The sequence below is a fragment of the Burkholderia sp. PU8-34 genome, assembly GCF_053427725.1.
Genome location: NZ_JBSAXC010000010.1, coordinates 1 through 115343 on the forward strand (window position 1 = coordinate 1; position 115343 = coordinate 115343).

A 115343-nucleotide genomic window follows, 5' to 3' on the forward strand; every position below is an offset into this window, starting at 1 on the left:
TATGTTGTCACACTAATCCGCAATTTTAGCGCCTTTTCATATCGCGCTGCAGCGAAAACCTGCTTTGGATCGTTACGCAAACGCGAACAAAGGCGGCCCGAAACGTGCTTCGCAGACAGCGTGAGGAACGCGAATGCACGGGACACGAGCCGATGCCTGCATCGTCAGCTCAAGTCGTTCTGATAGTAGTACCCAGTTGTGACATACCAGCCGCGGCGCACTTCCACAGGCCGATCACCATATGTATAGGACACGCGCTCGACAGACAGCAAAGGAAATCCCGTCGGCACGTGCAACTGGTCGGCCACCGCCGGCTCCGCCGCCACCGCGCGGATCTTCTCGGTCGCGCGGATCATGCGCGTGCCGAACTCCGCCTCGAACATCGCGTAGAGCGGCCCCTTGTACTCGCTGAGGCGCTCGAACGTCAGGCCGCGGAACATCGCGCCCGGCAGCCAGATCTCGTCCAGCACCGTCACCTCGCCCTCGAACTCGAGCAGCCGGCGCACCTGCACGACCGGGTCCGACGGCTTCAGGTCGAGCTGGCGGGCGATCTCGGCCGGCGCGCGCAGCCGCCGGCACTCGAGCAGGCGGCTCACGTGCGCATGCTCGGCGCCGTCGTCGGCAAGCAGGCGCAGGAAGCGGAACTGCGCGCGATCTTCATTGTGCGTCGCAACAAACGTACCCTTTCCCTGCCTGCGTACCACGAGGTTCTCGGCGGCCAGTTCGTCGATCGCCTTGCGCACGGTGCCCTGGCTGACCTTGTAGCGGGCCGCGAGTTCCACCTCGCTCGGGATGATCTCGCCGGGCTTCCATTCACCCGATTCGAGACTCTGCGTGATCAAAGACTTGATCTGCTGGTATAAAGGGCTGAACGTCGGCGCAGGCGTGGGCGTGGGCGCAGCCTCGCTCGCGCCCGGCTGCCCTGGGCTGCCTGCGCCGGTCGGATTCGCGTTGTTCGCCTGGTTCGATGTCATGGCGCGCATTTCATCACAAACCCAGGTTTTCCGTCCACTCAAATTCAGCAAAACATCTGTCTTATATAAGACATAAGATACCGTTTGACTTTGCGCGCCTCGACTCCTACACTCCGGGGCGAGCAAGGGTTCGCGGATTGCCAAGCGCGTCCCCGGCTACGTGCCTCTGCCCGTCTCCAGGTCACCGCGCATGCAACCGCGACTCCTCCGCCCTGCTTCAATGCAACGCTTCGCGTAACGCGCATAGAATGGCGTTTTCCCGAGCGTCCCACGCTTCACCCGTCCTGGAGAATTTCAATGGCTAAGCCCGCAAAGCGCGTTGCCGTCACCGGCGCCGCAGGTCAAATCGCTTACTCGCTGCTGTTCCGCATCGCGAACGGCGACCTGCTCGGCAAGGACCAGCCGGTCATCCTGCAACTGCTCGACCTCCCGCAAGCCCAAGCCGCCGTCAAAGGCGTCGTGATGGAACTGGAAGATTGCGCGTTCCCGCTGCTCGCGGGCGTCGTGATCACGGACGACCCGAAGGTCGCGTTCAAGGACGCCGACGTCGCACTGCTGGTCGGCGCCCGTCCGCGCTCGAAGGGCATGGAGCGCAAGGACCTGCTGTCGGCGAACGCCGAGATCTTCACGGTTCAGGGCGCTGCGCTGAACGAAGTCGCGAGCCGCGACGTGAAGGTGCTGGTCGTCGGCAACCCGGCCAACACGAACGCGTACATCGCGATGAAGTCGGCACCGGACCTGCCGAAGAAGAACTTCACGGCCATGCTGCGCCTCGACCACAACCGCGCGCTGTCGCAGCTGGCAGCGAAGTCGGGCAAGCCGGTCGCATCGATCGAGAAGCTCGCCGTGTGGGGCAACCACTCGCCGACGATGTACCCCGACTTCCGCTTCGCGACCGCCGAAGGCGAATCGATGCTGAAGCTGATCAACGACGACGAATGGAACCGCAACACGTTCATCCCGACCGTCGGCAAGCGCGGCGCGGCGATCATCGAAGCCCGCGGCCTGTCGTCGGCAGCGTCGGCAGCGAACGCGGCGATCGACCACGTGCGTGACTGGGTGCTCGGCACGAACGGCAAGTGGGTTACGATGGGCATTCCGTCGGACGGTTCGTACGGCATCCCCGAAGACATCATCTACGGCGTGCCGGTCGTGTGCGAGAACGGCGAATACAAGCGTATCGAAGGCCTCGAGATCGACGCGTTCTCGCGCGAGAAGATGGACGGTACGCTGGCCGAGCTGCTCGAAGAGCGCGACGGCGTTGCCCACCTGCTGAAGAACTAAGCATCACGCGCGTTGCCGGGCGGCCCTCGGGCAGCCCGGTTGCGGCACGGGCCGGCATGCCGCCGGCCCTGCCGAACGATCCGATCCGCGCACGTTTTGCCGCCCCGCGCTCGCCGCGCACCGGCCCAGAACGCGCCCGAATCCGATTTTCTCCACGTTGACCCGCTTCCCTGACGTAGAAGAGATGGCCGCGCTCACTCCTGCACAAGTGCTGTACGACGGGGCGTCCCCGCCCGCGATCCTGCCATGCTGCGACCACTACGCGGGCAGCGAGAAGCTGATGCGCAAGTCGCTTGCGCTGCAGGCCGAACTGGGCCCCGTGTTCGACATCACGTTCGACTGCGAGGACGGCGCCGCCGTCGGCCAGGAAGCCGCGCACGCGGAACTGGTCGCCGCCACGCTCGGCAGCGCCGAGAACCGCTTCGGGCGGGTCGGCGCGCGGATCCACGACTTCTCCCACCCGCACTGGCGCGACGACGTGCGCATCATCCTGCGCGCGGCACGCCCGCCCGCCTACCTCACGCTGCCGAAGATCGCCAACGCCGCCGACGCGGCCGAGATGTGCGCGTTCATCGAAGGCACGCGCCGCGAACTCGGCATTGCCCGGCCGATTCCGGTCGACGTGCTGGTCGAGACGCACGGCGCGCTCGCGCAGGCGGCCGCCCTCGCCGCGCTGCCGCTCGTCGGCACGCTGAGCTTCGGCCTGATGGATTTCGTCTCCGCGCACCACGGCGCGATCCCCGATTCGGCGATGCGCTCGCCCGGCCAGTTCGAGCACCCTCTGGTGCGGCGCGCGAAGCTCGAGATCGCCGCGGCCTGCCACGCGCACGGCAAGACGCCGTCGCACAACGTGACGACCGAGGTGCGCGACATGAGCGTCGTCGCGAACGACGCGCGCCGCGCGCGCGACGAATTCGCGTTCACGCGGATGTGGAGCATCCACCCGGCGCAGGTCCGGCCGATCGTCGACGCATTCGCGCCGCGCACCGACGAGGTTGCGCTCGCGGCCGACATCCTGCTGGCCGCGCAAGCCGCCGACTGGGGGCCGACGCGCCACGGCGACACGCTGCACGACCGCGCGAGCTACCGCTATTACTGGTCGGTGCTGCGCCGCGCGCGGGCGACCGGCCAGCCGGTGCCCGCCGAAGCGGCGACGCTGTTCGGCCCCGCCGCCGCGGGAGACACGCCGTGAGCGCGCGCCGCCGGCCCGGCCGAACCGGTCTTTCAAGCATCCCGACCGGGATGTGGGCCGCTCGTCCGCTTGCCGAACGAAAAAAACGTAACGGAGCCTGAAAACCTGAAATATGGGCGGCCAAATAGGCGAAAATAGCGGCCGCTGCGCGCTTCCGGGGCGCGTGCAGTTTCAACCCGCTGGCAGCCCCGGCCGCCAGCCTTTGTTAACTGATTTTCGAAAGGTTCTGACTCCATGAAGAAACTCCTGATCGCTACCGCCATCGGCGCCTTGTCCGCCACTATGCTGGTGTCGGCTCCGAGCGCGTTCGCCCAGGAAGCGGGCACGACCGCGAAGAAGGCAACGGCCAAGCGCCCGGCGCCGCGCAAGCGCCTGATCCCGCGCAGCAAGAAGGCACAGGCGCGCGCAGCAGCGAAGGTCGATACGGCACCGGAAGGCGCCGTCAAGTGGGCGTGCAAGGACGGCCTGTCCTTCGATCTCGCCGGCGACATGAAGCGTGACCAGGTCGTCACGGTTCACTGGGCGCAGAAGAACTACAAGCTGCCGCGCCAGCAGACGACCACCGGCGCCGACACGTTCTATGATCCGGCAGCGGGCTTCAAGCTGATCGTGATCCCGACGAAGGCGATGCTGTTCAGCGACGCCAACGGCGGCGAGCGCCTCGCGGACGAGTGCATGACGCCGGAAATGGCGCAAGGCACGCCGGCGCCGACGCAATCGAACGAGCTGAAGAACAACTAAGCCCGTTCCGCCAGGCCCCTCGATGTCCGCCCCGATCTCCAACGTCCGCCCTGCTCCGGATACGGTGCTCGTCGATATCGTCGACTACGTGCTGAACGCCGGAATCGACAGCGCGCTCGCGCTGGAGACCGCGCGTCATTGTCTGATCGACACGCTCGGATGCGGACTCGAGGCGCTGTCCTACCCGGCCTGCACCAAGCTCCTGGGGCCTGTCGTGCCCGGCACGATCGTGCCGAACGGCGCAAAGGTGCCCGGCACGTCGTTCCAGCTCGATCCGGTCCAGGCCGCGTTCGACATCGGCGCAATGATCCGCTGGCTGGATTTCAACGACACCTGGCTCGCCGCCGAATGGGGGCATCCGTCCGACAACCTGGGCGGAATCCTGGCGACGGCCGACTGGCTGTCGCGTACCGCTGTAGCAGCCGGCCGCGCGCCGCTCGCGATGCGCGACGTGCTGACCGCGATGATCAAGGCCCACGAGATCCAGGGCTGCATCGCACTCGAGAATTCATTCAACCAGGTCGGGCTCGACCATGTGCTGCTCGTCAAGGTCGCGTCGACCGCCGTCGTCGGCCTGCTGCTCGGGCTCACGCGCGACGAGCTGATCAACGCGGTGTCGAACGCGTTCGTCGACGGCCAGGCGCTGCGCACGTACCGCCACGCGCCGAACACGGGTTCGCGCAAGTCGTGGGCGGCCGGCGATGCGACGTCGCGCGCGGTGCGCCTCGCGCTGATCGCGAAGACGGGCGAAATGGGCTATCCGTCCGCGCTCACCGCGAAGACCTGGGGTTTCTATGACGTCCTGTTCGACGGGCAGCCGTTCCGCTTTCAGCGTCCGTACGGCACGTACGTGATGGAGAACGTGCTGTTCAAGATCGCGTTTCCCGCGGAATTCCACGCGCAGACCGCGGCCGAGGCCGCGATGCAGCTGCACGCGCAGCTCGCCGCGGCGGGGAAATCGACCGACGACATCAGCCGGATCACGATCCGCACGCACGCGGCGGCGATCCGCATCATCGACAAGCAGGGGCCGCTCGCCAACCCGGCCGATCGCGACCACTGCATCCAGTACATGGTCGCGGTGCCGCTGCTGTTCGGCCGGCTGACGGCGGCCGACTACGAGGACACGGTCGCGGCAGACCCGCGCATCGACGCGTTGCGCGCGAAGACGGTCTGCGTCGAGGACCCGCAGTTCACGAAGGATTACCACGATCCCGACAAGCGATCGATCGCGAATGCGCTGACGATCGAATTCGCGGACGGATCGAAGCTTGCCGAAGTGGTGGTCGAGTATCCGATCGGCCACAAGCGACGCCGTGCCGACGGCATCCCGCTCCTGATCGAGAAATTCAGGACCAACCTCGCCCGCCGCTTCCCGGCAAAGCAGCAACAAGCGATTCTCGACGTGTCGCTGGACCAGGCAAAGCTCGAAGCGATGCCGGTCAATGAGTACGTCGACTTGTATGTGATATAGGGGGCTGTTTGCGGATGAAACGTGCATGCGAATGCCCCAAATCGGTCGCAGGGCAAGGAGTGAGGAGCGCCGTTTGGCCGTGCCAAACAAGCGACGAACGACGCCGCCATGTGGCCGATTTGGGGCATTCCCGTGAAGTAAATTTTAAAATTGGGGTTGCCCCGAGAAAGGCCGCTCGCTGCGTCATGCTTCTTGCGAATACGTCCAGTATTCGCAGCGTCGCAGTCCTTGCGAGCGGCCTTTCTCGGGGCAACGCATGCACGTTTCATCCGCAAACAGCCCCCAGGTCAGATACAGGACTCTTTGTTTCCTAGACTTGAACCCAGGAAAATCACCATGGCCCACAATCTCCACAAGACCCTCAAGGAATTCGACAGCGGTTCCGGCAAAGGCAAGTTCTACTCGCTGCCGCAACTCGGCAAGGAACTGAAGACGAAGATCGAGCGCCTGCCGGTGTCGATCCGTATCGTGCTCGAGTCCGTGCTGCGCAACTACGACGGCAAGAAGATCACCGAGGAACACATCGAGCAGCTCGCGAACTGGACGCCGACGGGCAAGCGCGTCGACGAAATCCCGTTCGTCGTGTCGCGCGTGGTGCTGCAGGACTTCACGGGCGTGCCGCTGCTCGCCGACATCGCGGCCATGCGCGGCGTCGCGAAGCGCGCGGGCAAGAACCCGAAGAAGATCGAGCCGCTGGTGCCGGTCGATCTCGTCGTCGACCACTCGGTCCAGATCGACTACTTCCGCCAGAAGGACGCGCTCGACCTGAACATGAAGCTGGAATTCCAGCGCAACAACGAGCGCTACCAGTTCATGAAGTGGGGCATGCAGGCGTTCGACACGTTCAAGGTCGTGCCGCCGGGCGTCGGCATCGTCCACCAGGTGAACCTCGAGTACCTCGCACGCGGCGTCCACAAGAAGAAGGACGAAGACGGCACGGTCTACTATCCGGACACCCTCGTCGGCACGGACAGCCACACGACGATGATCAACGGCATCGGCGTGGTCGGCTGGGGCGTGGGCGGCATCGAGGCGGAAGCCGGCATGCTCGGCCAGCCCGTGTACTTCCTGACGCCTGACGTCGTCGGCGTCGAGCTGAAGGGCCAGCTGCGCGAAGGCGTGACGGCCACCGACCTGGTGCTGACCATCACCGAAATGCTGCGCAAGGAGAAGGTCGTCGGCAAGTTCGTCGAGTTCTTTGGCGAAGGCACGAAGACGCTCGCGCTGCCGGACCGCGCGACGATCGCGAACATGGCGCCGGAATACGGTGCGACGATGGGCTTCTTCCCGGTCGACGAGAAGACGATCGACTACTTCAAGGGCACGGGCCGCACGAAGGCGGAAATCGCCGCATTCGAGAACTACTTCAAGGCACAGGACCTGTTCGGCATTCCGAAGGCCGGCGACATCGACTACACGAAGACGCTGACGCTGGATCTGGCCACGGTCGCACCGTCGCTGGCGGGCCCGAAGCGCCCGCAGGACCGCATCGAGATCGGCAACGTCAAGTCGACGTTCACCGACCTGTTCTCGAAGCCGGTCGCGGAAAACGGCTTCGCGAAGAAGGCGGACGACCTGAACGCCGAGTACCAGACGAGCAACGGCGTCGACGTGAAGAACGGCGACGTGCTGATCGCCGCGATCACGTCGTGCACGAACACGTCGAACCCGAGCGTGCTGCTGGCTGCCGGCCTGCTCGCGAAGAAGGCCGTCGAAGCCGGTCTGACCGTCGCGCCGCACATCAAGACGTCGCTGGCCCCGGGATCGCGCATCGTCACCGAATACCTGACGAAGACGGACCTGCTGAAGTACCTCGCGAAGCTCGGCTTCGAAGTCGCGGCCTACGGCTGCACGACCTGTATCGGCAACGCGGGCGACCTGACGCCGGAGCTGAACGAAGCGATCGTCAAGAACGACATCGTCGCGGCGGCCGTGCTGTCGGGCAACCGTAACTTCGAAGCGCGTATCCACCCGAACATCCGCGCGAACTTCCTGGCCTCGCCGCCGCTGGTCGTCGCCTACGCGATCGCCGGCAACATCACGCGCGACCTGATGACCGAGCCGGTCGGCAAGGGCAAGGGCGGCCGCGACATCTACCTCGGCGACATCTGGCCGACGAGCGAAGAAATCCACGCGCTGCTCAAGTACGCGCTCGATCCGAAGAAGTTCGAGGACAACTACGCGAAGCTGACGAAGAAGGGCGACCTCTGGAGCAAGATCGAGGGCGAATCGGGCCAGGTCTACGACTGGCCGAAGTCGACGTACATCGCGGAGCCGCCGTTCTTCGGCACGGACTTCTCGATGGAACCGGCCGACGAGATCGTCACGGTCAAGGGCGCACGCGCGCTCGGCATCTTCGGCGATTCCGTCACGACCGACCACATCAGCCCGGCAGGCTCGATCAAGGAAGACTCGCCGGCCGGCAAGTGGCTGAAGGAGAACGGCGTGCAGAAGGCCGACTTCAACAGCTACGGCTCGCGCCGCGGCAACCATGACGTGATGATGCGCGGCACGTTCGCGAACGTCCGGATCAAGAACCTGATGATTCCGGCAAAGGCAGACGGCTCGCGCGTCGAAGGCGGCCTGACGATCCACCAGCCGAGCGGCGAACAGCTGTCGATCTACGACGCAGCGATGCAGTACGTCGACGCGGGCACCCCGACCGTCGTGTTCGCGGGCGAAGAGTACGGCACCGGCTCGTCGCGCGACTGGGCCGCGAAGGGCACGCAACTGCTCGGCGTGAAGGCCGTGATCGCACGCAGCTTCGAGCGGATCCACCGTTCGAACCTGGTCGGCATGGGCGTGCTGCCGCTGCAGTTCAAGGGCTCGGACAGCATCCAGTCGCTCGGCATCACCGGCGACGAGACGTTCGACATCGAAGGCCTCGGCGACGACTTCAAGCCGCAGCAGGACGTCACGCTCGTGATCAACAGCAAGAACGGCGAAACGAAGCGCGTGCAGGTGCTGCTGCGCATCGATACGCCGATCGAAGTCGACTACTACAAGCACGGTGGTATCCTGCCGTTCGTGCTGCGCTCGCTGCTCGCAGCGTAAGCGTTCTGCTTTTGCAGGTGCCGCATGCCGCTTCGGCGGCTGCGGCCGATTTGGAAGCCCGGCCTCGTGTCGGGCTTTTTTTTCGTCCGTGCAGCCATTAGAGAAATGACTCTAATTCGCGCGCCGCACGCGACGACGGAAAGCGGGCCGAAAGACTGTGTTCCACAGTTCGGAACAGCCGGGCATCAACTGCCCCTTTTTTTAGCCGCCGACCCGGATGCAACGCCCGATCGGGATGCCGTTCGCCCTCCATTGACCACATAGTGCGATTCAGCGCGCGCCCGAAGCGGCCGGGCGCGTTCACCGGCGTAATCCCACGCATGCCGTTTCAGCGACGATTCCCGCGCGACGACGAACGACGCGCACGCTGGAGCCGCGGGTGTGCATCGGGGCGATACGTTCGACGCCGCGCGAACCGGTTCCTCCGTCACCTCGCCACGGCGCGGCTTCAGCCGCATTCGGACGCGCCACCTCGCGCGCCATTGTCAGAACTGACAGCTATGGAAACTGGCAGCTACCTGAAACGCACCGGCGTCCCTACGCTCGTCTGCGCTCGCGGCCCCACAAGGGCCGGGGTTCCAACCACGTCGTCTCTCCTCAAAAGGACTCCCGATGAAACGGAACGCCTGGTTTGCCCTTCCCCTTCCGTCACCCCGCCGCCTCGCCTGCGCGTGGCCGCTCGTGCTCGCCGCCGGCACGGCGCACGCGGCGACGGATTGGGTCGACACCCACACGAAGGCCTTTCTGACCGGCCCGCAGCTGATGGCGCGCAGTGCGGCGCCGTCGCTCGAGCTGGCGGCAGGCGAGACGACCGACGTCGTCGTCAGCCTGAAGCTGCGCAACGCCGCGCAGCTCAAGCAGCTCGCACGCGACGTGAACCGCCGCGGCAGCGCGCAGTACCGCAAGTTCCTGACGCGCTCGCAATTCCTCGCCGATTACGCGCCGACCGAAGCGCAGGTCAAGTCCGTCGTCGACTATCTGCGCAAGAGCGGCTTCGTCGACATCGAGGTCGCGCCGAACCGGCTGCTCGTGTCCGCGCGCGGCACGGCCGGCACGGTCAAGACCGCGTTCAACACGTCGCTCGTGCACTTCGAGTACGCGGGCCGCTCGGGCTTCGCGAACGCGTCCACCGCACAGGTGCCGCGTGCGCTCGGCGACGTCGTCGGCTCGGTGCTCGGGCTGCAGAACGTCGCGCGCGCGCATCCGCTGTTGCGCGTCGGCGACGTCGCGAAGCCGAAGGCGCTCGCCACGGGCACCGCGACCGGCCACTATCCGAAGGAATTCCCGGGCCTCTACAACGCGACCGGCGTGCCGACCGCGGCTGGCGTGACGGTCGGCATCATGACGATCGGCGGCGTCGCGCAGACGCTGAAGGACCTGAAGACCTTCACGTCGAGCAACGGCTACGGCGCGGTGTCGACGCAAACCGTCCAGACCAACGGTTCCGGCGGCAACTACACCGACGACCAGAACGGCCAGGGCGAGTGGGATCTCGACAGCCAGTCGATCGTCGGCGCGGCGGGCGGCCAGGTCGGCAAGCTCGTGTTCTACATGGCGGACCTGAACGCGTCGGGCAACACGGGGCTCACGCAGGCATTCAACCGCGCGGTGTCGGATAACGTCGCGAAGGTGATCAACGTGTCGCTCGGCTGGTGCGAGACCGACGCGAACGCCGACGGCACGCTCGACGCCGAGGAGCAGATCTTCACGACGGCGGCCGCGCAGGGCCAGACGTTCTCGGTATCGTCGGGCGACGAAGGCGTGTACGAGTGCAACAACCGCGGCTATCCGGATGGCGCGAACTATACGGTGTCGTGGCCGGCGTCGTCGCCGCACGTGCTCGCGATCGGCGGCACGACGCTCTACACGACGTCCGCGGGCGCGTTCTCGAACGAGACGGTGTGGAACGAAGGGCTCGACAGCAACGGCAAGCTGTGGGCGACGGGCGGCGGCGTCAGCACGATTACGCCCGCGCCGTCGTGGCAGTCGGGCAGCAACCGCCAGCTGCCCGATGTTGCGTTCGATGCCGCGCAAAGCACCGGCGCGTACATCTACAACTACGGCCAGCTCCAGCAGATCGGCGGCACGAGCCTCGCGGCGCCGCTCTTCACGGGCTTCTGGGCGCGGATCCTGGCCTCGAACGGCACGGCCCTCGGCTTCCCGGCGGGCAACTTCTACGCGGACATTCCGGCGAACCCGTCGCTCGTGCGCCATGACGTCGTGTCGGGCAACAACGGCTACCAGGGCTATGGTTACAACGCCGGCGCGGGCTGGGACTATACGACCGGCTTCGGCAGCCTGAACATCGCGAATCTCAACCAGCTGATCAAGTCCGGCGGGTTCTGAGCAATGCGTTCGTAGCCTGCGCCTGCACCCGGCAGGCCCCAACCGGCGCGCGGGACTTGCTGCCCCGCGCGCCTGTATGCCGTTACGTCACCGCGCGCCGCGCATTGCGGCCGCGCAGCCATTCGAGCGCGAGCAGCAGGCTCGTCGAGAAGATGATCAGGATCGTCGCGAGCGCGGCGATCGTCGGGCTGATGTTCTCGCGGATCCCGGTGAACATCTGCCGCGGCAGCGTCGTCTGGTCGGCGCCCGCGAGGAACAGCGTGACCACCACTTCGTCGAACGACGTCGCGAACGCGAACAGCGCCCCCGACATCACGCCCGGCGCGATCACCGGCAGCGTCACGCGGAAGAATGTCGTGACCGGGTTCGCGCCGAGCGACAGGCTCGCGCGCACGAGATTGTGGTTGAAGCCCTGCAGCGTCGCCGCGACCGTCGTGACGACGAACGGCACGCCGAGCGCCGCGTGCCCGCAGATCAGGCCGGTGTAGGTGTTCGCGAGCCCGAGCGGCGCAAAGAACAGGTACATGCCGACACCGACCACGACGACCGGCACGATCATCGGCGACAGCAGCACGGCCATCAGCAGCCCCTTGCCGCGGAAATCGGCCTTCGTGAGACCGATCGCGGCGACCGTGCCGAGCACGGTCGCGACGATGGTCGCCGACGGCGCGATGATGAAGCTGTTCTTCGCGGCCATCCGCCACTCGTCGGACGCGATCAGGTTCTCGTACCAGCGCATCGAGAAGCCCGGAATCGGATAGACGAGGAACGTGCTCGACGAGAACGACAGCGGCACGATCGCGAGCACCGGCAGGATCAGGTACAGCAGCGTCAGCACGACGAGCACGCGCAGCGCGACGTACCACGCGCGCTCGGCGAACGACATATGCGGCGCGAACAGCGGCCTGGCGAGCAGTTTCATGGTCGAATCCCCTTCCCTTTCCGTTGTTGCGCGTTCAGCCGAGGCTCACGTTCGAGCGGGTGAAGCGGCCGTACACCGCGTACAGCACGAGCGTCGCCGCGAGCAGCAGCCCGCCGAGCGCACACGCCATGCCCCAGTTGATCGTCACGTTCGTGAAGTACGCAACGTAGTAGCTGACCATCTGGTCGTTCGGCCCGCCGAGCAGTGCGGGCGTGATGTAGTAGCCGATCGCGAGGATGAACACGAGCAGCGCGCCTGCGCCGACGCCCGGATAGGTCTGCGGCACGTACACGCGCCAGAACGCCGCGAACGGATGGCTGCCGAGCGACACCGCCGCGCGCTGGTAGGTCGGCGGGATCGACTTCATCACGCTGTACAGCGGCAGGATCATGAACGGCAGCAGGATGTGTGTCATCGAGATGTACACGCCGACGCGATTGAACAGCAGCGTCAGCGGTTGCGAGATCAGCCCGCTGCCGATCAGCGCCTTGTTGATGAGCCCCTCGCTCTGCAGCAGCACGATCCACGCGGCGACGCGCACCAGCACCGACGTCCAGAACGGAATCAGCACTAGGATCATCACGAGGTTCGCGCGCCGCTCCGACAGCGTCGAGATCCAGTACGCGAGCGGATAGCCGAGCAGCAGCGCGAACAGCGTCACCGCGAAGCCGATCACGAGCGTGCGGCCGAAGATCGCGAGATAGATCGACTGGTCCGGATCGGCCTGCACGATGTGACCGAAACCGTCCTGCTTGTGGTCGAGCGCGGCGAGCAGGTAGAACGGCGAAGTCCGGCTGCCGTTCTTCGCGATCGCCTGCCAGTAAGCGACGTCGCCCCAGCGCGAATCGAGATCGACGAGCTTCTCGCGCGTCTGCGCGGGTGTGAGCGCTGCGTCGCTCTGCCCGTTTTCGCCCTTCAGCGGCATCGCGCGCGCAGTCTTCGCGACGAGCGAGCGGTAGCCGGGAATCTCGGTGTTCAGGCGCCGCGCGAGCGCGCCCATCGCTTCGCTGTCGGCGACTCGCGTCATGTCGGCGGCAAGCGCCACGTATGCCGCGTCGGCGGGCGCCGCCTTGCGATCCCAGCCGGACAGCGCGGCGACCGTCTTCGGCAATGCGGTCGCGATTTCCGGGTTCTGCACCGCGCGCGTCAGCAGCGTGCCGATCGGCACGACGAAGATCAACAGCAGGAATACCGCGAGCGGCGCGACCAGCAGCAGTGCCATCGCGCGTTTTTTTGCTTCGGCGGCCTTCAGTTCGCGCTTCAGCGCGGCGGTCGACGGTGTCGACGAAGAAGAAGCGATCGTCATCGTATTCAACGGTTCTCTCCGGCCGGACCTGGAATCCGGCGGCGTGCCGCGCGAAGCACCGTGTTGCGTGCGCAACGCGCGGCCGGTTGCATCAGGACTCCGACACGCTTACTTCGAGGCCCACGCCGAGAAGCGCTGCTCGAGTTCGTCGCTGTGGTCGGTCCAGAAGCCGATGTCCTGCAGCACCGCGTTCTTGCCGTTGCTCGGCGAGTTCGGCAGGTTCGCGAGCGTCTTCGCGTCGAGCGCCTTGATCGCCGCGACGCTCGCCGGGCCGTACGAAATGTTGTGCGCGTACTCCTGCTGCGGCTTCGACGTCAGCGTGTACGCGATGTACTGCTCGGCCAGCGCCTTGTTCGGCGAGCCCTTCGGAATCGCCCAGTAGTCCAGATCGTAGATGCTGCCGTTCCAGACCACCTTCAGGTTCTTGCCTTCCTTCTGCGCGGCGCTGATGCGGCCGTTGTACGCGGTCGACATCACCACGTCGCCGGCTACGAGGAACTGCGGCGGCTGCGCGCCCGCTTCCCACCACTGGATGTTCGGCTTCAGCTCGTCGAGCTTCTTGAACGCGCGGTCCTGGCCGGCCTTCGTCGCGAGCACCTTGTAGACGTCCTTCGGCGCGACGCCGTCAGCCATCAGCGCGAACTCGAGGTTGTAGCGCGCGCCCTTGCGCATCCCGCGCTTGCCGGGGAATTTCTTCACGTCCCAGAAGTCGGCCCAGCTCGTCGGCGCGGCCTTCAGCTTGTCCGCGTTGTACGCGAGCGCCGTCGACCACACGAAGAAGCCGACGCCGCACGTCTGCGGCGACTCCGGAATCAGGTCCGACTTCTTCGCGATCTTCGCCCAGTCGAGCTTCTCGTACAGGCCTTCGTCGCAGCCGCGGTTCAGGTCGCCCGATTCGACTTCGACCACGTCCCAGTTGACGTGCTTCGCCTCGACCATCGCCTTCACCTTCGCCTGCTCGCCGTTGTATTCGACGGCGGTGACCTTGTTGCCGGTCGATTTCTCGAACGGCTGGTTGAACGCGACCTTCTGCGCGTCGCCGTTGGCGCCGCCGAAGTTGACGACGGTGATCTCGGCCGCCGACGCGGATGCGCCGAACACCGCCAGCGCCAGTGCGAACGCCGTGCGGCGCGCCGTGAAGCTTGCTCGATTCATGATGGTTCCTCTCGTGGTGGAAGTGAGCCGTTCTTGTGGACGACGTGCTGCGGAAAAACGCGAAACCGTTGAAACCGTGCTCAGGCGAACACGCGCAAATGCTCGGGCGCGAACGCGAGGCCGACCGGCGCACCGGGCGAGAACGCATCGAGCGCGCCGGTGCCGAGCGGCACCTTCACGAAGCATTCGTCCTGCCCCGGCACCGCGCAGCGCATGCGCACGTGATCGCCGAAATAGATGAGGCTGCGGGCCTCGCCGGCCAGCAGGTTCGCGGCAGCGCCGTTCGCGTGGCCATTGCCGTTGCCGTTGCCGCTGTGCTGAGTGAGACTCATGCGTTCGGGACGGATGCACGCGACCGCGGGTGCACCCGCTTCCGCGTTGCCGATATTGCGGCCGACGAGCTTCGTGCCGTCGCCGAGATGGAATTCGCAGAACTCGCCGTCGACGCGCGCGACGGTGCCCCGCAACCGGTTGCTGTCGCCGATGAAGTTCGCGACGAATTCGTTGCACGGCGATTCGTACAGCCGGTCGACGGTATCGAGCTGCTGCACGATGCCCTTGTCGAACACGGCGACGCGATCCGACATCGTCAGCGCCTCGCCCTGGTCGTGCGTCACGTAGACGAAGGTCACGCCGAGCTTCTCGTGCAGCGCCTTCAATTCGTACTGCATGTGCTCGCGCAGTTGCTTGTCGAGCGCGCCGAGCGGCTCGTCCATCAGCACCAGCTTCGGCTCGAACACGAGGGCGCGCGCCAGCGCGATCCGCTGCTGCTGGCCGCCCGACAACTGCGCCGGGTAGCGCTTCGCGAAGCGCTCCATCTGCACCATCTTCAGCGCATGGGCGACGCGCTCCGCACGCTCGCCGGCCGGGAGCTTGCGCACCGTCAGCGGATACGCGACGTTCTGCTCGACGGTCAGGTGCGGGAACAGCGCGTAGTTCTGGAACACCATGCCGATGTTGCGCTTGTGCGGCGGCACGTTGTTCAGCAGCTCGCCGTCGAGGCGGATCTCGCCGCCCGTCGGGAACTCGAAGCCGGCCAGCATCATCAGGCAGGTCGTCTTGCCGGAGCCCGACGGCCCGAGCAGTGTCAGGAATTCCCCGCGGTGGATGTCGAGGTCAAGCGATTTGACGACGAGCGTTTCGCCGTCGTAGGTCTTCCGCACACCGCGGAAGCTGACGATCACTTCATCGGTTCTCATCGAGACTGTCCCCTTGCTACGCGACAAACATTATTGAGATGCGAAGCACTATACGGCGAACACGGTTCTACAATAGGGAACCATTTCAATATTACTAGTAGGACCACTTTGGATACCGTGATCCTCGCCGACTGGCTCTCCGCCCGTCTCGACCGCGGCTCGTCTGAGCCAATGTACCGCCAGCTGCTCCAGCTGATGCAGCAGGCGATCCTGACCGGGGAATTGGGGCCAGGCACCAAACTGCCCAGCTCGCGCACGCTCGCCGCCGACCTGTCGATTGCCCGTAATACCGTACTGCATGTCTACGACCAGCTCACCGCCGAAGGGTACGTGCTGACGACGACGGGCAGCGGCACCTATGTCGCCGATACGCGCCCGGATGCCGCGGCGATGCAGGCGCCGGGCAGCGCGCCGCCGCCACCGGCCGCCGGCGATGCGGCGGCGCAGCAGGACGCCGCGCAGGGCGGCCTGTCGATGCGCGGCCGGCAGCTGATCGAGCACGCGGGCGTGTCGCGGCGCCAGTGGGGAGCGTTCATGCCGGGCGTGCCGGACGTATCGGAATTTCCGAGCCGCCAGTGGAGCCGCCTGCAGGCACGTCTGTGGAAGGAAGCGAACCCCGAGTTGCTGACGTATGCGCCCGGCGGCGGCTACCGGCCGCTGCGGCGCGCGCTGGCCGACTACCTGCGCGTCGCGCGCTCGGTGAAGTGTTCGCCGGACCAGGTGATCATCACGACGGGCATTCACCAGTCGATCGATCTCGCGGTGCGCCTGCTGTCCGACATCGGCGACCGTGCGTGGGTCGAAGAGCCCTGCTACTGGGGCGTGCGCAGCGTGCTGCAGGCGGCCGGGCTGACGCTCGCGCCGGTGCCGGTCGATCAGGAAGGGCTCGACCCGCGTGCGTGCGACCTGCAGCATCCGCCGCGTCTCGTGCTCGTCACGCCGTCGCACCAGTATCCGCTCGGCATGGTGATGAGCCTCGTGCGGCGGCGTATGCTGCTCGAATACGCACGCCAGCACCGTTGCTGGATCATCGAGGACGACTACGACAGTGAGTTCCGCTACGGCAGCCGGCCGCTCGCGTCGCTGCAGGGGCTCGACGACGGCGGGCGCGTGATCTACGTCGGCAGCCTCGGCAAGATGCTGTTCCCGGGCTTGCGGATGGGCTACATGGTCGTGCCCGAGCATCTCGTCGACACGTTCCGCACCGGGTTGTCGGAGCTGTATCGCGAAGGCCAGCTGATGCAGCAGGCCGTGCTCGCCGAATTCATCATGGACGGTTACCTGACTTCGCACGTCCGGCGGATGCGCACGCTGTACGGCGAACGGCGGCAGCTGCTGATCGACGCGATCCATGCGCGGCTCGGCGACGCGCTGCCGGTGATGGGCGACGAAGCGGGCCTGCATCTCGTGCTCGGCCTGCCCGAGTCCTGCGACGACCGCGCAGTCACGCAGAGCGCGTTCGACGCCGGCGTGATCGTGCGGCCGCTGACGAGCTATTACAGCAGTGCGGCCACGGCACGCTCGGGTCTGCTGCTCGGCTATGCGTGCGTCCCGCACGAAGGCATCGGCCCCGCGTTCGACACGCTCGCGACGACGATCGAACAGCACTTGCCGGCACGCGTCACGCGCGCGGCATGAGCGCTCCCGCGGCCCCCACCGCCCAGTCGCTCACGCCCCCCGCTGCTCACGTCGCTCAAGTCGCACCCGCCGGCACGATCTATTGCGACTGCGCGGCTGCGGCGCTGCGATCTACTGCGACGATGCGCCCGTGGCGCCGCGATCGAGCGACGCCGCGCGCAACGCGTCGCCCGGCTTCGTGAAGAAACGCTGCCGCAGCGCCGCCACCTGCGCGTCGCGATCCTGCGGCGACAACCCTGCCGCGTCGATCTGCGCGCGCTGCGCCGCATAGTCCGCGTAGCGGCTCTGCCACGCGGCGTCGTCCTGCTGCATGCGCGCGACGCGCTCGGCAACCTGCGGCCCGAGCGACTGCGTCAGTTGCGCGCGCATCGCATCCGGCGTCGTGCCCGCTCGCTGCAGTTGCGCGATCTGCGCGATCGCGGCCTGCTGCTGCGCGATGCGCTGCCGTTCGGCACGCTCGCCGGCCGGCAGCTGCTGGTCGAGCGCCGCGAGCCGCTCGGCCTTCTGCGCGTCCGTCAACGTGCGGTCCTGCGTGATCTTCAGCCGCGCGAGGTCGTAGCGCTGACGCCATTGTTCGTCGGCGAAGAACGGTTGGCTCCAGTCGCCGAGCGTCCGGTACGCGATCGACGCGCGCTGATCGAGCGCAAGCTGCAGCGCGGCAAGGTCGAGCTTGTTCGGCACGCCGCCTGCGTCCGGCAAGGCCTCGAGCGCCGCGAGATACGCGCGGTAGCGGTGCCACACGTCGAGCGCTTCCGCCTGCGCGACCGTGCCGTCGAGCTGCGCGGCGATCTCGCGCGCAACCAGCGCATCGAGCGCGGCCGCGCTCAGGTCGCTCTGCGCGCTCAGGCAGTAGTCGAAGAAATCGCGCACCGCGCGCACTTTCGCGAGATGGCCGGCCGGATCGAGCGGCAGGCGCGGCGCGCTCGACCCGGCGAGCGACGCCGGCAGGCGCGTGCCGTCCGGCGCGGCCGCCGCCTGCATCGCGGCGCGCGTGCTGCCGGCTGACGCCGTGCCGCCGGATCCCTGCTCGGCACGCGCGCCACGCTGCGTGGCCGCGCCCTGCCACACCCCGACGCCGGCCGCCGCGGCGACACCCACGACCGCATACACTGCGACGCGCCGCGCGAGCGGCGCGCGTCCTTCATGTGCGGCCATCGATCACACGCCCGCGAGTTTCAACCGGTTCGCGTGCGTGCGGATCACCGCGACCGGATCCTCCGCATATGCGCCGCGCACCCCGAGCAGCTGGTTGATCTCGTCGAGGTGGTTCCACTTGTAGCGCGTGCTCAGCACTTGCCCGAACAGCGCGCTGCATTTCGACACGAGCCCGTCGTTCTGGCCCGAGCCGCGATTGATCATCACCGTGCCCGTGCCATACAGCGCGAGCGTCGACGGATCAAGCGCGTTTGCGGGATCGACGAGCGGGATCGTGCTCGTATCCTGCGCGCCCGTGACGCCGAACACGGATAGCGTCGGCTGGATCGCGGTGCCGGCCCACGAGTACAGCAGATGCGTGTTGCCGCCGACCGTCTCTGTCGCTGCACCGGTCTGGCACGAGCCGGGCGCGCCGAGCCCCGCGCTCGGATAGTTCTGGTTGAAGCTCGCGGCCTGCGACGTGGTCAGCGTGTTCAGCGCGGCGAGTGCGTCCTGGTTGGTGTTGTTCGTGCTGCTCGTCAGGATGCCGAACACATTGACGAACGCGGCGATCACCGACGACGACAACCCGGTCGGATCATAGGCCAGCACGCCCTGCACGAAATCGGCGAACTCCGAGCCGCGATGCGGCGTGCCGATCGTCGTCACCGATGCGACGAGCTCCGGCGCGACGGCGGCCACATAGCGCGACGTCAGCCCGCCCTGGCTGTGGCCGATCAGGTTGACCTTGCTCGCGCCCGTCGCGGCCAGCACCTGCTTCACGTACGCAAGCAACTGTTCGCCGCGGCCGTTCGGACCGTCGTCGCTCTGGAAGCCCGACAGGTTCGCAACGTAGACGGTCGCGCCACGCTGCTGCAGGTCCTCCTGGATGCCGTACCAGTACTCGAGCACGCCCGCGTACTTGTCGGTGCCCGTCAGCCCGTGCACGAGAACGATCGGATAGCGCGTCGTCGCATAATCGTCGGTCGGCGCGGTCACCGCCGCCGCGCGCGTCGTCGCGGCCATCATCACCGCGGTCAGCCCCGCGAACGGCGCTGAGCTCATCGCGCAGGCCACTGCCCCTGCCACCACCCTGGATCGCATCGATCTGGCCATGCATGTTCTCCTGTTTTTCTTGCTGCTGGTGCGAGAGAGATCGTATCGGCGCCGCGGGCGCCCCCATCTGCGCCCGTGCGTCGAATGCGGGAGTGAAGCATGACCGGTGAACGTTTGCGCCCCCTCTAGATACGGTTCTCTAATCGGTTGACGCGGGCGGCGCGATTCGGCGGGGCGCCGCCCGCGGCCGCGCATGCTGCGCTGCACATGCAGCATGCGCGGCCTGCGCGGCAGTTACATCTTCGCGCTGACCCGCACCCACCCGGTGCGCCCGGGCTCGGTCACCGGCGTGTTGGCCGAGTATCCGAAGCCTGCGTTGCCTGCGAGGTTCAGGTGCTCCGTATAAGCCTTGTCGAGCACATTGTCGATGCCGACCGAGATCTGCACGGTCTTGCTGAGGTTGTATTGCGCATGCAGCGACAGCACGCCGAAGCCCGCGCTCGGACCGAAGTCCTTGCCGACCACGTTGCCCTCGTTCAATGCATAGCGATGCTGCGGCGCAACGACCCGCCACAACCCGCCGGCCGACCATGCGCCGCGCGTGTACTCGAGGCCGAAGCGCGCCTCGAGCGGCGGCATCTGCGGCAGCGGATCGCCCGTCGCGACGTTGCGCCCCCACGCATACGCGAGCGACGTTTCCACGCGCAGCGGCGCGACCGGCCGCCATGCGACACCCGCCTCGCCGCCCATGATCTGCGCATTGACGTTGGTCGCCTGCGTCGTCGGGCCCATCATGCCGGCCGAGTAGTTGAACAGGATGAAGTCCTGCACGTAGCCCGCGTATGCCGACACCCACGCGTCGAGCTTCTCGCTCCTGTACTGCGCGCCGACATCGAGCTGCGTGGTCTTCTCGGGCTGAATGGCCGAGAACGCATTGATCGCCCCCGCCGGCCCGCGCTTCGCGGAAAACAGCTCCCAGTAGTCGGGGTAGCGCTCCGCGTGGCCGATCCCCGCATACCACGTGACCGGCAGCGCCGCGAGATCGCGCTCGTAACGGATGAAGCCGCTCGGCAGCACCCGTGCACGATCGTCGTCGAACGTCGGGTTCGGCTTGCTCATCATGCCGCCCGTCGTCGCCCGCTTGTCACGCGCACTCGCATAGTCGACGCGCGCGCCGCCGATCACGCGCGACGCGTCACTCGCATACCACGTCAGCTCGCCGAATGCGCCCGTATTCCACATCGTCGCCTGCGCGTTCCACGGCTGGTCCGCATAGTTCTGCCGGCCCATCGCCGAGCGCGAATCGAGCCGGTTCGACTGCGCATCGACGCCTGCGACGAACTTGAATTCGTCGCCGAAGCGGAACGTCGCCGCTGCCCGCGCACCGAGCGTGCGCCGCCGCACTTCCGACGCCATACGCATCGGCATGCTGCTCGTCGGGTCGGGCTGGCGCAGCGTGTAGTTGTCCATCACGTGATCGGCTTCGTTGTAGTACACGCGCGCTTCGACGCGGTCGAGCAAGTCGCCGATATGCCGCTTGTCGAACGACAGGCCGAACGTCTCGCGGCGAAAATGCGCGCCGTCCATTCCGCGGCCCGCGTAGCGCGCATAGCCGTCGCCGGTGCCGGCCGTCAGCTCGACGCGCGTGTGATCGTCGGGCGTCCAGCCGAGCGCGGCGTCGGCGTTCCATTTGTCCCACTGCGACGGCACCGTGCGGCCATTGCCGTCCTCGTAGTCCTGCGCGTGCGCATGATTCGCGGTCACGCGGCCGTAGACGTCCGGTGTGCCGGCCGTCACGTCGACGTTCTGGTCGTTGCGGCCGAACGAACCGCCGACCAGGCTGCCTTCGAAGCGCATGCCGGGCTTGTCGAAGCGCGGCGTGATGCGCTCGAACAGCACCGTGCCGGCCGACGCGCCGGGGCCGTACAGCACCGTCTGCGGCCCCTTCACGACGGTGACCTTGTCGTAGCTTTCCGGCGCGATGTACGACGTCGGCGAATCCATCCGGTTCGGGCACGCGCCCAGCGTCGGCATCCCGTTCGCGAGGATGTTCAGCCGCGAGCCGAACATCCCGCGCAGCACCGGATCGCCGTTCGTTCCGCCACTGCGGATCGACGCGAAACCGGGAATGGTCTTCAGGTAATCCGCGCCGTCGCTGGCGGGCAGCGGCTGGCGCGGCGTCTTCGGATCGGTGACGACGACGAGCGGCGTCGTCAGCGGCGATGCGACGACCTCGACCGGCGGCAGCATCGGCGCCGCGTCGGCCTGCGCGGCCGGGTCGGTGTCGGTCGCGCGAGCGGCCGCGGTCGCGGCACACGCCGCGGTCATCGCGCCGGCGGCCAGCGCCGGCACCGTGAGTTTCAACATCCGCGGCACACGCCGCGAACCGGCATTGCGCGGCGCCGGGTGCGCGCGCAATTGAAAAATGATCATGATCGAAAGCCCGAGTAACGCCCTCCACGCGATCGACGGATCGCACGGATATCGGCGGAATGAAAAACGGAAGAAAACGCGTCAGGCGTTCCCGGGCGGCGCGCGCGGATAGGCGCGCGGATAGCGATCGACGCTTGCCGCGACCGTGACGGGCACGGCGGCGGACGCAGCAGGAAGGAAAACGGGGAGATCCGGCGTGACGGACGGGCCGCCGATCGCCGGACTGTGCGAGAAGAAGCTGCAATAGCCGCACGCCTCGAGATGCAGCGCGTGACGATGCGCGCCGCCCGCGTCGGACGTGTGCTGCGCGCCATGCTCTGCACTGCAGATGATCGCGTCCGGCGTCGACGCCTGCGCGACCCGCCACTGCGATGCCAGCGGCGCCACGATCGCGAACCAGATCGCGAGCATGCCCAGCCAGGCAGTCAGGGTGCGATGTCGGTTCGGCATGCGTGGCGTCGAGTAAGCGGAATGTAAATCAGCCCGAATGTTACAGAATGTTCAGCTCAATGGCCAGTGCAATGCGGATTGTCCCCGGGGTTGCCCTCAAACGCACCGGGGGCACATGGTTGTCCGCGCAACCATGCGCCCCCGGCATTGTGCGGCGATCCGGCCGCGCGAATCAGTGCGACATCAGAGTGACATGCGGCGCATCATGCCGTCGCGCCGGACGTAATGGTGATAGATCGCGCCCAATGCATGCAGGCCGATCACGAAATAGAACGCGTTGCCGATCAGTTCGTGCGCGTCCTTGACGGTCGAGCGCAGCGCCTTGTCGGGCCCGACCAGCGTGAACGACACGCCGAGCCAGTCGAGCGACACCGGCTTGCCGCCCAGGTTGATCATCAGGATGCCGAGCAGCGGCTGCGCGAGGATGAACGCATACAGCGCGATGTGCGTGAGCTTGGCGAGCCACTGCAGCAGCGCCGCCTGCGGCACCGGCTCCGGCACCCGGCTGACCGCCCGCCACACGACCCGCAGGACCGACAGCACCAGGACGAACGTGCCTGCGGTCAGGTGCACGTTCATCCAGAACGCACGGCTGTCGCTGCCCTTCGGCCCGCGGATCTCGACGGCGAGGTACGCAAGCGCGACGAGCAGAAAGACGGCCCAGTGAAAGAAGATCGCGGGTGTGCTGTAGCGCGCCTGTTTGGCGAGGATGTTTTTCATGCTCGGTCTTGTCTTGTATCGGGGGTTCGGCTGCTGCGGACGCTTGCCAGCGCCCGACAGGCATGCAGCGATTGTAGCGGCACGGGTGGCGGGATTGGATCGCAGCGGTCAAAAATCGGACGAATATGACGCGCCCGTGCCGCGCGCGACGACGGCGCGGAAACGTATCACGCACGTGAACGGCTGTGGCACGATGGAGTTTTAGCGTCGATGTCGTGCGGCACCATGGGCAAAGCGTACTTCGTTGCGGCCTACCGGCTGATCGCCGCGTTGCTCGCCTTGTCCACGACGCTGCATGGCATCGCCGGCCGCTGGGGCATGCCGGCGTTTCATCTCGGCAACTACCTGAGCTACTTCACGCAGCTGAGCAGCCTTTACACCGCGGCCGTGCTGTGCGCAGGGCTCTGGCGCATCACCCGCCGCCCGGTTTCGCCGCGCTACGAATCGATGCGCGGTGCGGCCGTGCTGTACATGCTGATCACCGCGATCGTCTACGAGCTGCTGCTGGCGCGTCTCGACGCACTGCGGCATATCACGCCGCCCTTACACAACTGGGTGCTGCACCGGATCGTGCCGCTCGTCGTGCTCGGCGACTGGCTGTACGTCGAGCCGCGCTCGCCGATTTCGTGGCAGAGCACGGCCGCATGGCTCGGCTTTCCGCTGGTCTATCTCGTGTACACGCTCGTGCGCGGCGCGTGGGAAAACTGGTACCCGTATCCGTTCGTCGACCCGCGGCTGCACGGCTACCTTCCCGTTGCGCTGCAATGCTCGCTGATCGCGGTCGGCTCGTCGCTGCTCGCGATGGCTATCCGCTGGCTCGGCAACCGGCAGCGGCAGATCGACGCGACAACGAAGGAAAGCTGAACGGCCGGCGTGCGCGGCCGGTTCGGCGCCCACGCCGGGGTGGCGTCAGCCGCCGTTCCTCGGCAGGAAGCCCATCGGATCGACCACCTTGCCGTTCTGCCGGACTTCGAATTCGAACGTCGCACGGCCGCTCGCGTCGGTGCCCATCTCGGCGACCGGCTGGCCGGCGCGCACGGCGTCGCCTTCGTTGACGAGCAGCTTGCCGTTGTGGCCGTAGGCCGTGATCAGGCCGTTTTCGTGCTTCAGGATCACGAGCGGTCCGTACGCCTGGACGCCCGATCCTGCATAGACGACCCGCCCGCTCGCCGCGGCACGTACCGTGTGATCGGGCCCGGACGCGGCGATCACGATTCCGCGCGCCTTGCCGGCCGCAAACGGCGTCGTCACGACGCCGGTGGCAGGCCACGCCAGCAAGCCAGTCTGGCCAGGCGCCGGCTGCGGCGTCAACGTTGTCGCGGCAGGCGGCGGCGCGACGCGAAGCACCTGGCCCGGCGTGACCGCGCCTGTCGGCGCCATATGGTTCCAGTTCGCGATGTCCTGCACTCTCTGCCCGAATGCACCTGCAATGCTTGCGAGCGTGTCACCCGGATTCACGCGGTAGTAGCCCGCCAGCACGCCGCCGGACGTGCCCGCCGGCGCCGCAGGGGCCGATGGCCGGTACGGCTGCCAGGTGTCGGTCCATGGCGTCATCGTGCAGCCGGTCAGCGCGACGGCCGCCGCAGCCAGCGCCGCCTGCGGCAGCCAGTGTTTCAGCGAAGAACGGTTGGAAAAAATTTCTCTCAAGGTACCTCCCGGATTTGCCTCGATGCGCCGCCCGCCGCCCCCCGGCGTGCGACGCACGATGTCCGGCGCAACGGCCGGACCCTTCGTCATCCGACCGCGTGCGCGGCCGGCAGTTTCCAGATCATCGGGGATGCCGCGCACGGACTCGCCGGCCCGTTGCGCTTCATCCAGACCGGCAAAGATACCATCTGCGACGGTCCGGACGACGACAGGCGCCGGTTTGTTACCGGTTTGTCACCCGTTCGCCTCCCGTTCGCCGCCACAATCTTGCAGACGCGCGGCGTGCGCCGACCGACCGGCGACGGCTCCGGGGCCGCGCCGGCGCGGGATCGCCGCCGCCCGGCCGTCCCGTCGAGATCCGTCACCTATACTCCGTGATGCGCTGCCCGATCCGATCTTGCGAGGAGACCGACAATGAACAACGCGACGTTTCTATCCGTACAGCTCGACGCCGAGGATTTCGCCGGCTCCAGCGGGCTCGTCGAGTTGCTGAACCGGCATCTGCTGTTCGCGGCGGATGTCGCCGAAGCCGCGGATGCGCTCGTTCAGCTTGCCAGCGTCACGCACCTGTCGGGCGGCGCACGGCGCAGCGTCGAGCTGCCGGTCGCGGCGATCGAACGCCTGCGCGACGCGCTCGACACGCTGAGCGGCTACGACGAGACGTGGCTGATGGCACTGGAGCCGGCCGACAAGCTGTTCAAGGAGATCGGCCGCGGCAAGCGGCCGCTGCACTGACGCGGCGCGCTTTGTCACGCCCCCAAAAGAGAACAGCCCATCGTTCCATATCGTGGAACGATGGGCTGCACGGACAACCACAAGCGGGTGAACCGAATCCGGCGGGCAGCCGGTCGCGGCCTTGCGGCCGCTTCGATCAACGACCCTTGTAGACCGGCGCGTCGTCGGCGATGCGCTTGACCCCATTCGGCCAGCGCGAGCCCGCAACAGCCGCTGCCGGTGCACCGGATTCCTGCTGGGCGGCCGACTGCGCACCGAAACCGCTCGTGTCGGCGGCAGCGACGTTCTGCTGCGGATGCACGCGCGCTTCGGCGGCGAGGATGCCTTCCGGATAGGTGGTGCGGTCGCTGCCCAGCTTGTAGCCGGCCTGTTGCAGCTGGGCCAGCTCGGCCTTCACCTGGGCACGGGTGACCGGTGCGTTTTGTTGGGCGAAAGAAGCGGCCGGAACAGCGAGAACGGCAGCAGCGGCGAACGTTGCGATCAGCGATTTCATGACTTACCTCCGTGATTTTTTGCTCCGCCGCACACACCGTGTCTGCAGCGATGGAACGAAGTCTAGCCCCGAGATCACTTAGGGAAAACCATGAAATGACAAAAACACTGTTTTCCCGGAGCTAACAATTCCGGGATCCGGTATCGAGAAACCCTATCGATAGAATAGATTTTCGCAACAATTGCGCCGCTGCACGCCGCTTACGACCAGTTCGCGTGGAAGCTGCCCGGCTTGTCGGTGCGCTCGAACGTATGCGCGCCGAAGAAATCGCGCTGCGCCTGCACAAGGTTCGCCGGCAGGCGCTCCGAACGGTAGCTGTCGAAGTACGCGACCGCCGACGCGAACGCCGGCACCGGCACCCCGGCCTTGACCGCCTCGATCACGACCTCGCGCAGCGACGCCTGGTAGTTCGCGGCGATGTCCTGGAAGTACGGATCGAGCAGCAGGTTCGCGAGCGCCGGATCTTTCGCGTACGCATCCGTGATCTTCTGCAGGAAGCGCGCACGGATGATGCAGCCCGCGCGGAAGATCTTCGCGATCGTCCCGAGATCGAGATTCCAGCCGTATTCCCCGGAAGCCGTGCGCAGCTGCGCGAAGCCCTGCGCGTACGAAATCACCTTGCTCAGGTACAGCGCACGGCGCACGGCCTCGATGAAGGCCGCGCGATCGCCTGCCAGCGGCGTCGCGGACGGGCCTGACAGCACCTTGCTGGCCGCCACGCGCTCGGTCTTCAGCGACGACAGCACGCGCGCGAACACCGATTCGGTGATCAGCGGCAGCGGCACGCCGAGATCCAGCGCGTTCTGGCTGGTCCACTTGCCGGTGCCCTTCTGCGCCGCGCGATCGAGGATCACGTCGACCAGATGCTTGCCGGTTTCGTCGTCCTTCTTGTCGAAGATCTTCGACGTGATCTCCATCAGGTAGCTGTCCAGCTCACCCTGGTTCCATTCGGTGTAGACCGCGCCCAGCTCGTCGTTCGTGAGACCGGCGACGCCCTTCAGCACCGCATAGCTCTCGGCGATCAGCTGCATGTCGCCGTACTCGATCCCGTTGTGGACCATCTTCACGTAGTGGCCCGCGCCGTCCGGCCCCATGTAGGCGACGCACGGCTCGCCGTCCGACGGCGCCTTCGCGGCGATCTGCTTGAGGATCGGCTCGACGAGGTCGTACGCGTCGCGCTGGCCGCCAGGCATGATCGACGGGCCGCGCAGCGCGCCCTCTTCGCCGCCCGACACGCCGGTGCCGATGAAGTGCAGGCCCGACTGCGCGAGTTCCTGGTTGCGGCGGATCGTATCGGTGAAGTGCGTGTTGCCGCCGTCGATCAGCACGTCGCCCTTCTCGAGCAGCGGCTTCAGTGCGGCGATCGTCGCATCGGTCGCCTCGCCCGCCTTCACCATCATCAGGATCCGGCGCGGCGTTTCGAGCGACGCGACGAATTCTTCGAGCGTGTAGGTCGGCACCAGGTTGCGGCCGGGGAATTCGGCGATCAGTTCGTCGGTCTTCTCGCTGCTGCGGTTGTATACCGACACCGCATAGCCGCGGCTCTCGATATTGAGTGCGAGGTTGCGGCCCATCACCGCGAGGCCGATCACACCGATTGCTTGTTTGCCCATTAGTCAATTCTCCGGAAAAAACAGGGCGCGACCCGAACGGATCGCGCGCACAGGCGAAAGGATAAGGGAAACGCGGCCGCGATGCGCGGGCGGCGTCACTGTTCGGCGTGCGGCAAGCGCCGGAACACGACGCTCAGGTTGTTCGCCGGCATCTCGACGACCTCGCTGCAATCGAGCCCCCGGTCGAGCCCGAGCGCGACGACCGCCTCGAGATCGCGCACGCCCCACGACGGATCGCGGCGCCGAAGCTGCGCGTCGAATGCTTCGTTCGACGGCGCGGTGTGCCGCCCCTCGCGGCGATACGGGCCGTACAGCACCAGCACGCCGCCTGGCCGCAGCACGCGCGACGCACCCGCGAACAGCGCTTCGGTGCACGCCCACGGCGAGATGTGGATCATGTTGATGCAGACGATCGCGTCGAGCGCCGCGAATGGCCACACTGCGTCGCGCACGTCGAACGCGAGCGGCGCGCGGACGTTCGGCACGCCCGTATGCGCGATCCATGCGGCGATCGACAGCCGCGCCTGCGCGTCGGGATCGCTCGGCTGCCAGCGCAAGCCCGGCAGCCCCGCCGCGAAATGCACGACGTGCTGGCCCGTGCCGCTCGCGATCTCGAGCACGTCGCCGCTCGCCGGCAGCACGCGGCGCAGCACGTCGAGGATCGGCCCGCGGTTGCGTTCGGCCGCGGGGGCCGAAAGCCGCAGCGACGGATCGGCGGGAATCGTACCGGTCATGATGCCGATGGCTCCTGGTCGGGATGAGCGAGGCCCAGCCGCGCACGCAGCGCATCGAGCGCGGGCGCGCATTGCGCTTCGACCTTCAGGGCCAGCATCGGGTCGGCGCGCGTGTGGCCGAGGTTGAGCGCGGCGACCGGCTTGTTCTGCGCGTGCGCCCACACGCAGAAGCGGTAGCCCGAATACACCATCAGCGACGAGCCGACGACCAGCACCGCGTCCGACGCGTCGAGCGCGCGCGCCGCCTCGGCGACACGCTCGCGCGGCACGTTTTCGCCGAAGAACACGACGGCCGGCTTCAACAGCCCGCCGCACGCGGGACAGGCCGGAATGCGGAACGCATCGAGCGCGTGCCATTCGAGATGCGCATCGCCATCGGCGGCAGGTTGCGCGTGGGCGCCGAGCAGTTCGGGATTCTCGGCTTCGAGCACGGCCTGGATCGCGGCCCGCGCATGCTGCGCGCCGCAATCGAGGCACGTGACGCCGCTGATCCCGCCATGCAGTTCGATCACGTCGCCGCTGCCGGCGCGCTGATGGAGGCCATCGACGTTCTGCGTGACGAGGCGCTCGATCCGCCCGGCCGCGCCGAGCTGCGCGAGCGCGACGTGCGAACGGTTCGGCTGCGCACGGCCGACGACCGGCCAGCCGATCATGCTGCGCGCCCAGTAACGCCGCCGCGCGGCGTCGGAGCCGAGGAACTCGTGAAGCTGGATCGGCGGCGAACGCATCCACTGGCCGTTGCGGTCGCGATAGCCGGGAATGCCGGAATCGGTGCTGATGCCCGCACCCGTCAGCACGAACAGCCGCGGATGGCGCTCGACGAACGCATGCAGCGCATCGAGCGCGGCGGGATCGACGAAGGCGGACGAAGGCGAATCGGAGGAAGCGAAGTCGGTCATGACGGCGACGGCGGCCCGGCGGGAAAGCCTGAGGCCGCGATGAACGGGGGAGCGCCGGCGGCCGAAATGCGCGTGGCCGGCATGCCAGCACATGATACCGAAACCCGGATACGAGCAGGCCGGCGATCCGTCACGCACAAAAAAAGGCGCCCATCCGCCAAAGGGTGATGGGCGCTTGAACAATTGATCCATCGGGGTTGTGGATCAACTGGAAACCTGGCGTTGTTGCATCCGCGGGGTTCTGCCCGGCGGATGATCCCCGGCCAACGCCAATCCTCTTATGTCATTTGCTTCGCAGCACGCTGCTTGCCATCCCCCGCTCGATCCGGACAGCCGGATCGATTTCCGGCGATGCGACGGCCGAACGCGCTCCGGCCACTCCGCGGTGCGGAGCCGGAAACCGTTCGCGCTGCGTGCACGTCGAGAAGACCGTTCATGTCGTATCGATCGCCGCTTCGTGTCCCGATGTCGTTCAAGACGCCTCCGTTCGCGCTGCGCGTCCGGTTTCGGTTTTGAATCACACCGTCCGCGCGTCGATGCCGGTTCGGGTTCGTCGCGCCGTTCGCGGATACCGCTCGCGATGCGCAATCCCCCACTCATTCATCAGGATGGCAAATCAAATTGCGTGCGTGGCCGTCCATTGGCCGACGCCCGTTTCCGTCGCACTCCGCTGTCGTCAGACAGCAGTCGACGCTCAGCCTCCTCGCCATTCATGCGCGACGCGGAGAGGATGAAACGGACGCAGATTTCCGGACGGGATTCGGTGCCGAGCGTGATCAAGTCACCTCGTGCAGGTGTGAATTGGGCAACCGAGATATTCGGCGATTCAGGTTTGCAACACGGCGCGTTGCGATGAGATCTCTTTTCATTCTCGTGTCCCCGATTGAAATGCTCCCTGACCACCGGTGCGCGATCGTCGATCTGACTCCGTCGACGTTCCTGCTGGCGGCACGGATAGATACGCAAGGAACGCACCACCGGGCGCAATGCCAAGCCTGGCGGGGCTCCGCGATGAAGGGTCCGGCAGCGCGCGGCGGCGGCGGCGGCGAATGTTTCAGGATTGAAACACGGCCCAGGCGAAACGGTTGCGAACTTGTGTGACAGTCGATGCGGCGTCACATGACGATGGCGGCATTTCGACCGGACGGCACGCACTCGTACGCCTGCTGCAGGACATGCGCACAGCAGGCACCCATCGCTTCAGCCTCAATCTCGGCTCGGACAGGCGGGTGCGCAGCGCGCTGGACGAACTGGCCGCGCATGTGCACCCGGCATTTCACGACGGTATGTGACGCGCACGGCACTCGGCACGACACCGCACCGACGGGTCGTCATCACGTCGTTGATCTGCTATAGGAATCCCGGACAGAATTGCGTGTTAGTGTTTCGAAGCGAGCTTTCCGGCAGCCGGCGGTTGCCGGCTCCGTCAAACGGGCACTTCGTTCCAGCGGTTCCCGGTCTCCAGCTTTGCGACATGTTCGCTCAGCGCCTCCGCAAATACGCGGATCTTCACCGGCTGGTTCCGGCGGCTCTGGTAGGCCAGATTGATGGTAAGCGGCGGCAATTCCCAGTCGAGCAACACGGGAATCAACCGGCCGGCCTCGATATCGTCGAACACGATATAAAGCGGCTGAACGAGAATCCCCACCCCGGCCCGGCCCGCGGCGCAGATCACCTGCCCCTCGTTCGACTCGAGCACCGCATCGACCGTAATCGAGCGCCGCTCGCGACCGCGCTTCAGATGCAGCACGTGCGGGTCCGCGGCGTGGCTGTAAATGAGCATCTTGTGACGTTCGAGATCTTCCGGGGTCGCCGGCTTGCCGTGCTCGGCCAGGTACGCCGGCGACGCGGCCAGCACGCGGCGCGTGCGCGCAAGGCGCCGCACCGTGATACTCGAATCGCGTTCATGCTCCCGCGTGCGGATCGCGCAATCGAAGCCTTCCTCGATGAAGTTCTGATACCGGTTCTCGGCCGTCAGTTGAACGGACAGGTCGGGGTACCGCCGATTGAATTCCGCCAGCCATGGCGCGATATGCAACACGGCAAACGATACGGAACTGGTCACGCGCAGCACGCCCGTCGGGCGCATCGCCATGCCGCTGACCGCAAGATCCGCCTCCTTGATTTCCTCCATGATCGACGCGCACCGCGTCTGATATTCGCGCCCCGCATCGGTCAGCCATAACCGGCGAGTCGTCCGCTCGATCAGGCGGGCTCCGAGCCGGTCTTCAAGCACGCTCAACATGCGGCTTGCCGCAGCGTTCGACATCCCGAGCCGTTCCGCCGCCTTGGACAGGCTGCCGAACTCTGCCGTGAGCAGAAAAAACTCGATCTGCGTGTAGCGATCCATGTGATGAACTCTTCCGGTCAGTGGAATTGTGTTTTCACTATAGTGCATATATTTCCACAAGGAACGCCGGTACAGTCCTAACGAATTCCTAACGCGTGCCGCTGCCGAAAGGTCAGACCGGCATCGAGGCATCAGGAGAGAGACAATGCGGAACATCGGCGAAGACACCATCACGCAAGCTGTGCTTGCGGCGATGTCGGGTTGCGGCAACGAAAGGCTGCACACGGTCATGACGAGCCTCGTCCAGCATCTTCATTCGTTCGCACGGGAAGTGAAGCTGACCGAGGACGAATGGCTGTATGCGATCAACTTCCTCACGCGCGCCGGGCATATCACCGACGAAAACCGCCAGGAGTTCGTGCTGCTGTCGGACACGCTCGGCCTGTCGATGCTGGTTACGGCGCAGAACAACCGCAAGCCCGCCGAATGTACCGAGGCGACGGTGCTCGGGCCGTTCTTCGTCAAGGGCGCGCCGGATTACGAAAACGGACAGGACATTTCCAACGGTGCGGCAGGCCTGCCCTGTTTTGTCGCCGGGCACGTGCGCACGCTTTCCGGCGAGCCGATCGCCGGCGCGGAAATCGACGTGTGGCAATCGGACGAAGAAGGGTTCTACGACGTCCAGAACATCGACCCGGACAGCGATGGCATCGAGTTTCGCGCGCGAGGCCGCTTGCACACCCAGGGCGACGGCCGCTTTCATTTTCGCTCGATCCTCCCCGAGGCTTACCCGATCCCGCACGACGGCCCGGTCGGCCAGATGCTCGATGCGCTCGGACGCCACCCATGGCGCCCGGCGCACCTGCATTTCTGGATCAAGGCTCCCGGGTATGAACCCCTGATCACGCATCTGTTCCGCAACGGCGACCGCTACCTCGATTCCGACGCCGTCTTCGCCGTACGCTCGTCGCTGATCGTCGACTGGATCGAGCATCCGCCCGGCGTGGCGCCGGACGGGACGCGAATGAATACGCCGTACTACACGCTGGACTATGATTTCGTCCTGAACGGTTCCGGCCACACACGGTAACGCGCGAGCGGACGGCCGGCCGCACGCCGGCCCGCGCGCCGCCCCACGCGTTGCTTGCGTGCATGTCGAGCATGCCCGCGCCACCCGCAATGCGGGTTCGTCAACTTTGCAATGGGGCCAACAGTGTCCACCTCTGATTTCGTCTATAACGGCCGCGCGACACGCGTCGTATTCGGCGCCGGCTCACGTGATCTCATCGAACGGGAACTGCTCGCGCTGGGCGCGCAGCGTGCGCTGGTCATCTTCGGCCACGAACAGAGCACGCTCGGCACGTCGATTGCCGAGCGGCTCGGCGCACACGCAGCGGGCATGTTCGATCGCGCCACGATGCACGTTCCGGTGGAGCTCGTCGAGCAAGCACGCTCGGCCGCCGCATCCGTGGACGCCGACTGCCTGGTCGCCGTCGGCGGCGGATCCGCGATCGGCCTCGCGAAGGCCATTGCCCTCGCGTCCGGCCTGCCGATACTCGCGTTGCCGACCACCTACGCGGGCAGCGAGATGACGCCGATCTTCGGCATCACCGAGGCGGGACTGAAACGCACCGGCACCGATTTGCGCGTGCTGCCGAGGACCGTGATCTACGATCCCGACCTGACCGTTACCCTGCCGGCCGCCCTTTCGCTGACGAGCGGCATCAACGCGATCGCCCATGCCGCCGAGGGGCTGTATTCGCGCGATGCCAATCCCCTGACGAGCCTGATGGCGGAAGAAGGCATCGCGGCGCTCGCCCGCAGCCTGCCGACGATCGTAGCGCGTCCGCAGGACGCCGCCGCGCGGGCCGATGCGCTGTACGGCGCCTGGCTCTGCGGCACGGTGCTGGGAAGCGTGGGCATGGCGCTGCATCACAAGCTGTGCCATACGCTAGGCGGCAGCTTCAATCTGCCGCACGCACCGACTCACACGATCGTGCTCCCGCACGCATTGGCATACAACGCCGATGCCGCACCCGACGCGATGACGCGCATCGCGCGCGCGATCGGCCACGACGACGCGGCACTGGGCATGTACGAACTCGCGCGTGCCAACGGCGCGCCCGTCGCGCTGAAGGATATCGGCATGCCGGAGAGCGAACTCGATCATGCCGCGGACCTGGCATGCAGCAACGCCTACTGGAATCCCCGCCCGCTGGAACGTGAAGCGATTCGAGCGCTGCTGCAACGGGCATTCGACGGCAGTCCGCCGAATTCCTGACGGCACGGCCCTTCCGTCACGTCAATCGGGACACGGCCGCGTACGCGGCCAGTCTCGCCATCCCTGTCAGATGCAATTGAATTCCGCCATCCAATTACTTAGGATAACTGTTAATTAGACGATGTTGTGCTACATTACTTCCATGAAGCCCACTGGATTTTGCGGCGAGGCAATTGACCATGGATTCGCAAGCATCAGTCTACGAAACGACCGCACGAACGCATCGGCCGGCGGAATTGAAGCGATCCGAGCAGCAGCGGGCGCAGGAAACCCGTTGCGCGATCCTGAATGCGGCGCTCGTTGAGTTTTCATCAAAGGGCTTCGACGCCGCCAGCATTCGCGGCATTGCCGACCGTGTAGGGATGCGGCATCCACTCGTCACCTATCACTTCCGTTCCAAGGAAGTTCTGTGGCGTGCCGTCGCGGAACACGTGTTCGAACGCATCCGTCATGAACGTGACGCAATCCTGTCCGGATCCGCCCCGGTCAACGCGCTCGACCGGCTCAAGATCGCCTATGGCGGGCTATTCCGGTTCACGGTCAACTTCCCCGAGTTTCATCGCTTCATCCTCCAGGAGACACTCATCGACAGCCCGAGGCTACATTGGCTCGCGGATTCGATCCTGAAACCCGTCATCGATTGGCTGCTGCCGCAAATTCGCGCCGCGCAGGAAGAGCGGGCCATCCCGAACGTCGAGCCGATCATGTTTCACTACATGCTGATCAGCCTCGCGTCCACGCTATCGGGCTTCGGTCCGGAGATCTCGTCCACCAGCGATCTGTCGGCATCCGATCCGGCGATTGCCGACGAATACTGGAATACCGTGGAGCAGCTCGTGTTCGGTGCGCTGGCCCCACGCGATACGGCGTCGCTGTCGAACCGCTGATGCGCGGCCGATGCCGCACTCCGGTCCTCGGCCATCGCCCGCCAGCCGGGCTCTCTCGCGCCCGTCAACCCGCCTTTCGAGATGGCGGCATCAGTCGGCGGACCTGCGCGCCATCAACGCCTTGCCCGCGCGCGCCCCATACGCCTTGCCCATTTCCCGGCTCACCCATGCGCCGATCGAAACGGCCGCGTCCAGGTCGATTCCGGTTTCGATTCCGAGGCCGTTCAGCAGATACAGCAGATCCTCCGTGGCGACATTCCCTGTCGCGCCCTTTGCGTACGGACAGCCGCCGAGCCCGGCAATGGACGAGTGGAATACGGTCATCCCGGCCTGAAGCGCACCCGCGATGTTCGCCAGCGCCTGCCCGTAGGTATCGTGAAAATGACCCGCGAGGCGCGCCAGCGGAAACGCCGTCGACGCCTTTTCAACGACGCGTCGAACGTGTCGCACCGTACCGACGCCAATCGTGTCGGCAAGGTCGATTTCGTCGCACCCGAGATCGCGGAATCGCTTGACCATGTCGACTACGGCGTCGATGCTCACATCGCCCTCGTACGGACATCCGAACGAGCAGGAAATGCTCGCGCGCACATGCAATCCGGCATCTTTCGCGGTGCGCGCCACCGGCGCAAAGCGCTGCAGCGAGTCCGCCACGGAACAATTGATATTGCGAACGGAGAACGCCTCGCTCGCGGCTCCGAAGATGACGACCTCGTCGGCTTTGCTCTCCATCGCGGCCTCGAGCCCCCTCATGTTCGGCGTGAGCGCCGCATAGGAGACCCCGGCCGAGCGCTTGATGCCCGCCATGACGGCTGCGCCGTCGGCCATCTGCGGCACCCATTTCGGCGAAACGAACGATGCCGCCTCGATGCGTCGCACGCCGGCGTCGGCGAGCCGATCGACCAGTTCGATCTTGATTGCCGTCGGAACGAAGTCGTGTTCCGCCTGAAGCCCATCCCTGGGCCCGACCTCGACAATGGTCACGCGCTCCGGAAATGCTCCGTCCCGCCCCGTCTCTTGCCGTTCCTGCCGAATCATGTACGTCTCCATGTCGTGCCCAAGGAGGGGCGCCCGCGGCGCCCGTTCGGCACCTATCTCGCGAGAACTTCGCGCAATACCCGGCGCAGCTCGGCCGCCGGATCGTCCGACAACGCAGCGCTGCGCCATGCCACGTGGTGATCGGGGCGAACCAGCACGCAGCCGCTGTCCGCGATTTCGCGTACGCGTGCCCAGTCGCCGGCGTGGTCCGCATAATGCTGCCGCGGGCCGATGACGCGCACGTCGATTTCCAGTCCGAGCTCGTCGGCTACTGCCGACGCGGCGTCGATCCACGCTTCTCCACCCAGCCCCGTGAACAGCGCGAACCGCCCATGCCCCGCGAGGTCCAGCGTCGAGAGTTTCCGTCCGTGCGCGTCGAACACCCACGCATGCGGCAACCGCGCGCCGGGCCATGTCGTCGACTGGTAGTACAGTTCCGGGTCGCGCGGGAACGCCGGTTCGGCCTGCCCGTCGGTGACGGCCGCGCTCGAGCGGTAGCGCTGGTTCATTTCCACGCCGTGAGCGTCGAGCTCATATCGCTTGAATGTCAGCGCTTCCCGAATCGCCTCCCGCTGCGCCTCTGCCGCCTTTGTCGATTGGCTTCGGGCGTGCATGTTCGATGCCATGACCTCCACGTCATTCGATGCGTCGATACCGAGCGCGCGGTAGAGCGGCGCAAATTCGGCAATCGACTGGTTGGCCCGCGTCACGACCTGCTTCGCGATCGGCGCCCGCTCGGTCGAGTAGGTATCGAGCAGCGCGTCGCCCGCCCGCCCCTTGATCACCGCCGCCAGCTTCCACGCAAGATTGAACGCATCCTGAATGGACGTGTTGGAGCCGAGCCCGCCGGACGGCGGGTGCCGGTGCGTCGCATCGCCCATGCAGAACACGCGCCCGTCCTGCATGCGCGTCGCATACATGTTGTTCACCGTCCAGGTGCTCGTGCCGAGCAGTTCGATCTCGAGATCGGGCTTGCCGACCAACTGCCGCGCGATCTCCGTCGCGCGCGCCTGGTCCACGACCGGGGTGGGCTCGCTGATGTCGTAGCCCCAGACGATCAGCCATTCGTTCCACGGCCGCACCATGCGGATCAACCCCATCCCGATACCGCCGATTTCAGCCCCCGGCTGCATGATCGGATACAACACGGCGGGACGATGCGCGACGAATTCCGACAGGTCCGCACGGAACCAGATGTTCATGGAACCTCGCACACCCATCTGGCCTTCGAACGGCAAGCCCGCATTCTTCGCGACCTTCGAGTTGCCGCCGTCCGCGCCGATCAGGTAACGCGACCGCACGGTGAACTCTTCGCCCGACAGTCGATCGCGACAGCGCGTGATCACGCCGTCCCCCGTCTGCGTATGACTCAGGTATTCCGTGCTCATCCGCGCCTCGGTCCCTCTCGAGCACGCCGTCTTGAACAGCAACGGTTCCATGAACGTCTGCGGCAGATCGTTCATCTTCGTCGGGCTGGACAATTGCCGCTCCGCCCTCGACAGCGGATGCGCGCCCCAGCTCGGCACCCGGCCGATCTCTTCGCCCGTCAGGCTTTCGCAGAATACCGTTCCGCCCATCAGGTCCTGATCCGTCGCATGCAGATAGGCCTCCTGCTCCACCTCGTGGCCAAGATCGCGAAGCACCTCCATCGTGCGCAAGTTCGTGATGTGCGCACGGGGCGTGTTGGCCAGCCAGCGATAGTAGTTGACGACCATGTTGTCGATGCCGTACGTCGAAAGCAGCGCGGCGCAAGCAGACCCGGCGGGCCCCGTCCCCACGATGAGGACATCCGTTGTAATTTCACTCATTCCACACCTCCTGTCTCCCAGTCATCCCGCACGCTCGACATTCATGCCTGTACGGATTCCTAACATGTCGGAACACGGCTTCGATACGACCTCGTTCCGCGACTATCGCGCTTTCACGCGGTCTTCTGCTCGTTCAGCCCCAGCAAGCGAACCATCTCCTGGCGCATCGCAAACTTCTGGATCTTTCCGGTTACCGTCATCGGCAGTTCGTCGACGAACCGGATGTACTTCGGCACCTTGTAATGCGCGATCTGCCCCCGGCAAAATTCCCGGATCTCGTCCTCGGTCGCGTACTCGCCCTGCTTCAGCACGATCCACGCGCACAGCTCTTCGCCGTTTTTCTGGTCTGGCACGCCAAATACCTGAACATTCTGCAACTTCGGATGCCTGAACAAATACTCCTCGATTTCGCGAGGATAGATGTTTTCGCCGCCACGGATCACCATGTCCTTGAGCCGGCCGACGATATTGCAGTAGCCGTCCGCGTCGATCGTCGCGAGATCGCCGGTATGCATCCAGCCGTCGACGATGCTTTCCCGGGTCTTTTCCGCCTCTCCCCAGTACCCCAGCATCACCGAATAGCCTTTCGTGCAGAGCTCCCCGGTCTCGCCGACGGCGACGGTATTCCCCGAGGTGTCGACGATCCTGACTTCGAGGTGCGGCTGGATCGTCCCGACCGTCGTCGTCCGCTTGTCCAGCGGATCCGTCGTGGCGCTCTGGAACGACACCGGGCTGGTTTCCGTCATCCCGTATGCAATGGTGACTTCGCGCATGTGCATCCTGTCGACGACCTGGTTCATCGTTTCAACCGGGCACGGCGATCCGGCCATGATGCCGGTTCTGAGGCTGCCCAGGTCGAATGATGCAAAGTCCGGGTGTTGCAGTTCCGCGATGAACATCGTCGGCACGCCGTGAAGCGCCGTGCAACGCTCCTCCGAGACGGCCGCGAGGGTCGCACCGGCGTCGAATCCCTCACCGGGGAACACCATCTGCGCGCCCACCGACACGCACGCCAGGACCCCGAGCACCATGCCGAAACAATGGTAGAGCGGAACCGGGATGCAGAGCGAATCGGCTTCGGACAGCTTCATCGCCATCGCGACGAAACGCGCGTTGTTGACGATGTTGCGGTGTGTCAGCGTCGCACCTTTCGGACTGCCCGTCGTGCCGCTGGTGAACTGGATGTTGATTGCGTCCTGGGCGGACAGCGATTCCTCGATCGCATCGACCGACGTCTCCCCCATTTCCCGCAGCACTTCCGCTCCGCGCTGCATCACCGACGGAAACGGCGTCACGCCCGATATGCCCGGATCGTTCACGGATATCACGACGCGGAGGTCCGGCACGCGTGCGCAATCCAGGTTCCCGGCAATTCCGGAATGAAGCTCCGGCGCGATCTCGAGCAACATCGAAAGGTAGTCCGACGTCTTGAATTGCTCGGCCGTCACGAGCGCCTTGCAGCCGACCTTCCGCAACGCATACTCGAGTTCCGCGATGCGATACGCCGGATTGATGTTGACCAGTATTGCGCCGATTCTCGCCGTCGCGAACTGGACCAGCAGCCATTCGACGCGATTGGGAGACCAGATCCCGACGCGGTCCCCCTTCTCGATCCCGAGGGAAAGCAGGCCCGCCGCGAGCCGATCGACCTGCTCGTCGAATTCCGCCCATGTCCACCGTACGCCTTGCTCCCGGAAAACGACCGCCGGCCGATCGGGAAAGCGTCGGGCGGTATCTCTCAGGAACCGGCCGATCGTCGCTTCGCTCAGCGGAATCCCTGTTGCGCCCTGCACGTGCGCGATGCCGTTGACGGGGGAAACGGACCCTGTGCGGGTTGATACGTGGTGCATTTGGTCATTCTCCAACGCGTGTGCTCTAGTGGAGCGCGTGCCCCGACTGACTCGCCGTCACTTCCCGTGGAAAACCAGGTCGCCGGGCTCCTGATCGGCATCGAATGCCTCCGCCGTATTGGCGAAGCCCCTCGTTGCGTCCTCGGTGTCGTACAAATCCATCGTCACATCCAGCATGACGGCGTCCGCACCGGTCATGCCGCCGCTCGACCAAGCCTTCAGCAGCGTGCGCGTCGCGGCATACGACAGCGTCGGGCCATCCGCGAGTCGCGCGATGAGTTCGCCGGCGACGCGCTCGAGCGAATCCGGCTCGGCGACGTGCGTCGCGATGCCGAGCTCGCCCGCCAGGCTGCCCGGAATGGGTTCGCCCAACATCGCAAACCGGGAAGCGCGACTCCGCCCCACGCGCTCCGCCAATCGCTGCAGGGCACCCGCAATCGGCAGCATCGCGGTCGTCACTTCGACGCAACGAAACACCGAGTCGGTTGCCGCCACCACGAAATCGCAAGCCAATGCAAGTTCGAAACCGCCGCCGAAAGCCAGGCCCTGCACCACCGCCACGGTCGGGACGCGCAGCGCCTCGATCGCCCGATAGGCGCTGTTGACCTGCGCGACAAATGTGCGGAACCAGTTAATGTCCTTGCCCGGCCATTCGCGAACTTCGCCGCCGAGACTGAAATTCGGCCCCTCGGCGCGGACGACCAGCACGCGGATATCGCTTTCGCTGGCTTCGCGAACGGCATCTTGCAGGCACTGGGCAAAGCGTGCATCAAGCCGGTTGTAGGGCGGATTCGCGAGCACGATGCTCCCGACTTTGTCATTGCGCTCAAAACGGATGCTTTTCATCAGATAACCTCGAATCAATCAAATTCACCACGTGTCCAGACGTACTCCTGCTTCCATTTATGTCAGGAATGCTTATCGTCAAGCGGAATCAAAGGGAGCAGAAGATGCGATGGCCTGTCTGCGTCCCGGTAAACCTTGTGAGTGACCGTCTCGCTGCTGCAAACGTGATACGGGATGTATTCGACGTCGGTCATCGCGCCCGTTCCCGTCGGCACGTCGAGACTGCTGATTTCGATGCAGATTCGATGCCCGGCCTTGAATTGATTGGCGGTTGCGAGAATCTGGATCTCGTACTTGACGATCTCGCCCGGCGTGACCGGCTCGATCGCGTTCCGGGTCAGTTTATGGAACGGCTCTCCGGGCGTCGACCGGTCGGGATCCGTTGCCCGATACGACGCCTTCAGCCAGCCACGAGTCAGCTCGCGTTCCGGCAACGTCGCGGGGACTTCCCGTTCGCCGACTCTTGCGGTCACGACGGAGACGTCCGGCCCGACGTCCTTGAGCACGACGATCCAGTTCGTGTCCGCCCGGTCGATCTCGGCATAGAGCGTCAGTGAAATCGGACCGGCGACCAGCACGTCATGCGGGAGCGGGTCGGTCATGTATCGCAGCCGCTCCACCCTGGATGTCTTCTTGAGCGGCATTTGCGTGAACACGTCAGGCTCGCGCAATGCGTTGCCGACCTCGGCCGACGGCCGCGGCGCGTCGGTCGTCAAGCGCTCCCATCCACCGAGGTAGTACTTGGCCCATTGCGTCTCCGGCAACGGCCAGTCGGTGCCCGTCCGCCATTCGTTGGCGCCCATGACCCAGTATCTGACCGGCGGCTCGTCCATGATGCCGGTATCGATCCCCTTCAACCAATGGTCGTACCAGCGGATCACCTCGTCATGGTATTGATGGAACGGCCGCTCCAGATGCGCCGGCCCCGTGAAGATCAGCTTGCGCGGTTGCTTGACGTTCTTGAAGTAATGCTGCGCGCCAAGCCAGTGCAGCTTGTACGTATAAGCGTACGCACCCGAACCTGTGTAGAACGGAATCCTGATCGATCGAAAGGTTTCCTCAGCCCGCTCGACGGTACCGTCGGCTTCCCACGGATTCGTCATCATGTGGTACATCACAAACGTTCGCTGCCCCTTCTGCGTCAGGATGTTGTACAAATTGATGTACATCTTGTAGTCGGGGTTGCGCATCGCGGCCTGCCAGAGCGCTTCCTGCTCGTCCGACAGCGGACCCGGCACGCCGCGCGGCTCATGCACGGTGCTGAACACGTCGAGCAGGTACGGAAACGTGTGCAGCACGCCGCCCGGATTGAAATCGCGGAAGCCGAACATGCCGCCGTAAGCGCTGCACGCGTCGTACGGAAAGATCGCCTTCAGCGCGGGGTGCCCTTGCGCAGCGGCGCGCCATTGCTCTCCCGCAAAGCCTGAAATGCCAACCATGCCGACGTTGCCGTCCGACCACGGCTGCCGGGTGATCCACTCGATCATGTCGTAGTGGTCCGTATTTTCCGAGCCGTAATGTCCTTCCGATTTCGCCGACCCTCTCGGCTGCGCGATGACGTGCACATAGCCATTGGCGACAAACCTCCGGCTGTCGCCCGCCTCGACCGGGCCGAACCAGAGCGGCGCGTGCGCCGGCTGCGGAGGCAGCACGTCGGCGATATCAGGCCCCTGGAGATCCTTGTTATGCAGTGCCGATGCATACAGCACCGGATACTTTCCGTCGCCATCCGGCCGATAAACGTCGACGGCAAGACGTGTGCCATCGCGCATCGTGACGATTACGTCGCGTTCCTCAATCATGTCCCCTCCACATATTCACTGGTACGTCAGGTTTCAGCAGACCGTCATGTTTCAACCGGGAAACGGTACTTGCCTGCCGAAACACGTTTCCTGTTCGTGCGCCGCCAGGGTCGCACGATCAAGCAGCTGTCGAATTCACTATACTGCACACTCGTACAGTATGCAAGCCTGATCATTTCGGCGAGCGATGAAAGCCTTCGTCATGCTGCCCGCCTGATTGCGCGATCAGCTAGCGGCCAAGCAAGCGCGCAGCGTTTTCCCCATACACCTTGTCCATCTCGATCCCCGGAACCCGGAGGTCGTCGAGCACGGCCCCGAATTGCCGGATCGCGCTCGTCGGTGCGAACGGGAAGTCGGTGCCGAAAAGCACGCGATCGGGTGCCGCGACTTGCGCGAGCGCGCTGAGGGACGCGTACCCCGCGGAAAGCGCGGTGTCGAAGTAGAACGACCTGATCGCGTCGAACGTGTCGCCGACACGCTCAGCCACACCGGGCATCATGGAAATGGAAAGCGCGAGCCGCGGCGCGAGGAACGGGAGCGTGCCGCCCGCATGCGAGAGGATGAACCGGATGTTCCGGAAACGGCGCACCGCGCCCGATATCACGAGGCTCGCGGCCGTGCGCGTCGTCTCGAACGGATACTCGAGCACGGACGCCGGCGCGACCGATGGCACGTCGTGAGGCGGCTGATTGGGATGAACGAACACCACCGCGCCGCGCCTGTCCAGCTCCTCCCACAACGGTGAAAAGTGCGGGTCGCCCAGATATCGTCCGTCGTAGTTCGTGAAGACGATGAAGCCATCGACTTTCAGATGGTCGAGGCAATAGCCGACTTCATTCAGCGACGCATCGATGTCCGGCAGCGGCAGGCTCGCGAACGAGCCGAACCGCCCCGTGTACCGGGCCCTGAGTTCCGCGGCATGATCGTTGCACTTTCTCAGCAGCGTGGCTGCGTCCGGCAGGGGCGGACCGGACGAAATGGAAATGATGCCTTCGTCGATGCCGTTCTCGTCCATCATCGCAATGGCCGCCTCTGCGGACCACTCGGGCGCAACGCCACTGGGCATGGCGGCCTTCAACAAGTCCAGTCCGACCGCGTCCACGTAGAGTTTCGGCAGGAAATGCTGGTGTGTATCGATCTTTCGCTTTGCCATAACGCTCGTCTCCTAAATTGCGCTCTCGCCGCTGCGGCGAGGGCATTGATACCGAATCGAATTCGCCTGAATCAGGCCTTTGCACCGCACGACGCTCACTGCGTCGTGCCGCCATTCGACAACGGCTGGGTGCCCGCCGATACCGCACCGAATTCGCCCGAGTCGTCGCGCCGCGATTGCCGTGCGGAGAGAATCCGTGCCATCGCGGCCATGCACAGGCAAGCGATCACCAGCGGAATCGCCAGCAACGCGCAGGTATACGCATAAGGGAATCCCGATACGACGATCAGGCCGATCAGCGACGAGCCGACGATCGAGCCCAATCTGCCGATCGCGACGTTCCATCCGCCTCCGGACGCACGAAGCGCGGTCGGATAGAAGATGCCCGGAATCGTGTTGATGCAGATCAGCGGGCCTCCGACCGCCAGGCCGGACACGAAGACCACGCCCGTGTGCCAAGGGGTTGTCTCGGAGAGGCCGAGCGCGACGACAAGCAGCGAGCCCGCGCCGAATGCCCAGGAAATGACCGACGCAACGTTGCAGCGACGCACGAGAATGGCGAACAGCACCGCGCCGCCAAGCGCCCCGAACTGGAACATCGACGACACCTGCGATGCATCGTGCATCGACAGGCCAACCTGCTTCAGATGCGTCGGCAACCAGCTCCCGACGAGAAAGAACACGAGATAGCCCGAGAATTCCGTGACCCAGGTCAGCACGGTTCCGGACCGATACTCGCTTTCCAGCAGCGCCAGGGTTCCGCGTCGCGATGCCTTCGGCGTGTCGATGACAAAGGTCAGCGCGGAACTGTCGGCCGCCGGGAACATCCTGGCGAGCAGCCGCCGCACCGCGGCATCAGGCCGCCTCCTCGCCACCATGTAGAGCGGCGACTCCGGCACCAGCCAGATCAGCAAGGCCAGCACGCAGAGCGGCATCGTGCCGCTCAACATCAGCATGCCGCGCCAGCCCAGTGCACCGATCGCAACGGAAGTCACGAAGCCGGCGATCGAGGCGCCAAACAGGAATCCGCAAAACATCGAGGCGAGCATCGCCGAGCGCGACCGGCCTGGGCTGTACTCGGCGACGAGGGACGACGTCGCCGGCATTGCCGCGCCGATACCCAGGCCGGTCACGAAGCGCCAGATGATGAGCTGCAGGATCGACCCAGATCCGCTGGATGCGAGACCGGCTACGCCGAACCACGCAATCGCCGCGATGCTGACCGCTCTGCGGCCGACACGATCGGCCATCGTGCCGCCGACGATCGAGCCGACCAGCAGCCCCGAAAGCCCGAACGCGACCAGCGGTGCGAGGGCTGCCCCCGGCAAGCGCCACTCGTGACTGATGGCAGGCGCGATGAACCCGATCACGATCGTGTCGAATCCCTCGATCGCCGTGGCGGCAAAGCATACGAAGAACACGGTCCACTGCATTTTTCCCATCGGCATCCGGTCGAGAAACTCGCGTATGTCGATACGACGGCCTTCGGTCTGTTCCATTTCGTTTCCTTGAATTGCGATTGCCCGGCATCGTCAGAATCGGTGACGCAATCCGACACGCAAGATGCTCTGGTTTCTGCCGCTCGACGGCGTGGTGACGTAGGTGATTTGCGCCTGGGTTGCCGAGCCGCCCGCCCTCATCCATTCGGCGGCAAAATAGACATCGGTTCGCTTCGAAAACAAGTAGTCCACAAAGAGATCGACGGCCCGGTAGATGGGCGTCGCATCGCCGGCATCGACCTTGCCATGTGTGTAGACGTACGCCATGCCGGCGAGCAAGGCCGGATTGATCAGGTAGCTGACGTTCGCCTCATAGTTGTCGAAGCGGACGTCCTTTCCCAGGAACGCCTTCGTGAATCGCGTCGTCGTATATTCAAGGCCGACGGTCGCATTGCCGATCCGGTACTGCCCGCCGACGCCGGCGATCTTCTGGCTTTCCGCCTTCGGCACGTAGGCAGCGAACGTAACGGTTCGCGGCGCGATGCTGTCGAACACCGCCGTATAAGGGTTCTTGATGATCGTATAGGCGGCCGCCAAATACAGCGGTATCGCGACGCCCGTGTAGGTGATGCCGACCGACGTCACGCTGTTCGACGAGAACTGGCCGGGCTGGCCGCCGAAACTGTAAAGAGCGCCGAGCGCGAATCCGGCCACCGTCGGGCTGACATACTTCACTGCGTTGTTGATGCGGTTCGTTCCGGCCGTGTTGTCGATGTCGCCCGCATGCGCGAAGTACACCGACCAGTTCAGTCCGGCATTGATCTTCGAGAGAAGATCGGCAATCTCCTCGTACTGGCGCCCGAGCGTCAACGTGCCGAGTCGGCTCGAGATGCCGACATAGGCTGAACGGCCGAAAAGCCGGCCGTTGTTGCCGACGTTCCCGGTCGACGGATCGAAGCCGTTCTCCAGAACGAAAATCGCTTTCATGCCGCCGCCGAGATCCTCGGCGCCGCGAAGCCCCCATCGGGATATCGACGCCCCGCCGCTCTGCAGTTGCCAGTTCGAGTGGCCATTCTGGTTGGTGGTATAGGTCACCCCCTCGTCGACGATGCCATAAAGCGTCACGCTACTTTGCGCATACGCTGTCGAAAGCGAGCCACATATCAGCATGGCGGCACAGGGCAAATGCTTCATCTCCAGTCCCCTCCGTATTTGTGCTCATTCGGCCTTGCAAACAACGTGGAATTCCAATGAAGATCTCTAAACTGCCCGATCGTACAGCTTTAGTGTAGGTCTAAATTTTCCGACCGTACAGGATTGCATGGCTGGGACTATCCCTTAGCAACGCCCTGCTTGTCTGATGTTTTGGCCGGCGAACGGACGCGCGTCGATGCACGGCGATGTCGCGCCGCAGCAGGGCGCGCGTGAGGGAAGGAGAAGCGCAGGTGTGCTTGCTTGATGGGCGGGCCGCGTTCTTGCGGCCCCGGGCGGGTGATTGCCGGGGCCCGGGGATATCAGGCGGACGGGTTGCCCGACGCGCTCGACCGTCCGACAAAAGCAGCAACTCGCTGGCGGAAATCAACGGTGGAAGCACATCGCAAGAATGCCTGCTTCTCGCGTTCGAGATGTCGCTCGAGTTCGGCCTCCGACGACGCACTGCCGACGAGAGACTTGAGTTCTGCGACGGCCGACTCCGGAATCCCGGCTATGCCGCGCGCAATGGCCAGTGAATCGCCTTCCAGCAGGGACGCGTCGGTCAAGTGCTGAACGAGCCCCAATGCATTCGCCTCTTCGGCGCTCAGCGAATCCTTCACCAGCAGGGCATGCAGCGCATTCGCCGTTCCCAGCCGGCGCGCCAGATGAAACGACAGGCCGCCGTCGCTCGACGTCCCGAGTTTCGCGTAGCCGACGACGAAGCGGGCAGCACGCGATGCCACCACCAGGTCGCACGCCAATGCCAACGAGAAACCCGCTCCCGCCGCAGCCCCCTGCACGCTTGCAATCACCGGCATCGGCAATCGCCTGATCGACAGCACCACGGCGTGCAGCGCACCGATGAGCGACTCGAGAACGCCGTCCGATCGGCGCAGGCTGTCGTGGATCTGAACGAGGTCTCCACCCGCCGAGAAGATCCGGCCCGTTGCCTGGAGGATCACTGCGCGATACTTCCCTGCTCGCTCGATGTCGCCGAGGATGCGCAGCATCTCGTCGCAAAACGCCAGGTCGATCGCGTTTGCCCGCTCGTCACCATGCATCGTGATCAGGGCAATTTCGTCATTCGATGCAAGCGTGATTTTCCCGTTCATTTCGGTATGCCAATCATGAGCCGGACCGCGTGACGGGCCCGGCTCGATTCACGATGTGCCGGCGCGCATGGCGCGGCTCCGGTATGGCGCGGAAGCGCTCACGGCTCGGGCGAATGATCAGGAACCGTCTTGCGCGCCGATCCGCAGCCGATTATATTTTACGTTCGTGCAATTTAAAAGGCGACGGATGCCTGCGATCGCAGATGCAACGTGAAAAGGACAGGCGCAAGCGCGGTTTGCGCGATTCGACGGCCGGGGGCAGCGCCTTGTATTATACTTTCGTACAGTTTTACGCTGCTTACGCCAGTGGCGCAGATCGTTCCGGCAAAGCAACTCCCATTCGAGAGGTCATATGACACAACGCAACGTGTCCGCGAAGAAGCCGGCAAGAAAGGGCCGACCGGATGAATTCACGCGCGCCGAACAGCAGCGCGCGCAGGATACCCGGACTGCCATCCTCGGCGGGGCGCTCGCTGAATTCGCCGCGAAGGGCTTCGAAGCCGCCAGCATTCGCAGCATCGCAGAACGCATCGGCTTGCCGCACGCGCTCATCACCTACCATTTCCGCTCGAAGGACATCCTCTGGCACGCGGTGGCAGAGTCCGTGTTCGAACGTATCCAGCACGAGTGGGAAAAATATCTGACGGATACACCGCCCGCACAGGCGTCGGAGAAGGTGAGGCTGGTGTACCGGGCGCTCTTCCAGTTCACGGTCGACTATCCGGAATTCCATCGTTTCATGCTCCAGGAATTTCTTGGATACAGTCCGCGGCTGCAGTGGCTCGCCGATACGGTGCTGAAACCCCTGATCAACTGGGTGCTGCCGCAAATCAGGGAGGCACAGGACGAAGGCGCGTTGCCGAAAGTCGAGCCCATCATCTTCCACTATCTGCTGATCAGCCTGACGTCCACCCTTTCCGGATTCGGGCCGGAGATGGCGGCGACGGCCAACATTTCGTCGTCCGATCCCAAGATCGTCGACACCTATTGGCAGATGGTCGAGACGCTCGTTTTCGATCGGCAAGCACCTGAGCAGCAGGGCCTGGCGAAGCCCCGCCGCAGCACTGTCGCGAAGCAGCCGCGCGCGGCGGCCAGAACGGGCAGCGACGCCTGATCCGGATCGCTTATCCGGTTTGCGACGCCCCGCGTCGATCCAGATGCGCGAGGATCCTGTCCGGTACCAAGGGCAAATCGCGCACGCGGGCGCCACATGCGTCTGCCACGGCGTTCGCCAGCGCGGCCGCAGCCGGGCCCAGCGAACATTCACCCGCGCCGAGCGAAGGCGCGTCGGGCTGGTCCAGCAGCAGGACGTCGATCGGGGGCACCTCGTCGACGCTCAGGATGGGGTAGTCCTGCCATCCGCGCGTGGTGATGTCGGTGCGATCGAACCTCACGCGCTCCTTGAGCGCCCAGCTCAACGCCTGGACGATGCCACCCTCGATCTGGTTTTTCACCCCATCGGGATTGATGACGTGGCCGACGTCGACCGCGGCGGTCACGTTGGCAACCCGGATCATCCCGGTCGCGCGGTCGACATGCACATCCACGACGATCGCCGTGTAAGCGCCGATGTTCTTGTAGCGTGAGTACGCAAAGCCGCGCCCGTTCTGTCCGTCGCGCCCGCCTCCCGCGCGCCAGTTCGCACGGCTCGCCGCCTGCTGCACGACCGCTCTCGCGCGCGGATCGCTCAGATGGGCCAGGCGGAACGCCACCGGGTCGGCGTTCGCCGCATGCGCGAGTTCGTCCATGAACGACTCGATCGCAAACACGTTGCCGAAAGCGCCCAGCGTTCGCAGCGAACTCGCGCGGACAGGCGCATCCAGCAACAGGTGGTTGGTGATTTTCCGGCGCGGCAGGTCGTAGACCGGCACCGCATTGCGGTCGCCATTTCCATACGGCTGCGGAATCCGCAACGGCGGCGCCGGCCGGAAAGGCCTGGCGAGATGCCACGCGGCCAGCAGGTTGACGCCGCCGGGCTCCCCCGGCCGCATCGCATGCGAATTGCTCCACACGTGATGGTTCCAGTCGGCGATCCGGCCGTCGGCGGACAGCGCCGCCTCCACGCGCATCACCATTGCCGGGCCGATCGGCGCCCACGCGAATTCGTCGTCGCGCATCCATTGAAGCTTGACCGGCCGCCCCGGCACTTCGCGCGCAAGCAACGCCGCATCGAGCGCGGCATCGTCGGCGCCGTTGTGGCCGTAGCAGCCCGACCCGGGAACATGCACCACGTCGACCGCATCTGCAGGCATCTCCAGAACCGTCGCGAGATTGCCGCGCAGCGGGAATGCCCCCTGCGTGTGCGACCAGACCGTCATGTGCCCGTCCTTGAGCAGCGCGACGGAGCAGGAGGGGCCGATCGATGCGTGCGACAGATACGGCCGGGAGTAAGTCGCGCTCAGCCGCTTCGCGATCTCCGGTGGCTGCGCATCCTGTCCCGCGACACTCACCACGCTGTCTTCACTTCGCCACTGCGGCAGCGCATCCACGAGATGATCGGCATCCGGCAGCGCGACGTGATCCGCGCTCCACTGCGCGGCCGCCATCAGCGCGCGCCGCGCGCCGATCGCCTGCTCTTCGCGCTCGGCGATGACGCCCAGGAAGCTGCCGTTGCGAACCACGGCGACGACACCGGGAAGCCGTCGCACGGCCGCTTCGTTCACCGACACCAGCATCGCGCCGTTTCTCGGTGGCCGTGCGATGCGACCGTACAGCATGCCGGGCAGGCGCATGTCCTGAACGAACGCCGCGCCGCCCGTGAACTTGGCCGGCAGGTCGATGCGCGGCATCGACTTGCCGACCAGCCTGTACTCCGACGGGCGCTTCGGTGTCGCAGCGGCACTCACGTCGCGTGCGAGCAGCCCTCGCTCATCCCTGACGATGTCCGCATAGGCGATGCGGCGGCCGTCGGCCAGCAGGATCACGCCGTTCTCGACCCGAAGGCCGGACTGTGCGACGCCGAACCGCCGGCTCGCCGCGGCGAGCAGTACCGCGCGCGCTTGCGCTGCAGCGGTACGCAATGCCGCTCCGCCCTGCTCGATCGACTGGCTGCCGAACGTATAGCCTTCGTTCGGACTGTGGGCCGTATCCGCTGACATCATCCGGACGCGATCGAAATTCACGTCGAGTTCGTCGGCAGCGATTTGCGCGAGCGCGGTGAGAATGCCCTGCCCCAGCTCCGCCTTGCCCGTGAAAACCGTGACCGTGCCGTCGACGTCCACCCGGATCCAGCCATCGAGCTTGGGGTTCGCGCGAAGATCGGCCGGCAGGTTCGCACCGGCCTGCGCAAACGCCTGGAACGGCGCGAGCGTGAACGTCGCGACGACCGCCCCCGCCAGCCTGCCGAACGCGCGCCGCGAAATCTTGACGGTGCTCATTTGTGCAACGCCTCCGCTGCGCGCCGGATTGCGCGGATGATCCTGTTGTGCGCACCGCAACGGCATTTGTGCCCGGCCAGCTCGCGCCGTATGGTTGCCGGGTCCGGGTCCGGATCCCGGTCGAGCAGCGCCTTCGCGGTCATCAGGATTCCACTCGAACAGTAGCCGCACTGCGCGGCTTGCTCCGCGATGAATGCCTGTTGCAACGGGTGGAGCCGTTCGCCGTCGCCCAGGCCCTCGACGGTGGTCACCTTCGCCGCCCCGACCGCGCCGACCGGCAATACGCACGAGCGCGCCGCGTCGGCGCCGATCGTCACGGTGCATGCGCCGCACTGTGCCTCGCCGCAGCCGAACTTCGGGCCATTCAATTGAAGATCGTTGCGCAGCACGTAGAGCAGCGGCGTTTCCGCCGGCACGTTCAGCACGTGACGCTTTCCGTTCACTGCGATTGAAATGCTCATGTCGCCTCCCATCACATCGGACACCCGTATGGCCGGCCACGCGCCGGGCCCATCGGCCCGGCTGCCCGTTCGCCCGGGTTCACTGCACCGGCTACCCGCCGGTTGCCACTTGAAGCACCCTGTCCTGTTGCTTCGATATCCTTCGCATCATCAGCCCGGAATCGGCACCGACCCGTCGTCACGACGCCTGCCGACGACGCGCGAGAGAACGATCAGCATCAGGCACGACGCCAGCGCGGGCACTGCCGCCGCAATGAACAGCGCCGTGTTCGACCAGTGCAACGCAATGAGCTGTCCCGCGAGCACCGGGCCGATGATCGAACCCGCCCGCCCGACGCCCAGGCTCCAGCCGACGCCTGTCGCCCTGAGCGAGGTCGGATACAGCGTGGCGGCCAGCGCGTTGATCGCCGGTTGACCGCCCACAATGCAGACGCCACTGATCAGCACGACCGCATAGCGCAAGCCGAGCGCCAGATCGGGGGCGCCGACCGCTGCGACCGCCAACGTCGCAACCAGGAAACTGAACGCCAGCACACGATAGAAGCCGAAGCGATCCATCAGCGGCCCCATCAGCAACGCGCCGGCCGTGCCGCCGATCTGCAGCGAAGTCCCGATGAGCACGGCGGTCGCGGTGCCGGTGCCGAGCCGCAGGGACAGCATCGGCAGCCAGTTCGACAGAAAGAAGAGATCGAGCAGGTTCGCGAAGTTGATGCCCCACAGCAATAGCGTCATCGCACCGCGCCCGTTGCGAAAGAGTTCCGCGACGGACGCCTTTGCATTCATCTGTCCATGCACGACGTAGCGCGTCTGCGGCCCGACTTCCGCTTTCGGCCTGATCCGGCGCAGCCACCGCGCGATTTCCTCGGGATCGCGCCGTTTGAGCACGAGCAGTTGCAAGGATTCCGGCAGGTATCGCGTCATTGCCACGGCGACCGCCAGCGGCAGGATGCCGCCGATCAGGAATACCGACTTCCAGCCCGCCGTCGGAACCAGGGCTGCGCTCAGAAGCCCACCGGCAATGGCGCCGCCCGTGAACCCGCAGGACACCCAGGTCATCAGCGACGCGCGATGTTTCTGCGGACTGTATTCGCTGACCAGCGCGATGGCGTTGCCCATCACGCCGCCGATACCGAAGCCGGTCAGGAATCGAATCGCGAGAAACTGCGGAATGGTCTGGATGGCGGCAGTCGCGAGCATGCATAGCCCGTAGAAGACCGTCGCCCCGATCAGCACCGGCCGACGCCCGACCCTGTCGGCCGCCGCGCCCAGTACGATCGAGCCCGCGAGCATCCCGAGCAGCCCCGCGCCGAAAACGGGGCCGAGGTTCGCAGGACTGACGTGCCACGCCTGCACGATCGCGGGAGCGACGAACCCCATCGTCTGTACGTCAAAGCCGTCCATGACCACCGAACAGCCGATCAGCACCATGATCCATTTCTGGAAGGGACTCAGCGGCTGGTGATCGATCAGCGTGCCGATGTCGAGGACGGGAGAACAGGCTTCTTCCACCTGGTTTGCGGTATCGGGAATCAACGTTGCACCTCGCTCGATCTGCCTAGAACGGATAGGACGGAATGTCGTCCCGGCTCGTCACCCACTGCCACTCCGTGAACTGGTCCGCATTGGTCAGCGTGCTGTAGTTGTGCCCGTTGCCGGACTGACCTAGCCCCCCCATGGGTCCGAAAACCTCATGCATGACCGTCTGGTCATTGATATGGACGATGCCCGCATGCAGTCGGTCGGCCATCCGCCGGGCACGGCGCGGATCGGATGACGCCACTGCCGCGACCAGGCCGTACCGGTTCCGGTTGGCCAGCGAAACGGCCTCGTCGTCGCTGCCGAACACGGTGACTGCCGCGACCGGGCCGAAAATCTCTTCGTCGAACGCCGGCATGCCCGGCGCGACATCGACGATGACGGTCGGCTCATAGAACAATCCGTTCCGGGAACCGCCAGTCAGGACCCTTGCACCGCTGCGGGCGGAGTCGGCGACGATGCGATCGACATTTTGCGCCTGCCGTTCGTTGATGATGGGGCCGAGGTGAACCTCGCTCCTGTACGGATCGCCGACCATCAATGCCCTGGCGCGCCGCACGAGGCTCTCGACGTATCTGTCGGCAATGCTTTCATGGACGAGATGCCGGCCCGCCGACATGCACACTTGCCCTTGATGCAGGAACGATCCCCAGGCCCCCGCACTCGCGGCAGCTTCGACGTCGACGTCGTCGAGCACGATATAGGGGTTCTTGCCGCCGAGCTCGAGGCACGCCCGCTTGAGCATGCCGCCGGCAACCGCTCCGATCTCTTGCCCGACCCGCGTCGACCCCGTGAAGCTGATCATGTCGACTAGCGGATCCCTGACCATTGCATCCCCCACCGGCGCGCCGCCCGGAAGCACGTGGAGCAGCCCCTCAGGAAGCCCCGCGGCCTCGAACAGCCGCGCGTACATGACGCCCCCGCAGACCGGGGTCTGCGGATCGGGCTTGAGCAGGACCGCATTGCCGGTCGCCAGCGCCGGTGCGATCGCGCGCGCCGCCAGGATGAACGGGGAATTCCAGGGGGTGATGACGCCGACCACGCCCATCGGAATCCTGCGCGCGAGACTGTGCCGCCCCTTCACGTCGGTCGCCGTGACGACGCCGGTCGGCTGGCTGCCCAATCCCGCCGCTTCGAGAATCTCGCGTATCGCGAGTTGCACCTCCATGTGCGCCTTCTGTCGTATCGACCCGGTCTCCCGGACGATCTGAACGGCGATCTCGTCGCCGTGTTCGCGCAGCAGACGCGCGACTTCGCGCAGGATGTCGCCTCGCTGCGGGCCCGGTTTCGCGGCCCAGGCCGGTTGCGCCTCTGCCGCGATCGCGGCGGCGGCCGACACATCCGCGGCCGACGCGCAGCCGATCGATCCCATTTCCGTTCCGGTTGCCTTCTCGGTCACGGGGAGCGTACCGGCCCCTGCCGTCTTCCAGCCGCCGCTGTAGATCCTGTCGCGCCATACGGATGCTGGCGCCAGTTCGGTTACAGACATCAGATTTCTCCCGTTCCCTGCATCAGTCGAGGCCGAACAGCCGTCGTGCGTTTTCCCGGCCGATCTTCGCGCGGTCGGTTTCGCTGATCGCGCACGAGTCGAACCATTGCGCTGCCTCGTCATGCGTTTCGAACGGATAGTCGACCGAGTACATGATCCGGTCGCTGCCGACTTCCAGCATCGTCGACAGGAGTGTCTGCGTCCTGAAGTTTCCGCTGGTCGTCACGTAGACGTTCTCCCGAAGGTACTCGCCCACGCTGCGCTGGCACGGCAGCCCGCGCGGCGCCTTCCGGAGAATGTGGTCGACGCGCCAGACGTTGAACGGGATCCCTTCGCCGAGGTGCCCGAGAATCATCTGCAGGCCGGGATTGCGGTCGAACAGGCCCGATGTCATCAGGCGCAGCGCGTGAATGCTCGTCTCGACCGCGAACGCCCAGGTCGCCGCGGTGAGCCACGGAAACCCGTCATAGATCGGTTCGCGCGACGGCAGCGGATCCCGGGGATGCATGTAGAACGGCTTGCCGAGCGCCGCCGCGCTCGCCCAGAAATCCTCGTACTGCGGCGCGTCGTAATAGACGACGTTTTCAACATCGCCAACTTGCGAGAAGCCGTTCACCATGAAGCCGTGGAAGCCCAGTTCCTTGACGCAACGCTCCAGTTCGCGAGCCGCGGCGTCGGGATCCTGCATGGGCAATGCGGCAAAACCGCCGAGGCGAGTCGGGTGGCGGGCCACATGCTCGGCGAGCACATCGTTGGCGCGTCGCGCGACATGAATCGCTTCCTTGACGTCCGGAATGCCCTGGATGCCGGGAGAGTTGAGCGACAGGATCGAATACCCGGTCCCCCCCTGCTCCATCCGCTCGAGTCGTTGCTGCTCGATGTCCAGCAGGCTGGATTTCAGCATGTCCCAAACCGCGGACGGCGCGTAGATTTTCGACTGTTCGATCGTCAGGTCGATCGCGAAGTGCTCTTCAAGCGCAATCTTGTTTCTCATCGATCTGCTCCAGATTGGCATGCGCAGGCTTGCACATGCGACGAAGATGTTCCGGCACGACCCAAGGCCGTACGGGCGAGAATTTACTTGATTTTTCAAATACTTCAGGGCGGAGTATAATTGATTTTTCAAATATCAATACCCGCGTAAACCCTCGACCTGTCGACGATCGTGAACACACCCAAGAAACCCGAAGAGCTGGAAAAGGCGATCCCGTTCCTGATGGCGCGTGCCGGCAGCAGGATGGGAAACGCCTTCGCGAAGGCACTGAAACCGTTTGGCCTGAACCTCAGCGAGTGGCGCGTCTGCGCGTCGCTGCTATACGTTCCGGGGCAGACGCTGTCGGAACTGTCCCTGCATGCTTCGTCCGATATTTCGGCGCTGTCGAGGATCATCGACCGCCTCGAAAGCCAGGATCTCGTCAGGAGAGAGAAGAGCGTGACGGACGGTCGGTCGATCAGGGTCGTCCTGACGGAGGCCGGAGAGCAGCTCGCACTGCGCATCGTGCCTGTCGCGAAGCGTCATGAAGCGGTGGTCCTTTCCGGATTCACCGCAAACGACGTGAAGGTGCTGCGCTCGATGCTGCTGAAGCTGTACGAGAACGCCGACGGGCTCGACGACCTGGTTTGACCCGTGTCGAGCCCGTCGCCGCTTGCGCGGCGAATCGGCGTGAATCACGCAGACCGCTCAGAACATGTGACGGATGCCGACCATCGCGCCGGTTTGATCCACGCCCGCCAACGGGTTCGACGTGGGTGGCACGACGCCGCCGTCGATCGTGAACGCTGCATTGCGCTGATTGAACACATGCCCTGCGGTGACGTACACCGCCGTCCGCTTGGAGAAGAAATACATCGCGCGCGCGGCGATCACGGAGCCTCCTGAAGCACTGCTGCTCACGGAAATATGGCCGAATTGGGCGTCGAGCGCGATATTCGGACGAGGCAGATAGGCGCCGCCGATCCACCAGTAATTGCTGATCGCGCCGACCACCGTCGGTGTCTGCACCCCGTGATTGATTCGATGCTGGAATCCCGCACCGACAGTCGCACTGCCGAACTTCACGTAGCCGTCGATGACGGCGCGCGTATCGGTCTGCGAGCTGCTGGGCAGCGGTGAGCCGGCGCCGCCGCCACCGTAGTTGCGGTCAACAGCCGCCGCTACTCCCCATTTCCCCGTGTCGTACTTCACCATCGCAGACATCGACTTGCAGGCTCGCCAGTCGGTCGGCGACTGACCGGCGCAGCCGCCGGCCGCCGCACTATCCACGCCGTCGCGCCCGAACGAATACATCGCGCCCACGGTCAGCCCCGACGACGTGAAGGTATAGGCGATCGCGTTGTCGATGCGCGGCTGCGTCAGGTAGGGATCCAGATCGGCAGCGGCATAGATGTTCGGCGCCAACGTGTCACCCGTGAGCACCGCCCAGAAGATTTGCGAGTATTGCCGGCCAAGGGTCAGGGTTCCCCATGGCCCCGACAGCCCGACATAGGCCTGCCGGCCGAACAGACGCCCCCCTTGATTCAGCGTGCCCTGTTCCGGAGCGAAACCCGATTCCAGCACGAACACCGCGCTGAGACCGCCACCGAGGTCCTCTTTGCCGCGGATCCCCCACAGTGACGGCAGCGACGCCGTCAGCGTCGGCACGTGCACCACGCTGGACTTCCGGGGACCGACGTTGGTCACATATTCAACGCCGGTATCGATGATCCCGTACAGCGTGACCGCACTCTGCGCATGCGCCATGCCGCATTCGCCCATCGCGAGCAATGCGATCCCCCACCCACCCAGCCGACGCCATGAGAGGGCGCCTCCGGCCCGATTCGACCGTGAACTCATTCTGCTGTCTCCGTCGTTGTTGAAATCTCTTGATAATTTGGAATACAAATCGTTAAGGCTTCGATCAGACGTACACGCTGGGGGCCTTCAGGGGCTTCGGATCGAACGCGATGCGTGGTTCATGTCGCGATGCCCGGTTGCCATTGCGGCGAGCGCATCGACGGCCTCCGGGAGCCGGTCGCCACGCCAAGCGACATGCATGTCGGGGCGCACGAGGATGAGATCGCGCTCATAAACGCTGCGAAGCGCGGAATCCGGGATCGCGAGCACATCGAGCGGCGCGCCGAACGGTTCGAACGCGGCAACGAGCACGCTCGCATCGTGCCCGCCCGTCACGTCGAGCAACGTATAGCGGTCCGACCGGAACCGGTCCTGGATGGCGCTTCCGTCGTCGAGCCACATATGGGGAAGCCGCGCGCCTGGCCAGGTAGTGGGCAGATAGGAACGGAGATCGTGCTGCGGCCCGCCCGGCACATTGTCGATGATCGGCGAATCGACGTAGCGGTAGCCAAGCTCGGCGCCGATCATCTCGTTTGACTTGCGCTGCTCGACGTTTGCGACCCCGGCAAGATGGGAACGCGCAGATGCACCTTCGGGCGTGTCGTCACCGATTTCCGCGCGAACCTCGGCCAACCATGCCCGGTAGCCGAGCGACGCATAGCGCGATGCGCCGACGACCCGCTCGCCAACCTGGCGCCGCTCGTCGTCGTAGGACGCCAGCAGCCCCGGCCCGCCCCACCCGTCCAGCGTCGCGGCCAATTTCCACGCAAGATCCGTGGCATCGCCGATGCCGGTGTTCATGCCGAGCCCGCCGGTCGGAATCACGAGATGCACGGCATCGCCCGCGAGAAAGACGCGCCCCTTCGCGTAGCGTTCGGCCAGCAACAGGTTCTGCCGCCACTCCGCGCAATAGAGCATGTCGTAAGCAATCGGAACACCGACGATCCGCTCGAACATCCGGCGCATCGCCTCGTCGCTGTCGACTGCGGAGTGAACCGTCCAGTGCCGGGTCGAATCCTGCATGATCATGAAGGTAGGCGGTGCGCCCGCCACCAGATAGTGCCGGCCGCGGCCCGGCCCGGTTCCCATCGGGAGCCGTTCGTACAGTTCCTCGCAATAGAAGAGGCCCTGGCGCAACCGTGCGATATCGCCCTCGCCCTGCAGGCGGATGCCGAGTTGCTTGCGTACGCGACTCGAGCCGCCGTCGCAGCCGACGAGATAGTCTGCCATTAGTGTTTTTCGTGCACCCTGTGCGTCGCTGATGGTCACCTGAACGCCAGCGGAATCTTCGGCGAACGCCAGAAACGTCGTGCTCCGCATCACGGTGACCGACGGCAGACGCTCGGCCTCCTCCAAAAGGAGCGGCTCCAGCGTGTATTGAGAAATGAGCTGATACGGTTCGAGCGGCAGTTCTCCATTGCAGCTCAGGCGCGTCTGCGCACGCGCGTCAGCCACCGACGGATAGGGCAACCGCAGAATCGGCGGCTCCACCATCGAGCGGATGATCTGGATATCCATCGGGACGTCCTCGGGCATGCCCGAGGCCCTGATGCGTTCCGCGAGGCCGAGCCGGCGGAAGATTTCCATCGTCCGCGCATTGCAGCGCTCCATCTTCGGCAGGAATTGCGGTTCGGCCTTTTGCTCGACGAGGACACACGCGATGCCGCGCCGCCCGAGGTCGATGGCAAGCGTCAGACCGACGGGGCCCGCTCCGACGATAACGACTTGTGTTTCCACATCCCGCCTCCGTTTTTTAATTTAGCAAGCCTTACTATGTGACGCGTATTCTTTCCGCGGGTCCGTTCAGCACAGCACACGTTGCTCGCCACGGGAAGTGGCGCACTACCGGGTTTCGCGCAGCCGGCATTTATTTGATTTTTCAAACATCGTTACGGCGAAGTGTAGTTGAATTTTCAAATATATGTACTCGCGTAAACCCTCCGCCAACCAACGGCCACGAGGTCTTGGGCGGTTCACGGCGAACGCGCTCACTCCGGCTTGGCCTGGCGCCGATGATGAGAGCTGGGTCGAGGATGACAATCGCGGGACGGCACGCGCGCTGCGGGCCAATCCGCTGGACAGGGAGATGCAGTCCGGGCGCCAGATCGAGGAGCTGAAAATGACGTGCGGCAAAGCGATGCGCGCTGCGCGCATTCGCTGTGCCGCTACGTAAAAGAAGGCCGGATCTTAAAGCACAAGTATGGAGGTGTCGAAGGCTCGCCGGCTGAAGGACCTGGAGGCCGAGAACGCGCGGCTGAAGAAGCTGCTGGCCGAAGCAATGCTCGACATGGAAGCGTTGAAGGTCGTCGTCAAGGGAAAGCCCTGAGCCCGCAAGCCAAGCGCGAAGCAGTTGCGGCGATTCGAAAGAAGGTCAATATCTCTGAGCGCCGCGCCTGCCGGCTTGTCGGGCTTTCTCGCAGCGTGTTGCATTACGACGCGAAGCCAGACCACGAGAACGACGTACTAGCAGCGCGTCTGGTGGAACTGGCGCACGAACGTCGTCGGTTCGGCTACCGCCGCCTGCACGCCCTCGTTGAGCGCGAAGGCATGCACGCCAATCACAAGCGCGTCTATCGCGTGTACCATCACCACAATCCGTGTGACATCAACTGCACGTTATCACCGGAATCGAGGCGAAATGTCGCGTCTTCGGCACGCGCCGCGGCTCGCAATGAAAACGCCCTCACACCCTCAGCACTGTGCGAAATTTGGAAACACGGTCGGATTGCCAACATAAAGCGGACACGCGGTCATCCAACCCCGATGAGCCCCGTTTCGATTTCAATCCGGATTCTTGCCGCTTGCGCTCCCGTCGCCTCCGCCGTTCCTGAGCACCGCAACACTGAATAGCCGTACGCCAGAATTTCATCACGCAAGGCTTGAGCGAGAGCTGACGCGTATCGAGTTAATTCTGGCATCACGTCTTTCAAGGGCATGTCGTACGACATGCGGTTCACGTGCGTCGTAACACAAATTTCGCCCGCAGTGGTACCGCTGGGCGATGCTGGGATACGGCGAATCAGATTTTCCGCCGCTTCCATTGCGGTATTCCATACCTTTTCCTCGAATCCCAATCTCACCGCTTGATTGCTGAACCAGAGAAGGCGCATTTCGTTGGCACGTGGCAACCCATCCGACTGGTTGTCGGGGGGTGAAACTTTCGGGAATGGCCAATTCTTCTCGGACAAAGTATGCCTCCATCTTCTATGCTTCGCGCCATGCCAGCTCAAGGCGGCCTCTGCTCGTTGCGCGCAGTCGAAGGAGGCCCAGCTCTCGACTCATGGCGTTGAGCCCTGACTCCTCGTCATGCCCCTCTGCTTGCAGTTTCGTCGCAAGCGTTCTCAGCTCTGCGATTGAAACTTCATCTACCGGTCGTGTAGCTCCGGGCATCGGACTTCTGAACGCAAAAGATGCCTTATCACCGACGGTCTTAGGCCAGATAAACAAGCCAACATCTTCTGTCTCTGCATCGAAGTGCTTCGACGCGAGGTCGACCACGCGATTCAGAATGCGAGAGCCGGTTCGGGACCATCCATGCGCGCGAGCAATACGTCTTGCCAGAACCTCGTCGCGCACGGGCCCCTCGACGTTGACAACTGCTGTAATCATCGCGAGCAGACGCTCGTCGTAAGAGTGAGCGAAGAACAGCTCCGGGTCACGCTCGTGGTCGGAAATCGTCAAATCAACTTCAACGAATATCGCCTCCTCGCGCTCAATGGATATCGGCGTTGACGCGGCGCGAGCGTACATGACCGACGCTTCATCTTCGGAGACTGCAGCCTTCGATACCACCTTCGGCGCAACATCTTCTACTGCATTTGCGTTGCTGAATCCGCTGCCTGAACCCGATTTTGCGGCGGCGAGTACCTCTTCTGCGATTGCTGCAGCGCTCTGCATCTCCGCTGCCTCTGCTTCTCGTCTGACGGCAAGCAAAGCTCGCAATTGACTATCCACCTTCTCGAGGGTGCCCGGCATGTCAACCCACCAGTCCGTCGACCAGATTCGGACGATTTCCCAACCAAGTCCTCTCAGAACCTGCTCACGCAGCTTATCGCGGTCACGAGCCGTCGCTGAGCGATGGTAGGTCGCGCCATCACATTCAACGCCTGCCAGATAGCGACCAGGAGCATCGGGGTCCACCACGCCAAGGTCAATACGGAACGCCGACACGCCCACCTGAGGATGAACCGTCCAGCCCCTCTCCGCCAGTGCCGCACACACTGCCTTCTCAAACGGGCTATCGAAGTCACCGATGCTGCCAGCAACGGCTTCACCCAAAGCGCGAGCTCCTCGCTCGGCAAACTCGAGGAAGTGCTTGAGGTCTCGAACACCGAGTGCCTGCGTCCGGGACAGGTCCACTTTTTCCGGCTTGAAGCTGCCAAACACACGCAGCTCCTGACGGGCGCGCGTGATAGCTACATTGAGGCGTCGCTCTCCACCTTGCTGGTTCATCGGGCCGAAGTTCATCGGCATCGTGCCATCAATGCCAGGGCCGTAGGTAATCGAGAAGTACATGATGTCCCGCTCGTCACCTTGAACGCTTTCCAAGTTTTTGACGAACACTGGCTCAAGCGCTGACTCAGCAAAGTGCGGCTCAATAGACGGGTCCTTGCGGCGTTCCTCGTCAAGGAGGTCTTCAATCAGGCGCTGCTGCTCGGCGTTGAACGTGACGACACCGACCGTCATCCGACTGTCGAGGAATCCCGGGGACTTCAGTCTCCCGACCAAGTCCGCCACAAGCGCCTTCGCCTCTGGTTTGTTGGTGCGGGCTCCACCGCGCTCGTACTGGCCGTCGGTCACGAGATTGAAGCTGACCGCCCTGTCGTTGGTGACAGGACTCGGGAATGTGACCAGGTCACCGCTGTAGTACCGGTAGTTCGAGAATGCAATAAGGCTCTCATGCCGGCTGCGGTAGTGCCACGACAGTTTCATCGTCGGCAGGTTCGCTCCGATACATTCTTCCAGAATGCTCTCGAGTTCCGCCTCGACATCCGTGTCGTCGACGTCGGATTCCGCACGGTCGAAGAAGCTGGTCGGTGGGAGCTGCTTCGGGTCACCGACCATGATGACTTGCCGTGCCCGCGCCATCGCACCAACCGCATCCCAGACCGGAATCTGAGAAGCTTCGTCGAACACCACGACATCAAAGTCAGAGGTCTCAGCCGGTAGGTACTGGGCAATCGACAGCGGGCTCATCAGGAGACAAGGAGTCAGCCTGAGAATTGCACCAGAAGCCTTCGACATAAGTTCGCGCAGCGGAAGATGTCGGGTCTTCTTCTGCATCTCGTAACGCAAGAGCCCCCACTCGGAGCCCAGTGCAACCCTCGCCGGCGAAGGAAGACCGGACGAAAGTTGCGCTCTGACCCAAGCCTGGGTCAGAGCGATGAACTGCTCATCAAGCTCGCGGAAATCCTGGATGCGTTTCTCGTGCTCGGCCGACACAAAGGTACGCAGAACGTCGTCGCCATCCACGACAGCGTTCAACCACCAGCGGCAGTAGTTGGTCTCAAAGACTACCTTCACCTGTCCACGTTGAATATTGCCGTCTTCGATACCTGAAACCAATGGGGCCAATCCCAGCGAAAGCGCATGCTGACGGACTTTCCGCCAGGCGCACCAGAGTTTCAGCCGGTTAGCGTTCTGCACCACCTGCCTAGCGCATTCCGCCACTTGCCCGGGGAGAAGCGAATGAAGAGTCGCGTGTTCTGAAGATGCCAGCCCGCTGGCCGTGGCAAATTGAGCGACGACTTCATTAAGCGACTGTAGCGCTTCGGCATATGTGCGCCCCATACCAGCAACGATGCCTGACGGCTCAAGCAGAATATTGCTGTCGCCAAGCAGAAGGGCGACGGGGGCTTTGACCGCCGCAAGCAGTTCAGGTGTATTCGCGAGGTTAGCCAGTGCGGCCGAGAGAGACTCGAAAAACTTGAGGGCTGGCTCGATGCCATCAATCTTGGTTTGCAGACCGCTCCACAGACCGGACGTTTTGCCTGACAGGTCTGCGAACTCCTGAATTCGGGCATGCAACGAAACCAATTCGCGCATGTTCCGAATGTTGGCAGCCGCCGTTGGACCGGCGCGTCCAGACTCGATTACCGTAAATCCGTCATCCGCCCAGTGGGTTTCTGCTCGTGCAGCAGAGAGCGCTACTTGAAAAGGCACATATGCCTTCGCGACTACAACATCAGTTTTGTAACCGGCCCAGACGTGGCCCGTCTCGATTTCCAGATGAGCGAGACTCGCAATCACCTGCTCGATTTTCCGCAGCTCACGCATCCGCTGCAGGTCATCTTGAGCGGCATCGCCGCATTCCCCTCGGCTAACTGGGTCAAGGCCCACGTCATCCCAGTTCGAGCGTACACGAGCACGCTCGAGGGCCGTCTGGAATGACAGGAGTGCACGAGCCACATCAAGGTCGGTTTTGAGCCCCGTCCATACGCTCGAAGTAAGCGAGAACAGGTCACCATATTCCTTGATTTCGTTATTGAGGGCGTCAATTCGCGCAAGACACTCGATATCCCCGTCGATGTTCGGTTCGCCACCGTTTCCGCCCGCAAGCTCCCTGAGCTTCTTCGTCAAGGACCGCTTGCGCATCATGCTCATCGGCCAGCCCGAGTCCTTGAGCTCACGCAGTTCAGACTGCAACTCGGCAATTGTCCTTGTCTGGATGCCTTCCTTGTATGGAATCGAAAGCTGGCCGAGAACGTCAAGCCGGGTGCGCAGCAGTTCGATACCTTTGGCGAGGCGAGCGCGCAGCGTTTCGCTCCAAGGCACGGAAAGAGCTGCCTGCAATTCCGAATCGCGTTGCAACTGGCTAATACCGAGTCGCACGTCCTCGAGTGTCTGATTCGAGCAAGGCGTCGGCAGTGTGCCAAGCAGTACCCGGTACCGCTGCAACATTGGTGTTGCCTGGCGCAATCCATCCGCAATAGCCTTTGCATCCGGACGTAGCGCGAAACGCCAGTCGTAACCAGACGCGGACGGCAGGACCGCGGCGAGCATCCGCAGACCATCGCGTACTCGGGGGTCCAACGGCAGGTCCGGCAGTCCTATAGCCTGACGCAGGTCCGCCGCTGCTTTCTCGAAGCGTGCCGCAACTTCTGGTACCGCGCGGGCAGCGTCGTCCAGCGCGGCTGCCCAAAGAGGCGACCACTCGGTCTGAGCCACATGCGCCAGCGGGGTTGACGTCAACTTCTCCTCACCGAATGCCTTGGCATTCACATCGAGCAGTTCGGCGGTTTCGCGAAGGCCCCGCATGGATTCCAGGTCATGGGCCTGGGTAGACGACCATGTCAGCCGGAGCGCTGGCAGGTCATGGCCGCCGACGACTCGACCGATGGCCTCATAGACACTCAGGCCATTCGAGTGCCGATGATGGAGTCGTTCAACATATCCATTCAGCTGGGACCTCAGTCCTTCAAGCCGGACTGCTTCTGCGTGCCATTGCTCAGGCGCAAGGGTGACGGAGGCATCCCATGATGTTTTCAACTGTTCAAGAACATCAGTCTTTCGCGCCTTGCTGGAGTGAAGCTCGAGGCAGAAATTTCCAAGGCCGACGTCCGCGAGGCGCCGATAGACGACATCCAGCGCGGCCATCTTCTCGGAAACGAACAGCACGCGCTTGCGCTCGGCGAGGCACTGCGCGATGAGATTGGCAATCGTCTGGCTCTTTCCGGTGCCCGGTGGTCCAATCAGAACAAAATCCTTGCCCTTGCTGCCTGCGACCACGGCGGAAAGCTGCGACGAATCTGCTGGTAGAGGGCAGAAGGTCTCCTTCACAGGCAGTTCGACGTCCAGCCGCCTGACATCAGGGAACTCTACCGTGCTCTGATACGAATCGCGCGGAGTATCGATGAGGTGACGAACTACCGCGTTCTGTTTGAGCTGCTCGGTACGTTCGGTGAGGTCCCGCCACATCAAGTATTTGGCGAACGAGAAAGAGGCCAGAACGACTTCTTCCACGACCTCCCAGCCCTTGATGTCCTTGACGGCATGGGACACCGTTTTCCAGATTCCTGCAACATCGAGGCCTGAATCATCCTTGGGCAGTTCGACGTCGTTCACACCGAGTTCGAGCTCGAAGTCCTGACGCAGCATTTCAATGAGCGTCGGATTGAATCGGGCCTCTTCATCGTATAGCTTCAGACTGAAGCCGGAGCGCGCACTGCGACGCTCGAGGGCGACGGGTACGAGGATAAGGGGTGCACGATATTTTTTGTCTTCCTTGTCGTCGCGCGTCCACGATAGAAAGCCGAGCGCAAGGTACAGTGTATTCGAGCCCCCCTCCTGCAAGGTTGTCCGGGAATTCCGGAACAGTTCGGTCAGGCGCGAATCCATCTCGTCCTGCGGCAACCCGATAAACACTTCCTTGCGCGTCAACGCGTCGAGAGCGTGCTGGCGTCGAATGTGTTCGCGCTCGCGCGCCTCATGGATAGCCTGGCTGCGTGGGTCCGAACCGTCCATCAGGTCCGGACGGGTCAGTAGCTTTAGCGCATGTCCCTCCGCCAGAATGTCCTCAAGCAGTCCTGGCTCAGGCGCGTCGAGCTTCAGGGACTTCTTTCCCGACTTGAAGCTCAGCAGATTGTTCCTGAGTGACAAGTCGAGGAGCCGTCGCTGCCAACGTGTGAGACGGTCCTCCGGCCGTTCCTGGCCGCCGTCTGACTGCGCATCATCGAGCTCCTCGAGAAACTCAGGCGCATCTTCCCAGCGGGGAGTCAGGTCTTCGGTCGTCTCGGTACCCGCAGTGCTACGAACTACCGCCTGTTCGCTCGCAAGCGGCTTGATGCGCTGCAGGCGTGCGCGTCGAATATCAATCGCCAGTTCGAACTTCGACTCTTCGTCTCCAGAGATGTGTTCCTCGCCCTTAGCCGTAGTGAAACTGAAGGTCGGCAGAGGCCTCTGTGCAAGAAGGGTCGACTCGAACAAGACCATCTCTTTGAGCTTCACTCGCTTCCGCAGAGCGGTGATGTCGTCGACGACGGTGGTCGAGAACTCTTCTGGCTTCAGCCAGAGGCCAGGGAAGGCGTGTCCCTGTTGGAAAACGAGGAGTGGATTCAGGCCCGCCTGCTCGAGCGCCGCGCAAACGAACAAGGCCAGGTCAAGACAGGTGCCGAGCCCTGATTCCGCAATCTGGCTGGGCCCGCGCACTTTCTGCCCTTCCCGCTCGAAGCTCGCGGGAGGCACAGCATAGTCGAGTCCCATCGCACCAATTGCATTCCAGATAGCAGAAGCGAGTTCCCATGCGCGCTTTGCACCTTCCTGGTAGCCATTGATGCCGCCGGACTTCCCTGCTTTGCGCAGCACCTCAGCAGCCTGCTTGAGCACGCGTTCGACTGCCTGCTCGTTCGGCTGCACGAAAGCCGCAATCATGTCCGGCAACGACGACAAGCCGCCCCACTGATTCCTTGGGAGAAGCTCGACTGTATGTTCGGAAACTGCGACCTCGGCTGACTCTCGGTTTGGCGCAGTGAGCGTAAGTGTGACCACTGACTTTTCCGACTCGGTCAGGCGGCCGAGCAGCGGACCGTCGAGAGACAAATCTAGGTCCGTGATACGCAGAGTCTGCCCTGCCGCCAGATGGTCAAGGTGCCAAGTCTTGGGCTTGAGGAACGGTGGGTCAGAAATCGCGGTGAGCTTCAGGTCCCGAAATGCGTCTTCCGTTTCGTTGACTATGGAAAGCTCGCGAACCACAGGCACCGCGTTCTGAAAGTCGGCCAGATTAACCCGTCCAGCGATGGCCGCCTGAATCTGGACGCAATAAGGCTTTGCCGATTCATCCGTCGGCTCGACAACCCCGGTATCCATCAATGGTCTCCAACTACAACTAGCTATTCGTCTAGGCGTGTTGCCACGAACGCTGCTTCCTCCGGAAACATTCGCGCCAACCGTACTTTCTATACCCCGTCCAAGCGAGACAGCAGCTTCCGCTTGGCGAACCCGCCTGCGCGTCGGACAACAGTCATACCTTGGATGCAAACGGCAGTGGAGAAATTAGGATACCAGTGGCAAGGTGTATTACAAGGACAATAAATGTCACCCGAATGTTGAAAGCAATAAAGTCGGTGCTGAGCTCATCTGATGGCTGCGCGGAGTGGTGTTGGTCCAGCCGCCTTATCTTGCTTCATCGCTGAGCCGGTCCCTGGCCTTGCCGTGCTTCTCCGGAGCAGGCAATTGTTACCCGGGATATTTGGCTAACAACTCGTCACAACGTACGACGGTCGCCAGTCCTGTGCGCAGTGATGGAATCCTCCCCGAGCTTGTAAAACACACCGTCATCTAGGTTACAAAACGTTGCAGCATCAACTTGAGGTGAGGGCCTCTTGATTTCATTTTGCTTTACTGGGGTAACCGTACCTTGTCGACAGATGGAGAAGAAACGGCTGCAGGAATAATCCTCGCGCCTAAGGCTCAGCCCTGCGCCCCCTGGGATCTGGGTCCTGGGTGGCGAGGCTGTGACATTATCCCAACGAGTACCCAAGGAAGTTCTGGGGAGCATCCGCGGCGTGATCGACGTGCTTCAAGGCGCTCAGCGTGAACTAGTCGACTTCAGGAAGTATCAGCAACAGAAAAGCCGACTCAGCAGGTCGGCGCTTTTGCGTCCATTAGCGACCGTTCGCCGCGAACAAAACTTTCGACGCTATGCGCGATTCCCGATAAAGCGAAATGCGTCCCATCGGGGAGTAAAGCATAACGTGTCACGATGGCTACTTTATGCTTAGCTGCACAATCGCCATGGACCTTGGCGGAGGAAGAAGATGGTGGGCCCGGCGGGGTTCGAACCCGCGACCAATCGATTATGAGTCGACTGCTCTAACCGCTGAGCTACAGGCCCTGAAGAGAAGCGAAGCGTGCTACACGCAACCCGGGTGAAGATGCCGGGCCGGCATTGTAACAATAAAAGGAACAAACGCCACCGGTACCGTATCGATACCGGCGGCGTTCATAGGGGAAAAGCCGGAAATCAGTTCCCTTCGAGGAACGACTTCAGCTTGTCGGAACGGCTCGGGTGACGCAGCTTGCGCAGCGCCTTCGCCTCGATCTGGCGGATCCGCTCACGCGTGACGTCGAATTGCTTGCCGACTTCCTCGAGCGTGTGATCGGTGCTCATCTCGATACCGAAACGCATCCGAAGCACCTTCGCCTCGCGCGGCGTCAGCGAATCGAGCACATCCTTCACGACGTCGCGCATGCTCGCGTGCAGCGCGGCATCGGCCGGCGCGACCGTGTTGTTGTCCTCGATGAAGTCGCCGAGATGGGAATCGTCGTCGTCACCGATCGGCGTTTCCATCGAGATCGGCTCCTTCGCGATCTTCATGATCTTGCGGATCTTGTCTTCCGGCATTTCCATCTTCTCGGCGAGCGTTGCCGGATCCGGCTCGAGACCGGTTTCCTGCAGGATCTGCCGCGAGATGCGGTTCATCTTGTTGATCGTCTCGATCATGTGAACCGGAATCCGGATCGTGCGCGCCTGGTCCGCGATCGAACGCGTGATGGCCTGACGGATCCACCACGTCGCATACGTCGAGAACTTGTAGCCGCGACGGTATTCGAACTTGTCCACCGCCTTCATCAGGCCGATGTTGCCTTCCTGGATCAGGTCGAGGAACTGCAGGCCACGGTTCGTGTACTTCTTCGCGATCGAGATCACGAGACGCAGGTTCGCCTCGGTCATTTCACGCTTCGCCTGGCGCGCCTTCAGTTCGCCGGCCGCCATCTGGCGGTTGGTTTCCTTCAGGTCCTTCAGCGGCAGCACGACGCGCGCCTGCAGATCGAGCAGGCGCTGCTGCTGTTCGCGGATCGCCGGGATGTTGCGCAACAGCACGGCGCTGTACGCGTGCCCTTCTGCGGCGACCTTCTCGGCCCAGTCGAGATCCGTCTCGCTGCCCGGGAAGCGCGCGATGAATTCCGAACGCGGCATCCCGCACTTGTCGACGACGATGTGCAGGATCTGACGCTCGACCTGACGCACCTCGTCCACCTGCGCGCGCAGCGTGTCGCACAGACGCTCGACGGTACGCGCGGTGAAGCGGATCGTCATCAGCTCGGTCTGGATCGTTTCCTGCGCCTTCAGGTAGGCCTTCGACTTGTAGCCTTCCTTCTCGAACGCGCGGCGCATCTTGTCGAACCACTCGCTGATCTGCGCGAACTTCTCGAGCGATGCGCGCTTGAGGGCTTCGAGCTGGGCGGCGTTGGCCGACGCCTGCGCGGCGCCGTCGTCGTCCTCCTCTTCTTCCTCTTCCTCGTCCTCTTCGGCTTCCTCGTCCTCGTTCTCGATCTCTTCCGCCGCCTTCGCGGAGAAGCCGTCGGTGTCGGTGTCCGATGCGTTCGGATCGAGCAGGCCGTCGACGAGCTCGTCCACACGGCTCTCTTCGTTCGCGACGCGCTCGGCCATCGCGAGGATGTCGGCAATCGTCGTCGGGCACGCGGAAATTGCCATCACCATGTGGCGCAGGCCATCCTCGATCCGCTTCGCGATCTCGATTTCGCCTTCACGCGTGAGCAGTTCGACCGTGCCCATCTCGCGCATGTACATCCGGACCGGGTCGGTCGTGCGGCCGAACTCCGAATCGACGGTGGACAGCGCAACTTCCGCTTCCTCTTCGACTTCGTCGTCTGACGATGCCGCCGGTGCGTTGTCGTTCAGCAGCAGCGTCTCCGCGTCCGGCGCCTGCTCGTAGACCGCCACGCCCATGTCGTTGAACGTGCCGATGATGCCTTCGAGGGCTTCGGTCTCGGTGAAGTTGTCCGGCAGGTGGTCGTTGATTTCGGCATACGTCAGGAAGCCGCGCTCCTTGCCGAGCTTGATGAGCGCGCGCAGTTTCACGCGGCGCTCTTCGAGCTCCTCGGCCGTGCCGGGCGTGCTCGTCGCGAACGCTTCCTTCAGCAGCGCCTTTTCCTTGGCACGGCGATCGCGCACCTTGGATTTGCCAGCGGCAGCCGCGACAGGCTGCTCTTCGCTCTGATTTGCGTCGTCATCGACGGATACTTCGTTCAGCTTTTTCGTCATGGAGTTCGCCGTACCGGCTAAATCGACTCGCGGCTGCTGGACGACAGCCGGTTGAACCGTGGGTGCATGAGTAGTACGGACTGCCGTTTCGTCCGGCTCGGCAGCCGTGTCCCTTGCGCTTTTCGCACTTGCCCGCTTCGCCGCCGGCATCACCGGCCCGGAGTCGGGTCTCACAGCAGCCTGTGTTCTGGCTGCCAGGGCCGGCGCAGCCTGAGCAGTGCCGGCCGCGGTTTTTTTTCTTGCAGCAGCTGACGTGGCGGAAGACACTGTCCTGGCGGAAGAAGCAGACTTGGCCGCTGTGACCTTCGTGGTCGGCTCCGTCGAGCCCTTGCCTGTTGCTTTCTTTCCGCCTGTCGTCTTTGCCATCGCGAATCTCGCCTTTGCTTAGAAAACAAACCGCTGGAAACCTTATATTATAGCATGCTGGGTAGCCCTCTCTTGGCGCCCCAGCCGCTTACAGCCCGAGCCGGCGCTTCATGTCGGCTCGCTGCTGGTTCAATTCCGTCAATTCGGCCAATTCCTCCGGGGTAAAGGCGGATTGCCGCGAAAGCCGGTCGAGCCGGTCGCAACATGCGTCGTAACGCATCTTGAGCACCGCCGCCTGAAGCTCCTCTCCTGCAATCCGTTCCTGCTCGCGCTGCCGCTCGGCCACCGCCTCGTCGTCCGGATTCTGTAACAGCAAATCGCGGACGTTTTCATCATAGTCCAGAATTTCGCGGAAGATTTCCTCGTAAGTCGCGGCGTTCGAGGACGTCCGCAGCACATCCGACAACAACCTGAACTCCGCCCCGTCGCCCAGCGCACGCGCATGATCGACGACCTCCGCGAACAGCTCCCCGATGCGCGGCAGCGTCCGCAGCGTCGTAACCTGCTCGTCGTCGAGTTGCGTCGCGATGCGCGGATGCATCACGAGATTGCGCAACGCACGCTTCTCGGTATCCGTCACGCGGCGCCGCTCGCTGCGCGCGGGCGCCTGCCGCGGCGGCACGGCGATCTGCGTATCGACGTCGGACAGCCCCGCCACCTCGTCGAACGGAATGTCGAGGCGGTCCGCGATCATGTGCATGATCTGCGCGCGCAACGCGTTCGCAGGCAACGCCTGCAGCATCGGCTTCGCGTCGAACAGCGCTTTCGCCCGGCCTTCCGGCTGGTCGAGCGCCTTGCCGGCGACCGCCTCGTTCAGCAGGAACTGCGACAGAGGCATCGCACGCTCGACCTGCTCGGAAAACGCATCGGCGCCGAATTCGCGCACGTAGCTGTCCGGATCGTGCTCGGCCGGCAGGAAAAGGAACCGGATCGTCCGGTTGTCCGCCGCATGCGGCAGGCACGCCTCGAGCGCACGCCGCGCCGCGCGCCGCCCGGCCGCATCACCGTCGAAGCTGAAAATCACCGTGTCGGTCTGCCGCAGCAGCTTCTGCACGTGAATCGGCGTACAGGCCGTGCCGAGCGTCGCAACCGCGTTCGGGAAGCCGAGCTGCGCAAGCGCGACGACGTCCATGTAGCCTTCGACGACGAGCACATACTTGCGCTCGCGAATCGCGAGCCGCGCCTCGAACAGCCCGTACAGCTCGCTGCCCTTGTTAAATAGCGGCGTTTCCGGCGAATTCAAATACTTCGGCTCGCCGCTGCCTAGCACGCGGCCGCCGAAACCGATCACCTGCCCCTTCACGTTGCGGATCGGGAACATGATCCGTTCGCGGAAACGATCGTAGCGCCGCGCGACGCCTTGCGCGTCGGGCTTCTCGCTGACGATCACGAGCCCGGACTCGACCAGCGATTCGTCCCGATAGTCGGGAAAAGCCGTTTCGAGGTTCTGCCAGCCATCCGGCGCATAGCCGAGGCCGAACCGGGCGGCAACCTCGCCGGTCAGACCCCGTTTCTTCAGATACTGGATCGCGGTCGGCGCGCCGCGCAGCTGCTTGCGGTAGTAGTCGCATGCAGCGGACATCACGTCGGACAGCGCCGTCGCGACCGATCTGGATACGGGCGCCGGATAATCGCCGCCGCCCCCTCCGCCGCCGCCACGCAACGGCGACGGCTCGTGCGGCACCGTCAGGCCGACCGACTGCGCGAGTTCCTGCACGGCTTCCGGGAACGTCAGCCCCGCATGCTCCATCAGGAAGCCGATCGCCGTGCCGTGCGCGCCGCAGCCGAAGCAGTGGTAGAACTGCTTGGTCGGGCTGACCGTGAATGACGGGCTCTTCTCGTTGTGGAACGGGCACAGCCCCATGAAATTGGCGCCGCCCTTCTTGAGCTGCACATACCGGCCCACCACGTCGACGATATCGACGCGGTTCAGCAAGTCCTGCAGGAACGAATGCGGAATCACCGGGGGATCGAACGGAAAGAGACGATGCAACGCCCCGGCGCGCGCGACGCACGCGCACGCCGGGCACGGGGTTTACTTCGACAGCGCGGCCTTGACGAGCGCGGAGACGGCGGTCATGTCGGCACGGCCGGCGAGCTTGCCCTTGAGCACGCCCATCACCTTGCCCATGTCCTGCGGACCGGCTGCGCCGGTTTGCGCAACTGCGGCCTGGACTTCGGCGGCCACTTCGGCCTCCGACAGCTGTGCGGGCATATAGCCGCTCAGCACGTCCACCTCGGCCTGCTCCTTCGCGACCAGGTCGTCGCGGCCCGCGGCCTGGAACTGGCTGATCGAATCCTTGCGCTGCTTGATCATCTTGTCGATCACGGCCGTGACCGCGGCATCGTCGAGCGTGATTTGCTCGTCGACCTCACGTTGCTTGATCGCGGCCAGCAGCAGGCGAATCGTCGCAAGGCGCTCGGCTTCCTTTGCGCGCATCGCGGCCTTCATGTCTTCGCTGATCTGCTCTTTCAAACTCATCTTTCACCCGGGAATGGAAACGTGAATCCGACGCCTACCGTTGGGCGTCAACACAAAAACCCGCTTGGGACACTGTCTCAAGCGGGTTGCTCGAATCCGGCATCGGCAGCTCGCGCGGGAGCCGCCGGTGCGCCGCTCAGCGAACCGCGCGGCGCAAACATCGTTCAGTACAGCTTCTTCGGCAGCATCTGGCTGCGGATGCGCTTGTAGTGTCGCTTCACCGCTGCGGCCTTCTTGCGCTTGCGCTCCGCCGTCGGCTTCTCGTAGAACTCCCGCGCACGCAGCTCGGTCAGCAGACCGTTCTTTTCGATCGTGCGCTTGAAGCGACGCATGGCAACTTCAAACGGCTCGTTTTCTTTAACGCGAATGATCGTCATGACCCGACACGTATAAAAAGGTTTGCAGGGAAAGGTTACTGAGTATAGCAGACCCTTTCACAAAGACACTAGCGCGTCAAGCGCCGTGCGCAAACTCGGCCGCGGCCTGTCCGGCGGCCACGCCGGACGCCCATGCCCACTGGAAGTTGTAGCCGCCGAGCCAGCCCGTCACGTCCACCGCCTCGCCGACGAAGAAGAGCCCCGGCACCCGCGCGCTCATCATCGTCGCCGACGACAGCTCGCGCGTATCCACGCCGCCCTTCGTCACCTCGGCCTTCTTGTAGCCCTCGGTGCCGTTCGGCGTCAGCGTCCAGCCACCGAGCGCTTCGCCGATCTGGCGCAGCGTCTTGTCCGGCAGGTCGGCAAGCCGCATATCGGCGGCCACGCGATGCGTGTCGAGCCACACGTGCGCGAGCCGCGACGGCACCCAGTCCGCGAGCAGCGAGCCGATCTGGCGCTTCGACCCGCGCTTGGCCTCGAGCAGGTCGGCCACCGCGTCGCGCTGCGGCAGCAGGTCGACGCGAATCGGCTCGCCCGGCTGCCAGTAGCTCGAAATCTGCAGGATGCCGGGCCCCGACAGGCCGCGATGCGTGAGCAGCAGGTCCTCGATGAAGGCCCCGCCGCGCTTCTTGTCACCGGTCGACACGCTCACCTCGAGCGACACGCCCGACAGCGCGGCGAACGGCTCCCAGTCTTGCTGCGCGAAGGTCAGCGGCACGAGCGCGGGCCGCGTATCGACGAGCTTGTGGCCGAACTGCTTCGCGATCCGGTAGCCGAAGTCGGTCGCGCCGATCTTCGGGATCGACAGGCCGCCCGTCGCGATGATCAGCGCGCGCGCGGCGATCTGCCCCGCCTGCGTGTCGAGCGTGAAGCCGTCCGCCGGCACGTGGCGCACCGCGTCGACCGCGACCGGCCGGCGCCACGCGATGCCGCCGGCGTCGCATTCGCTTTTCAGCATGTCGATGATCGCGTCGCTGCCGTGGTCGCAGAACAGCTGGCCCTTGTGTTTTTCGTGCCAGGTCACGTGATGGCGCTTGAGCAGCCCGAGGAAGTCCCGCGGCGTATAGCGCGCGAGCGCCGAACGGGGGAAATGCGAATTGGCCGACAGGTAGTTGTCGGGGCCCGCGTACAGGTTCGTGAAGTTGCAGCGGCCGCCGCCGGAGATGCGGATCTTCTCGGCGAGGCGCGGCGCATGGTCGATCAGCACCACACGGCGGCCGAGTTGCCCGGCCACCGCAGCGCTCATCATGCCGGCGGCGCCCGCGCCGATCACGGCGATGTCATAAGTTTCCATGGCGCGGATTGTACCCGGCCCGCGCCGCCTCCAGCGGCGGCGCGCGTGCGCCTGCTATACTTTCCGGTTACGTTGACATTCCGGCGTCGCCCGAAACACGGCACGCCCTGCCCCACATCATGCTCGTTCTCGGCATCGAAAGCTCCTGTGACGAAACCGGCCTTGCGCTCTATGACACGCAGCGCGGGCTGCTCGCGCACGCGCTCCACTCGCAGATCGCGATGCACCGCGACTACGGCGGCGTCGTGCCCGAACTCGCATCGCGCGACCATATCCGCCGCGCGCTGCCGTTGCTCGAGGAGGTGATGGAAAAAAGCGGCATGCAGCGCGAGGACATCGACGCGATCGCGTTCACGCAAGGCCCGGGGCTTGCCGGCGCGCTGCTCGTCGGCGCGAGCATCGCGAATGCGCTCGCGCTGGCCTGGAACAAGCCGACCGTCGGCATCCATCACCTCGAAGGCCACCTGCTGTCGCCGCTCCTCGTCGCGGAGCCGCCGCCATTCCCGTTCGTCGCACTGCTCGTGTCGGGCGGCCACACGCAGCTGATGCGTGTGACCGACGTCGGCGTCTACGAAACCCTCGGCGAGACGCTCGACGATGCGGCCGGCGAGGCCTTCGACAAGACCGCGAAGCTGATCGGCCTCGGCTACCCGGGCGGGCCGGAAGTGTCGAAGCTCGCGGAAACCGGCACGCCGGGCGCGGTCGTGCTGCCGCGCCCGATGCTGCACTCAGGCGATCTCGATTTCAGCTTCAGCGGGCTGAAGACGGCCGTGCTGACGCAGATGAAGAAATTCGAAGCGGCAAAGCTGTCTGGCGCCGCGCTTGAACGCGCGAAGGCCGACCTCGCACGCGGCTTCGTCGACGCGGCCGTCGACGTGCTCGTCGCGAAATCGCTCGCGGCGCTGAAGAAGACGAAGCTCAAGCGCCTCGTCGTCGCCGGTGGCGTCGGCGCGAACCGGCAATTGCGCACCGCGCTGTCCGCCGCCGCGCAAAAGCGCGGCTTCGACGTGCACTACCCCGATCTCGCGCTCTGCACGGACAACGGCGCGATGATCGCGCTCGCCGGCGCACTGCGGCTCGCACGCTGGCCGGAGCAGGCCAACGCCGACTACGCGTTCACCGTGAAACCGCGCTGGGATCTCGCGTCGCTCGCGCGCTGAGCAGCGCCGAGCGCACCACCCCGCGTCGCGCGCGACGTGCCCAAACAAAAATGGCCGCTCGAACGAGCGGCCATTTTGCTGACGCGCGCGGCGCCTGACGCGTTACGCGGCCTGCCGCTTGTCGCGCTCGATCAGCGCATACGCGCTGTGATTGTGGATCGATTCGAAGTTCTCGGCTTCGAGCACGTACGCAACGATGCGCTCGTCGCGATCCAGTCGTTGCGCGACGTCGCGCACGAGATCCTCGACGAACTTCGGATTCTCGTACGCGCGCTCGGTCACGAACTTCTCGTCCGGGCGCTTCAGCAGGCCCCACAGCTCGCACGATGCCTCTTCCTCGGCCATCCGGATCAGCGCCTCGACCGGCACGTCAGCCGCCAGCTCGGCGTCGATCGTCACGTGCGAGCGCTGGTTGTGCGCACCGTACTGCGAGATCTTCTTCGAGCACGGGCACAGGCTCGTGACCGGCACCAGCACCTTCATGAACAGGCGCGTCGCGCCGCCGCGACTTTCGCCCGCGAGCGTCACTTCGTAGTCCAGCAGACTCTGGACGCCCGACACCGGCGCCGTCTTGTTTACGAAATACGGGAACGTCACTTCGATACGCCCCGCTTCGGCCTCGAGCTTCGCCAGCATCGATGCGAGCATCGTACGGAACAGCTCGGTCGTCAGCGGTGCGCGATGTTCCTCGAGCAGCGCAACGAAGCGCGACATGTGCGTGCCCTTCTGGTCGGCGGGCAGATGGACATCGAGATTCCAGAGGCCGACGCTCGGTTGCACGTCACCGGCTTCGGTGCGCACCGTCAACGGATGCCGGACCGCCTTCACGCCCACGCGCTGAATCGGAATCTGACGGGTATCCACCGTGCTCTGCACGTCGGGCATCACGAAGGCGGGATTCATCTGGTTCATCTTGTTCAATCCTTATAAGCCGCGCGCTCGACTTCACGCGCCGCCGCAAGCGGCATGCCGGAAAAACAACATGGGCCCGCAGGCCCATGTTTTCCGCATCAATAAAAGACCGGGTTGCGCCAGTCGCGTCGACACCGCCGTCTGGCGGCGTCGGCTTACGCGACGCGCTTGGCCTGACCGGCGACGGCAGCCGCCGGATTCAGGAAGCGTTCGCGAATCGATTTCGCGATGCCCGCGCCGTCGAGGCCGCACAGCGACAGCAGCTTCGCGGGGTCACCGTGATCGATGAAGCGGTCAGGGAGGCCCAATTGTAGTACGGGTCGGATAACCCCACACTCCATCAGGGCTTCCACGCATGCGGAACCCGCGCCACCCATCACGCAGCCTTCCTCGGCCGTGACGATGTAGTCGTGCGTCTCGGCCAGCTCGCGCACGAGCTCGGCGTCGACCGGCTTCACGAAGCGCATGTTCGCGACGGTCGCATCGAGCTCCTCGGCCGCAGCCAGCGACGGCGCCACCATCGTGCCGAACGCGAGGATCGCAATGCGCTTGCCTTCCGGCTGCGACGTGCGGCGGCGCACCTCGCCCTTGCCGAGCGGAATCTCGGTGAATTCCTTCACCGTCGGCACGCCGGCGCCCGCGCCGCGCGGATAGCGCACCGCGGTCGGGTTCGGCTGCTGCAGCGCGGTGTGCAGCATCTGACGGCATTCGTTCTCGTCGGATGCCGCCATGATCGTCATGTTCGGAATGCAGCGCATGAACGCGAGATCGTAGGCGCCTGCGTGCGTCGCACCGTCGGCGCCGACGAGGCCCGCACGGTCGATCGCGAACACGACCGGCAGGTTCTGCAGCGCGACGTCATGGATCAGCTGGTCATACCCGCGCTGCAGGAACGTCGAGTAGATCGCGACGACGGGCTTCAGCCCCTCGGTCGCGAGGCCGCCCGCGAACGTCACCGCATGCTGCTCGGCGATGCCGACGTCGTAGTAGCGATCCTTGAAGCGCTTTTCGAACTCGACCATGCCGGAGCCTTCGCGCATCGCGGGCGTGATGCCGACGACGCGCGAATCGCGTTCCGCCTCGTCGCACAGCCATTCGCCGAACACTTGCGTGTAGGTCTTCTTCGCGGGCGTCGCCGACGGCTTGATGCCTTCGGCCGGATTGAACTTGCCCGGGCCGTGGTAGAGCACCGGATCGGCCTCGGCGAGCTTGTAGCCCTGGCCTTTCTTCGTCACCACGTGCAGGAATTGCGGACCGCGCAACTCCTTGATGTTCTGCAGCGTCGGGATCAGCGAATCGAGATCGTGGCCGTCGATCGGGCCGATGTAGTTGAAGCCGAACTCCTCGAACAGCGTCGCGGGCACGACCATGCCCTTCGCATGCTCCTCGAGCTTGCGTGCGAGTTCGAGCACCGGCGGCGCAACGCTCAGCACGCGCTCGACGCCCGCGCGGGCAGCCGCATAGAAGCGGCCCGACATCAGGCGTGCGAGGTGGCGGTTCAGCGCGCCGACCGGCGGCGAGATCGACATGTCGTTGTCGTTGAGGATCACGAGCAGCTTCGCGTCCTCGGACACGCCGGCGTTGTTCATCGCCTCGAACGCCATGCCGGCCGTCATCGCGCCGTCACCGATCACCGCGATCGAGAAGCGGTCGTCGCCGTTCAGCTGGCTGCCGATCGCCATGCCGAGCGCGGCCGAGATCGACGTGCTCGAATGGGCAGTGCCGAACGTGTCGTACTCGGACTCGTCGCGGCGCGGGAAGCCCGAGATGCCGTCGAACTGGCGCAGCGTCTGCATCTGGTCGCGGCGGCCCGTCAGGATCTTGTGCGGATAGGTCTGGTGACCCACATCCCAGACGATGCGGTCGTTCGGCGTGTTGAACACGTAGTGCAACGCGATCGTCAGCTCGACCGTCCCGAGGTTGGACGACAAGTGGCCGCCCGTCTTCGACACGCTGTCGAGCACGAACGCGCGCAGCTCGTCGGCGAGCGGTTGCAGTTGACGGCGATCAAGACGGCGCAGGTCGGCCGGATCGTCGATAGTTTTCAGCAAGTCGTACATCGTCGTTCCATTGTAGGAAATCAAACGCGCCCGCATTCTGTTGCACACACCCGTAGCGTAGCGTGTGCGCGGTGGCGGGCTTGCGCGTCAGCTGACCCGGTTCACCACCAGGTCGGCAAGTTCGGCGAGACGCAGCGCGCGTGCGCCGAACGGTTGCAGCGCGGCATGCGCATCGGCACGCAGCTGGGCGGCCAGCTCGCGCGACGCGTCGAGACCGAGAATCGACACGTAGGTCGGCTTGTCGTTCGCGGCATCCTTGCCGGCCGTCTTGCCGAGCGTGGCCGAATCGGTCGTGACGTCGAGGATGTCGTCGACGACCTGGAACGCGAGCCCCACCGCAGCCGCATAGACGTCGAGCGCGGCCATCGTGTCCGCCGACGGCGTCTCGCCCGCGAGCGCGCCCATCCGCACGGCGGCGCGCAACAGCGCGCCCGTCTTCATCCGGTGCATCGTCTCGAGCTGTTCGCGCGTCAGCTTCAGGCCGACGCTCGCCAGATCGATCGCCTGGCCGCCGGCCATCCCGAGCGAGCCGCTCGCGAGCGCCAGCTCGCGCACGAGCGCAGCCTGTTGTATCGGTGCGAGCGCGTCGGCATCCGTCAGCGCGACGAACGCCTGCGACTGCAGCGCGTCGCCGACCAGCAGCGCGGTCGGCTCGTCGTACTTCACGTGCACGGTCGGCTTGCCGCGCCGCAGCGCGTCGTCGTCCATGCACGGCATGTCGTCATGCACGAGCGAATAGACGTGGATCATCTCCAGCGCCACCGCCGCGGCATTGCGCGCCGCCTCCGTCGCACCGGTCAGTTCGCCCGCTGCATGGCACAGCAGCGGGCGCACGCGTTTGCCGCCCCCGAGGACCGCGTAGCGCATTGCTTCGTGGAGTTGCGCGGGCACCACAGTTTCAGCCGGCAGATAGTGGCCGAGTGCGTCCTCGACACGGTCAAGCACGGACCGCATCCATTGTTCGAATGTCATAGATCGTCGTCTTCGCCGTCCGTGGCGGCCGTTCCGGCCGAAAGCGGCTTCAGGGTCGCGCCGTCGAGCACGCGCACCTGCTGCTCCACCTTCTCGAGCTGCTGTTGGCAAAACGCAACGAGTGCCGCGCCGCGGCGATACGCCGCGAGCGAATCCTCGAGACTCAACGCGCCGCCTTCCATCCGGGCAACGAGCGCCTCGAGCTCCGCGAGCGCCATCTCATAATTGTCCGGCAACGGTTCGGTGCCGTTGCCGGGCGGCGTGGCGCCTGGGGATGCGGTTTTCGCCATGGACGAGGTGTCAAATTTCAAAACAAGTCGGACATTCTACGGCAAAAGCGAATTTTCCGATCTGATGACTTGGCACGACTTGGGGCACGACCTGCACGCCCGGCATGCGCTCCGGCCCCATCTTTGACACAAATTATCCACCTTCGGGGGCCTGTCCGACAAAAAATTGACACAAATCAGGCACTTAATCCTAGCCTTGCTCAGCGATCCGGGTATAATTCCGCGTTTCCCTAAATCGATTTTTCGATGGTTGGGTTGTTCACTGCTTTCACGCTATCACCGGGAGTGGGAATGTCCAATCTGAGCGATGCGCTTCAGTTGAAGTCGGCTCATAGCCAGCTTCCAGTCACTGCTTACTTCGATGAGGCGCTCCTCGCGCGCGAAATCGAAGCTCTCTTCAAGAAAGGACCTCGCTACGTCGGGCACGATTTGATGGTGCCCGAGGCGGGGGATTATTTTGCGCTGCCCTCCGAGAAGGAAGGCCGCGTGCTGGTCCGCAACCCGGCGAACCAGGTCGAACTGCTGTCGAACGTCTGCCGCCACCGGCAGGCGATCATGCTCAACGGACGCGGCCACACGCAGAACATCGTGTGTCCGCTGCACCGCTGGACGTACGACCTGGAAGGCCAGCTGCTCGGTGCACCGCACTTCCCGGACAAGCCTTGCCTGAACCTCGGCAAGTCGCCGCTGCAGAACTGGCAGGGGCTGCTGTTCGAGGCGGAGGGCCGCGACGTTGCGCGCGATCTCGCGTACCTCGGCACGAAGCATCACTTCGATTTCTCCGAGTACCTGTTCGATCACGTCGAAGTCCACGAGTGCGACTACAACTGGAAGACGTTCATCGAGGTCTATCTCGAGGATTACCACGTCGTCCCGTTCCACCCGGGCCTCGGCAGCTTCGTGTCGTGCGACGATCTCAAGTGGGAGTTCGGCGACTGGTACAGCGTGCAGACGGTCGGCGTGCACAACGCGCTCGCGAAACCGGGCAGCGCGACGTACAAGAAGTGGCACGAGCAGGTGCTGAAGTTCCGCAATGGCGTGCCGCCGGAGTTCGGTGCGATCTGGATGGTCTACTACCCGGGCCTGATGATCGAGTGGTATCCGCACGTGCTTGTCGTGTCGTGGCTGATTCCGCGCGGGCCGCAGAAAACGACCAACATCGTCGAGTTCTATTATCCCGAGGAAATCGCGCTGTTCGAGCGCGAGTTCGTCGAGGCGGAACGTGCAGCCTACATGGAGACGGCCGTCGAGGACGACGAGATTGCCATGCGCATGGACGCCGGGCGCCTCGCGCTGATGAACCGCGGCGAGTCGCAGGTCGGCCCATACCAGAGCCCGATGGAAGACGGCATGCAGCACTTCCACGAGTTCCTGCGCCGCCACCTCGGCGACATCTGACGCCGGCATGCGGTTTCCGCATCGCGATGCATGACGAAAAGACGGGCTGCGGCCCGTCTTTTTTTGTTTAGACTTAGAACATCAGGCCGTTTGCACCCCAGGGAGCCGTCATGACACATACCCATTACACCACGCTCATCTCCGCTGCCAACCTCGCCGAGCTGCTCGCGGCCGCACCCGGCGGCGTCGCGCTGTTCGACTGCCGCTTCGATCTCGCAGACACCGGCGCGGGCGAAGCCGCCTATGCGGCCGGCCACATTCCCGGCGCACAGTACCTGCACCTCGACCGCGACCTGTCGGGCCGAAAGACCGGCACCAACGGCCGCCATCCGCTGCCGTCGCGCGACGCGCTCGTATCGATGCTCGCCGATCGCGGGCTCAAGCAGGGACAGCAGGTCATCGCCTACGACGCGCAAGGCGGTTCGTATGCGGCGCGGCTGTGGTGGCTGCTGCGCTGGCTCGGACATGACTCGGTCGCGATACTCGACGGCGGGCTGCAGGCATGGGAAGCCGCGGGCCACACACTGACGCCCGAAGTGCTGCACGTGTCGCGCGGCGATTTCCGCGCGCAGGCGCCGCTCGAATCAACCGTCGACGCGCAAGCCGTACTTGCGAACGTGACGTCGCATGCGCGCGTCGTGATCGACGCACGCGCGGCGGACCGCTATCGCGGCGAAAATGAAACGATCGATCCGGTCGGCGGCCACATTCCGGGCGCGCGCAACCGCTTCTTCAAGGATAACCTCGCTGCGGACGGCCGCTTCAAGAGCGGCCACGAACTACGCGAGGCGTTTTCCACAGTACTTGCCGGCGTCGAGCCGAATCTCGCGATCCTGCAGTGCGGCTCGGGCGTGACCGCCTGTCACAACGCGCTCGCGATGGAAATCGCGGGCCTGCACGGGGCATCGCTCTATCCCGGCTCATGGAGCGAGTGGTGCGCGGATCCGTCGCGGCCGGTCGCGACCGGCCCGAATCCGTAATTCGGCGAGCGTAGCGGCGACAAAGCGGCGGCCCAGGCCGCCGCGTTCCGTTTACATCACGCCGTACTTGTGGAACCACGCGAGCGCGCGCTTCCAGCTATCCTCGGCGTCGGCCTTCACGTAGCTCGGCCGGTAGTCGGCGAAGAACGCATGACCGGCATCCGGGTACACGACGAACTCCGACTCGCGCGCGAGCGTCGAGTCGCTCGTCTGGATCTTCTCGCGCATGTCCGCGAGCGACGCCTGCGTGATGTTCTTGTCCTTCGCACCGTACAGGCCGAGCACCGGCACCTTCAGCGTCGACGCGCGATCGACCGGATTGAACGGCGTCATCTCGTCGGTCTTGCCCTCGACGAACCCGTACCACGCGACCGCCGCGCGCACGTGCGGATTGTGTTCCGCGTACAACCACGTCTGACGCCCGCCCCAGCAGAACCCCGCCACGCCGACGCGCCCCAGGTCGCCGCCGTTCTTGCCTGCCCACGCGACGGTCGCATCGAGATCTTCGATTACCTGCCGGTCAGGCACCTTGCTGACGACGTGCTCGTCGAGCTCCTTGATCGTCGGATATTTCGACACGTCGCCCTGACGCGCGAACAGGTCGGGCGCAATGGCAAGGTAGCCGAGCTTCGCGAAGCGGCGGCACACGTCGGCAATGTGCGCATGCACGGCGAAGATCTCGTGGATCACGATCACGACCGGCAGGTTGGTCTTGTCCGCCGGCTGGGCGCGATAGGCCGGCACGCTCGCATCGCCCGAGCGGATCTCGATGGTGCCCGCGTCAAGTCCGGCACTGTCGGTCGTGATCGTCTGCGCCGACACGGGCAGCACCGCCGCCGCGAAGGTGCCGCCGAGCGCAGCCTGCATGAACTTGCGGCGCGAGAATGGAACGTGGGGAACCAGGCTGTCGACTTCGGGTTTCAACATGGATGCACTCCTCGATTGGGCGCCGCCGTCACCAACACGGGTACGACATGACGGCGCGTCGCGCCGGTTCGCGGCGCGTGACGTTGCGGCGGTCGGCACGCCGCCGCAAACGGAAACTTGCACAAGATGCCCAATGATCCGTTGTCTCGTCAACTGTCAGAAGTGTAAGACTCGATTACGACAGGGCGTCCCTTGCCGCACGACGACTGCGTGTGCCGCCTTCTGCATGCGCATTGCACAGCGATGCACACATCGATCGTCGAGCATGCACGTGCATGCAGTCGCGTATGCGGCGGCGAAACGAAACGCGATGCGCGGCAGAGATCGGTTCGCGAACGTCAGGCATCCTGCACAATCCTGCACAAGCAGCGGGACGACGTCACGACGGCCTCCCGAATGAAATATCCCCGCCCGGCGTCATCCGCCAGGCGGGGATCGGCTTGACACGCTCTCACGGGCGGGACATCCGCGCGACGCACGCGCGCCGCCCGCCTTGCCCGCGCACTCGTGCCTGCCGTCAGTGCAGCTTCACGCGCGGCAGCGTCGTCCGCCGCAGCCAGTGCGCGACGGTGTCGAGCATCATTCGCGGGTAGCCGTGCAGCGCCGCGACGTGCAGCCGGTACAGCGACATGTACATGAAACGCGCGAACAGGCCTTCGATCAGCATGTTGCCGCCGATCAGCCCGCCCATCAGGTTGCCGACCGCGCTGAAGTGACCGAGCGACACGAGCGAGCCCAAATCGCGATACGTGAACTCGGGCAGCGGACGCCCGTCGAGCCGGCATCCGATCGCCTTCAGCAGGAAGTTCGCCTGCTGGTGCGCGGCCTGCGCGCGCGGCGGCACATTGCGCTCGTTGCCGGGCCATGCGCATGCCGCGCAATCGCCGAGCGCGAACACGTTGTCGTCGGTGAAGGTCTGCAGCGTGCGGCGCACGTCGAGCTGGCCGAGCTTGTTGACCTGGAGGCCGTCGAGATTCGCGAGCACGGGCGGCGCCTTGATGCCGGCCGCCCAGACCGTCAGGTCTGCGCGCACCGCCTTGCCGCTCGCGGTGCGCACGACGCCCGGCGCCACTTCGGTCACGCGCTCGCCCAGCATCAGCCGCACACCGAGCTTTTCGAGCAGTTCGGCTGTCGCGGACGACACGCGCTCCTGCAGCGCCGGCAGAATCCGCGGCCCCGATTCGATCAGCACGATGCCGACGTCGTGCCGCGGATCGAGCTTGTGCAAGCCATACGCGGACAGCACCTGCGCGGTATTGCGCAACTCCGCCGACAGCTCGACGCCCGTCGCGCCGCCGCCGACGATCGCAACCTGGATGCGCGGCTCCGCGGGCGCAGGCGCATCACCCGGCGGATCGGCCAACGCATCGACCGGCGCGGGGCTCTGATGTTCGGCGCGCATGCACGCGGCGATCAGCCGCTTGCGGAAGCGCTCGGCTTCCGCGACCGTATCGAGCGCGATCGCATTCTCCTGCGCGCCCTGCACGCCGAAGAAGTGCGTGGTGCTGCCGATCGCGATCACCAGCGTGTCGTAGTCGAGCGTGCGTTGCGGCAGCAGCTCCGCGCCGTCGCTGTCGTTGACGGGCGACAGCGTGATGCGCTTCGCCGTGCGATCGAGCTCGACCAGTTCGCCCTGCTGGAACTCGAAGCCGTGCCAGCGCGCCTGCGCCGCATATTCGAGCTCCTGCGTGAACGGATCCATGCTGCCTGCGGCGACTTCATGCAGCAGCGGCTTCCAGATGTGTGTCGGATTGCGATCGACGAGCGTCACGAGCGCGCGCGCGGGACGGCTGCCGCGCGCGCCGTAACGGTCGCCGAGCCGCGTCGCCAGTTCCAGGCCGCCCGCGCCTCCGCCCACGATGATGATCCGATGCATACGATTCCCCCTTGCGATTCAAAACCGGTCGCAGCCGCACGATACGAATCGCAGCCGCCGAATGACAGCCGCGCCTTGGCGAACCAGTTCGAACATCATCGATGTGCAGTTCGAACGACCTCAAGGCGCTCGCCCCCGGAGTGGCGACATGCCGTACACGTCGCCATCGGGACATGTTCGACATCCATTGTCCGGGAGCTTGCGTATTGACGACAAGCAAACCAGCTCGATAAGTGACATCGCTGCAACAATATGTCGCAGGTCACGGGGAACGTGTATCGGTGTCGGTCAGTGCGCCTCTTCCCAGTTCGCACCGGCGCCCACTTCGGCGACGAGCGGCACCTTGAGCTTCGCGACGCCGCACATCATCTCCGGCAGCTTTTCGCGGACCAGCGACAGTTCGCCGTCGGGGACTTCCAGCACCAGTTCATCGTGCACCTGCATGATCATCCGCGACGCGAGCCCGTCGCGCGTGAGCCAGCCGTCGACCGCGATCATCGACAGCTTGATCAGGTCGGCCGCGGTGCCCTGCATCGGCGCATTGATCGCCGCACGCTCCGCCGCCTGGCGGCGCGGGCCGTTGCCGCCGTTGATCTCGGGCAGCCACAGACGGCGGCCGAAAACGGTTTCGACGAAGCCCTTTTCCTTCGCGACCTCGCGTGTGTCCACCATGTATTGCGCGACGCCCGGGTAGCGTGCGAAATAGCGGTCGATGTACAGCTTCGCCGCGTCGCGCGTGATGCCGAGGTTCGACGCGAGGCCGAACGCGCTCATCCCGTAGATCAGCCCGAAGTTGATCACCTTCGCGATCCGGCGCTGGTCGGTATTGACTTCGAGCGGCGTCACGCCGAACACTTCGGCCGCCGTCGCGCGGTGGATGTCCTCGCCGTGCGAGAACGCGCGCAGCAGCGACGCGTCGCCCGAGATGTGCGCCATGATGCGCAGTTCGATCTGCGAATAGTCGGCCGACACGATCCGGTGGCCCGGCTGCGCGATGAACGCCTCGCGGATCCGCCGGCCTTCGGCCGTGCGCACCGGAATGTTCTGAAGATTGGGGTCGTTCGACGCGAGGCGGCCCGTGACCGCGACCGCCTGTGCATAGTTCGTGTGCACGCGCCCCGTTTCCGGATTGACCATCCGCGGCAGCTTGTCGGTGTAGGTCGACTTCAGCTTCGACAGCCCGCGGTGCTCGAGCAGCAGCTTCGGCAGCGGGTAATCCTCGGCCAGCTTCTGCAACACCTCTTCGTCGGTCGACGGCGCGCCGCTCGGCGTCTTCTTCACGACCGGCAACTCCAGCTTCTCGAAGAAGATCTGGCCGATCTGCTTCGGCGAGCCGAGGTTGAACTCGCCGCCCGCCAATTCGTACGCCTGCGCTTCCAGCTCGACGAGCCGCGTCGCGATTTCGGTGCTCTGCGCCTGCAGGCGTTCGTTATCGATCAGCACGCCCGTGCGCTCCATCTTGCGCAGCACGCGCGACACCGGCATCTCGATCTCGCGATACACGCGTTCGAGGCCCGGTTCGCGCGCGACCTGCGGGTACAGCGCGTGATGGAGCTGCAGCGTGATGTCCGCGTCTTCGGCCGCGTATTCGGCGGCCTGCGCGAGCGCCACTTCGTCGAAGCCGATCTGCTTCGCGCCCTTGCCCGCGACATCCTCATACTTGATCGTCTTGACGCCCAGATGACGCAGCGCGAGGCTGTCCATGTCGTGCGTGCGGTGCGACTCGAGCACGTACGATTCGAGCAGCGTGTCGTGCTCGATGCCGTTCAGTTCGATCCCGTAGTTCGCAAGCACCTGTGCGTCGTACTTCAGGTGCTGGCCGACCTTCTTGCGATCGGTCGATTCGAGCCACGGCTTCAGCCGCGCGAGCACCTCGTCGAGCGGCAGCTGTTCCGGCAGGTCGGGGCCGCGGTGCGCGACCGGCAGGTAGGCAGCCTTGCCCGGCTCGACCGAGAACGACAGGCCGACGAGGCGCGCGGCCATCGGGTCGAGCGACGTCGTTTCGGTATCGAATGCCGTCAGTGCGGCTGCGTCGATCTTCGCGAACCACGCGTCGAACTGCGCCCAGGTCTGGATCGTGTCGTATTCGCGCGTGACGGCCGCCGCCACTACTTGCGCCGGCTCGCCGTCCGGCGCGTCGGCGCCGCCGCCTTCCGCGAGCGCGCTGTCGATCTCGCGCAGCCACGTCTTGAAGCCGTAGCGCGCGAAGATGTCGCGCAGCAGGTCGCGCGCTTCGCCGTCGGTCTTCAGCGACGCTTCGATCGATTCGAGATGCGGCGCGAGATCGCAGGCCGTCTCGACGGTCACGAGCGTGCGGCCGAGCGGCAGGAAGTCGAGCGCGCGGCGCAGGTTGTCGCCGACGACGCCCTTGATCTCGCCCGCGTGCGCGACGACGCCGTCGAGGCTGTCGTACTGGCTCAGCCATTTCACGGCCGTCTTCGGCCCGCACTTCTCGACGCCCGGCACGTTGTCGACGGTGTCGCCGATCAGCGCGAGATAGTCGATGATCCGCTCGGGCGGCACGCCGAATTTCGCGACCACGCCGTCGCGGTCGAGCGTCTCGTTGGTCATCGTGTTGACGAGCGTGACGTGATCGGTCACGAGCTGCGCCAGGTCCTTGTCGCCCGTCGACACGACCACGTTCATGCCCCGCCGCTCCGCTTCGCGCGCAAGCGTGCCGATCACATCGTCGGCCTCGACGCCCTCGACCATCAGCAGCGGCCAGCCGAGCGCGCGCACGGCACCGTGGATCGGTTCGACCTGCAACGCGAGATCGGGCGGCATCGACGGACGGTTTGCCTTATAGTCGGCATAGAGGTCATCGCGGAACGTCTTGCCCTTTGCATCGAACACGCAAGCGCTATACTCTGCACTGACTTCCTTGCGCATACGGCGCAGCATGTTGATGATTCCGTAGAGCGCTCCGGTCGGCTCCCCGCCAGGGCCACGCAAATCAGGCATCGCATGGTAAGCCCGATACAGATAGCTCGAACCGTCAACCAATAGCAGGGTCTTACCTTCCAGATTTCGTTCTTCAGGCATTATGAACAAGAGAAAAGTGATTCCGAGTCTGCGTTCGCTCGCAGATCAAGAACGCGCGACGGCCAAGAAGGCGCGCGCATCGTGGCAGATGTTCACGATTATGGCAGAGTTTATCGAGGCGACCGAGTACCTGTCGGAGATCCGCCCGGCTGTCAGCATCTACGGTTCTGCCCGTCTGAAACCCGATACGCCGAACTACAAACTCGCGGTGCAGATCGCGCGCAAGCTGTCGGACGCCGGCTTCGCGGTGATCTCCGGCGGCGGTCCCGGCATCATGGAAGCCGCGAACAAGGGCGCGCATGCAGGCAAGGCGCCGTCGGTCGGCCTCAACATCGAGCTGCCGCACGAGCAGGCCGGCAACCACTACCAGGACATCTCGCTGCGCTTCCGCCACTTCTTCACGCGCAAGGTCACGTTCGTGAAGAACTCCGACGCCGTGATCGTGATGCCGGGCGGCTTCGGCACGCTCGACGAGCTGTCCGAAGTGCTCACGCTGATCCAGACGAAGAAATCGCGCCTCGTGCCGATCATCCTCGTCGGCAGCACGTTCTGGCAGGGACTGCTGCAGTGGTTCCGCGACCAGTTGATCCCGATGGGCCTCATCAATCCGGAAGACATGGACCTGATGAAGGTGATCGACGAACCCGACCAGGTGCTCGACGCGGTGCTCGCGTTCTACGAGGACAGCGGCGAGGAAGAAGGCGAAGAAGAGCAACCGCCGCGTCCGGAAGAAGACCGGATGTTCTACCTGTAAGTCGCGCGGCCCGGGCCCGCTGCGCGAGGTCCGGGCATGCATCGCCCCAATGCGGGCAGCGCGTCGCGGACACGCTGCCGCAACACCGCCGGCCGCGCGCGACCGGCTGCATTTTGTAACGCTGCGTTAAGACTGCCGGCGTGAAAACGTCAAATCCGGCCGCCGTTCCATGCATGCTGCGCCACGGCAAATGCGTGCATGCAATGCGACTTTGTCAAATCGGTGCACACGATGTGGCCCTGCGCCGTCACCGCCCCCGCCAATCTGCAGTAACAAAACCCGCTCGCATTCCAGCCCGCACAACGGCACACTGCGCTCCAGCAGCGCCGCGTTGCGGCACGGAACGGGCCCGCAGCCTTGCCCGCCCCGCATCGACGCGCCCGCCCCTCACACCACTCGGGAAAACAACATGAAACGCTCACTGATCGCCCTTGCATTCGCCAGCGCCGGCCTCTCGCTGTCCGGCCTCGCCCATGCCGTGAACGTCGACGTGAACATCGGCACGCCCGCGCCGGTCATCGTCGCGCCGGCGCCTGCGCCCGTCGTGGTCGCGCCCGCGCCCGCCGTCATCATCGGCTGGCACGGCGACCGCTACTGGGACGGCCGCCGCTACTGGGAACGCCGCGAGTGGGAAGACTATCAGCGCCATCGCGGGCACGGCGGCTACCACTGCCCGCCGGGACACGCGAAGAAAGGCGAGTGCTGAGCAACTGACGTCCGGGCGCTCGCGCCCGGAGCCTCAATGAAAAGGCCGCCCGCGAACGCAGGTTCGCGGGCGGCCTTTGTCGTTGCGGGAACCGTGGGCGTGCCGTTACTGGAACGCCACTTCCGCAAAGCTCCGCAGCTTGCGACTATGCAGCTTGTCGAGCCCGTTGGTCCGCAGGATCTCCATCGCCCTCACGCCGATCTGCAGATGTTGATCGACCTGCCCGCGATAGAACTGGTCGGCCATCCCTGGCAGCTTCAGCTCGCCGTGCAGCGGCTTGTCCGACACGCACAGCAGCGTGCCGTACGGCACGCGGAAGCGGAAGCCGTTCGCGGCAATCGTCGCGCTTTCCATGTCGAGCGCGATCGCCCGGCTTTGCGACAGCCGCTGCACGGGCTCGCGGTGGTCGCGCAGCTCCCAGTTGCGGTTGTCGACGCTCGCGACCGTGCCGGTCCGCATCACGCGCTTCAGTTCCGCACCGTCGAGCTGTGTGACGTCCGCGACCGCGCGCTCGAGCGCGAGCTGCACTTCGGCGAGCGCCGGGATCGGCACCCACAGCGGCAGGTCGGCGTCGAGCACGTGATCCTCGCGCACATAGCCGTGCGCGAGCACGTAGTCGCCGAGGCGCTGCGTGTTGCGCAGGCCCGCGCAGTGGCCGAGCATCACCCATGCATGCGGCCGCAGCACCGCGATGTGATCGGTGATCGTCTTCGCGTTCGACGGGCCGACGCCGATATTGACCATCGTGATCCCGCTGCCGTCCGCGCGCTTCAGGTGATACGCGGGCATCTGCGGCAGGCGCGGCGGCGCCGAGCCTTCCGACGGCTCGCTGCCGAGGTTCTCGTTGTACGTGACGACGTCGCCCGGCTCGACGAACGCGCTGTACTCGCTGCGGTACGCGCGCACGTCGGGATCGTCGCTTTCCGTCATCATCATGCGGCCGAGCTTCACGAACTCGTCGATGTAGAACTGGTAGTTCGTATAGAGCACGTAGTTCTGGAAATGCGTCGGCGACGTCGCGGTGTAGTGGCGCAGCCGGTGCAGCGAGAAGTCGACCCGCGCGGCCGTGAACAGCGCGAGCGGGTGCGGCTCGCCCGGCGCCGGCTCGAACGTGCCGTTGACGATGCGGTCGTCGAGATACGACAGATCGGGCGTGTCGAAAACGTCGCGCATCGCGAGCAGGCTGTCGCGGTCGAGCTCGCCTTCGAGATGGATGCCTTCAGGGAACGCGAAGTGGATCGGAATCGGCTGCGACGACACGCCGACTTCGATCTTCACCTGGTGGTTCTTCGCAAGCAGCCGCAGCTGCTCGCGATAGTAGTTGGCGAAGAGATCGGGCCGGGTCACCGTCGTCTCGAACACGCCGGGGCCGGCGACGAAGCCGTACGAGCGGCGTGAATCGACGTGCGTGTTGACTTCCGTGCGGACCCGCACGAACGGATAGCACGCGCGCACGTGCTCGGTGATCGGTTCGTGGCGTCGATAGCGCGCGAATGCGTCGCGCAGGAAACCGGCGTTGGCCTCGTAGATGGCAGACAGCCGCGCGACGGCGGCGATCGGGTCGTCGAATCCTTCGACCGGCGGATTTTCCGGGGTCAGCATCCGGTGTCTGCGGCTCAAATCGTTCTTCATTTTCATCACCTCGTCTGATCAGATGACATTACCACGGAACCTTGTCAAGCTGCCGGTCGTCCCCTGCAAGCAAGCGGCCGGGCGACGCGCAGTATTTGCTAAAATTGAACGGTTAATTGGGAGAGTCACAATGAAGCCGCTCATTCTCGTCGCCGCTGCCGCCGCATTCGCCGTCGCCAGCGTCGCCCATGCCGCCGGCGGCACGCCGAGCGCCGACGCGCAGGCCCAGGCCGAAGCCAACGAGGCCGCCGGCCTGCCGGATCTCCGGAAGATCAATCGGCCCGGCGCCGAAGTCTCGTCCAAGGTCGATTTCAGCGACATCCGCCGCACCCCGAGCTTCCACACGGTCAGCAAGAACGGCACCGAAGTCACCGAATACCGCGACCGCGGCAAGCCGGTCGAGATCGACGTGAAGTCGAATTTCGGCACCCGCTACCAGATGAGCGCGTCGCCGGACACGTCGCCGAAGCCGCATGACGCGGGCGTCCCGATCACGCGCCTGCCGTCGGTCAACCTGCACTACTGACCCATCGCCCGCGCTGCGCCGGCCACGGCCGCGGCGCGCCGGCTCTTCCCGCATCCCTTTTTCGCGACGCACGCGACGCGCGTGCCCGCCAACCTGACCTGACGCATCTCGCATGGCCGTATTCACCGCTGTTTCCGACTCCGATCTCGCGCACTGGATGCGCCACTACGCGCTGGGCGACGTCGTCGCGTTCCGCGGCATTCCGTCCGGCATCGAGAACAGCAACTTCTTCCTGACGACGACGCGTGGCGAATACGTCCTCACGATCTTCGAAAAGCTGACGGCCGAACAACTGCCGTTCTATCTCGACCTGATGCGCCACCTCGCCGCGCACGGCGTGCCGGTGCCGGACCCGATCCCGCGCGACGACGGCGCACTGTTCGGCGAGCTGCACGGCAAGCCGGCCGCGATCGTCACGAAGCTCGACGGCGCAGCCGAACTCGCCCCCGGTATCGAGCACTGCATCGAGGTCGGGCAGATGCTCGCACGCATGCACCTCGCCGGCCGCGACTACCCGCGTGTCCAGCCGAACCTGCGCAGCCTCCCGTGGTGGCAGGAGAACGTGCCGGCCATCGCGCCGTTCGTGACGCCCGGGCAGCTCACGCTGCTCGAAGGCGAACTCGCCCATCAGGCGCACTTCTTCGGGTCCGCCGACTACGCGGCGCTGCCCGGCGGGCCTTGCCACTGCGACCTGTTCCGCGACAATGCGCTGTTTGCGCACGCAGCGCCCGACACGGGCCACCGCGTGCGGCTCGGCGGCTTCTTCGATTTCTATTTCGCGGGCTGCGACAAGTGGCTGTTCGACGTCGCGGTGACCGTCAACGACTGGTGCGTCGACCTCGCGACGGGCGCGCTCGACCCCGCGCGCGCCGATGCGCTGCTGCGCGCCTACCAGACTGTCCGTCCGTTCACCGCGGAAGAGCGGCGTCACTGGAGCGACATGCTGCGCGCCGGCGCGTACCGCTTCTGGGTATCGCGCCTGTACGACTACTACCTGCCCCGTGCAGCCGAAATGCTGAAGCCGCACGATCCCGGCCATTTCGAACGCATCCTGCGTGAGCGTATCGCGCATACGCCCGCGCTTCCCGAGACCCAAACCGCATGCAACTGATCGAAGTGCCCGCAAAGACGGGCTACGTCTGGTTCCGACAAGGCATCTGGCTGTTCCGCCGGAACCCGCTCGCGTTCATCACGCTGTTCTTCACGTACCTGCTGGCGATCACGCTGGTGTCGATGGTGCCGGTGATCGGCGCGGCGCTGCCGCTGCTGTTCATCCCGGGCATCGCGGTCGGCTTCATGGCCGCGTGCCGCGATACGGTCGCCGGCAAGCCGGTGATGCCGACGATTCTCGTCGACGGCTTCCGCTCGTACGGCCACGTCGCGACCCAGCGGCTGCTCGTGCTTGGCGTGATCTACGTCGTGTCGATGGTGATCGTGTTCGCTGCGTCGTCGGTGATCGACGGCGGAGCGCTGTTCCACGCCATGATGGGTGCGACGACCGACACGAGCCCGACGCCGGAAACGCTCGCCGCGCAGGGCACGCTCGGCGCGCTGCTCTTCGCGACCCTGCTCTACGTGCCGGTCTCGATGCTGTTCTGGTTCGCGCCGGTGCTCACCGCGTGGCACGACATTCCGCCCGCGAAGGCGCTGTTCTTCAGTATCGTCAGCTGCTGGCGCAACCGCGGCGCGTTCACTGTGTACGGCCTGCTCTGGTTCGGCGTCGCGCTCGGCACGTCGCTCATGCTGTCGCTGCTGCTGCAAGCACTCGGCGCCGGCGCATACGCGCTGACGATCATGATGCCGGTGACGATCATCATCGTCACGATGCTGTACTGCTCGTTCTACGCGACCTATCGCGGCTGCTTCGGCGTGCAGGAACCGGAAGCACCGACGAAGCCGTCGTCGGGCCGCTGATCCGTGCCGGCCGGCGCACGCCGCCGGCCGCACCTTGCCGACACCATGTCGCCGGCCTCGCCTTGCCGGCCCCACCCCGCCGGCCGCCACTGTTCAATCGAATCGTTTGCGCGCAAAATCATTTGCATGCAAATTGTTTGCGCCAACAGTGCGCACCTCGAATCATGGATCGCCTGCCCCTCCTGCCCCAGACGCTCGACGAGCAATTGTGCTTCGCGCTCTATTCGACTTCGCACGCGATGACGAAAGCGTACAAGCCGCTGCTCGACAAGCTGTCCCTCACCTATCCCCAATATCTCGCGATGCTCGTGCTGTGGGAACGCGACGACATCGCGGTCAAGGACATCGCCGCCCGGCTCGATCTCGACCCGGCCACGGTCACGCCGCTGATGAAGCGGCTGGAAGCGCTCGGCTACGTCGAACGGGTGCGCAGCGCGACCGACGAGCGCGTCGTGAACGTGCGCCTGACCGCAGACGGGCGCAAGCTGAAGGACAACGCGCGCTCGGTGCCCGCCGACCTGTTCTGCGCAATGCGTCAGACACCGGAGTTCCTGATCCGGCTGCGCGCAGACCTGAAGCAGCTACGCGACGCGCTGGCGGCCGACGACGACCGCTGACCGCTGATCGTTCGACCTGCCCGGCAAGCCCGGGCATTTTTTTAAAAATTTACTTTGCACACTAATGATTTGTGTTCTATATTTTGTCCGTGGCCGGCGGCATCCCGCCCGACCGGACCGCTTCCCACCTTTCCGACAGGAGCTGCACCATGAACATTCTGTACAAGACGAGCGCAACGAGCACGGGCGGCCGCGACGGCCGCGCGGTATCCGCAGACAACAAGCTGGAAGTAAAGCTCGCAGCGCCGCGCGAACTGGGCGGCACGGGCGCGGAAGGCACGAATCCGGAGCAACTGTTTGCTGCAGGTTACTCGGCGTGCTTCCTGAGCGCGATGAAATTCGTCGCCGGCCAGAGCAAGCAGGCGATCCCGGCCGATACGCAGGTCACGGCCGAAGTCGGCATCGGTCCGAACGACGCGGGCGGCTTCGCGCTCGACGTCGAACTGCGCGTGTCGCTGCCGGGCCTCGACAAGGACGCCGCGCAAGCGCTCGTCGAGAAGGCGCACCAGGTATGTCCGTACTCGAATGCGACCCGCAACAACGTGCCGGTACGGCTGACGGTGGTCTGACGCGACCTGCGCCGCGAATGCAAAAAGGGCGCGTGCGGCCCATTGCCGCACACGCCCTTCTTTTGCGTGATCTGCCGGATCGGCGGACCAGCCGGCCCGCCCGATGGCGTTTAACGCGCGCCGAACGAATACGGGCGATTCATCGCCGCTTCGCGATCGATCTTGCGCATCCGGAATTCGAGATCGTAGATGTCGGTTGCTTCGGACAGGTACGCCTCGGCACGCTCTTTCGCGGCCTGCTCGGCGTTCTTGGTCAGCATCAGGAAGAGGTGGCTCAGCAGGTACATGATCGATCTCGCAAATCCAAGGGTTTTTGACTAGGTGTTTTCCCGTATTATAGGGAAAACCCTAGCCCCTTGCCAGCACACAATCAGACCGTGCGTCGTTCCGCCGCCACAGCGCGACGATTCGCTTCGAAAAAGGACCAGATCATTGCGCTCGCGTCCGGGCCAAGCGCGGAGTGGAAAGGTACCGCTTCGTCGCCGCCCGCCCACGCGTGGTCGAGCCCCTTCACGTGGCAGAGACGCACGACCGACTCGCCGTCGCGGCGGTAATCGCAGATCTGCGCGCCCCCATCGCGCGCCTCGACGCGCTCGCCGCCGCGCAGCGCGCCGTGGCTGTCCGCCATCCCGTTCAGGCGCAGGAACTGCACCGCGAGCTGGTCGGCATTCTTCGGCGCGACGACGTGATCGCCGTCGCCATGCACGATCAGCGTGGGCATGCCGGGATATGCGTCGGCGCCGATCAGCGCGTCGACGGCCTCGGCCGGGTTCTGACGCAAGCCGCGCCGCATCACGTCCATCGCGGTGATGCCCGAATGGGCTTCACCGAGCGCAGGCCCCGAGTGCAGCGCGACCGCCGCGAAGCGGTCCGGGAAATGCAGCGCGAGCAGCGACGCGAGGCCCGCGCCGGCCGACAATCCCGCGACATAGACGCGCGACGCGTCGAAGCCGTGCTCATCGACCAGCGTGTCGACGAGCGACGCGACCGCGTGCGCCTCGCCACGGCCTGCGCGCTCGGTGTCTTCGTACCAGTGCCAGCAGCCATGCGCGTGCGCACGCATCGACTGTTCCGGATACAGCACCGCGAACCCATGCTGGTCGGCCAGCAGGTTCATCCGGGTGCCCTGCACGAATTCGTCGACGGTCTGCGTGCAGCCATGCAGCATCACGACGAGCGGCATCCTCGCACGCCGGCGACCGTGCGGCACGTAAAGGCCATAGGACAGATGCTGGACGAGGCGGCCGATCGCGGGCGCCATCGGATGTTCGCCGCGCGTCCACTGGCCGGCCGCCCACGCGGCCGCGCGCGGCCGCACCCGCGACTCGCGCACCGGTGAAGGTGACAGATCGGCAGCAGCAGGCGACGCGGCGGCAGCGTCGATCACATCGCGCGTCATGCGCTGGGCATCGCGTGTCGCGCGTTTGGCCGAAGGGGACAGCATGCGTTTCATGCCGCTCACCCACATTTTCGTCAGACTTTTGGTCATCGATCGGGCTCGCATTCAGAAATTGGGGACGCCACGAATGACGTATCGTTCGACTTTGTGCAATGCACAATAACATTGTTTGTGGGATTTATCCTGCTCGCGGATAGTTCCCGCGCCCGCAAAAAACGGGGCGCATGCGCGCACGCGGCTATACTGGTATTTCGCCGCTTGTATCCGTTGTAGTCGCTGTGCCCGGCTCGCGCGTTGATTAAGCATTCCGTCCCGCCCCTGCTTGCTCTCCTCTCCCGATGTTCGACCTGCCGTCTCACCTGTGGATCTCGATCACCGCGTTCGGTGGCGCCGGCCTGACGCTGCCGCTTGCCGTCACCATCGCCGTCTGGCTCGCGCTCGGCTATTCATGGCAGCGCGCCGTAGCCTGGCTCGCCGTGCTGACGGCCGCGATCGGCGTCGTCGCGCTGACGAAGATCGCATTCCTCGGCTGGGGCATCGGCATCCGCGCATGGGATTTCACCGGGTTCAGCGGCCACGCGATGCTGTCCACGTCGGTTTACCCGGTCGTGATGTTCCTGATGCTGATCCGCGCGCGCACGCCGGTGCGGCTGCTCGGCATCGCGCTCGGGCTTGCCGCGGGCGTCGCGGTCGGCGTGTCGCGCGTTGCGCTCGCCGCGCATTCGCCATCCGAATCGATCACCGGCTGCATCGTCGGCGCCGTCGCGGCGCTGGTGTTCATCTACGGCTCGTGGCGCGCCGAGCCGCATCGCTGGTCGGTGCCGGCAGTCGTCGTGAGCCTCGCGCTCGTGACCGTCGCGTTGCACGGCATCACCGTTCCGTCGCACCGCTGGGTGACCAAGGTCGCACTGGAGTTGTCCGGCCACGAACGGCCGTTCGTGCGGGCGCGCTGGAAGGCCAACCCGAACTACCATCCGGCGTCGCAGCCGTCGTCGCTGCAGCGCACCGGTTCGCAGGCTCGCCAGCTGCACGCGTAGGCTCCGTCAGCACCGTCCGCGCGTGCCGCGCGGCCGGCCGCGCACATCTCACCCCACGCCCTCTACCGCTCATGCCCGCCGTCGCATGAGCAATATGCGAACCGTTATAACCCGCCCTATATTACGATTACGGTTTCCTTCATTCGAACGAAAACCACCATGCGCTCATCCGTCCGTCCGCTCGGCCGCACCCTGCTCCGCCTGCTGCCGCTCGCCACGCTCGCGGCCGGGATCGCGTTCACCGCGCCCGCCCGCGCCGCCGACGAGCTGGTCGTGTCGGCCGCCGCGAGCCTGACGAATGCGTTCAAGGCTGTCGGCGATGCGTACGAGAAGCAGCACCCGGGCACCAAGGTGCTGTTCAACTTCGGCGCATCGGACGTGCTGATGCAGCAGATCGCGAAGGGAGCGCCGGCCGACGTGTTCGCGTCGGCTGACCAGAAGGCGATGGACCGCGCGGTCGACGAGAAGGTGATCGTGCCCGGCACGCGGCGCGACTTCGCGGCGAACTCGCTCGTGCTGATCGTGCCGGCGGACAGCCAGGCGGCAGCGCCGACGTCGCTGCGCGACCTGGCCGCGCCGGCCGTGAAGCGGATCGCGTACGGCGATCCGGCGTCCGTGCCGGTCGGCCGCTACACGGAGGGTGCGCTGCGCGCGGCGGGCGTCTGGGACGCGGTCAGCGCGAAGGGCGTGCTGGCCGCCAACGTGCGCCAGAGCCTCGACTACGTCGCTCGTGGCGAAGTCGACGCCGGCTTCGTGTTCGGCACCGATGCGGCGATCATGCCCGGGCGCGTGAAAGTCGCGCTGACCGTGCCGACGCAGACCGCGATCACCTATCCGATCGCGGTGGTCAAGGACAGCCAGCATGCCGCGCAGGCGCAGTCGTTCGTCGATTTCGTCACGTCGCCGCAAGGCCAGTCGGTGCTCGCGAAATTCGGCTTCAAGCCCGCCACTGCCAAGTGAGTCGCCTGTCATGCATGACGCCTGGATTCCGCTGCTGCTGTCGCTGAAGGTTGCCGGCTGGGCGACCGCGCTCGACATCGTGCTCGGCGTCGCCGCGGGGTTCGCGCTCGCGCGCTGGCGTTCGCCTGCGCGCGACGTGATCGATTCGCTGCTGACGCTGCCGCTCGTGCTGCCGCCGACCGTGCTCGGCTATTACCTGCTCGTGCTGCTCGGACGGCGCGGCGTGTTCGGCAAATGGCTCGACCAGTACGGAATCCAGCTCGTGTTCACGTGGCAGGGCGCCGTCATCGCGTCGATGGTCGTGGCATTCCCGCTGATCCTGAAGTCGGCACGGGCCGCGTTCGAAGGCGTCGATCCGCAGCTCGAGCGCGCCGCGCGCACGCTCGGCCTCGGCGAGGCCGCGGTGTTCTTCCGCGTGACGATGCCGCTCGCCGCGCGCGGCATCCTGGCCGGCGCGCTGCTCGCGTTCGCGCGTGCGCTCGGCGAATTCGGCGCGACGCTGATGATCGCGGGCAACCTGCCCGGCCGCACGCAGACGCTGTCGGTTGCCGTATATGCGGCCGTGCAGGCCGGCGAAGACGGCACCGCCAACTTCCTCGTGCTGGTGACGTCGATCACCTGCGTGATCGTGCTGCTCGCGGCGGGACGCCTCGTGCCGTCGCGTGCGCTGACCGGGGCGCGCTGAAATGAAACATCCCGCACACCAGCCTTGCTCGCTGCCCCCCGAGGGGACGGCCAGCCGCCCACGGCCGGCTTTGCAAAGCCGGCCGGCTGCGCAGGCACAGAGCAATGCTCTGCGAATTCCCTGCTACGCCCTTGGGGCGGCCCGGCGGAGACTGGCATGAGCCTCACTGTCGACATCCGCAAGACGTACGCGACTGCCGAGCGCCATTTCGCGCTCGACGTATCGTTCACCGCGACGACGCAGCGCGTCGTGCTGTTCGGCCCGTCGGGTGCCGGCAAGAGCCTGACGCTGCAGGCGATCGCGGGGCTGCTCGCGCCCGATGCCGGCACGATCTCGCTGAACGGCGAAGCGCTGTTCGACGCGGCGCGTCGCATCGACGTCCCGACCCGCGAGCGCCGCGTCGCGTACCTGTTCCAGGACTACGCGCTGTTCCCGCACCTGAACGTGCGCCAGAACATCGCGTTCGGGCTGACGCCCGGCTGGCGCAATCCGCATGCGAAGGTGCTGCCGCCGGAAGTCGCGTACTGGCTGCGCGCGTTCGAACTGGAAGCGCTCGCCGGCCACTATCCGGCGCAGTTGTCCGGCGGGCAGAAGCAGCGCGTCGCGCTCGCCCGCGCGCTCATCGCCCAGCCGCGCATCCTGCTGCTCGACGAGCCGTTCGCGGCGCTCGACAGCGTGATGCGCCAGCGGATGCGGCACGAGCTCGCGGAGCTGCAGGCGCGGCTCGACATCCCGATGGTGCTGATCACGCACGACCCTGACGACGTCGCCGCGTTCGGCGACCAGGTCATCCATGTGAGCGAAGGACGCGTGCAGGCGGACGCGCCGCGCGCCGTGTGGCCGAGCCGCGTCGCTTAGGGCCTGGTCACGCTAATAACGGGCTTGCGCTGGCCGCCGGCATCACCCCGTCACCGCGAGAATCACGCTCGAGGCCTTGAACAGCGCGATCGCCCGCTGACCGGCGGCGAGCCCCAGTGCGTCGACGCTGTCGTTCGTGATGATCGCGGCCAGCGTCCCGCCGCCATCGAGCGTGAGCGCCACTTCGCTGTTCACCGCGCCGCCTTTCACTGCTTCCACCGTGCCGTGCAGCTGGTTGCGCGCGGACAGCTTCAGCGCCGGCCCGCCGTCGTCGACCGCGAGTACGACCCACGACGCCTTCACGAGCGCGCACGCGTCTGCGCCGACCTGCAGGTCGAGCGCCTCGGCGCTTTCGTGCGTCAGCACGGCGACGATCGTCTGGCCGCCGGGCAGTGCCAGCGCGACCTCGTCGTTGACCGCACCGCGCCGGATCGACGCGACCTTCCCGAACAGCTGGTTGCGCGCGCTGGTTTTCATGCCGATTCTCCCGATCAGCGCCCAGTCGACGTCGAAGCCGGACACGGCCGCGCTCGCCGCCTCGATGAAACGGCGATGCTCGCGCTCGATCGTGCGGAAGGCGGCAATCAGCGACGTCGCGCGCGGCGTCAGCGCGGTGCCGCCGCCGCCCTTGCCGCCGGTGGAGCGCAGCACCAGCGGCTCGCCGGCGAGGTTGTTCATCGTGTCGATCGCCTCCCACGCGGCCTTGTAGCTGATGCCCACCGCCTTCGCGGCGCGCGTGATCGAGCCGGTCTCGCCGATCGCCGCCAGCAGCGCGATGCGCGCCGCACCGCCGAGCGTCTGCGCGCCGGCGCGCAACCACAGTTCGCCGCCCAGTTCGAGCGGCTCGGCGGATACGGGCGACACGTGCGGGTTCGGATCGGTGCTCATCTTTCAGCGGGCAACAGACGGGGCGTCATGATATTCGGCATAGTCAGCGAAATCGCTCAGCCTGCGCGGCCGGCAAGCTTCGGCGGGCGCAGGCTCGCGAGCAGCGCCTCGGCGTCACGCACCGCGCGCTGCTCGAGCGCCGCGCCATAGCCCCGCACGAAGCCGAGCTGGTACGGCGGTGCCGCCAGTTGTTCGAGATGATGCAGCGCGACCACCGTATCGTTCGCTTCGCCAAGCACGCCCTGCACGCGCGCGAGCGTCTTGACCGTGTCGGTGCGCGTGCGCCGCGACGCCAGCGACGCGAAGAACTCGAGCGCGTACCGCAGCCGCTTGGCATCGATCCGGACCTGATGGCGCGCGGCCGTGTCGAGCGTCTCGAGCGACGGCGAACTGTACAGATGGCCGAACAGGCGGCGCACGCGCTTCGCGACGTGCCGCTTCAGCGACGGCGCGTCGTCGTGGCCGACGGGCGGCAGCGCGAACGTGCTCAGCCACTCGAGCCAGCCGAGCGTGAGCCGCGCGTAGCGCGCCGAATGCAGCGCCTGCCGCAACTCGACGCGCGCGGCTGCGCATTGTGCGCGCGCGGCGTCGAGCGTGCCCGCCCACTCCGCGTTGCCGCCGTCGGCGGAAATCAGCGCGGGCAGGCTCTCCGTCGAAAACACGTCCCAGTCGCGCACCGTGCCGAGCACCGACGCGAGCCAGCGCAGGTCGGTCGCAAAGGCGTCCTTCCAGCGGCCGTTCGCGTAGAGCGGGAAGAAGCGCATCAGCGTTCGCAGGCGGCGCAGCGCGACACGCATCTGGTGGACGAATTCGGGATCGTCCCGGTCGAGCACGCCGCCTTCGTTGCCGAGCCATTGAGCGGTGATGTCGCCGGACAGCGCGGACAGCGCGGCGCGCTGCCTGCGGACGCCGGTCAGATCGACGAGCTTCGCCTTCACCGGCGCGTCGGCCGCCAGCGCACCCGCGCACGCGCGGTCGATCACGCTCGCCAGTTGCACGAACGCGGGCCACGCGCCGCTCAGTTCGCGCGCGGCCGCAAACAGCGCGTGCAGCGCGGCGGTGCGCGCGTCGAGTGTCTCCCAGTCCGGCGCCGCGAGGCGCAATTCGCAGTAACGGCGCGGCGGACCGTCGCCGTCGTGGATCGACACGTCGTCGAGCGTCATCTCGACCACGACGCCGCTGTCGTCGGCCCAGCGTCCGCGCCGGCGCTCGCTGACGAGCCGCAGATGCCCGGCGCCGGCCGGCACCGCGGAATCGGCTTCCTCGGGCGGCGGCTCCGCAATGGTGGATTCCAGTGCAATGGCGGCGTCCTCCGCCATTGCCGCTTCTGCTGCCCCGGGCGCGCCGGATGCCTCGGACGCCTCGGCCTCGACAGGCGAATCAGCCGGCGCCGCCGGCGCCGGCACACGTGCGGCGACGACGATCCCCGCATGTTCCGCGTCGAAGATCTCGCGAAGCGTGACGCCCGGCGCGAACGTCCGCGTGCGCGACGCGACGACGCGTCGCCCGGCGGCGGTCGATTCGACCCACGTCCACCAGCTCGCGCCGGGACTCGGCTCGGCCTCGACGATCTCGCACGGCTCGAGCGTCACGCGCTCGTGGCCGCGGCGCATCCGGACCTGCGGGCAGATGCGCCACGCGCGGCCCAGTTCGGCGCCGAAGTCGCGTTGCGCGCCCCGCGCCCGGCCCGTCGCCGCGGCCGGCCAACCTTCCAACGACATGCACAGCACGATTTCCAGCACACGCGACATGGAGGCTCCTGCGTATGAAGAATCGCCGGCGTCTCCCCGTCGCCGGCCCTGCTTGTAATACTAGTGCCATAGTACACGGCGCAAGGACCTCCCGGCGACGCGCGTGCAATCGTCGCGTTGCCGCCGGTCAGACGACGTACTGCGCAATGCCGTTGCCGAACGACCAGTCCTCCTTCAGCACCTCGACGAGGCTGATGAACACGTCCTGCCGCCGCACGCCGGGACGCTCGGCGAGATTGTCGGCGATGGTCCGGTACAGCGCCTGTTTCTGCTCGAGCGTGCGCGTGTTGTTCGCGGTGATCTGGATCATCACGAGATCGTCGCTGCGTTCGATGTCGAGGTAATGGCGGCCGAACACGAAGTTCTCTTTCGCGTGCTCGGTCACGACCATGAAGATGTCGTCCTCGGGCACGTTGAACGTGCGCATCAGCGCGCGATGCACGCCGTCGACGAGCGCCGCGCGGTATTCGGCCGGCTTGCCTTCGCGCACTGCGATACGGGTGAATGGCATGGTGGTTCTCCTGACGGTGACGTTGAAGGATCGAAACGCGAAGTCAGGTTAAAAGCATCGAACTATAATGAACAGTCATCGATGCATATTTCATTCATTTACATTGAAAATGAAAGTCCTCGATCTCGACGCGGTGCGCGCGTTCGTGCTGGTGGCCGATCTCGCAAGCTTCACGCGTGCGGCCGACGCGCTCGGCACCACGCAATCGGCCGTCAGCCTGAAGCTGAAGCGGCTCGAAGCGCATCTCGGCAAACCGCTGCTCGCGCGCACGCCACGCGTCGTGAAACTCGCGCCCGACGGTGAAACCTTCCTGCCCGCCGCCCGCGCGCTGCTGGACGCGCACGACCAGGCGCTCGGCGCGATCGAGGCCGGCGCGCGGCGCCTGTCGCTCGGCGTCAGCGAGCACGTCGCGGTGCCGGACCTGCCCGCCGTGCTCACGAGCCTGCACCGGCAGGATCCGGGCCTGTCGCTCGAGATGCATCTCGGGATGTCCGCGAACCTGCTCGTGCGCTTCGACGAGCGCCGGCTCGATGCAGCGATCGTGCGTCACGAGCCCGGCGAAGATCCGCCGCGCGACGACGGCACGCTGCTGTTCACCGAGCCGCTCGCATGGCTCGCCGCGCCCGACTGGGCGCCGCGCGCGGGCGAGCCACTGCCGCTCGCGGTGCTGGCCGGCCCGTGCGGCGTGCGCGCGGCCGCGTTGCGCGCGCTCGACCACGCGGGGCTGCCGTGGTGCGAACGCTTCACGGGCGGCGGTGTCGCTGCAGTCGCAGCGGCCGCCGCCGCGGGGCTCGCCGTGTGTCCGCTCGCGCGCCGGGTCGCGCCGCGCACGCTCGTCGACGTCGGCGCGAAGTTCGGCCTGCCGCCGCTGCCGCGCTCGCAGGTGGTGCTGTACTCGCGGGTGCGCGACGCGCGCTCGGCGGCGTCGCTTCGAAGGTTTGCCGACAGCATTGCAATGTCGGCGTAAACTAGCGGGTTTCGTCAGTCCTCCGCCTTACGAACCGTCATGAAGCCAACCGCCCGCAAGCACCTCCGCGCCAACCTGCTGATGCTCGCCGCCGCCGCGATCTGGGGCTCCGCCTTCGTCGCGCAGCGGCTGAGTCTCGACGTGATCGGGCCGTTCCTGTTCACCGGGTTGCGGTTTCTGCTCGGCGCGCTCGTGCTGATTCCGCTGCTGCACCTGAATCCGGCGTCGCGCGCGCAGGTCGCGGCAGTCCGCCGGACGCCCGCGCTGCTGCTGCCGGGCCTCGCGCTCGGCACGCTGCTCGCGGTGTCGATCTCGCTGCAGCAGGTCGGCCTGCAGTACACGCGAATCGCGAACGCCGGCTTCATCAGCTCGCTGTACGTCGTGATCGTGCCGCTGATGGGCGTGTTCGCGCGGCACCGGATCGGCACCGGCACGTGGTTCGGCGCGCTGCTCGCGGCAATCGGGCTGTATTTCCTGAGCATCGACGAGCATTTCTCGGTCCTCTATGGCGACTGGTTCCAGCTCGCCGGCGCGGTCATCATCGCCGCGCACGTGATGGCGGTCGGCCACCTGGCACGACGTCACGACCCGCTCGTGCTCGCGTTCATGCAGTTCGCGGTGTGCGGCACGCTGTGCCTCGCGATCGGCCTCGCCATCGAGCCGTTCAGCGCCGCGATGCTGCGCGGCGCGTTGCCGACACTGCTGTACGGCGGGCTGCTGTCGGTCGGCGTCGGCTACACGCTGCAGGTCGTCGCGCAGCGCGACGCGGCGCCCGCGCACGCGGCGGTGATCTTCAGCATGGAAGGGGTGTTCGCCGCGATCGCGGGCTGGGCGGCGCTCGGCGAGACGCTGACGACGCGCGCACTGCTCGGCTGCGCGCTGATGCTCGCGGGCCTGCTCGCGTGCCAGCTGCTGCCGAACGGCGACGCACGGAAAAAGGACGAGGATGCGCTGGCGGCGTGACGCGCGCGGTCCCATCCCTATAATGGCGGTTCGCGTTTCACCCGCGTTCAACCTTTCAACCGCTTCCGACAGGCCCGCTCCGTGACGTCCTCTCCCGTCGATCCCGCCGCCGACCTGCTGCGCGAACGTGCAGCCCACTATGCCGCGCAGGTGGCGCTGTTCCTGCGCGACCAGGCGCTGTCGACCGCGTCGCACGACCTGCGCAGCCCGCTCAACGCGATGCACAGCTGGGCCTACGTGCTCGAGCGCCAGCTCGCCGCCGCCGATCCGAACCTGCAGCGCGCGCTCGCCGGCATCCGCACCGGCATCGACCAGCAGGTGAAGCTGATCGACGACGCGCTCGACGCGCCGCGCGCCGAAACCCGCACGCTCGCCGTCACGCCGCAGCGGTTCGCGCTGCGCCCGCTCGTCGACGACACGCTCGCGCTCGTCCGCTTCGCACTCGCCGACGCGCGCCAGGTGACGCTCGACGCGGCACTGCCCGACGGCGAGCCGTCGCTGGCCGCCGACCGCGAACGCGTCGCGCAGGCGCTGTGGGCCCTGCTGATCGCTGCCGTCGAGGCGAGTGCCGCCGGCAGCCGCGTGTCGCTCTCCGCTGAACGGAGCGGCGCGCAGCTCGTCGCACGCGCCGCCTGCCAAGTGCACGCCGCGTCGCTCGCCGACCCGGGCCTCCCGCACGTGCTCGAGCCATTCGCGCGCCGCGAGATGCTGCGCGAGCGCGATGCGAAACGCGTCGCGTGGGCGCTCGCGCTGGTTCAGCGCGTCGCGCTCGCACACGGCGGCACGTTCGCGCACACCCCGTTCGCCGACGGCGCCGCGGTCACGCTCACGCTCACGCTCCCGAGCGAGGCGCCGGTGTAAGAATCCGGCCCCGACATATTACGTTTTCCCTTCGGCCCTATACTGACGGGCCTGTCATTACCGGAGCGATTCCTTGGTTCAGATCTTCGCGCTGATCGGCGCGTTGTTGCTGGTGGCCCTCAACGGCTTTTTCGTCGCGGCCGAATTCGGCCTCGTCAAACTGCGCGCGACGCGCGTCAAGACCCTCGCCCGCAAGCACGGCTTGCGCGGCCGCATCCTCGGCATCGTGCACGGGCGCCTCGATGCATACCTGTCCGCGTGCCAGCTCGGCATCACGCTCGCATCGCTCGGCCTCGGCTGGATCGGCGAGCCCGCGTTCGCGCAGCTGATCGGCCCGCTGCTCGACCTGATCGGCGTGCAGTCCGAAAAGCTCGTGCACCTGATCTCGCTGGCGTTCGCGTTCTCGCTGATCTCGTTCCTGCACATCGTCGTCGGCGAACTCGCGCCGAAATCGATGGCGATCCGCCAGGCCGAGAAGGTCGGCCTTTGGGTCGCGCTGCCGCTGTATGCGTTCTACTGGGCGATGTATCCGGCGATCTGGCTGCTCAACAACAGCGCGAACGCAGTGCTGAAGTTCGCGGGCCTGTCGGCCGACCATGGCGGTGACGCGCACTACTCGACCGACGAGCTGAAGCTGATCCTGCGCGGGCGCCGCAGCACCGCCGGCAACACCGCGCAGCCGGCCCGCGGCACGTACAGCAACGACGAGTGGAACACGCTCGCGCATTCGCTCGACTTCTCGTCGATGACCGTGTCCGACCTGATGCGGCCGGCCCACGAGATGATCGGCCTGCGCCGCGACCTGCCGCTGCCCGACAACATGGAGATCGTCGCGCGGCACCGCTTCAGCCGCTACCCGCTGTTCGAGGACGCGGCGCGCGAACAGGTGAGCGGGCTGATCCACCTGAAGGACCTGCTGCTTGCGCGCCATGCGGGCGCAGCGCTCGACGACCTGTCCGACTACGTGCGGCCCGTGCAGTACGTGAAGCCCGACACGCCTGCGCTCGACCTGTTCCGCCGCTTCCGCAAGGGTGCGCCGCACTTCGCGCTGGTCGGCAAGAAAGGCGAGAAGCCGATCGGCTTCCTGACGCTCGACAACCTGCTCGGCGCACTCGTCGGCCAGATCCACGACGAATTCCGCCAGGGCGACTCGGACTGGGCCCGCCTCGACGACGGCACGCTGATGGGCAAGGGCAGCCTGCCTGTCGTGTCGCTCGAGCAGGCGCTCGGCATCGACATCGACGAGGGGCGCGCGGAATCCGTCGGCGGCCTCGTGATCCAGGCGCTGAGCGACCTGCCGACCGAAGGGCAGCGCGTGTCGTTCGATCGCTTCGACGTCGTCGTGAAAAAGATGAACGGCCCGCGCATCGTGCTGGTGCGCGTGTATCCGAAGGTCGCGAAGGAAGCCGACGAATGACGGCACGCCGCCACCCGGCCGCGCATCGCGGCATCGCGCGATGAACACGCCGCTGCCGCGCTGCTGCGTGATCACGCCGGAGCCCGCGTCCGCGTCGGATGCGGACTGCAGGGCGTTTCTCGAGCGCCTGTCGGCCGTGCTCGCGCGCGGCGAGACGCTCGTGCAGCTGCGCGTGAAATCGTTCGACGAAGCGTCGTTCGCGCGGCTTGCGGCCGACGCGCTCGCACGCTGTCACGCAGCCGGCGCGCAGTTGATCGTCAACGGGCGGATCGACGCGGATGCCGTGATGGCGCTCGACGGCGCCGGCTGGCACCTCGACGGCGCAGCACTGCGTGCGGCCGTGCGCCGGCCGTTGCCGGCCGCGCGGCTCGTGTCCGCTGCATGCCATACGCTCGACGACCTGAAACAGGCCGAACGCATCGGGGTGGATTTCGTCACGCTGTCGCCGGTGCTGCCGACGCTCAGCCACCCGGGCGCGCCGACGCTCGGCTGGGCGCAGTTCGACGCATGGGCCGCGCAAGTCGCGCTGCCCGTCTACGCGCTCGGCGGGATGACGCGCGCGCACCTCGACGACGCGCGCCGCCACGGCGCGCACGGCATCGCGGGCATTCGCGGCTTCTGGTAACAACGCCGCTGCACCCTGCACCAGCGGCACGCGCCGGGTACTCGCCGGGTACTCGCCGGGTAATCGCCGGGCACGCGCTCAGTTGCTCAGTTGCTCAGGCGCGCATCCCGCGCCATGTGCCGTCGTCGATCCGGCGCACGTCGTGCGTCAGCGCATACTGGTTGACGTCGCCCGTGAGCCACGCAACGAGCGAATACGGCGGCAGCTCGCCTTCATCGACCCGGTCGCGTGCGCGCCCTGGCGTCTCGAACACCACCATCCCTTCGGGTGCATCGAACGGCAACGCTTCCGGCGACAGGTTCAGCGCGATGCTGAGCGTCTCGCCGTCGGCAAGCCGCCACGACGCGAGCAGCGCATCGGCCTCGCCCGCCCCGCTCATGCGCAGCGTGTGCGCGTCCTGCGGCCGGCAGTCGGCGAGCCGCGGCGCGATCAGCTTCGCGCGCACCGCGAGCGCCGATTGCACGAAATGCGCACGCTCGATATCGCGCGCCGTTTCGTCGAAGATCAACGGAATCTGCGGCGTCAGCAACGACAGCGCGAGCGCGGCGAGGCCCGCTTCGCGATCCTGCCACGCGCCGTCGGACAGCACGAGCGACGTCAGCGGCAGCGCGGCATCCGTTGCGCCGCCCTCCGTCGGCGACGCCGGCTGGAACGCGGCGCCCGCCGCCGTCAGCGCACGCGCGAGCGTATGGATCGACTGATGCGCCGAAATCCCGTCATGCGTCGACGCGCCGCCCGTCAGCCGTTGCAGCGCCCGCTCGCCGCAGCCGTTCCATTGCGCGTCGAAGTGCGTATCGGCGAGATGCGCGGGATGGCGCTCGCTGCCGAGCACGAGGTGAATCAGCCGGTCGGACGGCGTCGCGGCCCGTACGCGGTCCGCGATCTCGCGCAGCCACGTATTGTCGATCCGGTCCGCCTCGCGCAGGCGCAGGCCGTCGCAACGGTATTCCTCGATCCAGTAAAGCGCGTTGTCGCAGAAGAAATCGCACACTTCCGGATGGTCGAGCGCGAGCGGCGGTGCCTGCAGCGGATCGTCGCGAGTGTGGAAGAACGGCACCGCGTAATGGCGCAACGCGTCCGTGCCGCTGCCGAAGCGCGCGTAGTCGAGTTCGAGCATGACCGCGAGACCGTAGCCGTGCGCGTCGTCGATCAACGCCTTCAGCGCATCGGGGCCGCCATCGATCGCGAGCGGCGCGAACGGCAGGCTGTCGTGCGGCGACGCGAGCAGTTCGAGCGCGGTCACGCCGAGGTGCGCAAGCTGCGGCAGGCGGCGCCGCACGCCATCGAAGCCGCCGGCCGCAAGCGGCTGGATCGCATAGAGCGCGATGTCTTCCCACGGACGCCCGCGCCAGAATGTATGACGCCAGGTGAACGCGCGCGGATCGACGACCTCGCTTGGGCCGTTGAGTCCTTCGGGCTGCGAACGAGAGGCCGGATCGGGAATCGACACAGTGTCGTCGAGGCGATAGCGGTAGCGCGCACCCGCGCCGCATTCGGCGAACACCTCGAACCAGTTCGGGCCGGCCGTCGTCATCGGCATGACCGTCATGCCGCTGCCGGCGTCGAGTTCGAGCTGGACCTGCGTGCAGCCGGGCGCCCACACGCGGAAATGCGTGCGCGGCGACGCGCAGCTCGCGCCGCACGGCTGCGCGCCGAACGGCAGACAGTGAATGTAGTGATGCGCATACGGATCGTGCGGACAATCGGACATCGTGCGCTCCTCGTGCGTGCCGGGCTGCACGGCAGCGCCGCTGACGCGGCGCGGGAGGTCCTGGCATGCGGGTTGCCAAGCGGGAGTGAGTGAGACAGTATGCGCCGGTTCGATGACGGCAACGCGCGCGCGCGGCGATTTTTAAATGCGTATCGACCCCGGGGAAACGGCGGAATAGCGGGCGGAATAGCGGGCGGAACGGCGGGCGGAACGGCAGGCAGAACGGCAGGCAGAACGGCAGGCAGAACGGCAGGCAGAACGGCAGGCAGAACGGCAGGCAGAGCGGCAGGCAGAGCGGCAGGCATGGTAGTCCGCATACCGGAATGACTGCTCGCCTTGTTGCCGCGCACCCTCACGCTTACGCTCTGGCCGATCGCCCGCGGACACACCGTCCGCCGTCAACCCGAGGAACCCGCCATGTCGCTCCCCACCAGCGCCGCGAAATTCGATCCGGCACGCGCCAACGAATACGCCGAGCAATCCCGCATCGCGCTCGCAGGTTATGACGCATGCCATGAGCTCAGCGCATGCATGCTCGCGTCGGCGATCGGCACGCCCGACGCGCAGCTCCTCGTCGCGGGCGCCGGCGGCACCGGGCAGGAAATCCTCGTGTCCGCCGCGCTCGAACCGGGGTGGCGCTTCACGGCCGTCGATCCGTCGGCGCCGATGCTCGCGCTCGCGCGCGCCGGCGTCGAAGCCGCAGGATTCGGCGCACGCACGCGCTTCGTCGAAGACGGGATCGACGCGCTGCCCGACACCGCGGCGTTCGACGGCGCGACACTGATCGGCGTGCTGCATCACCTGCCCGGCGACGCTGCGAAGGCCGCGTTGCTGCACGCGATCGCGCGGCGCCTGAAACCCGGCGCACCGCTTGTCGTCGCCGGCAACTACCGCCGCTACGCGGACCATCCGCGCCTGCTCGACGCATGGCAGCAGCGCTGGCGCATGAAAGGGGCGACGCCCGACGCGGTTCGCGAGAAGCTGGCGAAGATCCTGCAGGGCGCCGATCCGCCCGCGACCGAGGATGACGTGCACCGGCTGCTGCACGACGCCGGTTTCGACGCACCGCTGCGCTTTTTCGCGAGCCTGTTCTGGGGCGCGTGGATCGCCGTGCGGCGTGCGTGATGTGCGGCCGGCAGCGTGCGCCGTCTGGCGGCCATGCCCGACGGGCACCGCCGCATTGCCACGCTCGTCAGCTCAGCAGCCCTGCCGCGACGTTGATCGACAGGCCGAGCACCGCCATGTTGAAGTAGAACGACAGAATCGACTGCGACAGCGCTGCGCGCCGCGCGGAGCGGTTCCCAAGCGACACGTCGGCGGTCTGCGACGCGACCGCGATCGTGAACGAGAAGTACAGGAAATCCCAGTAGTCGGGCTCGGACTTGCTGTCGGGGAAACGAAGCGCGCGCGCATCGGCCGGCGACGCGTAGTAGAGCCGCGCGTAATGCAGCGTGAAGATCGTCGGGATCAGGAACCACGCGCCGAACAGCGTCGCGGCCGTCACCGCGTAATGGCCGAGCCCCGCGCGAAAGCCGACGCCCTTCGCCGTCGCGAGCTCGATCGCGATCGCGGCCACGCTCGCGACGGTCGCGAAGCAGATGAGCGTCAGCACGGTCGTCGCGTTCTCGTCCTCGCGAATCGCGATCTCGCGCACCTGATGGTGATGCGCGGTCACCATGCGCACCCACATCATCACGAGATACAGCCAGATCGCGCAATCCCAGCCGACGAGCGCGCGCACGGTCGGACGCAGCTGGAAGGGCACCAGCAGCGCGCACAGCACGCCGATGACGAATGCCGACACCATGCGCGGCCGGTTGCGTAATACTTGCGGATAGAGAGTCATTTTGCGTTTCCGAAAGCGAATGAAAGGCGCCGGTCGGCTCGGGGCCGGACCGGCCGGTACCGCCCCGATTATCGCCAATCGGGCTTGCCGTGGCGATGTACGCAAGCGCCTAAGATAATAAGATGACTGCCTCCCCCGCCCTCTTCCGACATCCGGCGAACACCCTCGGCCGCGACTTCGTCGTCGGCGACCTGCATGGTTGCCTCGATGCGTTGCGCGCGCTGCTGCACGACGTTCGCTTCGACCCGGCTGCCGACCGGCTGTTCTCGGTCGGCGATCTCGTCGACCGCGGCCCCGAATCCGAGCGGGCGCTCGATCTGCTCGATCGCCCATGGTGCCACGTCGTGCGCGGCAATCACGAGGAAGTGCTGAGCCTCGTCGCGCGCGGCAAGCTGCCGGCCGACGCGTGGCGCGGCATCGGCGGCGACTGGGGCGCCGACCTGCCGCCGGAACGGCTGCGCGCGCATGCGGCGCGCGTCGAAGCGCTGCCGCTCGTGCGCGTGGTCGGCGACGGGCCTGACCGCTTCAACGTGCTGCATGCGGAATTCTTCGGCCCGGATGCCGAGCTCGACACGGGCACCTATGCGCCGAACGTGCGCGAACGGCTGATCTGGGGGCGCGATCTCGTGCAGGGGCTCGCCGATCCCGACCGGCAGCGCGGCCTGTCGCTGACGTGCAGCGGGCATACGCCGGTACGCAAGCCGCTGCGCATCGGGTCGCAATGGTTCATCGACACCGGCGCGTTCGCGCTGTCCGGGCGCCTGACGCTCGTAGAACCGCGCACCGGGAACAGCTGGTCGGTATCGCAGGCGGAAGCGCGCGAGCGGCATGCGGGCGACTGGCCGCTGCCGTGAAGCCGTGAAGCCGTGAAGCCGTGAAGCGATGAAGCGATGAAGCGATGAAGCGGTGAAGCGGTGAAGCGGTGAAGCGATGAAGCGGTGAAGCGGTGAAGCGGTGAAGCGGTGAAGCGGTGAAGCGGTGAAGCGGTGAAGCGGTGAAGCGGAACAGCTTGCACGAATCAGGTGCTTGCGAACGCGCGTTGCCGGTTGCCCCAGCGCGTTTCTGGCTGAACGCTGCGCACAGCGCAAAGGCGCCCGCAGGCAACCGGCGCGATCCGTCTACCCCACCTGATTCAGCTCGAACACCGCGTCGATCGCCGTGCCGTTCCAGTTGTACTCGAGATACGCGGCGTGATGGCAGTCGCGCAGGATCGTTGTCCTGAACGCGGCCAGGCATTCGCCGAGCGGATCGCGCACCGACGGATAGACAATCCCCGCGCCGCCTGCGTCGTGCACCGCGCGTCCGAGCGCCTGCCCGGCGCCGTAGTTGAGCGGATGCAGCAGCGCCGGATCGCGCTGCGGCCACGCGCGCACGTCGGTCACGTCGCCTTGCGCGCTCACCGTGTAGAGCCGCATCTGCTGGCGCATCGGCGGCTCCTTCGTCGCGGCCAGGAACAGGCCGCTGTGGTAGCGCGTCTCGGCGATCGCCGTGTCGCGCGAGCGCGCGCAGTAGAACACGCCGTAGCTGCCGTCCGAGAAGCGGCTGCCCTGCGGATTCAGATGCGTGAACGCAGCCATGATCGGCCCCCAGCCGAACCCGTAGCGGCGCTCTGCCGGCGGCACGAGATCCAGCGTGCCGACCTCGTTGCGGATGCGGTCGTTGGTCAGCGATTCAAGCGCGTACAGCGCGTCGAAATCGTCCGCCGACGCGACGCGGTCGAACAGGTTGATCGCCGGAAAGCGGGTGGGGATGACGCGATAGGCGGGCGTCCAGTCGAGGGCCGTCGTGGGCCAGTTCATCAATGCGTCCGGACTGTTCACGCCCACCCGCCCCGCATTGCGTCGAGATACTGGCGAACCGCGACCAGATCGCCGACATTGCCCGCCAGCATGCGGTCCAGCGCGCGCTTGCCGCCGAACGGCGCCGCGTCGTTCGGCCGCTTGACCCACGCGTCCGCGGCAGCCGGCTGCGGCAGCAGGATCTGCAGCGCCTTGTAGATGCCGAGCAGCAGCGACAGGCGCTCGAGCGTGTCGCGCGGCAGCCGCGCCGATTCGGGCGCCGCCTTCCATTTGAAGAACGTCGAACGGCCGGGCGACCCGAGCAGCACGATCTGCTCGTCGGCCGTCAGATCCCAGTCGCGCGCGATGTTGAAAAACGCGCGCAGGCCGGCCGCCGACATCTGCGCGACCGAAGCCTGCGGCGGAACCGGATGCGGAACATAAGCGGGCTGGGACATGATGGTTAGTCTCAAAACGAATTCACTAACAAGATTAGTCCATTTACGTATTTTTGCAAGGGTCGACACCCGCCGTGCAACTCGCGCGCGCCACTCGATCGATATTTTTTGTCCATTCTGGACTCCGTTTTTATTTTCTGCGTTAATGGCAGTGCGGACACCCCGCTCGCGAACGCACCGCGACCGCCCGTCCGGCAGACACCGTGTCGTACAGAACCGGAAAGACCACGCCAAGGAGCGCACATGAAGAGACTGATTGCCGCCGTTTCGATCGCCCTGCTCGCCGTATCGGCAGGCACCGCCGCCGCGAAGGACTGGACCACGCTGCGCTTCGGCACCGACGCGAGCTACGCGCCGTTCGAGTCGAAGGCGCCCGACGGCAAGCTCGTCGGCTTCGACATCGATCTCGGCAACGAGATCTGCGCGCGCCTGAAGGCGAAGTGCGTGTGGACGGAGAACGATTTCGACGGAATGATTCCGGCGCTGAAGGCGAAGAAGTTCGACGCGGTGCTGTCGTCGATGTCGATCACCGCGCAGCGCGCGGAGCAGATCGGGTTCACGACGAAGATCTACAACCAGCCGACGCGCCTCGTCGTGAAGAAGGGCTCGCCGCTGCTGCCGACGGCCGAATCGCTGAAGGGCAAGTCGGTCGGCGTCGAACAGGGTACGACGCAGGAAGCGTATGCGAAGGCATACTGGGCGAAGCAAGGCGCGAACGTCGTGTCGTACCAGAACCAGGACGGCGTCTATGCGGACCTGCTGGCCGGCCGGCTCGACGCCGCGCTGCAGGACGAGGTGCAGGCCGACCTCGGCTTCCTGAAGACCGCGCGCGGCGCCGGCTTCCAGTTCGTCGGGCCGGAACTCGTCGACGAGAAGGTGCTCGGCGTCGGCGCGGGCATCGGCCTGCGCAAGGAAGATGCCGACCTGAAGGCGAAGATCGACCGCGCGATCCTCGACATGGTCAAGGACGGCACCTACAAGCGGCTTGCGTCGAAGTACTTCGACTTCGACATCTACGGCGGGTAACGCGGCACCGCAGGAAAAAGGGCGCGGCCGGACAGGCCGGCCGCGCCCTCCCCCGTGTCCGGCGCATCCGGGGTACGCGCCGGTCGGCAGCTCAGCCGCCCGTTCCTGCGAACGTCGGCAGCAGGATCCGGTAGATATGAATGAATGCCGGCCCGAGCAGCACCGTCATCAGTGCGGGGAAGATGCAGAAGAGCAGCGGGAACAGCAGCTTCAGCGCGATCTTCGCCGCGCGCTCCTCGGCACGCATCCGCCGCCGCGTGCGCAGCATGTCGGACAGCACGCGCAGCGATTCGCCGATGCTCGTGCCGAAGCGGTCGGCCTGGATCAGCATGCTGCAGAACGAATCGATGTCCTCGACACCCGTGCGCAGCGCGAGATTGTGCAGCGCCGCGTCCTTCGTGAAGCCGGACCGCATCTCGAGCAGCATCAGATCGAGTTCGCTCGCGACGATCGGGCTGGTGAAGCGCAACTCCTCGCATACCTTCATCAGCGCCGCATCGAGGCTCAGGCCGGCTTCGACGCACACCGTCAGCAGGTCGAGCGCGTCGGGGAAATCCTCGAAGATCGCCTGCTGCCGCGACGCGATCTTGCGCGCCAGCACGACGCTCGGCATGTAATAGCCGATCGTGCACAACAGCACCAGCACCAGCGCGAGCCCGTAGCGGCTTTCGTCGAGCTTCGTCGCGATCAGGAACGGCAGCGCGATCATCGGCAACAGGACCGCAAGCACCGTCTTCGCCGCGAAATAGAGGCTTGCCGCATTCGGCGAGCGCCATCCGGCATTCATCATCCGGATGCGTAGCGGCGACTGCTCCCAGCCTTCCTTCGGCACCGACAGCTGCGAGATCGGCTTTGACAGCTCCACGAGTTTCGCAGCCCATCCAGGCCCTGTCTCGGCCGGCAAACCCGCGCCGCCCAGCGCCGCCGCGCCGCCGCCCGCCTGCGCGATGCGGCGCTGCATGCTGCGCGGCACGAATACGAGCATCACGACCAGCGCGCCCGCGAACACGATCGCGAACAGCCCGGCCAGCACGACGATATGCGTAATGTCCATGTTTTCCATGTCAGTTCCCCGATCAGTTCGTCAGGCATCCGGCGGCACGGCGCTCAGACACGAATCCGGATGATGCGGCGCATCCAGACCACG

Annotated in this window: 95 protein-coding genes, 1 tRNA gene and 2 pseudogenes (1 of these 98 running past the window's edge); 39 read left to right on the plus strand and 59 right to left on the minus strand. The window is 65.5% G+C overall.

The genetic code is table 11. The annotated features are described in order from the left end of the window. Positions 1-164: 164 nt before the first annotated feature. Positions 165-983: a GntR family transcriptional regulator gene (locus tag ACV22Z_RS22590; RefSeq protein ID WP_448078732.1), complete on the minus strand. Its 819-nt coding sequence runs from the start codon at positions 981-983 to the stop codon at positions 165-167. Positions 984-1271: 288 nt separating this feature from the next. Here ACV22Z_RS22590 and ACV22Z_RS22595 point away from each other — a divergent pair, with 288 nt between their 5' ends. The 6 genes from ACV22Z_RS22595 (at position 1272) to ACV22Z_RS22620 (ending at position 11065) form a co-directional block, all read left to right on the plus strand. Next, the gene (locus ACV22Z_RS22595; protein ID WP_448078505.1) at positions 1272-2258 is read left to right on the plus strand and encodes a malate dehydrogenase; all 987 of its coding nucleotides are present in this window, start codon (positions 1272-1274) and stop codon (positions 2256-2258) included. A 184-nt stretch (positions 2259-2442) separates the two neighbouring features. Next, positions 2443-3450 carry an HpcH/HpaI aldolase/citrate lyase family protein gene (locus ACV22Z_RS22600; protein ID WP_448078733.1) on the plus strand — a complete coding sequence of 336 codons (1008 nt, stop codon included), beginning with the start codon at positions 2443-2445 and terminating at the stop codon, positions 3448-3450. 234 nt (positions 3451-3684) lie between these two features. Beyond that, a complete protein-coding gene (locus tag ACV22Z_RS22605; RefSeq protein WP_448078506.1) occupies positions 3685-4191 on the plus strand; it encodes a hypothetical protein in 507 nt (168 codons plus the stop codon). A 22-nt stretch (positions 4192-4213) separates the two neighbouring features. Beyond that, positions 4214-5665, plus strand: coding sequence for a bifunctional 2-methylcitrate dehydratase/aconitate hydratase (locus ACV22Z_RS22610; RefSeq protein ID WP_448078507.1), 1452 nt, complete (start codon positions 4214-4216; stop codon positions 5663-5665). A 336-nt stretch (positions 5666-6001) separates the two neighbouring features. Then, the gene (acnA, locus tag ACV22Z_RS22615; protein ID WP_448078508.1) at positions 6002-8719 is read left to right on the plus strand and encodes an aconitate hydratase AcnA; all 2718 of its coding nucleotides are present in this window, start codon (positions 6002-6004) and stop codon (positions 8717-8719) included. A 612-nt stretch (positions 8720-9331) separates the two neighbouring features. Further along, positions 9332-11065 carry a S53 family peptidase gene (locus tag ACV22Z_RS22620; protein ID WP_448078509.1) on the plus strand — a complete coding sequence of 578 codons (1734 nt, stop codon included), beginning with the start codon at positions 9332-9334 and terminating at the stop codon, positions 11063-11065. Between the two features lie 82 nt (positions 11066-11147). Here ACV22Z_RS22620 and ACV22Z_RS22625 read toward each other — a convergent pair whose 3' ends face one another. The 4 genes from ACV22Z_RS22625 to ACV22Z_RS22640 form a co-directional block, all read right to left on the minus strand. Further along, positions 11148-11987, minus strand: a complete 840-nt coding sequence (locus ACV22Z_RS22625) for an ABC transporter permease (protein WP_448078510.1) — start codon at positions 11985-11987, stop codon at positions 11148-11150. Positions 11988-12021: 34 nt separating this feature from the next. Next, positions 12022-13293 carry an ABC transporter permease gene (locus ACV22Z_RS22630; protein WP_448078734.1) on the minus strand — a complete coding sequence of 424 codons (1272 nt, stop codon included), beginning with the start codon at positions 13291-13293 and terminating at the stop codon, positions 12022-12024. Positions 13294-13401: 108 nt separating this feature from the next. Beyond that, entirely contained in the window at positions 13402-14448 is a 1047-nt protein-coding gene (locus ACV22Z_RS22635) for an ABC transporter substrate-binding protein (protein WP_448078511.1), read from the minus strand. A gap of 80 nt (positions 14449-14528) precedes the next feature. Beyond that, positions 14529-15647 (minus strand): ABC transporter ATP-binding protein, encoded by a 1119-nt coding sequence (locus tag ACV22Z_RS22640; protein ID WP_448078512.1) that lies wholly within the window; start codon positions 15645-15647, stop codon positions 14529-14531. Positions 15648-15755: 108 nt separating this feature from the next. Here ACV22Z_RS22640 and pdxR point away from each other — a divergent pair, with 108 nt between their 5' ends. Beyond that, entirely contained in the window at positions 15756-17285 is a 1530-nt protein-coding gene (pdxR, locus tag ACV22Z_RS22645) for a MocR-like pyridoxine biosynthesis transcription factor PdxR (RefSeq protein WP_448078513.1), read from the plus strand. A gap of 111 nt (positions 17286-17396) precedes the next feature. Here the strand turns inward: pdxR and ACV22Z_RS22650 are convergent, their stop codons facing one another. The 5 genes from ACV22Z_RS22650 to ACV22Z_RS22670 form a co-directional block, all read right to left on the minus strand. Continuing rightward, complete coding sequence (locus ACV22Z_RS22650) at positions 17397-18440, minus strand: lipase secretion chaperone (protein ID WP_448078514.1); 1044 nt, start codon at positions 18438-18440, stop codon at positions 17397-17399. Between the two features lie 3 nt (positions 18441-18443). Further along, entirely contained in the window at positions 18444-19535 is a 1092-nt protein-coding gene (locus ACV22Z_RS22655; RefSeq protein WP_448078515.1) for an alpha/beta fold hydrolase, read from the minus strand. A gap of 234 nt (positions 19536-19769) precedes the next feature. After that, positions 19770-21908, minus strand: coding sequence for a TonB-dependent copper receptor (locus ACV22Z_RS22660; RefSeq protein ID WP_448078516.1), 2139 nt, complete (start codon positions 21906-21908; stop codon positions 19770-19772). A gap of 81 nt (positions 21909-21989) precedes the next feature. After that, the gene (locus tag ACV22Z_RS22665; RefSeq protein ID WP_448078517.1) at positions 21990-22358 is read right to left on the minus strand and encodes a DUF2946 domain-containing protein; all 369 of its coding nucleotides are present in this window, start codon (positions 22356-22358) and stop codon (positions 21990-21992) included. 183 nt (positions 22359-22541) lie between these two features. Further along, a complete protein-coding gene (locus tag ACV22Z_RS22670; RefSeq protein WP_448078518.1) occupies positions 22542-23078 on the minus strand; it encodes a cytochrome b in 537 nt (178 codons plus the stop codon). A 225-nt stretch (positions 23079-23303) separates the two neighbouring features. Here ACV22Z_RS22670 and ACV22Z_RS22675 point away from each other — a divergent pair, with 225 nt between their 5' ends. After that, positions 23304-23942, plus strand: coding sequence for a Pr6Pr family membrane protein (locus ACV22Z_RS22675; RefSeq protein ID WP_448078519.1), 639 nt, complete (start codon positions 23304-23306; stop codon positions 23940-23942). Between the two features lie 45 nt (positions 23943-23987). Here ACV22Z_RS22675 and ACV22Z_RS22680 read toward each other — a convergent pair whose 3' ends face one another. Beyond that, on the minus strand, positions 23988-24632 hold the full coding sequence (locus ACV22Z_RS22680) for a peptidoglycan DD-metalloendopeptidase family protein (protein WP_448078735.1): 645 nt from the start codon (positions 24630-24632) through the stop codon (positions 23988-23990). Positions 24633-25139: 507 nt separating this feature from the next. On the opposite strand from ACV22Z_RS22680, the gene ACV22Z_RS22685 reads away from it, so the two are divergent. After that, positions 25140-25460 (plus strand): hypothetical protein, encoded by a 321-nt coding sequence (locus tag ACV22Z_RS22685; protein WP_448078520.1) that lies wholly within the window; start codon positions 25140-25142, stop codon positions 25458-25460. 136 nt (positions 25461-25596) lie between these two features. On the opposite strand, the gene ACV22Z_RS22690 is transcribed toward ACV22Z_RS22685, so the two are convergent. Beyond that, entirely contained in the window at positions 25597-25953 is a 357-nt protein-coding gene (locus ACV22Z_RS22690; protein WP_448078521.1) for a DUF4148 domain-containing protein, read from the minus strand. 200 nt (positions 25954-26153) lie between these two features. Further along, positions 26154-27566, minus strand: coding sequence for an NADP-dependent phosphogluconate dehydrogenase (gndA, locus tag ACV22Z_RS22695; protein ID WP_448078522.1), 1413 nt, complete (start codon positions 27564-27566; stop codon positions 26154-26156). A gap of 6 nt (positions 27567-27572) precedes the next feature. Between gndA and ACV22Z_RS22700 the strand changes: the two are divergent. Continuing rightward, positions 27573-27647, plus strand: a pseudogene (locus ACV22Z_RS22700) (6-phosphogluconate dehydrogenase); the annotation flags it as partial. 14 nt (positions 27648-27661) lie between these two features. Here ACV22Z_RS22700 and ACV22Z_RS22705 read toward each other — a convergent pair. Next, positions 27662-28300, minus strand: coding sequence for a DUF938 domain-containing protein (locus ACV22Z_RS22705; protein ID WP_448078523.1), 639 nt, complete (start codon positions 28298-28300; stop codon positions 27662-27664). After that, on the minus strand, positions 28297-29199 hold the full coding sequence (locus ACV22Z_RS22710; RefSeq protein ID WP_448078524.1) for an NAD-dependent protein deacetylase: 903 nt from the start codon (positions 29197-29199) through the stop codon (positions 28297-28299). Before ACV22Z_RS22710 ends, ACV22Z_RS22705 begins: the two co-directional genes overlap by 4 nt. Before the next feature lie 1097 nt (positions 29200-30296). Here ACV22Z_RS22710 and ACV22Z_RS22715 point away from each other — a divergent pair. After that, positions 30297-30491: a hypothetical protein gene (locus tag ACV22Z_RS22715; RefSeq protein ID WP_448078525.1), complete on the plus strand. Its 195-nt coding sequence runs from the start codon at positions 30297-30299 to the stop codon at positions 30489-30491. A gap of 134 nt (positions 30492-30625) precedes the next feature. On the opposite strand, the gene ACV22Z_RS22720 is transcribed toward ACV22Z_RS22715, so the two are convergent. Further along, the gene (locus tag ACV22Z_RS22720) at positions 30626-31549 is read right to left on the minus strand and encodes a LysR family transcriptional regulator (RefSeq protein ID WP_448078526.1); all 924 of its coding nucleotides are present in this window, start codon (positions 31547-31549) and stop codon (positions 30626-30628) included. 145 nt (positions 31550-31694) lie between these two features. Between ACV22Z_RS22720 and ACV22Z_RS22725 the strand changes: the two genes are divergently transcribed. The 3 genes from ACV22Z_RS22725 (at position 31695) to ACV22Z_RS22735 (ending at position 34657) form a co-directional block, all read left to right on the plus strand. Then, positions 31695-32579, plus strand: a complete 885-nt coding sequence (locus ACV22Z_RS22725) for an intradiol ring-cleavage dioxygenase (protein ID WP_448078527.1) — start codon at positions 31695-31697, stop codon at positions 32577-32579. A 123-nt stretch (positions 32580-32702) separates the two neighbouring features. Next, a complete protein-coding gene (locus ACV22Z_RS22730) occupies positions 32703-33770 on the plus strand; it encodes a maleylacetate reductase (protein ID WP_448078528.1) in 1068 nt (355 codons plus the stop codon). 179 nt (positions 33771-33949) lie between these two features. Continuing rightward, the gene (locus ACV22Z_RS22735; protein ID WP_448078529.1) at positions 33950-34657 is read left to right on the plus strand and encodes a TetR/AcrR family transcriptional regulator; all 708 of its coding nucleotides are present in this window, start codon (positions 33950-33952) and stop codon (positions 34655-34657) included. Between the two features lie 90 nt (positions 34658-34747). On the opposite strand, the gene ACV22Z_RS22740 is transcribed toward ACV22Z_RS22735, so the two are convergent. From ACV22Z_RS22740 to ACV22Z_RS22780, 9 genes are all read right to left on the minus strand, one after another. Then, complete coding sequence (locus tag ACV22Z_RS22740) at positions 34748-35695, minus strand: hydroxymethylglutaryl-CoA lyase (RefSeq protein ID WP_448078530.1); 948 nt, start codon at positions 35693-35695, stop codon at positions 34748-34750. A gap of 53 nt (positions 35696-35748) precedes the next feature. After that, positions 35749-37503 carry an FAD-dependent oxidoreductase gene (locus ACV22Z_RS22745; protein WP_448078531.1) on the minus strand — a complete coding sequence of 585 codons (1755 nt, stop codon included), beginning with the start codon at positions 37501-37503 and terminating at the stop codon, positions 35749-35751. Positions 37504-37616: 113 nt separating this feature from the next. Further along, a complete protein-coding gene (locus ACV22Z_RS22750) occupies positions 37617-39353 on the minus strand; it encodes an AMP-binding protein (protein ID WP_448078532.1) in 1737 nt (578 codons plus the stop codon). A gap of 57 nt (positions 39354-39410) precedes the next feature. Next, positions 39411-40199, minus strand: a complete 789-nt coding sequence (locus ACV22Z_RS22755; RefSeq protein WP_448078533.1) for an enoyl-CoA hydratase/isomerase family protein — start codon at positions 40197-40199, stop codon at positions 39411-39413. A gap of 62 nt (positions 40200-40261) precedes the next feature. Then, positions 40262-42001 carry a CocE/NonD family hydrolase gene (locus ACV22Z_RS22760; RefSeq protein WP_448078534.1) on the minus strand — a complete coding sequence of 580 codons (1740 nt, stop codon included), beginning with the start codon at positions 41999-42001 and terminating at the stop codon, positions 40262-40264. A 229-nt stretch (positions 42002-42230) separates the two neighbouring features. Further along, positions 42231-43154, minus strand: a complete 924-nt coding sequence (locus ACV22Z_RS22765) for an amidohydrolase family protein (protein WP_448078535.1) — start codon at positions 43152-43154, stop codon at positions 42231-42233. Between the two features lie 95 nt (positions 43155-43249). Further along, on the minus strand, positions 43250-44653 hold the full coding sequence (locus ACV22Z_RS22770) for an MFS transporter (RefSeq protein ID WP_448078536.1): 1404 nt from the start codon (positions 44651-44653) through the stop codon (positions 43250-43252). 33 nt (positions 44654-44686) lie between these two features. Further along, on the minus strand, positions 44687-45787 hold the full coding sequence (locus ACV22Z_RS22775; RefSeq protein ID WP_448078537.1) for a porin: 1101 nt from the start codon (positions 45785-45787) through the stop codon (positions 44687-44689). 320 nt (positions 45788-46107) lie between these two features. Beyond that, positions 46108-46899, minus strand: coding sequence for an enoyl-CoA hydratase/isomerase family protein (locus ACV22Z_RS22780; RefSeq protein ID WP_448078538.1), 792 nt, complete (start codon positions 46897-46899; stop codon positions 46108-46110). Positions 46900-47251: 352 nt separating this feature from the next. Here ACV22Z_RS22780 and ACV22Z_RS22785 point away from each other — a divergent pair, with 352 nt between their 5' ends. Next, positions 47252-48013 (plus strand): TetR/AcrR family transcriptional regulator, encoded by a 762-nt coding sequence (locus tag ACV22Z_RS22785; protein ID WP_448078539.1) that lies wholly within the window; start codon positions 47252-47254, stop codon positions 48011-48013. Between the two features lie 10 nt (positions 48014-48023). On the opposite strand, the gene ACV22Z_RS22790 is transcribed toward ACV22Z_RS22785, so the two are convergent. The 5 genes from ACV22Z_RS22790 to ACV22Z_RS22810 all read right to left on the minus strand — a co-directional run bounded on the left by ACV22Z_RS22790 (position 48024) and on the right by ACV22Z_RS22810 (position 54756). Then, positions 48024-50342 (minus strand): molybdopterin cofactor-binding domain-containing protein, encoded by a 2319-nt coding sequence (locus ACV22Z_RS22790; RefSeq protein WP_448078736.1) that lies wholly within the window; start codon positions 50340-50342, stop codon positions 48024-48026. Beyond that, the gene (locus ACV22Z_RS22795; RefSeq protein WP_448078737.1) at positions 50273-50749 is read right to left on the minus strand and encodes a (2Fe-2S)-binding protein; all 477 of its coding nucleotides are present in this window, start codon (positions 50747-50749) and stop codon (positions 50273-50275) included. The genes ACV22Z_RS22790 and ACV22Z_RS22795 overlap by 70 nt, the downstream gene beginning before the upstream one ends. A gap of 138 nt (positions 50750-50887) precedes the next feature. After that, entirely contained in the window at positions 50888-52246 is a 1359-nt protein-coding gene (locus ACV22Z_RS22800) for an MFS transporter (RefSeq protein WP_448078738.1), read from the minus strand. Between the two features lie 46 nt (positions 52247-52292). Beyond that, positions 52293-53762, minus strand: coding sequence for an aldehyde dehydrogenase family protein (locus ACV22Z_RS22805; protein ID WP_448078540.1), 1470 nt, complete (start codon positions 53760-53762; stop codon positions 52293-52295). 22 nt (positions 53763-53784) lie between these two features. Beyond that, entirely contained in the window at positions 53785-54756 is a 972-nt protein-coding gene (locus tag ACV22Z_RS22810; RefSeq protein ID WP_448078541.1) for an amidohydrolase family protein, read from the minus strand. A 171-nt stretch (positions 54757-54927) separates the two neighbouring features. Here ACV22Z_RS22810 and ACV22Z_RS22815 point away from each other — a divergent pair, with 171 nt between their 5' ends. Next, positions 54928-55386 carry a MarR family winged helix-turn-helix transcriptional regulator gene (locus ACV22Z_RS22815; RefSeq protein WP_448078542.1) on the plus strand — a complete coding sequence of 153 codons (459 nt, stop codon included), beginning with the start codon at positions 54928-54930 and terminating at the stop codon, positions 55384-55386. A gap of 57 nt (positions 55387-55443) precedes the next feature. On the opposite strand, the gene ACV22Z_RS22820 is transcribed toward ACV22Z_RS22815, so the two are convergent. Together ACV22Z_RS22820 and ACV22Z_RS22825 are read right to left on the minus strand one after the other, a co-directional pair. Next, on the minus strand, positions 55444-56595 hold the full coding sequence (locus tag ACV22Z_RS22820) for a porin (RefSeq protein WP_448078543.1): 1152 nt from the start codon (positions 56593-56595) through the stop codon (positions 55444-55446). An 87-nt stretch (positions 56596-56682) separates the two neighbouring features. Then, entirely contained in the window at positions 56683-58332 is a 1650-nt protein-coding gene (locus ACV22Z_RS22825; RefSeq protein ID WP_448078544.1) for an FAD-dependent monooxygenase, read from the minus strand. 463 nt (positions 58333-58795) lie between these two features. Here ACV22Z_RS22825 and ACV22Z_RS22830 point away from each other — a divergent pair. Then, positions 58796-59178: pseudogene (locus tag ACV22Z_RS22830) on the plus strand (IS3 family transposase); the annotation flags it as partial. A gap of 167 nt (positions 59179-59345) precedes the next feature. Here the strand turns inward: ACV22Z_RS22830 and ACV22Z_RS22835 are convergent. From ACV22Z_RS22835 to ACV22Z_RS22870, 8 genes are all read right to left on the minus strand, one after another. Continuing rightward, positions 59346-59783: a hypothetical protein gene (locus ACV22Z_RS22835; protein WP_448078748.1), complete on the minus strand. Its 438-nt coding sequence runs from the start codon at positions 59781-59783 to the stop codon at positions 59346-59348. A 16-nt stretch (positions 59784-59799) separates the two neighbouring features. Next, a complete protein-coding gene (locus ACV22Z_RS22840) occupies positions 59800-66399 on the minus strand; it encodes a DUF3320 domain-containing protein (RefSeq protein ID WP_448078545.1) in 6600 nt (2199 codons plus the stop codon). 951 nt (positions 66400-67350) lie between these two features. Continuing rightward, positions 67351-67426, minus strand: a tRNA-Ile gene (locus tag ACV22Z_RS22845). A gap of 129 nt (positions 67427-67555) precedes the next feature. After that, on the minus strand, positions 67556-69967 hold the full coding sequence (gene rpoD, locus ACV22Z_RS22850; protein WP_448078546.1) for an RNA polymerase sigma factor RpoD: 2412 nt from the start codon (positions 69965-69967) through the stop codon (positions 67556-67558). A gap of 88 nt (positions 69968-70055) precedes the next feature. Then, positions 70056-71930: a DNA primase gene (gene dnaG / locus ACV22Z_RS22855; RefSeq protein ID WP_448078547.1), complete on the minus strand. Its 1875-nt coding sequence runs from the start codon at positions 71928-71930 to the stop codon at positions 70056-70058. Positions 71931-72002: 72 nt separating this feature from the next. Next, the gene (locus tag ACV22Z_RS22860) at positions 72003-72449 is read right to left on the minus strand and encodes a GatB/YqeY domain-containing protein (RefSeq protein ID WP_448078548.1); all 447 of its coding nucleotides are present in this window, start codon (positions 72447-72449) and stop codon (positions 72003-72005) included. A gap of 164 nt (positions 72450-72613) precedes the next feature. Continuing rightward, positions 72614-72826, minus strand: coding sequence for a 30S ribosomal protein S21 (rpsU, locus tag ACV22Z_RS22865; protein WP_004190342.1), 213 nt, complete (start codon positions 72824-72826; stop codon positions 72614-72616). 76 nt (positions 72827-72902) lie between these two features. Beyond that, positions 72903-74129, minus strand: a complete 1227-nt coding sequence (locus ACV22Z_RS22870; protein WP_448078739.1) for an NAD(P)/FAD-dependent oxidoreductase — start codon at positions 74127-74129, stop codon at positions 72903-72905. A 110-nt stretch (positions 74130-74239) separates the two neighbouring features. Between ACV22Z_RS22870 and tsaD the strand changes: the two genes are divergently transcribed. Further along, positions 74240-75280: a tRNA (adenosine(37)-N6)-threonylcarbamoyltransferase complex transferase subunit TsaD gene (tsaD, locus tag ACV22Z_RS22875; RefSeq protein ID WP_448078549.1), complete on the plus strand. Its 1041-nt coding sequence runs from the start codon at positions 74240-74242 to the stop codon at positions 75278-75280. A 102-nt stretch (positions 75281-75382) separates the two neighbouring features. Here tsaD and folE2 read toward each other — a convergent pair whose 3' ends face one another. From folE2 to ACV22Z_RS22895, 4 genes are all read right to left on the minus strand, one after another. After that, the gene (gene folE2 / locus ACV22Z_RS22880; RefSeq protein WP_448078550.1) at positions 75383-76192 is read right to left on the minus strand and encodes a GTP cyclohydrolase FolE2; all 810 of its coding nucleotides are present in this window, start codon (positions 76190-76192) and stop codon (positions 75383-75385) included. A 155-nt stretch (positions 76193-76347) separates the two neighbouring features. Then, the gene (gene dxs, locus ACV22Z_RS22885; RefSeq protein WP_448078551.1) at positions 76348-78252 is read right to left on the minus strand and encodes a 1-deoxy-D-xylulose-5-phosphate synthase; all 1905 of its coding nucleotides are present in this window, start codon (positions 78250-78252) and stop codon (positions 76348-76350) included. Positions 78253-78339: 87 nt separating this feature from the next. Further along, on the minus strand, positions 78340-79224 hold the full coding sequence (locus ACV22Z_RS22890; protein ID WP_448078552.1) for a polyprenyl synthetase family protein: 885 nt from the start codon (positions 79222-79224) through the stop codon (positions 78340-78342). Continuing rightward, a complete protein-coding gene (locus ACV22Z_RS22895) occupies positions 79221-79514 on the minus strand; it encodes an exodeoxyribonuclease VII small subunit (protein WP_448078553.1) in 294 nt (97 codons plus the stop codon). The genes ACV22Z_RS22890 and ACV22Z_RS22895 overlap by 4 nt, the downstream gene beginning before the upstream one ends. A 291-nt stretch (positions 79515-79805) precedes the next feature. Between ACV22Z_RS22895 and ACV22Z_RS22900 the strand changes: the two genes are divergently transcribed. Both ACV22Z_RS22900 and ACV22Z_RS22905 read left to right on the plus strand, forming a co-directional pair. Continuing rightward, positions 79806-80912, plus strand: coding sequence for an aromatic ring-hydroxylating oxygenase subunit alpha (locus tag ACV22Z_RS22900; protein ID WP_448078554.1), 1107 nt, complete (start codon positions 79806-79808; stop codon positions 80910-80912). A gap of 110 nt (positions 80913-81022) precedes the next feature. Beyond that, positions 81023-81892, plus strand: coding sequence for a sulfurtransferase (locus tag ACV22Z_RS22905; protein WP_448078555.1), 870 nt, complete (start codon positions 81023-81025; stop codon positions 81890-81892). Positions 81893-81943: 51 nt separating this feature from the next. On the opposite strand, the gene ACV22Z_RS22910 is transcribed toward ACV22Z_RS22905, so the two are convergent. From ACV22Z_RS22910 to polA, 3 genes are all read right to left on the minus strand, one after another. Further along, entirely contained in the window at positions 81944-82819 is an 876-nt protein-coding gene (locus ACV22Z_RS22910) for a dienelactone hydrolase family protein (protein WP_448078556.1), read from the minus strand. Positions 82820-83336: 517 nt separating this feature from the next. Then, on the minus strand, positions 83337-84695 hold the full coding sequence (locus ACV22Z_RS22915; RefSeq protein WP_448078557.1) for an NAD(P)/FAD-dependent oxidoreductase: 1359 nt from the start codon (positions 84693-84695) through the stop codon (positions 83337-83339). Between the two features lie 288 nt (positions 84696-84983). Continuing rightward, entirely contained in the window at positions 84984-87737 is a 2754-nt protein-coding gene (gene polA / locus ACV22Z_RS22920) for a DNA polymerase I (protein ID WP_448078558.1), read from the minus strand. Position 87738: 1 nt separating this feature from the next. Between polA and ACV22Z_RS22925 the strand changes: the two genes are divergently transcribed. Both ACV22Z_RS22925 and ACV22Z_RS22930 read left to right on the plus strand, forming a co-directional pair. Next, positions 87739-88491: an LOG family protein gene (locus tag ACV22Z_RS22925; protein ID WP_448078559.1), complete on the plus strand. Its 753-nt coding sequence runs from the start codon at positions 87739-87741 to the stop codon at positions 88489-88491. A gap of 409 nt (positions 88492-88900) precedes the next feature. Next, positions 88901-89197, plus strand: coding sequence for a hypothetical protein (locus ACV22Z_RS22930; RefSeq protein WP_448078560.1), 297 nt, complete (start codon positions 88901-88903; stop codon positions 89195-89197). A gap of 105 nt (positions 89198-89302) precedes the next feature. Here ACV22Z_RS22930 and ACV22Z_RS22935 read toward each other — a convergent pair whose 3' ends face one another. Next, positions 89303-90829, minus strand: a complete 1527-nt coding sequence (locus ACV22Z_RS22935) for an AMP nucleosidase (protein WP_448078561.1) — start codon at positions 90827-90829, stop codon at positions 89303-89305. A 130-nt stretch (positions 90830-90959) separates the two neighbouring features. Here ACV22Z_RS22935 and ACV22Z_RS22940 point away from each other — a divergent pair, with 130 nt between their 5' ends. The 5 genes from ACV22Z_RS22940 (at position 90960) to ACV22Z_RS22960 (ending at position 94455) form a co-directional block, all read left to right on the plus strand. Continuing rightward, positions 90960-91355 carry a hypothetical protein gene (locus ACV22Z_RS22940; RefSeq protein ID WP_448078562.1) on the plus strand — a complete coding sequence of 132 codons (396 nt, stop codon included), beginning with the start codon at positions 90960-90962 and terminating at the stop codon, positions 91353-91355. Between the two features lie 112 nt (positions 91356-91467). Continuing rightward, on the plus strand, positions 91468-92466 hold the full coding sequence (locus tag ACV22Z_RS22945) for a homoserine kinase (protein WP_448078563.1): 999 nt from the start codon (positions 91468-91470) through the stop codon (positions 92464-92466). Then, entirely contained in the window at positions 92457-93269 is an 813-nt protein-coding gene (locus ACV22Z_RS22950; protein WP_448078564.1) for a BPSS1780 family membrane protein, read from the plus strand. Before ACV22Z_RS22945 ends, ACV22Z_RS22950 begins: the two co-directional genes overlap by 10 nt. A 164-nt stretch (positions 93270-93433) precedes the next feature. Next, entirely contained in the window at positions 93434-93886 is a 453-nt protein-coding gene (locus tag ACV22Z_RS22955) for a MarR family winged helix-turn-helix transcriptional regulator (protein ID WP_448078565.1), read from the plus strand. 149 nt (positions 93887-94035) lie between these two features. Then, on the plus strand, positions 94036-94455 hold the full coding sequence (locus ACV22Z_RS22960) for an organic hydroperoxide resistance protein (RefSeq protein WP_448078566.1): 420 nt from the start codon (positions 94036-94038) through the stop codon (positions 94453-94455). 110 nt (positions 94456-94565) lie between these two features. On the opposite strand, the gene ACV22Z_RS22965 is transcribed toward ACV22Z_RS22960, so the two are convergent. Together ACV22Z_RS22965 and ACV22Z_RS22970 are read right to left on the minus strand one after the other, a co-directional pair. Next, positions 94566-94742 (minus strand): DUF3563 family protein, encoded by a 177-nt coding sequence (locus ACV22Z_RS22965; protein WP_006399432.1) that lies wholly within the window; start codon positions 94740-94742, stop codon positions 94566-94568. A gap of 83 nt (positions 94743-94825) precedes the next feature. Beyond that, positions 94826-95944 carry an extracellular catalytic domain type 1 short-chain-length polyhydroxyalkanoate depolymerase gene (locus ACV22Z_RS22970; RefSeq protein ID WP_448078567.1) on the minus strand — a complete coding sequence of 373 codons (1119 nt, stop codon included), beginning with the start codon at positions 95942-95944 and terminating at the stop codon, positions 94826-94828. A 248-nt stretch (positions 95945-96192) separates the two neighbouring features. Between ACV22Z_RS22970 and ACV22Z_RS22975 the strand changes: the two genes are divergently transcribed. The 4 genes from ACV22Z_RS22975 to ACV22Z_RS22990 all read left to right on the plus strand — a co-directional run bounded on the left by ACV22Z_RS22975 (position 96193) and on the right by ACV22Z_RS22990 (position 99394). Beyond that, positions 96193-96891, plus strand: a complete 699-nt coding sequence (locus ACV22Z_RS22975) for a phosphatase PAP2 family protein (protein WP_448078568.1) — start codon at positions 96193-96195, stop codon at positions 96889-96891. A gap of 159 nt (positions 96892-97050) precedes the next feature. Continuing rightward, positions 97051-97851, plus strand: a complete 801-nt coding sequence (modA, locus tag ACV22Z_RS22980; RefSeq protein ID WP_448078569.1) for a molybdate ABC transporter substrate-binding protein — start codon at positions 97051-97053, stop codon at positions 97849-97851. A 10-nt stretch (positions 97852-97861) separates the two neighbouring features. Then, a complete protein-coding gene (gene modB, locus ACV22Z_RS22985; RefSeq protein ID WP_448078570.1) occupies positions 97862-98536 on the plus strand; it encodes a molybdate ABC transporter permease subunit in 675 nt (224 codons plus the stop codon). 156 nt (positions 98537-98692) lie between these two features. Then, positions 98693-99394, plus strand: coding sequence for a sulfate/molybdate ABC transporter ATP-binding protein (locus ACV22Z_RS22990; RefSeq protein WP_448078571.1), 702 nt, complete (start codon positions 98693-98695; stop codon positions 99392-99394). Between the two features lie 42 nt (positions 99395-99436). Here ACV22Z_RS22990 and ACV22Z_RS22995 read toward each other — a convergent pair whose 3' ends face one another. The 3 genes from ACV22Z_RS22995 to ACV22Z_RS23005 all read right to left on the minus strand — a co-directional run bounded on the left by ACV22Z_RS22995 (position 99437) and on the right by ACV22Z_RS23005 (position 102544). Beyond that, positions 99437-100282: a TOBE domain-containing protein gene (locus ACV22Z_RS22995; protein WP_448078572.1), complete on the minus strand. Its 846-nt coding sequence runs from the start codon at positions 100280-100282 to the stop codon at positions 99437-99439. A 56-nt stretch (positions 100283-100338) separates the two neighbouring features. Next, positions 100339-102033: a CHAD domain-containing protein gene (locus ACV22Z_RS23000; protein WP_448078573.1), complete on the minus strand. Its 1695-nt coding sequence runs from the start codon at positions 102031-102033 to the stop codon at positions 100339-100341. A 127-nt stretch (positions 102034-102160) separates the two neighbouring features. Next, positions 102161-102544 carry a tautomerase family protein gene (locus ACV22Z_RS23005; protein ID WP_448078574.1) on the minus strand — a complete coding sequence of 128 codons (384 nt, stop codon included), beginning with the start codon at positions 102542-102544 and terminating at the stop codon, positions 102161-102163. 109 nt (positions 102545-102653) lie between these two features. Here ACV22Z_RS23005 and ACV22Z_RS23010 point away from each other — a divergent pair, with 109 nt between their 5' ends. From ACV22Z_RS23010 to ACV22Z_RS23030, 5 genes are all read left to right on the plus strand, one after another. Further along, complete coding sequence (locus ACV22Z_RS23010) at positions 102654-103511, plus strand: LysR family transcriptional regulator (RefSeq protein WP_448078575.1); 858 nt, start codon at positions 102654-102656, stop codon at positions 103509-103511. A 39-nt stretch (positions 103512-103550) separates the two neighbouring features. Next, positions 103551-104474, plus strand: coding sequence for a DMT family transporter (locus ACV22Z_RS23015; protein WP_448078576.1), 924 nt, complete (start codon positions 103551-103553; stop codon positions 104472-104474). Positions 104475-104555: 81 nt separating this feature from the next. Continuing rightward, positions 104556-105335, plus strand: coding sequence for a sensor histidine kinase (locus tag ACV22Z_RS23020; protein WP_448078577.1), 780 nt, complete (start codon positions 104556-104558; stop codon positions 105333-105335). 73 nt (positions 105336-105408) lie between these two features. Next, positions 105409-106752 carry a hemolysin family protein gene (locus ACV22Z_RS23025; RefSeq protein ID WP_448078578.1) on the plus strand — a complete coding sequence of 448 codons (1344 nt, stop codon included), beginning with the start codon at positions 105409-105411 and terminating at the stop codon, positions 106750-106752. Between the two features lie 40 nt (positions 106753-106792). After that, on the plus strand, positions 106793-107377 hold the full coding sequence (locus tag ACV22Z_RS23030) for a thiamine phosphate synthase (RefSeq protein ID WP_448078579.1): 585 nt from the start codon (positions 106793-106795) through the stop codon (positions 107375-107377). 94 nt (positions 107378-107471) lie between these two features. On the opposite strand, the gene ACV22Z_RS23035 is transcribed toward ACV22Z_RS23030, so the two are convergent. Beyond that, positions 107472-109088, minus strand: coding sequence for a DUF3459 domain-containing protein (locus ACV22Z_RS23035; RefSeq protein ID WP_448078580.1), 1617 nt, complete (start codon positions 109086-109088; stop codon positions 107472-107474). A 417-nt stretch (positions 109089-109505) separates the two neighbouring features. Here ACV22Z_RS23035 and ACV22Z_RS23040 point away from each other — a divergent pair, with 417 nt between their 5' ends. Then, entirely contained in the window at positions 109506-110213 is a 708-nt protein-coding gene (locus tag ACV22Z_RS23040; RefSeq protein ID WP_448078581.1) for a class I SAM-dependent methyltransferase, read from the plus strand. 67 nt (positions 110214-110280) lie between these two features. Here ACV22Z_RS23040 and ACV22Z_RS23045 read toward each other — a convergent pair whose 3' ends face one another. Continuing rightward, positions 110281-110934 (minus strand): DUF1345 domain-containing protein, encoded by a 654-nt coding sequence (locus ACV22Z_RS23045; protein ID WP_448078582.1) that lies wholly within the window; start codon positions 110932-110934, stop codon positions 110281-110283. 122 nt (positions 110935-111056) lie between these two features. On the opposite strand from ACV22Z_RS23045, the gene ACV22Z_RS23050 reads away from it, so the two are divergent. Then, complete coding sequence (locus tag ACV22Z_RS23050) at positions 111057-111788, plus strand: metallophosphoesterase (RefSeq protein WP_448078583.1); 732 nt, start codon at positions 111057-111059, stop codon at positions 111786-111788. 264 nt (positions 111789-112052) lie between these two features. Here the strand turns inward: ACV22Z_RS23050 and ACV22Z_RS23055 are convergent, their stop codons facing one another. Next, positions 112053-112733 (minus strand): RES family NAD+ phosphorylase, encoded by a 681-nt coding sequence (locus ACV22Z_RS23055; RefSeq protein ID WP_448078584.1) that lies wholly within the window; start codon positions 112731-112733, stop codon positions 112053-112055. A gap of 17 nt (positions 112734-112750) precedes the next feature. After that, positions 112751-113170, minus strand: a complete 420-nt coding sequence (locus ACV22Z_RS23060; RefSeq protein WP_448078585.1) for an MbcA/ParS/Xre antitoxin family protein — start codon at positions 113168-113170, stop codon at positions 112751-112753. A 243-nt stretch (positions 113171-113413) separates the two neighbouring features. Between ACV22Z_RS23060 and ACV22Z_RS23065 the strand changes: the two genes are divergently transcribed. Further along, positions 113414-114196, plus strand: coding sequence for an ABC transporter substrate-binding protein (locus ACV22Z_RS23065; RefSeq protein WP_448078586.1), 783 nt, complete (start codon positions 113414-113416; stop codon positions 114194-114196). 91 nt (positions 114197-114287) lie between these two features. Here ACV22Z_RS23065 and ACV22Z_RS23070 read toward each other — a convergent pair whose 3' ends face one another. Next, a complete protein-coding gene (locus ACV22Z_RS23070) occupies positions 114288-115259 on the minus strand; it encodes a type II secretion system F family protein (protein ID WP_448078587.1) in 972 nt (323 codons plus the stop codon). Between the two features lie 44 nt (positions 115260-115303). Next, a protein-coding gene (locus ACV22Z_RS23075; RefSeq protein ID WP_448078588.1) for a type II secretion system F family protein crosses the window boundary here: on the minus strand, positions 115304-115343 show its end. 938 nt of this gene lie beyond the right edge of the window; only the last 40 of its 978 coding nucleotides appear in the window; its start codon lies beyond the right edge, outside the window — the gene reads right to left on this strand; its stop codon occupies positions 115304-115306.

Excerpts from the sequence above, each read along its gene's own strand:
- ACV22Z_RS22990 (WP_448078571.1), top strand. The coding sequence starts at position 98,693 with ATGAGCCTCACTGTCGACATCCGCAAGACGTACGCGACTGCCGAGCGC.
- ACV22Z_RS22935 (WP_448078561.1), bottom strand. The coding sequence starts at position 90,829 with ATGAAGAACGATTTGAGCCGCAGACACCGGATGCTGACCCCGGAAAAT.
- ACV22Z_RS22635 (WP_448078511.1), bottom strand. The coding sequence starts at position 14,448 with ATGAATCGAGCAAGCTTCACGGCGCGCCGCACGGCGTTCGCACTGGCG.
- acnA (WP_448078508.1), top strand. The coding sequence starts at position 6,002 with ATGGCCCACAATCTCCACAAGACCCTCAAGGAATTCGACAGCGGTTCC.
- ACV22Z_RS22975 (WP_448078568.1), top strand. The coding sequence starts at position 96,193 with ATGTTCGACCTGCCGTCTCACCTGTGGATCTCGATCACCGCGTTCGGT.
- polA (WP_448078558.1), bottom strand. The coding sequence starts at position 87,737 with ATGCCTGAAGAACGAAATCTGGAAGGTAAGACCCTGCTATTGGTTGAC.
- ACV22Z_RS22950 (WP_448078564.1), top strand. The coding sequence starts at position 92,457 with ATGCAACTGATCGAAGTGCCCGCAAAGACGGGCTACGTCTGGTTCCGA.
- modA (WP_448078569.1), top strand. The coding sequence starts at position 97,051 with ATGCGCTCATCCGTCCGTCCGCTCGGCCGCACCCTGCTCCGCCTGCTG.
- ACV22Z_RS22610 (WP_448078507.1), top strand. The coding sequence starts at position 4,214 with ATGTCCGCCCCGATCTCCAACGTCCGCCCTGCTCCGGATACGGTGCTC.
- ACV22Z_RS22600 (WP_448078733.1), top strand. The coding sequence starts at position 2,443 with ATGGCCGCGCTCACTCCTGCACAAGTGCTGTACGACGGGGCGTCCCCG.
- ACV22Z_RS22925 (WP_448078559.1), top strand. The coding sequence starts at position 87,739 with ATGAACAAGAGAAAAGTGATTCCGAGTCTGCGTTCGCTCGCAGATCAA.
- ACV22Z_RS22710 (WP_448078524.1), bottom strand. The coding sequence starts at position 29,199 with ATGACCGACTTCGCTTCCTCCGATTCGCCTTCGTCCGCCTTCGTCGAT.
- ACV22Z_RS22650 (WP_448078514.1), bottom strand. The coding sequence starts at position 18,440 with ATGGCCGCACATGAAGGACGCGCGCCGCTCGCGCGGCGCGTCGCAGTG.
- rpoD (WP_448078546.1), bottom strand. The coding sequence starts at position 69,967 with ATGGCAAAGACGACAGGCGGAAAGAAAGCAACAGGCAAGGGCTCGACG.
- ACV22Z_RS22945 (WP_448078563.1), top strand. The coding sequence starts at position 91,468 with ATGGCCGTATTCACCGCTGTTTCCGACTCCGATCTCGCGCACTGGATG.
- folE2 (WP_448078550.1), bottom strand. The coding sequence starts at position 76,192 with ATGAACCAGATGAATCCCGCCTTCGTGATGCCCGACGTGCAGAGCACG.
- ACV22Z_RS22640 (WP_448078512.1), bottom strand. The coding sequence starts at position 15,647 with ATGAGAACCGATGAAGTGATCGTCAGCTTCCGCGGTGTGCGGAAGACC.
- ACV22Z_RS22860 (WP_448078548.1), bottom strand. The coding sequence starts at position 72,449 with ATGAGTTTGAAAGAGCAGATCAGCGAAGACATGAAGGCCGCGATGCGC.
- ACV22Z_RS22775 (WP_448078537.1), bottom strand. The coding sequence starts at position 45,787 with ATGAAGCATTTGCCCTGTGCCGCCATGCTGATATGTGGCTCGCTTTCG.
- ACV22Z_RS23000 (WP_448078573.1), bottom strand. The coding sequence starts at position 102,033 with ATGTCGCGTGTGCTGGAAATCGTGCTGTGCATGTCGTTGGAAGGTTGG.
- ACV22Z_RS22780 (WP_448078538.1), bottom strand. The coding sequence starts at position 46,899 with ATGAACGGGAAAATCACGCTTGCATCGAATGACGAAATTGCCCTGATC.
- rpsU (WP_004190342.1), bottom strand. The coding sequence starts at position 72,826 with ATGACGATCATTCGCGTTAAAGAAAACGAGCCGTTTGAAGTTGCCATG.
- ACV22Z_RS22750 (WP_448078532.1), bottom strand. The coding sequence starts at position 39,353 with ATGCACCACGTATCAACCCGCACAGGGTCCGTTTCCCCCGTCAACGGC.
- ACV22Z_RS22910 (WP_448078556.1), bottom strand. The coding sequence starts at position 82,819 with ATGTTGAAACCCGAAGTCGACAGCCTGGTTCCCCACGTTCCATTCTCG.
- ACV22Z_RS22655 (WP_448078515.1), bottom strand. The coding sequence starts at position 19,535 with ATGGCCAGATCGATGCGATCCAGGGTGGTGGCAGGGGCAGTGGCCTGC.
- ACV22Z_RS22725 (WP_448078527.1), top strand. The coding sequence starts at position 31,695 with ATGCGGAACATCGGCGAAGACACCATCACGCAAGCTGTGCTTGCGGCG.
- ACV22Z_RS22735 (WP_448078529.1), top strand. The coding sequence starts at position 33,950 with ATGGATTCGCAAGCATCAGTCTACGAAACGACCGCACGAACGCATCGG.
- ACV22Z_RS22915 (WP_448078557.1), bottom strand. The coding sequence starts at position 84,695 with ATGCATCGGATCATCATCGTGGGCGGAGGCGCGGGCGGCCTGGAACTG.
- ACV22Z_RS23050 (WP_448078583.1), top strand. The coding sequence starts at position 111,057 with ATGACTGCCTCCCCCGCCCTCTTCCGACATCCGGCGAACACCCTCGGC.
- ACV22Z_RS22665 (WP_448078517.1), bottom strand. The coding sequence starts at position 22,358 with ATGCCGAACCGACATCGCACCCTGACTGCCTGGCTGGGCATGCTCGCG.
- ACV22Z_RS22755 (WP_448078533.1), bottom strand. The coding sequence starts at position 40,199 with ATGAAAAGCATCCGTTTTGAGCGCAATGACAAAGTCGGGAGCATCGTG.
- ACV22Z_RS23010 (WP_448078575.1), top strand. The coding sequence starts at position 102,654 with ATGAAAGTCCTCGATCTCGACGCGGTGCGCGCGTTCGTGCTGGTGGCC.
- ACV22Z_RS22785 (WP_448078539.1), top strand. The coding sequence starts at position 47,252 with ATGACACAACGCAACGTGTCCGCGAAGAAGCCGGCAAGAAAGGGCCGA.
- ACV22Z_RS22795 (WP_448078737.1), bottom strand. The coding sequence starts at position 50,749 with ATGGGAGGCGACATGAGCATTTCAATCGCAGTGAACGGAAAGCGTCAC.
- ACV22Z_RS22930 (WP_448078560.1), top strand. The coding sequence starts at position 88,901 with ATGAAACGCTCACTGATCGCCCTTGCATTCGCCAGCGCCGGCCTCTCG.
- ACV22Z_RS22705 (WP_448078523.1), bottom strand. The coding sequence starts at position 28,300 with ATGACCGGTACGATTCCCGCCGATCCGTCGCTGCGGCTTTCGGCCCCC.
- ACV22Z_RS22625 (WP_448078510.1), bottom strand. The coding sequence starts at position 11,987 with ATGAAACTGCTCGCCAGGCCGCTGTTCGCGCCGCATATGTCGTTCGCC.
- ACV22Z_RS23045 (WP_448078582.1), bottom strand. The coding sequence starts at position 110,934 with ATGACTCTCTATCCGCAAGTATTACGCAACCGGCCGCGCATGGTGTCG.
- ACV22Z_RS22745 (WP_448078531.1), bottom strand. The coding sequence starts at position 37,503 with ATGAGTGAAATTACAACGGATGTCCTCATCGTGGGGACGGGGCCCGCC.
- ACV22Z_RS23060 (WP_448078585.1), bottom strand. The coding sequence starts at position 113,170 with ATGTCCCAGCCCGCTTATGTTCCGCATCCGGTTCCGCCGCAGGCTTCG.
- ACV22Z_RS23055 (WP_448078584.1), bottom strand. The coding sequence starts at position 112,733 with ATGAACTGGCCCACGACGGCCCTCGACTGGACGCCCGCCTATCGCGTC.
- ACV22Z_RS22840 (WP_448078545.1), bottom strand. The coding sequence starts at position 66,399 with ATGGATACCGGGGTTGTCGAGCCGACGGATGAATCGGCAAAGCCTTAT.
- dxs (WP_448078551.1), bottom strand. The coding sequence starts at position 78,252 with ATGTACGACTTGCTGAAAACTATCGACGATCCGGCCGACCTGCGCCGT.
- ACV22Z_RS23035 (WP_448078580.1), bottom strand. The coding sequence starts at position 109,088 with ATGTCCGATTGTCCGCACGATCCGTATGCGCATCACTACATTCACTGT.
- ACV22Z_RS22890 (WP_448078552.1), bottom strand. The coding sequence starts at position 79,224 with ATGACATTCGAACAATGGATGCGGTCCGTGCTTGACCGTGTCGAGGAC.
- ACV22Z_RS22685 (WP_448078520.1), top strand. The coding sequence starts at position 25,140 with ATGAACAACGCGACGTTTCTATCCGTACAGCTCGACGCCGAGGATTTC.
- ACV22Z_RS22940 (WP_448078562.1), top strand. The coding sequence starts at position 90,960 with ATGAAGCCGCTCATTCTCGTCGCCGCTGCCGCCGCATTCGCCGTCGCC.
- ACV22Z_RS23030 (WP_448078579.1), top strand. The coding sequence starts at position 106,793 with ATGAACACGCCGCTGCCGCGCTGCTGCGTGATCACGCCGGAGCCCGCG.
- gndA (WP_448078522.1), bottom strand. The coding sequence starts at position 27,566 with ATGGGCAAACAAGCAATCGGTGTGATCGGCCTCGCGGTGATGGGCCGC.
- ACV22Z_RS23015 (WP_448078576.1), top strand. The coding sequence starts at position 103,551 with ATGAAGCCAACCGCCCGCAAGCACCTCCGCGCCAACCTGCTGATGCTC.
- ACV22Z_RS23040 (WP_448078581.1), top strand. The coding sequence starts at position 109,506 with ATGTCGCTCCCCACCAGCGCCGCGAAATTCGATCCGGCACGCGCCAAC.
- ACV22Z_RS22675 (WP_448078519.1), top strand. The coding sequence starts at position 23,304 with ATGGGCAAAGCGTACTTCGTTGCGGCCTACCGGCTGATCGCCGCGTTG.
- ACV22Z_RS22995 (WP_448078572.1), bottom strand. The coding sequence starts at position 100,282 with ATGAGCACCGATCCGAACCCGCACGTGTCGCCCGTATCCGCCGAGCCG.
- tsaD (WP_448078549.1), top strand. The coding sequence starts at position 74,240 with ATGCTCGTTCTCGGCATCGAAAGCTCCTGTGACGAAACCGGCCTTGCG.
- ACV22Z_RS22790 (WP_448078736.1), bottom strand. The coding sequence starts at position 50,342 with ATGCCGTTGCGGTGCGCACAACAGGATCATCCGCGCAATCCGGCGCGC.
- ACV22Z_RS22760 (WP_448078534.1), bottom strand. The coding sequence starts at position 42,001 with ATGATTGAGGAACGCGACGTAATCGTCACGATGCGCGATGGCACACGT.
- ACV22Z_RS22680 (WP_448078735.1), bottom strand. The coding sequence starts at position 24,632 with ATGACGCCATGGACCGACACCTGGCAGCCGTACCGGCCATCGGCCCCT.
- ACV22Z_RS22905 (WP_448078555.1), top strand. The coding sequence starts at position 81,023 with ATGACACATACCCATTACACCACGCTCATCTCCGCTGCCAACCTCGCC.
- ACV22Z_RS22770 (WP_448078536.1), bottom strand. The coding sequence starts at position 44,653 with ATGGAACAGACCGAAGGCCGTCGTATCGACATACGCGAGTTTCTCGAC.
- ACV22Z_RS22955 (WP_448078565.1), top strand. The coding sequence starts at position 93,434 with ATGGATCGCCTGCCCCTCCTGCCCCAGACGCTCGACGAGCAATTGTGC.
- ACV22Z_RS22595 (WP_448078505.1), top strand. The coding sequence starts at position 1,272 with ATGGCTAAGCCCGCAAAGCGCGTTGCCGTCACCGGCGCCGCAGGTCAA.
- ACV22Z_RS22820 (WP_448078543.1), bottom strand. The coding sequence starts at position 56,595 with ATGAGTTCACGGTCGAATCGGGCCGGAGGCGCCCTCTCATGGCGTCGG.
- ACV22Z_RS23005 (WP_448078574.1), bottom strand. The coding sequence starts at position 102,544 with ATGCCATTCACCCGTATCGCAGTGCGCGAAGGCAAGCCGGCCGAATAC.
- ACV22Z_RS22965 (WP_006399432.1), bottom strand. The coding sequence starts at position 94,742 with ATGTACCTGCTGAGCCACCTCTTCCTGATGCTGACCAAGAACGCCGAG.
- ACV22Z_RS22895 (WP_448078553.1), bottom strand. The coding sequence starts at position 79,514 with ATGGCGAAAACCGCATCCCCAGGCGCCACGCCGCCCGGCAACGGCACC.
- ACV22Z_RS22720 (WP_448078526.1), bottom strand. The coding sequence starts at position 31,549 with ATGGATCGCTACACGCAGATCGAGTTTTTTCTGCTCACGGCAGAGTTC.
- ACV22Z_RS22900 (WP_448078554.1), top strand. The coding sequence starts at position 79,806 with ATGTCCAATCTGAGCGATGCGCTTCAGTTGAAGTCGGCTCATAGCCAG.
- ACV22Z_RS22765 (WP_448078535.1), bottom strand. The coding sequence starts at position 43,154 with ATGGCAAAGCGAAAGATCGATACACACCAGCATTTCCTGCCGAAACTC.
- ACV22Z_RS22810 (WP_448078541.1), bottom strand. The coding sequence starts at position 54,756 with ATGAGAAACAAGATTGCGCTTGAAGAGCACTTCGCGATCGACCTGACG.
- ACV22Z_RS22660 (WP_448078516.1), bottom strand. The coding sequence starts at position 21,908 with ATGATCATTTTTCAATTGCGCGCGCACCCGGCGCCGCGCAATGCCGGT.
- modB (WP_448078570.1), top strand. The coding sequence starts at position 97,862 with ATGCATGACGCCTGGATTCCGCTGCTGCTGTCGCTGAAGGTTGCCGGC.
- ACV22Z_RS23070 (WP_448078587.1), bottom strand. The coding sequence starts at position 115,259 with ATGGAAAACATGGACATTACGCATATCGTCGTGCTGGCCGGGCTGTTC.
- ACV22Z_RS22740 (WP_448078530.1), bottom strand. The coding sequence starts at position 35,695 with ATGATTCGGCAGGAACGGCAAGAGACGGGGCGGGACGGAGCATTTCCG.
- ACV22Z_RS22805 (WP_448078540.1), bottom strand. The coding sequence starts at position 53,762 with ATGTCTGTAACCGAACTGGCGCCAGCATCCGTATGGCGCGACAGGATC.
- ACV22Z_RS22690 (WP_448078521.1), bottom strand. The coding sequence starts at position 25,953 with ATGAAATCGCTGATCGCAACGTTCGCCGCTGCTGCCGTTCTCGCTGTT.
- ACV22Z_RS22630 (WP_448078734.1), bottom strand. The coding sequence starts at position 13,293 with ATGACGATCGCTTCTTCTTCGTCGACACCGTCGACCGCCGCGCTGAAG.
- ACV22Z_RS22590 (WP_448078732.1), bottom strand. The coding sequence starts at position 983 with ATGCGCGCCATGACATCGAACCAGGCGAACAACGCGAATCCGACCGGC.
- ACV22Z_RS22960 (WP_448078566.1), top strand. The coding sequence starts at position 94,036 with ATGAACATTCTGTACAAGACGAGCGCAACGAGCACGGGCGGCCGCGAC.
- ACV22Z_RS22670 (WP_448078518.1), bottom strand. The coding sequence starts at position 23,078 with ATGAAAAACATCCTCGCCAAACAGGCGCGCTACAGCACACCCGCGATC.
- ACV22Z_RS22620 (WP_448078509.1), top strand. The coding sequence starts at position 9,332 with ATGAAACGGAACGCCTGGTTTGCCCTTCCCCTTCCGTCACCCCGCCGC.
- ACV22Z_RS22605 (WP_448078506.1), top strand. The coding sequence starts at position 3,685 with ATGAAGAAACTCCTGATCGCTACCGCCATCGGCGCCTTGTCCGCCACT.
- ACV22Z_RS22970 (WP_448078567.1), bottom strand. The coding sequence starts at position 95,944 with ATGACCAAAAGTCTGACGAAAATGTGGGTGAGCGGCATGAAACGCATG.
- ACV22Z_RS23065 (WP_448078586.1), top strand. The coding sequence starts at position 113,414 with ATGAAGAGACTGATTGCCGCCGTTTCGATCGCCCTGCTCGCCGTATCG.